The sequence below is a fragment of the Blautia sp. OF09-25XD genome, from assembly GCF_003482095.1.
Lineage (GTDB): Bacteria > Bacillota > Clostridia > Lachnospirales > Lachnospiraceae > Fusicatenibacter > Fusicatenibacter saccharivorans.
The window spans coordinates 1-115,343 of the sequence record NZ_QUMG01000003.1 but is presented as its reverse complement, the minus strand read 5'-3'; the positions used below and the strand labels follow the sequence as shown (position 1 = coordinate 115,343).

Here is a 115,343-nt window from a genome sequence, read left to right as displayed (position 1 = left end):
GCCGACTGCCTGGTTCAGCTTCATGATGCCGGAGTTTACGAATCCGACAACCATAACAGTAGTTGCAGAAGAGGACTGGATAACTGCGGTAACACCGGCACCTAAAAGAACTGCCATAATCCGCTTTGAGGTCAGCTTTTCCAGCAGGTATTCCAGTTTACCGCCGGAAAGTTTGGTCAGGCCATCGCCCATGGCACTCATGCCGTATAAGAACATGGCAAGGCCACCGACAAAGGATAACACTCCAAAAATGTCCATAATTTCTCCCTTTACGTAATTTTCTTTTTCTTTTCGTGGTTTTAACAATAGATACACGTTTTGCAGGTCTTACTCGAGAAAAAACCTACATTTAGAAGATAACACATCTAAAAACAGTTTTGTGTTAAATGTATGTAAAGTTTGTAAAACGGTCAAAACAACTCAAAATCCGGTGCGGCACTGTTTTGTGCCGGTACCGGATCGTTTCTCGATTCCTTTGCATCCGAAAGAAGCTGCCACTCGCAGGATCTGCAGATGCGGGTAGTTTGGCTGAATATGATTTTCATAAGAAATCTTTTAATTTTTCCATGTTGTGTTCTTCAAATTTTCGCAGCTTATCCATCAGATCCCGGATTTTGGGATCCGCGTCCTCATACTGGCGGTACTTCTGGATTGCCTCGACGATGCCCATGCTGCTTCCGGTAATCAGCATGCTGGCAATGTGTGAGGCGGACGGATCCGTCATAGTCTGCAGGTTTATCATAAAATACGTGCGTGCTTTTTCCACTATACCAAGGCCTTTTTCATCGTAGCCGTGCTCATTCAGCAGCTCCTTTGCCGCCTGATGAAATTCTTCATAGCCCTGAAACTGGGTTTTCAGATGTTCTTTTAAGTCTTTGTCCTCAACGACTCCAATGAGCTGCCGGATCGTGTCGACACCCATCTGGGAGTTCTGGTAAATAAAGTTTAAAAGCTCTGCATCTCCACTCATCGTGCATCTTCCTTTCTTACTTTCTTTGGTGGTTTCATGAAAAAGTATTGCCGGAAATCGGGGCAAATATACCTGATTTGAATTGTAATTTTACCTGAAATCCATATTTCGTCAGCGACAGGAAAGGCGGCTGGCATTTGCTGACCACAAAAGATATGGTGCATTACGGGCCGGAGTCGGCGATTGGGATTCTGGGAGAAACGGGATCTGTCATCTGGGCAGATGGTCTCTTTTGAGAGAGTTATTCATTTGTGAACTTTTGCTTGCAGTTTTGCCGGAGTGTGGTAAAGTAGTAGAGGAGTTATATGAATTTCAGCGGGGGACAGAAAATCGGATCTGTCGTTCCGCGTTCAGAAAGAGGATAGAACATTATGCTGAAAAAAATTGGAAGAAATGATCCCTGCTGGTGCGGCAGCGGGAAGAAGTACAAAGACTGCCATCTGGCGCTGGATGAGAAAATCAATTCTTATAAATTAAAGGGATGGAAAATTCCGCCGAAGAAAATTATCAAAAGACCTGATCAGATCGATGGAATTCGTGAAAGCGGTCTTGTCAATATTGCAGTTCTGGATTATGTGGCCGAAAACATTCATGCAGGCATGAGTACGGAAGACATCGACCGTCTGGTCGCAGAAAAGACAAAAGAACTCGGCGGAATTGCAGCACCGCTGAATTATGAAGGATTTCCGAAGAGCGTGTGTACCTCCATCAACGATGCGGTATGCCATGGAATTCCGAATGAGGAGGAAATTCTGCAGGACGGAGACATCATCAACGTCGATGTTTCTACTATTTATAAGGGATATTTTTCCGACTCTTCCCGTATGTTCTGCATCGGTGAGGTAGACGATGTTTCAAAGAAGCTGGTGGAAGATACGTTAAAAGCCGTACAGCTTGGACTCTCAGAAGTACGTCCGTTTAACCGGCTTGGCAATGTCGGCGCGGTGATCAATGAATTTGCCCAGAGCCAGGGCTATAAAGTTGTCCGTGACATCGGCGGTCATGGCGTCGGTCTGGAGTTCCACGAGGATCCGTTCGTCAGCTATGTCACAAGACGAGATACCGGAATGCTGCTCGTACCGGGCATGGTATTCACCATTGAGCCTATGATCAATCTCGGAACCGATGAAATCTTCATCGACTCCGACAACGACTGGACCGTCTACACCGAAGACGGCGCACCGTCAGCCCAGTGGGAGGTTACGGTTGCGGTAACAGAAGATGGATATGAAATTCTGGCATATTAATTGACGCATAGAAAGATGAAAGCTGTGTCTGTGGAAGAACTATTTTCCGGAGACACGGCTTTTTTCTAAAGAGAAAAGGGAGAAATACGATGCAGGATTTGGAACTGGAGATGAGCCGGTGCCGGGTCTGTCCGCGGAAGTGCGGAGCGGACCGGGAGCATGGAAAGACGGGATATTGTAAGGCGCCTCCGGGGTTGCGGCGGCGCGGGCGGCGCTGCATTTCTGGGAGGAGCCTTGTATTTCCGGGACGACGGGGTCAGGGACGGTTTTCTTTTCCGGGTGCAATCTGCGGTGTGTTTACTGTCAGAACCATCATATTGCGGAAATGGAGAGCGGAAAAGTGATTTCGATCGGGCGGCTTTCGGATATTTTTCTGGAGCTGCAGGCGCAGAATGCGAATAACATTAATCTCGTGACGCCGAGCCACTACGTGCTGCAGATCCGGGAAGCACTTCTTCTGGCGAAAGAGAAGGGACTTACCGTACCGGTTGTCTATAACTGCGGTGGGTATGAGAGCGTGGAAGCCCTGCAGGCTTTGGATGGGCTGATCGATATTTACCTGACGGATTTTAAATATATGGTTCCCTCCCTTGCAAAAGCGTACTCGCGGGCAGAAGATTACCCGGAAACAGCAAAACGGGCGCTGGCGGAAATGGTGCGCCAGACGGGCGAGGCTGTATTCGATGAGAATGGTCTGATGAAAAAAGGTGTGATTGTGCGCCATTTATTGCTGCCCGGTGCTGTAAAAAATGCAAAAGCTGTGGTAAAATACGTCTATGAGACGTACGGCGATACCGTCTGGCTGAGCCTCATGAGCCAGTACACGCCGCTTCCGCAGGTGGAAAACATAAGTCCGCTGAACCGGAAAACGACAAAGCGGGAGTATGAGCGACTGCTGGACTATACGTTTTCCCTCGGCGTCACCAACGCCTTTTTACAGGAAGGCCCGGTGGCTGAGGAGAGCTTCATTCCGGAGTTTGATGGAAGAGGAATCTGACGTTATAGTTCACTCGTGCAAAAAGGAGCTTCGCAGCAGCAAAAAGCGCTGGAAGCGCGGTTTTGAGAATGCAAGCGAAACACATTTGTCTATGATTAAATATGACTAACTATATTGTTTTTAAGGAGGAAAAACTTTTGAGCAACGCAGTTGTAACACTGAAAAAAGGAGAGGGCCGCGCCTTAAAGCAGGGCGGAGCCTGGATTTTTGATAATGAGATCGCTTCGATTTTAGGAGCATATGAAAACGGAGATATCGTGCTGGTGCGCGACTTCGACGGATACCCGATGGGACGAGGTTTCATCAACGAGCATTCCAAAATCCGTATCCGTATGATGACAAGAAACATCGACCAGGAAATCGATGAAGCATTCCTGAAAAAAAGAGTGCAGGATGCCTGGGAATACCGCAAAAAAGTGACGGACACATCGAGCTGCCGCCTGATCTTTGGCGAGGCAGACTTCCTGCCGGGACTCGTAGTGGATAAATTCTCCGATGTGCTGGTCGTTCAGTCACTGGCACTTGGTATCGACAAAATGAAAATGACGATTATCCGCCTGTTGGAGGAGGTTCTGGCAGCTGACGGGGTTAAGATCCGCGGCGTGTTTGAGCGAAGTGATGCAAAAGTGCGTGAGCAGGAGGGCATGGAGCGTATGAAAGGCTTTCTCTCCGAGCCGTTTGACACCAGCGTGGAAATAGTCGAGAATGGTGTCCACTATCTCGTCGATGTCAAGGACGGCCAGAAAACTGGTTTCTTCCTGGATCAGAAATACAACCGTCTGGCTGTGCAGAAGCTCTGCAAGGACGCGAGAGTGCTCGACTGCTTTACCCATACCGGATCGTTTGCACTGAATGCGGCATATGCAGGAGCAAAGGAAGTCATCGGCGTTGATGCATCGGAGCTCGGTGTAGAGCAGGCACGGAAAAACGCAGCCTTAAATGGCCTGGAAAACGTAGCATCTTTCGTGTGCGAGGATGTCTTTGAACTGTTGCCGCGTCTTGAAAAAGAAGGTGAAAAATTCGATGTTGTTATCCTTGATCCGCCGGCTTTCACAAAATCAAGAAACTCCATCAAAAACGCAATCAAGGGATATCGTGAAATCAATTTGCGCGGCATGAAACTGGTCAAAGACGGCGGCTATCTGTGCACCTGTTCGTGTTCCCACTTTATGGACTACGAACTCTTCACGAAAACCATCAATCAGGCGGCTCACAACGTCCACAAACGCCTTCGTCAGGTAGAATACCGCACCCAGGCCCCGGATCATCCAATTTTGTGGGCGGCGGATGAGTCCTATTACCTGAAATTTTATAGCTTCCAGGTTGTGGATGAAAAATAGAAATTCTTCCTCTGCCGGAAGCGCCGAAACGGAGAATCGAAGTGTAAGAAATGGGAGGAATTGCCATATGACAGAACCAATACCCCATGCACAAAAGAAAAAGCACTCCCGCCAGATGGCCACAAGCTGTGAGTCGTGCGGCAATTTTGTGTATGATGATGAGTATGAGTGCTACACCTGCGAGGTCGATCTCGATGAGGATGAGATGGCACGTTTTCTGCAGGATAAATTTTACAACTGTCCGTACTACCAGCTCGGCGACGAGTATCGGATTGTGCGGAAACAGATGTAGGCAGGCAATGCGTCCGGTATATAAGGCTGCGGCGTTTGCGATAAAAACAAAAAAAGAACAGGAGGATTTTTACCATGAACAATGAAGTATTAAATGCAATCAAAACAAGAAGAAGCATCCGCAAATACAAAGCGGAGCAGATTACCGATGAGCAGCTCGATGCAATTCTGGAGGCCGGAACGTATGCGGCAACCGGCATGGGAAAACAGTCGCCGGTGATTGTTGTGGTACAGAAACCGGAGCTGATTGCAAAACTTTCGAAAATGAATGCGGCTGTTATGGGTACAACATCCGATCCGTTCTACGGCGCACCGACCGTTCTGATCGTGCTTGCTGACCCGGAGCGCGGAACTTATGTGGAGGACGGCTCTCTTGTCATGGGAAATCTGATGCTGGCAGCACATGCCGTTGGTGTGGATTCCTGCTGGATCCATCGTGCAAAAGAAGAGTTCGCGAGCCCGGAGGGAAAAGCCCTCTTAAAAGAGTGGGGACTTTCCGAAAATTATGTTGGAATCGGCCACTGCATCCTCGGTTATCGCGACTGTGAGTACCCGGAGGCAAAAGAAAGAAAAGCAGATTATATTGTAAGAGTATAATCATCTGCGAAAACGGCTCCGGGAGCGGCTGTGCGTTGAAAACACCCGCCCGGAGTCCATATTTTTAACCGAATCAAGCAAGTAGCGAAGCGGATTGCGAATATCCGCTTTGCTAGAGACAACAGAGGAACAGCCATGTATCGAATTATGATTGTAGAAGATGATGAAGTCATCGCCCGCGCCGTGCAGCAGAGCCTGGTTTCCTGGGGCATGGATGCGTTCTGCGTACAGGATTTTTCCGGCGTTCTCGCCGAATTTGCCGTGAAAAATCCGCAATTAGTGCTGATGGACATTCATCTTCCCTTTTTTAACGGATTTCACTGGTGCCAGGAGATTCGAAAAGTCTCTAAAGTGCCGGTAATTTTTCTTTCTTCTGCATCGGACAACATGAACATCATTATGGCCGTTAATATGGGCGGCGATGACTTTATCGCGAAGCCGTTTGATTTAAGTGTCCTGACCGCCAAAGTCCAGGCGATGCTCCGCCGCACCTACGAATTTGCCGGAGAAACGAATTTCCTCGAGCACCGCGGTGCCATGCTCGATACGGGAAGTGGTGTGCTGAATTACCGGGGAAAGCGGATTGAGCTGACAAAAAATGAGTGGCGCATTCTGCAGTCCCTTCTCGAAAATAAAGGAAAAGCCGTCAGCCGCGATATGCTGATGATGCATCTGTGGGAGTCGGACAGCTTTATAGATGACAACACGCTGACCGTCAACGTCACGCGCCTGCGGAAAAAACTGGAGGAGGCAGGACTTACAGACTTTATCCAGACGAAAAAGGGTGTCGGCTACCTGATCGCATGACGGAAGCAGAACAGGAGAAAAAGGATGGAACAACAGAAAGAGGGAATCCGGCAGGAGTTTATGCTTCTTAACTGGTATTTGAAAGAGCATCTTGCATCGGCCGTGCGGATTGCCGCTTTTATAGGAGTATTTTCACTTCTCTGTTTTCTGCGCAATGTGCCGCAGGATGTCACCGTTTATATGATCGTGCTGATGGCTGCTGTCGGAGCCGCAGGTTTTTGCTTTCATTATGGGAAGTACCGGAAACATCATCTGGTCTTAGCACTCCTTGCCGCCGAACCGCAGGGCAAAACAGAAGCGCTTCCGGAGGCGGACGGGCTTCTGGCGCGGGATTACCAGCAGATCATCGCATCCTACGAGCGGCAGTTTCAGGAAGAACAGATTAAGATGGAGCAGAAATACCGCGATATGATGGAGTATTACACGATGTGGACCCATCAGATCAAAACGCCGATTGCGGCGATGCGGCTGCTTCTGCAGGAGGAGGATACGCCGCTTTCGCGTGAAATGCAGAGCGAACTTTTCCAGACGGAGCAGTATGTGCAGATGGCGCTGCAGTACCTGCGCATGGAAAAAATGACATCGGATCTTGTCTTTGCAAGGTACGATTTGGATGCGCTGATCCGCCAGGCTGTGCGGAAATATGCCCCGCTTTTTATCCGCCGGAAAATTATCCTTTCCTACGAGCCGGTGCACTGCGAGGTGCTGACAGATGAAAAATGGCTCGTCTTTGTGCTGGAGCAGATTCTGTCAAATGCGCTGAAATACACGAAAAGTGGCAGCATTCACATCTATCTGTCACCGGATGCACCAAAAACGCTGGTGATTGAGGACACCGGCATCGGCATTGCGCCGGAGGATCTGCCGCGGATTTTCGAAAAAGGCTACACGGGCTGCAACGGCCGCGCAGACAAGCGGTCAACAGGCATCGGACTGTATCTGTGCCGCCAGATCATGGAGAAACTTTCGCATACCATCCGCATCGAGTCGGAGATGGGAGCGGGAACGAAGGTGTATCTTGGGCTGGATACTGTATCCCTGTAGTACATAGAGAGCTTCGCCGGGAATCTTACAGAAATGTAAGGTTGCCGGTATTTTTGTAAGATGATCCTAAGGCAGAAGAGGGCGCGGACGGGTATAATAAGTCTTGTCAATTAAGAAAACAGTTCAGACAGAAAGGAAAATGTGACATGGCAATTCTGGAAGTAGAACATCTGAAAAAAATATATACCACGCGCCTCGGCAGCAACCGGGTGGAAGCGTTGAAAGACGTTAATTTTACAGTGGAACGGGGCGAATTTGTTGCAATCATGGGCGAATCGGGAAGCGGAAAAACGACGCTTCTGAACCTGCTCGCGGCACTCGACAAGCCAACCGGCGGACAGGTGCGGTTAAATGGAAAAAATCTCGGCGAATTAAAAGAGAAGGAGATTGCCGGATTCCGCCGCGAAAACTTAGGTTTCGTGTTCCAGGACTTCAACCTGCTCGATACCTTTTCCCTGCGTGACAATATTTATCTGCCGCTCGTGCTGGAAGGAAAAAAATACGAGGAGATGAGTCTTCGGGCAGAGCCGATTGCGAAAAAACTCGGCATCACCCAGATCCTCAATAAATACCCATATGAGGTGTCCGGCGGACAGAAGCAGCGTGCAGCCGTTGCGCGTGCGCTGATTACCAATCCAGAGCTGGTTCTTGCGGATGAGCCTTCCGGCGCGCTCGATTCCCATGCAGCGGATGGCCTCATGAAACTGTTCGGGGAGATCAACGAGGAGGGCCAGACGATTGTTATGGTAACGCACAGTGTGAAGGCGGCCTGCTCGGCGAAGCGTGTGCTGTTCATCAAGGACGGCGAGGTCTTCCACCAGCTGTATCGCGGTTCTTTAGGGCGCGATGAGATGTATCAGAAGATCTCCGATACGCTGACAATTCTTGCGACGGGTGGTGAACGGGATGAATAATCTGCTGTATGCCAGACTGGCAAAAACAAATTTGAGCAAAAACCGTCAGAATATTCTTCCGTATCTGCTGTCATGCATCGGCACGGTGGTGATGTTTTTTATCATGGATACACTGGCGCAGGGAAGTGGCTTTGATTCCATGATCGGAAAAGATACGATCCTGACAGTGATGGGGATGGGAACCTATATCATTGGCCTGTTCGCGGTGATTTTTCTGATCTACAGCAACAGTTTTCTGACAAAAAGAAGAAAAAAAGAGTTCGGTCTGTTCCAGATTCTCGGCATGGAGAAAAAGCATCTGGCGAAGATCCTCTTTTTTGAGAGTCTGTATCTGTGGGCGGCATCGCTTGGAATCGGTATTCTGCTCGGTGTGCTGCTGTACCGCCTGCTGTTTCTGGTGCTGATGAAGCTGACCGGACTGAACGGAACAATTGGTTTTGCGTTCAGTGCAAAAGCCGTGGGAAGTACGATGCTGCTGTTCGGCCTGACTTTTGTGATCAATTTTCTCTTAAGCCTTCGCCAGATCCACGTCTCACAGCCGGTCGAACTGCTGCACGGCGGCGCGCAGGGTGAGCGGGAACCGAAAACGAAGCTTTTGACGGCGGTTCTTGGATTCATGCTTCTTGGTGTTGGCTATTATCTGGCTCTGACCAGCCAATCCTCGATGGACGCACTTGATAAGTTTTTTAATGCAATCGCCTTGGTTATGGTGGGAACGTACTGCCTGTTTTCTGCTGGAAGTATTGCATTTTTGAAAATTCTGAAGAAAAACAAGAATTACTATTACCAGACACGCCATTTTACAAGCATTTCGGGCATGCTGTACCGCATGAAGCAAAATGCGGTCGGTCTTGCGAATATCTGTATTCTGTCAACGGGTGTGCTTCTGGTTATCTCCATCAGCACATGTCTGTGGACGGGGATTGAGGAGGTTACCTATACGCGGTTTCCACATCAGATTTCGATCGAAGCAAATACTGGCGTGAGCGGCATTATGAAGACGGTGGAGCCGGTCAGTCAGAAGATGATAGAGGAAGTGAAAACTGGGATTGATCAGCATCTGGAAGAAAAGCAGCTCAGAAAAAAGTATGAAAGTGATCAGAGATACTATGTTATGCTTGCTGATGTAGATAGAAACAAAGTAGAAAAAACACAGTCAGATGATGCTGCGGCGAGTACACTGATAAAGATTATGGAAGAGTCGGAGTACAAACAGGTAACCGGCGAACAGGTAGAGCTGGAACCAGGGCAGGCTCTGGTTTTTCAGGAAAAACAGAAAAATTATGGATATGACACGATTGAACTGGGAAATCAGACGTATGAAGTAAAAAAATGGAATACCGATAAGAAATCGTACGTTCTGGATGAGAAGACGCAAGTGTATGAGACAATGACGGTGGTGACGCGGAACCATGAAGCAAAGGAAGCGTATGCAGCTGTGCAGGGAAAGGAGCCAGAAGGATACAGTTGGGAATATGCTCTGGATCTTATCGGGGATGCCGGCGAACAGATCACTGTTGGAAATGAGATTGAGACGATACTGACGGAGTCATCTTTTAACGGATGGGTGGAAGTGCGCGAAAAAGAGCGCAATACGGTTTACAGTCTGTATGGTTCACTTCTGTTTTTAGGTGTTTTCGTCGGTGCGCTGTTTTTGATGGGTGCCGTTATGATTATCTATTATAAGCAGGTTTCAGAAGGCTTCGATGACCGAAAACGGTTCCAGATTATGCAGAAGGTCGGCATGAGCCGCAAAGAAATCCGTCAGACGATTCAGTCACAGGTGGTAACGGTCTTTTTCCTGCCGCTCGCGGTGGCCGTGGTGCATACAATGGTAGCGTTTCCATTGACCAGGCGTATCATGGCAATGCTGAATTTCCCGGACAGCAATCTGTTCCTGGCTGCAACAGCGATTACGATTGCGGCGTTTGCCGTGGTTTACCTGATCGTCTATGTGCTGACGGCGCGGGCGTATTACAAAATTGTGGAATAAAAAGATGTACTTTTTTCAAAACATCAGCGCGGCTTTGAAAAAAACTTAACAAAAAACGATGAGAAAAAGACATCCGGCGCAGACGGAAAATCTGTGGAGGATGTCTTTTTTGCTGTTCTATTTATAAATGCCGTTGACGGTAACTTTGAAAAGAGCTTCTTTTCCGTTGAGTTCGTCTTTTCCATAGTCTTCCGGGAAAGTGACGGTTACATCTACGCTGTCGCCCGGGTGATGACCGATGAGCTGTTCTTCAAAGTCATCGATGTAAGTATGAGAACCGATCACAAGATCAGCGCCGTTTCCTTTTGTGTTTCCACCTTCAAATTCCACGCCGTCAATGGAGCCGACATAGTCGATATTGACGGTATCACCGTCCTCGATGGTAAGGGAAGTGTCGGTCTGCAAAGAGGCAGAAGCCGAAGTGGAGGCTGATGAGGCGGATGCGGTCGATGAGGCTGTGGAGGTATCCTCCGAGGCACTTTTGGTAGAGAGTCGTTTGGAATCGAGTACGCTGGCAATAATAAGGCCGACGATCACAACGACAATCAGAGCCGGTCCGGCCCAGCTCCAGATCTTTTTGTAATGCGCTACTTTCGCTTCGTGCTCCCGCTCTTTGGCACGCCGTTCCCTGGCAGCTTTTCTGTTTTCTTTGTTCATAAAAAGGATCTCCTTTGCGCTTTTACGACTGCAATCGTATTTTATAATATCAAGTATATCATAAAAATATGGTAAAAGTGTGAAAAAAATAACACGATCCAACATTGTCAATGCTCAAAAATGACGATATAATGAGTGCAAGTGAGTCAAATGAAAATTTATTTTCATTTGACGAACGACGAATGTCGCTTACGCGGCAGCGTAAGATTGAGTGCAAGTGAGCCAAATGAAAATTTATTTTCAGTTGGCGAACGACGAATGTTGCTTACGCGATAGCGTAAGATTGAGTGCAAGTAAGAAAACGCGGCGAGTAAGGGAGTGAATAAAATGGATGACTGGAGTAGTTTCAGAACGACGACATCCGAACAGCAGCGCCTCCGGGCTGCACTTTCCAGCTTTTGTGAATCGCAGGATCTTCCGGAAGAACAGCGAGCCGCATATACTGCATACCTGCGGAAACGCATTCGTCCCGCTGTCGAAATGCTGATTCGTGAGGATGATTTTTCAAAGCTGGAACGTATTCTGCAGACCGGATGGCTGTCCGATGCAGACCGAAAACGTTTTCTCAACCTTGCTGCCGACCAGCAGAAATGGCAGGCTTTCCGTATTCTCCTGAACCGGAGCTCACAGGATCCGATGCAGGAGAATACGGAAAGCAGAAAAACAGAAGCTGCGTTTCAAAAAGAAAAGCCCACAAAAGAAAAAGAAGCGCTGGCGCTCCGGCTTTTCGAAGAAGCCCGCAAAAACCTCTGCTGGTTGTACCCGGAACTTGGTGAAGCGATTCTTTTCTTTCAGCATCAGCCATCCGACAGGACAAAAGCCATCACATCCGACGGTCATACGATATATTTTAACTCCGATTTTGTACTCTGCATGTGTGCCGAAAATTCATCGTTCCTCAAGGAAGGCTATCAGCACCTGCTGCTGGAATGCATCCGCCGGTTTGGGAAAGAAACACCGGAGCCGGAAAAAAAAGAACAGCCCCCGGTTTCATGGCTGATGCCGGAAAAAGAAAAACAGTCTCCGGTTTCATGGCTGGTGCCGGGAAAAGAACCGGAACTTATCGAGTCTTTTCAATCAGTCTGGAAACGTGCTTCCCGCAAGTTGGCGGAAAACTACGGCACCGGCGGCCTGCTGCGAGGCCAGAACCGTGGTGGAAAAAAAGAAACCCTGTCCGGGATCGAAAAAAGAGCGTACGATTACCGCCGCTTCCTGAAACGCTTTACCGTTACCCGCGAGGAAATGGAGCTGGATCTCGACAGCTTCGATCCAGTCGCTTACCATTATGGGCTTATGTATTACGGAAATTTCCCTTTCATCGAGCCGCCGGAGACGCGCGAGGGAAACCGTCTCGAAGAGCTGGTTATCGCGATCGACACATCCGGTTCGTGCAAAAAAGAAATTGTAGCAAAGTTCCTTGGTGAGACGCGCAGCATTCTTGAAGAAAAAGAAAACTTCTTTTCCCGATGGAACGTCTGCCTGATCCAGTGCGACAGCTTCGTGCAGGATGTCACGATGATCCATTCACCGAAAGAATGGGAAGCTTACCGTGAAACAATTATCATCAAGGGCCGAGGCGGAACCGATTTCCGTCCTGTCTTTCAGAAAGTGGAAGAGTTGCGGAAACAGCATGTATTCCGAAACTTAAAAGCGTTGATCTATTTTACCGACGGAGACGGAATTTATCCCGAACAAAAGCCCGATTACGAGACGGCATTCGTCTTTGTCAGACAGACCGAAAAAATGAATCTTGTCCCAAAATGGGCAAAAAAACTGCTGACAGAAGAATGTACTCTTTGAACAAAACTGACAAAAAAGCATCTCGCAAAATCAAACACAGAAAGATTTCGAGAGTACATAAAGAGTGCATAAGATAAGAGAGATCATATGAACATACAAGAAGCAAAAGAGACAATTGAAAAAGCCCTGCGCGCATACTTTGCAAGAGATGAAATTGGTTTTCCGCTGGTTCCGCTCCGGCAGCAGCGTCCCATTCTCCTGATCGGCCCGCCGGGCATCGGAAAAACGGCAATTATGGAGCAGATCGCAGAAGAGTGCGGTGTGGGGCTTGTCGCCTACACGATGACACACCATACGCGTCAGAGTGCCATGGGCCTTCCGGAGATCTGCACACGTGGAATCGAAGGGAAAATGGTACATACAACGGAATACACGATGAGCGAGATCATCGCCTCGATCTATGACTGCATGGAGCAGACCGGAAAGAAGCGGGGTATCCTCTTTCTCGATGAAATTAACTGCGTCTCCGAGACCCTCGCTCCGGTAATGCTGCAGCTTTTGCAGGAGAAAAAATTCGGCAATCAGCACATCCCGGATGACTGGCTGATCGTGGCCGCCGGAAATCCGCCGGAATACAATAAATCTGTGCGGGAATTTGATGTGGCAACGCTTGACCGTGTGCGGAAGATCGAGGTGCTTCCCGAGCTTTCCGTCTGGCTCTCCTACGCAGAGAAAAATCAGATCCACAGCGCCGTGACAACGTACCTTATGGCACACAGTGACCATTTTTATTCTGTTTCGCAGGAAGTGGATGAGAAGCGTTTTGTGACAGCACGCGGCTGGGAGGATTTGTCGGCCGTGCTGAAAAGTTATGAAATCCTGCATTTTCCGGTCGACGAAGCACTGATCGGACAATATTTGCAGGAAGAAAAGACGGCGGAGGAATTCAGCTCGTACTACAGGATTTACGAAAAATATGGACAGGATTACGGTGTGGAGGAGATTCTGACCGGTGCATTTTCCGGAAAATCATGGCACAAAAACAGCAGATGGCGGCAAATGGTTCCGCAGAAGAGCGATCTGTACTGCTGTCTCTGTTTCATGCGGCACTTCGGAAAGAGGCATCCGCCTGCCAGAAGCAGGAGCACACGGCAAAGGAGCTCTCCGAGTGCTTTCGCCAGTTTACCGGGCTTTGCAGGCAGAAAAAAGATGAGACATACGCATCCTGGCTACAACAGAAAGAGCAGGGATTTGCAGTGTGCAAACAGCAGGGACTGCTGAAAAAGGGCGAGAAAGAAACGAATGCGCGGGTCTTGAAAAAGTTAAAAAAACTCGAGGAGACCGCTAAAAAATGTCGCAAAACCGATTCAGATCAGATGAAAGAGCTTTTTGAAACGGTATGTGAACTGGAACAGGAAAAAGTGGAGAAGGAAGTAAAGGATGTGAAACTGCAGATCCGCCGTGCCGCTGAATTTTTACAGAACAGCTTTCCGGGCGGAGCAGAAGTGGTGCTGTTTGAAGCAAATCTGGCGCGAAGTCCAGCGTTACGGAGCTTTTTGATTGAGAAAAGCATGGATGCCGAAGGATAAGCTGCCACTTTGTAAAGAAGAAAATGGTTCTGAAAAGCCCATTTCTGGAGAAAAATGATTTGAAAGGAAGAAAAAGATGAATTATAAAATGATCCTGCAGTACGATGGCACGCGCTATAACGGCTGGCAGAAGCAGGGAAATACGGACAACACGATTCAGGGCAAGCTCGAAACGCTGCTGTCCAGGATCGCAGGAGAGCCGGTGGAGATCCACGGCGCGGGCAGAACCGATGCCGGCGTCCATGCGGCGGGACAGGTCGCAAATGCAAAGTTCCATACGGATCTATCCGATGAAGAACTTCTGCAGACAATCAACCATTATCTGCCGGAAGACATCGAAGTTACCAGCCTCGCGCGGATGCCGGAGCGCTTCCACAGCCGTCTGAATGCGGTGGACAAAACATACGAATACCGTATCGTGATCGATGGCAGAAAGCATGTTTTCGAGCGGAAATACGTGTATTTTCCGGAAGCACCGCTCGATGTGGAAAAAATGAAAGAAGCATCGAAAGCGTTTATCGGAACGTATGATTTCAGGAGCTTCTGTGCCAACAAACGTATGAAAAAATCGACAGTACGGACGATTACCGGAATTGATTTCTGCGAGAAAGACGGGATTCTTATCATTTCCTATACCGGAACCGGTTTTCTGTACCACATGGTGCGGATCCTGACCGGAACACTTGTGGAGGCCGGGATGGGAAAACGGGATATCGCATCAATGATGGAGCTTCTCAAAGCAAAAAACCGCGAAAGTGCGGGTTTTCTTGCACCGGCATGCGGACTCCTGTTAAAAGAAGTCCGATATGAATAACCGAAATAATCAGGGCAATGCACCAGTTTTGTCATAAAAAAACCGAAAAAAGGCTGTGAATTGATAAATGCAGCATAGAAAAGAGAAAGGATGAGGTGAAAAGCATGTTTCAGAAGAAAAGAAATACTTTTCATGGCGGCGTTCACCCGTACGAGGGAAAAGAGCTCTCCAAGGACAAACCGATTGTCAAAGCGCAGCCGGGCAACTTATTGTATTACGCAGTGTCACAGCACATCGGAGCGCCTGCTGTGCCGACCGTACAAAAAGGCGACCATGTAAAAGAGGGACAGAAAATCGCAGAAGCGGGAGGATTTGTTTCGGCTCCTGTTTACGCATCGGTTTCCGGCACGGTAAAAGGAATTGAGAAAAAAGTTTCCGCAGCCGGTTCCCCGGTAGACTGTATCGTTGTGGAGAACGACGGGCTGTATGAAAAAGAAACATTTGAGGAGTGCCCGCACTGGGAAAAACTCGACGCAGATACGATCCGGAACAAGATCAAAGAGGCCGGAATCGTGGGAATGGGAGGTGCAGGCTTTCCGACACACGTCAAGGTATCCCCGAAAGATCCGTCAGCGATTGACCACATTCTCGTCAATGGAGCAGAGTGTGAGCCGTATCTGACGAGCGACTACCGCAGAATGCTCGAGGAGCCGGAAAAGGTGATCGGAGGCTTAAAAATCATGCTGCATATGTTCCCGAAAGCAAAGGGAATCATCTGCATTGAGGACAACAAACCGGACTGTATCGCGAAGTTCCGTGAGCTGGTGCTTCCGGAGGATAACATTGAGGTTCTGGAGCTTAAAACGAAATACCCGCAGGGTGCCGAGCGTATGCTGATCTATGCAGCAACGGGACGAAAGGTAAATTCCTCCATGCTGCCGGCGGACGCGGGCTGTATCGTGGACAACATCGACACCGTAACCGCTATTTACCAGGCAGTCCGCTTCGGCGAACCGCTGATGAGCCGTATCGTTACCGTGACAGGAGATGCCGTACAGAATCCGTGCAACTTTGAAGTGCCGGTCGGCATGCTCTTATCCGAACTTTTAGAGCAGGCAGGTGGTCTGAAAAACGAGGCATCCAAGATCATCTGCGGCGGTCCGATGATGGGAAAAGCCCTGTTTACAATGGAGGTTCCTGTAACCAAGACAACATCTGCACTGACCTGCCTCACCGAGGATGAAGTATCTGCGCTGGCACCATCTGCCTGCATCAACTGCGGACGCTGCGTTTCCGTCTGTCCGGGTCAGATTCTTCCGGCCCGCCTTTCCGTTTTTGCGGAGCACGGAGAGGAAGAGAAGTTCCTGAAATACGGCGGAATGGAGTGCTGTGAATGTGGCTGTTGTTCCTTTATCTGCCCGGCAAGACGTCCGCTGACGCAGGAAATCAGCTCAATGCGTAAAGTGCTTCTGGCAAAGAGAAAGAAGAAATAGGGGGACCTTACATATGAATGGATTATTACACGTATCATCTTCCCCGCACGCACGGTCCAAGGTAACGACGGATAAAATCATGTTTGCCGTCCTGCTTGCCCTTGCCCCGGCAGTCTGCGTGGGAATCTGGAATTTCGGCCTTCGGGCACTGCTTTTGATTGTGATTTCGATGGCAGTCTGTCCCCTGACGGAATATCTGTATGAAAAAGGAATGAAGAAACCGGTGACGATTGCCGACGGCAGTGCACTGGTAACTGGTCTTCTGCTGGCCATGAACATGCCGGTGCAGGCACCTCTTTGGATGCCGGTGATCGGTGGTGTGTTTGCAATTCTCGTTGTAAAACAGCTTTTCGGCGGTCTTGGCCAGAACATCATGAACCCGGCGCTTGCAGGAAGATGTTTCCTTTTGATTTCCTTCCCGGGTCATATGACAAACTTCGCTGCCCCGGCAGCCGCACACCTCGTGGATACTGTATCCGGTGCGACACCGCTCGCCGCAGCAAAAGCAGGAGAGCAGGTGAATCTGCTGTCCATGTTCCTTGGGAATACGGCCGGAACGATCGGTGAGACTTCCGCACTGGCCCTTCTGATTGGCGGCATTTTCCTTGTCTGCATTCATGTGATTGACCTCAATATTCCGCTCATCTACATCGGAACAGAGCTTTTATTTGCCCTGATTTTCGGCGGCCACGGTTTTGATATCAACTTCCTTGGCGCGCATCTTTTTGGCGGTGGTCTGATGCTCGGCGCATGGTTCATGGCAACCGATTACGTTACCCGCCCGATCACAAAGAAGGGACAGTATATCTACGCGGTCATTTTAGGACTTCTGACTGGCGTATTCCGTATCTTTGGAAATTCGGCAGAGGGCGTTTCCTATGCCATCATCTTTACCAACCTTCTGGTTCCGCTCATTGAGCGCGTGACCGTGCCGGTTGGATTCGGAAGAGGAGGCAAGAAAAAAGCATGAACAAAATTATAAAAAACGCACTGATTCTTGCGGCGATTACGCTGATTGCCGGCCTGCTTCTCGGTGCGGCCCACCAGGTAACCTTAGAGCCGATCCAGAAACAGCAGGAAAAAGAAAAACAGGAATCCTGTCAGAACGTATTCCCGGAGGCAGCTTCCTTTGAAGAAGTAACAATGAGCGATGCACAACAGGCAGAGCTTACGGCAGCACTGATCGGCCACGGTTTTGAAGCACAGACGATTGACGAACTGCTGCTTGCAAAAGACGCATCCGGCGCGACGATCGGCCTGGTTGAGATCATCTCCACAACCGAAGGCTATGGCGGCGGCATGCAGTTCTCGATGGGAATTGCATCGGACGGAACGACAAAAGGAATCTCTTTCCTGTCACTTTCCGAGACGGCCGGCCTTGGTATGCGTGCCGACACAGACGATTTCAAGAATCAGTTCAAGGATAAAAACGTAGAAGCATTCTCCTACACAAAATCCGGCGCATCCGCGGATGATGAAATCGATGCGCTGAGCGGAGCAACTCTGACAACGAACGCTGTAACAAACGGTGTCAATGCAGGAATCTGCTGTTTTAACTACTGCAACGAATCCGGTCTGCTTTCCGGAGAGGGAGGGAACTCATGAGAAAAGATACGCCGCTGGAACGGCTTTATAATGGTATCATAAAAGAAAACCCGACCTTCGTCATGATGCTGGGTATGTGTCCGACGCTTGCGGTTACCACTTCTGCAAAGAACGGTATCGGCATGGGCCTTGCGACGATGGTCATCCTGACCGCCTCCAACCTGATGATTTCCCTGCTTCGGAAAATCATCCCGGACGGCGTGCGTATGCCAGCATACATCGTTGTTGTGGCATCGTTTGTAACCATCGTGGAATTTTTGATGGAAGGTTTTATTCCGGCACTCTATTCCGCCCTTGGCATCTACATCCCGCTGATCGTTGTAAACTGTATCATCCTGGGACGCGCCGAGGCATATGCTGGAAAACATGGTCCGATCCCGTCTTTATTTGATGGTATCGGCATGGGCCTTGGATTTACCGTCGGCCTGACCCTGATCGGTATGTTTCGTGAGCTGATCGGAGCCGGAACCCTGTTCGGTATCCAGGTAATGCCGAGTGCTTACGAGCCGGTCAACATCTTCATCATGGCGCCGGGTGCATTCCTTGTGCTGGCAATGCTCGTTGCGGTGCAGAACCGCATCAAACGCCAGAAGTCAGAGAAAACCGGAAAACCGGCAGTCCCGGCAGAAGAGACCGGCTGTATGGCATGCGCCAATAAGGCATACTGCCAGGCTGTGAAAGGAAAGGAGGAAGCGAAATGAAAGAACTGATTTTAATTGCGATCGGTGCGGCGCTGGTCAATAACGTTGTCTTAAGCCAGTTCCTCGGCATCTGTGCTTTCCTCGGTGTTTCCAAAAAGATGGATACGGCGGCCGGCATGGGCGGAGCGGTTATTTTTGTCCTCACGATTTCTTCATTTGTGACAAGTCTGATTTACAAATTTATCCTGGCACCGGCAGAACTTGATTATCTGAAAACGATCGTTTTCATTCTTGTCATCGCGGCGCTGGTACAGCTCGTTGAGATGTTCCTGAAAAAGACGATTCCGTCTCTGTACCGAGCGCTCGGCGTTTACCTTCCGCTGATTACAACAAACTGCGCGGTACTCGGTGTGGCACTCATCAACGTACAGAAGGATTACACGATTCTGCAGGGTACGGTTTACGGTCTGGCAACCGCAATCGGCTTTACAATTGCCATGGTGCTGATGGCCGGCCTGCGGGAAAAGATGGAGTACAACGATATCCCGGAGTCATTCAAAGGAATGCCGATCGTTCTTCTTACGGCTATGCTGATGTCAATGGCATTTATGGGATTTTCCGGAATGATCTAGGAGGGATGAAGAGATGAATGGTATTTTAGCAGCCACCCTGATGGTGGGTGGAACCGGCCTTTTGATTGGTATTCTCCTTGGAATTGCCGGAAAGAAGTTTTATGTGGAAGTGGACGAGCGCGAGACGAAGGTCCGTGAAGCGCTGCCGGGCAACAACTGCGGCGGCTGTGGTTACCCGGGCTGTGACGGAGCGGCGGCTGCAGTGGTAAAGGGTGAAGCCCCGATTTCGGTCTGTCCGGTCGGCGGAGCGCCGGTTGCGGCAGCGATCGGTGCCATTATGGGACAGGAAGCCGGAGCACAGGAGCGCAGAAAAGCAGTGGTACGGTGCGCCGGTACGTGTGACGTGGCAAAGAACAAGTATGAATACACGGGTGCAAGGGACTGCTCCTACGCTGGTTTTGTACCGGGCGGCGGTCCGAAGAGCTGCGGAAACGGATGTCTTGGTTTTGGAAACTGCGTGAAGGCATGTAAGTTTGATGCGATCCATATTGAAAACGGCATTGCCGTTGTGGACGGCGAAGCGTGCAAGGCATGCGGTGCCTGCGTGAAGGCCTGTCCGAGAAATCTGATCGACCTGATTCCGTATGAGCAGAGGATCACGGTGAAATGCCGCTCAACCGAGAAGGGCAAGGCGGTGATGGCAGCGTGTGAGATCGGCTGTATCGGATGTAAGAAGTGCGAGAAGAACTGCCCGTCGGATGCAATTCACGTTGTGGACCAGCGCGCGGAGATCGACCCGGCAAAATGTACAGGCTGCGGCCTCTGCGCGGAGAACTGCCCGCGGAAGTGTATTATGGTAGAAAAATAAAAATGAGAAATTCCATGCTGTGGGAGGGAACTTCTGCGGCGTGGAATTTTTGCTTTTCGGTGATATCGTGTTAGCCAATGCCGGTGGTGGCTGGCTTGACTTGAATTTGGGAAAATGATAAACTGAAAGTCAGAAAACGAGGGGCAAAAAGCTAAAAAAATATAAAATGGCAGAAAGGACGGGGCAAAAGTATGACAATGACAATGGATGAACTGATGAAAGTGCTCGATATGCAGGAGGATATTCTGCAGTTTACGCATTTTACAAATGCAGACGCATGGGAACTGGGAACGATGATCCTGATGGAGGCAAGACGGCGCGGAGCACAGGTTGGCATCATGATCCGCAGAAGCAACGGGGAAGTTGTATTCCAGTATTGTGATAACGGCATTACGCCGCACAATGTGGAGCTGATGAGACGGAAGAGCAATTCGGTGCTTCTGACGGAGCGGAGTTCGCTGCAACTCTACATGGCAGCGACGAATGCGCCGGAGAGCGTAAAACAGATGGTACTGGACCCGAAGGAATACGCAATGCTGGGCGGAGGTTTTCCGATCTGCGTGGAAGAAGTCGGCGTTGTGGCAACCGTAGCAGTGTCCGGCATGGGACAGGTTTCGGATCATGATGTGATTGTGAAATGCATCAGCAAATATTTGCATATCGATGAAGTACCGAGAATCAGAACTGTATGAAAATGATGATTGAAACTAAATTTTGTGTATGATACAATGTCACCGGCAAAAAGACATGACAGTTCCATCAGGGACAACAAAACCCCCGTGAGCGGCAACTCACGGGGGTTGGTTTATGTCAGCAGGTTTTGCATATCTTCCGGCAGTGGTGCGTGGAAGTTTAAGGGTTCTCCGGTGATCGGATGGACGAAGGAGAGCGATGCAGAGTGAAGTGCCTGGCGGGGGAAAGTGCCGGGAGTTTTGTTGTAGAGGGTATCGCCGAGCAGCGGATGGCCGATGTAAGCCATGTGGACGCGGATCTGGTGGGTGCGGCCGGTTTCGAGATTGAGTTCGAGGTGGGAGAAAACGGAGCAGTGCGCGAGGGTGCGGTAATGGGTTACGGAGCGCTCGCCGGAGGCAAAGTCGACGGTGCGCTGGATGAGGGAGCCGTTGAGGCGGGCGATCGGTGCGTCGATGGTGCCGGATGCAGCGGTTTCGCCGAGGGCGAAGGCCTGATACGTGCGGTGGATTTCGCGGGAGCGCATGGCCTGGGAGAGGACGGCGGCGCTTAAGGCGTGCTTGGCGAGCACGATAAGGCCGGTGGTGTCGCGGTCGAGGCGGTTGATGCAGCGGTAGACGAAGGGTTCACCTTTCTGTTCAAAATACCATGCAATGCCGTTTGCCAGCGTATTTTCATAATTTCCAATCGACGGATGAATCGGCGTATCAGCGGGTTTATCCACAACGAGGATGTCGTCATCCTCATACACAACCGAAAACGGAACCGGCCGCGGCAGAATTCCGTCGGAGGGTTCTGTTTCGACAAGGTGCGTTTCGATCACATCCCCGGCGTGCACGGCCTGGCTCGTCCAGGCGCGGACGCCGTTTCGGAAAATGCCGTCCTCTGTGCGTTTTAGCCCGTAATAATATGGCGCGAATATCCATGCCGGCGGAGAAACCATTCCACAGTCAGATTTTCCCGTTCCTCCTCCGGCGAAACCACATATGTAAACCTGTGTCCCATACACAAAACCTCCGTTTCTATAGCTTTTTTATCGAATGAACCCCGTCATTTCGGGCAAAATTTCAAAAAGAGACTTTCCCAGTCTTTCGCAAGTATAGCCGAAAACAGATGGAAAAGCAAGAAACTTACCTTTCTATAGCGAAAATATAAAAAAGTATAAAAGTTTCATGAAATGTCAGAATTTGATTGATTTTAGCGAAAGAAAAGTTTATGCTACTAAAAAAGAAAGAAAATCAAGAAACAGGAGGGGATACAGATGAAACAGGTGCAAAAACCGAAAAAACCCATAATTTTTTATTATGTGATTGCGCTGATCGTCATTCTGCTGTTAAATCTTCTGCTTTTCCCGAGACTTCTCGAGCCAAAAGTAACAGAAGTTGATTACGGAAAATTTTTGCAGATGGTAGATAACAACGAAATCAGCGAAGTCCAGATCCAGTCAAATGAGATTATTTTCAGCGACAAATCAAGCCCGGCGAATTATTATAAGACGGGTGTGATGAATGATTACAAGCTGGTAGATCGTTTATATGAGGCAGGTATTACCGAATTCGGAACGCCGATCATAGAGCAGATGTCGCCACTCATGGAATTTCTTTTAACATGGGTAATACCGATCGTTGTGATGGTTGCGCTCGGACAGTGGCTGATGAAACGCATGACGAGCAAGATGATGGGCGGCATGGGAAATGCGATGAGCTTTGGAAAGAGCAACGCCAAGGTTTATGTACAGTCCGAAACCGGCATTAAATTTGCAGATGTTGCCGGAGAGGATGAGGCAAAAGAAATTTTACAGGAGATTGTTGACTTCCTGCATAATCCCAAAAAATATGAAGAAATTGGTGCAAAAATGCCGAAAGGAGCACTGCTTGTCGGCCCTCCAGGAACCGGTAAAACGCTGCTTGCAAAGGCAGTAGCCGGAGAGGCAAATGTTCCGTTCTTCTCCATTTCCGGTTCTGAGTTTGTCGAGATGTTCGTCGGCATGGGAGCTGCGAAGGTGCGTGACCTGTTCCAGCAGGCAAATGAGAAAGCACCGTGTATCGTCTTTATCGATGAGATCGATACCGTCGGCAAAAAACGTGACGGCGGCGGATTCTCCGGAAACGACGAGCGTGAGCAGACCCTGAACCAGCTGCTTGCCGAGATGGATGGATTCGATGGAAAGAAAGGCGTTGTCATTCTGGCAGCGACGAACCGTCCGGATTCCCTGGACCCGGCACTTCTTCGTCCGGGCCGTTTCGACCGCCGTGTGCCGGTTGAACTGCCTGACTTAAAAGGCCGTGAGGAAATCCTGAAAGTCCATGCGAAAAACATCCGCGTGGGCGACAATGTCGATTACAATGCGATCGCACGTATGGCATCCGGTGCTTCTGGTGCAGAACTTGCCAATATGATCAACGAGGCAGCACTCCGTGCCGTCCGTGATGGAAGAAAATTCGTCACCCAGGCGGATCTGGAGGAGAGCGTTGAGGTTGTCATCGCCGGATACCAGAAGAAGAATAAGATCATGACCGACAAAGAGAAACTGATCGTTTCCTACCACGAGGTCGGCCATGCACTCGTCGCAGCACTGCAGAGCCATTCCGCTCCGGTTACGAAGATCACCATTATCCCGCGTACGTCCGGCGCCCTCGGCTATACGATGCAGGTGGATGAAGATGAGCACAACCTGATGAGCCGCGAAGAGCTGGAAAACAAGATTGCAACCCTGACCGGCGGCCGTGTGGCAGAGGATCTGGTGTTCCATTCCATCACGACAGGTGCTTCGAACGATATCGAGCAGGCAACGAAGGTGGCAAGATCCATGATCACCCGCTTCGGTATGAACGAGGAATTTGGTATGGTTGCATTTGAGACGGTAACGAACCAGTACCTCGGCGGTGACACTTCCCTGGCATGCTCCGAATCGACAGCAGCACAGATTGATGAGAAGGTTGTTGCAGCAGTCAGAAAACAGTACGACAAAGCAGAGCAGCTCTTAAAAGATAACATGCCGAAACTCCACGAGCTGGCAAAATATCTGTATGAGAAAGAGACAATCACAGGTGATGAGTTTATGGAAATCCTGAATTTATCCCCGGATCAGCTCACGACAACGAGAATGGAAACAAACTAAAAAGCGATAAAAGCAGATGAGAATCCCGCGTTACTGTTCACCCAGCAGTGAAACACTTGCTGTTTCACTGCGTAAGAAAGTGATTCACGAATCCCGCGTTTCAAGGCGACTTCAGCCTTGCGCGGGATTCTTTCTTGTGCTATAATGCTGTAATGCGAAATTATGACACAAAAAGACAGATTTTTTTAAGATAGACCAAGAGAACATAAGGAGAAACGCAATGAAGAAAAAACAGGCATGGAAAGTGATGGGTGCTGTCCTTGCGGGCACACTGGTATTTTCCGATGCAGTTCCGCTCCGTGCCAGCGCATCGGCAGGAACGGAAAAAAGCGCAGTACAGAACGAAACTGTCTCCGGAACGGAGAACGGTACAGAGACAAAACGGGCAGCCGTTTATGTGAATCTGAAAACCGGCGATGATACGGCAGACGGTACAACGGCAGAGACAGCAGTAAAAACCGTGGAAAAAGCACAGGAGCTTCTTGCAGTTGCAGCGGCAGAACTGCAGGCGGACGGGAAAACAACCGAAAAAAACACTGCTGCAGATACCAGCAAAACGGCAGCGGAGGAAGCAGCAGAAAAATATCTGGTATTCGTCGGAATGGATGAAAAAGAGCTGGAAACGTATCGAAAGAAACAGCAGAAAACAGACTTCAGGGGAAGAGTAACAGATACCGTTTTTGCGGCAGATGAAATCGTGGTGACAGAAGCCGGATATGAGGCTGTTCTGGCAGCAGAAAAAGCAAAAGAAACGGTTTCGGAAACACCAACGCTTGCGCCAGGCGAGTCTCCGGCACCGGATGCGGCAGAAGATACCGTAACACCAACTCCGGGTCCGACGGAAACGCCGGATGCAGAGCCGACCGCAGAACCAACGGTGACCCCGGACGCAGAACCGACGGAAACGCCGGACGCAGAGCCGACCGTAACGCCGGCGGAGGAACCAACGGCAACTCCGACACCGGATGCGGACAACGGAGAAGATACAGGGGATACACCAACGGCAGCGCCGACACCGGATGCGGAACCGACCGTAACGCCGGAAGTAACTCCGACGACAGCACCGGGCGAGAATACCGATGACAGTGAAAATCCGGAGAATCCGGAAACTCCGGCAGAAGATCCAACCGTGACACCTGCCCCGGATGATACAGCAAAAGACGATCCTGCAGCAGATGATACAAACCAGGACGATACAAACCAGGATAACCAGAACGGAACGGGAAATGATGCATCATCGGACCAGTGGAAACAGGATGAAAATCTGGATGACCTTGTAAAAGATGAAATTCAGAAAGAAAACGAAACCGTAAAAAATTTCGATGAAATTTCCAATCCATCCGGTACGGACAGCACAGAAGACGGCTATCTGATCTCCAATGTCTCTCTTTTGATCCAGCCGGTGGCAGTAAGTCTGTCCAGAAGCCTTGTATCAGAGGAGCAGACGGAAACAGCAGAAGCTGAGACGGCGGACGAAGGCGAGCATGAACTGCTTGCAGCTGCAGAGCAGAAATCCAACCTGAGTGCAGGTGAAATGACAGCAAGTGCAGCCGATGACGTAAGTACGCTGCGTGCCGCAGGAACGATCCTTGTAGGACCGGACAACTACGGAACGAATAAGACATCCACTCCGACTCCGACAGCCACACCGTCGAAGAGCAGCAGTAACAACAGCTCTTCCAATTCCAATACCGGAAGCACAAAGATTCCGCAGAAGAAGACACAGACCACTGTAAGCATCCGCAGCATCCCGGTCAACACCGGCGATGAGACGATGGTGCTTCCGCTGGCGATCAGCTCCGCACTTTCTGCAGCCGTTATGTTCTGCATGGCATTCCTTCAGATGCAGGCGAAACGCGCAAAGAGCATGGCCGCATGGCTGGAATTCAAAAAGAATCATCCGTTTGACGAAAAATAAAGAAACAGGCATATCCGGAAAAGCCATTCCATACATTTACAGTATGGGAGGGCTTTTTCTTATGGAAGAAAAGAAAACATGGGCGGTGGGTGCGGGCAGCGGGATCAGCTGGCTGAAGGCTCTTCTCGTTTCCTATCTGATCTCGGTGCTTCTTCTTTTGCTGCTGTCTTTCCTGCTCTGGAAATTTTCCTGGAAGGAAAGCTGGGTGCAGGCGGGCATTGTGGTGATCTATCTGGCATCAAGCTTTTCCGGCGGAAGAATGGCAGGAAACATGGCGGGAAAACGGCGGTTTCTCTGGGGCATCTGCTTTGGAATCGTGTATTTTGCCATTCTGATCATCGTCTCCGCAGTCTTCCTGCCGGGCGGATTTGCCGGAGCCGGAAGACTTCTGTGGGCGGCAGCAGTCTGTGCCGTCGGCGGAATGGCAGGCGGAATGACGGCACACGGCAGATAAAAGCGGACAAAACAGAACATTTTTTCAAAAAACAGACTTTTAAATTTGAAAAACCTATGCTATAATGGGAAGAGCTAATGGCCGAAGACTATAAAAAAAGTCGCGCGTCAACTACAATGAAGGAGGAATGTGCCATGAAACACATCAAAACTTTAAATACAAAAAGCTTACAGAACACTGTAAAAAAAGGTGGATGCGGTGAGTGCCAGACATCCTGCCAGTCCGCATGTAAGACTTCTTGCACCGTAGGCAACCAGAGCTGCGAGCATAAGTAAAAGTAATCCATAAGGACGAGTAAAAGGTGTTCCCAGAACCGGTTTCGCCGGATTTGGGAACATTCTTTTTGCCAGGCACATCAAAAAAAGAGAGAGTTATAGAAAGGAATACCACAGTGATACATTTATATAAAAGCAATGGCTTCAACATGGTGCTGGACGTCAACAGCGGCTCCGTCCATGTTGTGGATGACTGCGTATACGATGTCCTTTCCTGCATGAACGAAGGAAAAAATGCAGAAGAGGCAGCAGAGGCGCTTAGCAGTAAATATGCCGAGCAGGACATCACCGAAGCCAGAGAAGAAATTCAGGAACTTACAGATAACGGCATGCTCTTTACAAAAGACATTTACGAAAACGCAATTGATCAGTTTCCAACCGTCCGACCGTCGTAAAAGCACTCTGCCTCCACATTGCACACGACTGTAACCTTGCCTGTCGTTACTGCTTCGCAGAAGAGGGCGAGTATCACGGAAGACGTGCACTGATGTCCCTGGAAGTCGGCAAAAAAGCGCTTGATTTCCTGATCGCAAACTCCGGCAGCAGAAGAAACCTCGAGGTAGATTTCTTCGGCGGTGAACCGCTGATGAACTGGGATGTTGTAAAACAGCTCGTAGCCTACGGAAGAGAACAGGAGAAGTTACATAACAAGAACTTCCGTTTCACCCTGACCACCAACGGTGTTCTCTTAAACGACGAGGTCATGGAGTTCTGCAATAAAGAGATGGGCAACGTCGTATTAAGTATCGACGGAAGAAAAGAAGTTCACGATCACATGCGTCCGTTCCGCAAAGGTGCCGGAAGCTACGATCTGATCGTGCCGAAATTCCAGAAATTCGCTGAGCTTCGTCATCAGGATAAATACTATGTGCGCGGAACCTTCACGCATTACAACACAGACTTTGCAGCTGATGTTCTCCATCTGGCAGACCTCGGCTTCAAGCAGATCTCGGTTGAGCCTGTTGTAGCGCCTCCGACCGAGGACTATGCGATCCGTGAGGAAGACCTTCCGGTGATCTTCGAACAGTACGACATTCTGGCAAGAGAGATGATCAAGAGAGAAAAAGAGGGAAGAGGCTTCAATTTCTTCCACTTTATGATCGATCTGACCGGCGGACCATGTGTTTATAAACGTCTTTCCGGCTGCGGTTCCGGAACCGAGTACCTTGCGGTAACACCGTGGGGCGATTTCTATCCGTGCCACCAGTTCGTAGGACAGGAAGATTTCTGCCTCGGAAATGTTTACGAAGGCGTGAAAAAGACAGAAACTGTCAACGAATTCAAAAAATGCAACGTTTATTCCAAGAAGGAGTGCAGCCAGTGCTTTGCACGGTTCTACTGCAGCGGCGGATGCGCGGCAAACTCCTACAATTTCACAGGTAAGATCAACGATGTTTACGAGATCGGATGCAAGATGCAGCAGAAACGGATCGAGTGTGCATTGATGATAAAGGCAGCTCTGGCCGAAGATTAAAGAAAAGAGGAAAATCGCGACATGATGAAGAAGAAACAGAGTATCATCGCACTCGTCCTGGCAGCCATTGTAACAGTGCTTCTTGGATGGACGATGATCAAAGGATGGGGTCCTACCGGAACCGGTCGATGAAGAACATCAACCTGGGTCTGGATCTGTCCGGCGGTGTCAGCATTACCTATCAGGCCGTAAAGGACAACCCGACAGACGAAGAAATGTCAGATACCCGCTACAAGCTGGAACAGCGTGCGCAGCAGTACAGCGAAGAGGCACAGGTATATCTGCAGGGCGACAACCGTATCACCATTGAAATCCCGGGTGCAACCGATGCAACCACCATTCTGGAAGAGATGGGTAAACCGGGAAGCCTGTATTTCATCAAACAGACCAACGATGACGGAACAGAAAACTACACCTACGACAGCTCGACCGGCGAGTACGTTCTGAACGGAAAAACTATCGAAGAGCTCGAGGAGGACGGCTCCGTCGTTCTGACCGGTAAAGATGTGGAGAGCGCAGAAGCCATGCATCAGCAGAACTCCACCACAAAAGCAACCGAGAGCGTCGTTCAGCTGAAAATGACCGACGAAGGAAAACAGAAATTTGCAGACGCAACCCAGGAAGCCTACAGCGCAGGAAAGAGCATCGGTATCTACTATGATGAAAAATTCGTCAGTGTACCGAGTGTAAACGCTGTGATTTCCGATGGTACTGCAGTCATCTCCGGCGGAAACATGGACTGGGATGAAGCAACCAGCCTGGCATCCACCCTCCGTATCGGTTCCCTTTCCCTGAAACTTGAGGAGATCAACTCCAGCGTCGTTGGAGCACAGCTTGGATCTGCAGCTGTTTCCACCAGCGTAAAAGCGGGAGCGATCGGCATTGTACTGATTATCCTTTTCCTTGCAATCGTATATCGCCTGCCTGGTATTGCTGCCGGATGGGCACTGCTCATCTATGTTGAGCTGAATCTGATTGCTTTAAATGCATTTGACCTGACATTGACCCTGCCTGGTATCGCAGGTGTTATCCTGTCGATCGGTATGGCGGTCGATGCGAACGTTATCATTTATGCCCGTATCGAGGAGGAGATCGGTGCCGGAAAGACGGTTCATGCGGCAATCCGCGACGGATTCAAGAAGGCAGCTTCTGCCATCCTGGACGGAAACGTGACGACCCTGATTGCAGCAGCTGTTCTGTATGCGCTTGCGAGCGGAAGTGTCCGCGGATTCGCCATGACACTTGCTCTTGGTATTGTTCTTTCCATGTTCAGCGCCATGGTTGTTTCCAGACTGCTGGTCAACAGCCTGTACGGTATGGGACTGAAGGATGCGAAATACTACGGAACCAAGAAAGAGCGCAAGGGATTTCCATTTGTGGAAAAGAGAAAGATCTTCTTCACGATCTCCTGCATTCTGCTGCTTGCCGTTCCGGCCAGCATGATTTTCATGCATCAGACAAAGGGAAGCGCACTGAACTTCGGCCTTGACTTCAAGGGCGGTACTTCCATCAACGTTCCGTTCAACGAGGATTACTCCATCGAAGAGCTGGACAAAGAGGTAGAGCCGGTTGTGGAAGGCGTGACAAAAGATTCCAATATTCAGATGACAAAGGTTGTCGGAGGCAACAATGTCATCATCAAAACACGTTCTCTGACTCTGGAAGAGCGTGAGCAGGTTTACCAGGCAATGGCAGACAATTTCGGTGTCGATACTTCTGAAATCACTTTCGACAACATTTCTTCTACTGTAAGTAAAGAAATGAGCCAGAATGCGATGAAAGCAGTTATCATCGCTGTAGTCTGCATGCTGCTGTACATCTGGATCCGTTTCCGCGACATCCGTTTCGCATCGAGTGCCATCCTTGCACTGATGCACGATATCGCCATTGTATTCGGATTCTATGTGGTATCCCGTATTTCGGTCGGCAGCACCTTTATCGCGTGTATGCTGACGATCCTCGGCTATTCCATCAACAGTACGATCGTCATCTTCGACCGTATCCGTGAGAATCTGCCGGAGTTAAAGAGAGAGCCGATCGAGTCCCTGGTTGACCGCTGCATCACGGACACCCTGACCCGAAGCATTTACAGTTCCCTCACCACCTTTATCACCATCTTTGTTCTGTTCGTGATGGGAGTTTCTTCCATCCGCGACTTTGCAGCACCTCTGATGGTTGGTATCGTATGCGGAGCTACACTTCTGTCTGCATCACAGGTGCCCTGTGGTATGTGATGAAGCACGTTGGAAAAAACAAATATGTGCCGTCCAAAGCAGTACAGAATAAGACAAAAAATAAATAAAAGCAGCAAAAACCATAAAAAGAGAAACGCCGGACCGGAAAAGTCCGGCGTTTCCTGCTAACAGGAAAGAGGAGAACATATGAAGAAAGAACGCTGGGTAGTTTCGGCAAAACGCGCCGATTTCCAGGCAATTGCGGATCGGTTCGGCATCGATCCCGTCATCGCCCGCCTGATCCGGAACCGGGATGTGACCGGGGAGAAAGAGATCGAAGAGTATCTCTTCGGTGATCTGGAGCAGCTCCACGATCCGCTGCTGATGAAGGATATGGAGCGCGCGGCAGATCTGATCGCAGAAAAAATCCGGGAGAAAAAGCCGATCCGCATCATCGGGGACTACGACATCGACGGTGTTACGGCAACGTATATTCTGCTGACCGGATTAAAAGATCTCGGTGCCGATGCGGATGTGCGTATCCCGGACCGGATTGCAGACGGATACGGCTTAAATGAGCATCTTGTGCAGTTTGCCGCGGATGAGGGGCGGGACACGATCGTCACCTGTGACAACGGCATCGCGGCGGGCAGTCAGATCCGTCTGGCAAAAGAGCTTGGCATGACGGTTGTTGTGACGGACCACCACGAGGTTCCGTTTGAGGAGGATGAAAACGGAGAACGCCGCTACATCCTGCCGCCGGCGGACGCGGTTGTCAATCCGAAACAGAAAGACTGTTCCTATCCGTTTCCGGGCCTCTGCGGTGCGGCCGTCGCATGGAAACTGATCCAGACGATGGAGGCAAAAGCAGGTATTCCAAAGGAGCACAGCTTCCGCTTTCTGGAATTTGTCGCCATTGCGACGATCGGTGATGTGATGGATCTGCAGGGAGAAAACCGGATTTTTGTAAAAGCCGGCCTTCGGGCGCTCCATAAAACGCAGAACCTCGGCCTGCAGGAGCTGATCCGTGTGCAGGGCATCGAGGCGGAAAACGTGACACCGTATCACATCGGCTTCGTTCTCGGCCCGTGCATCAACGCATCGGGACGGCTTGACACGGCGGAGCATTCGTTAAAACTGCTCTGCGCAAAGACACGTGAGGAGGCCGCAAAGCTTGCCGGGGACTTGAAAGACCTGAATGAAAGCCGCAAAGAGCTGACGCGCCAGGGTGAGGCGAAAGCAATCGAGCTCGTGGAAACCTCCCCGCTGCAGAACGACAAAGTCCTCGTCGTCTATCTGCCGGACTGCCACGAGAGCCTTGCCGGAATCATCGCAGGTCGCCTGCGGGAGCACTTCCACAAACCATCCTTCGTACTCACCAGAAGTGAGGAGGGCGTCAAGGGCTCCGGCCGCTCGATCGAAGCGTATTCGATGTATGAGGAGCTCTGCAAATGCAAAGAACTGATGACGAAATTCGGCGGCCACCCGATGGCTGCGGGCCTTTCCCTCGCAGGAGAGGAGATGATCGAACCGTTCCGCCGGGCACTGAACGATAATTCCACGCTGACGGAAGAGGATTTCGTCGAAAAAGTTGTGATCGATGTGCCGATGCCGATCACCTACATCACCAAAAATCTGATCCGCCAGTTAAGTCTCTTGGAGCCGTTCGGAAAAGGCAACACGAAACCGCTGTTCGCACAGAAAGGACTGACTGTATTAAATTACCGCATTTTTGGAAAGAATAGAAACGTGGTGAAAGTACAGCTTGCCGATGCGGGCGGATACCAGATGGATGGTGTCTATTTCGGCGAGGGAGAAGCGTTCGCCGCATACGTGGATGCACATCCGACCCTCTCGGTAGCGTACTATCCGTCGATCGATACGTGGAACGGACGCGACAAATTACAGATCAATATCCAGAGTTATTTTTAAAGATGCAGAAAAGCCGCAAATACCTGATTTTTCTGCCCTGTTTTCTATCGGAAACAAAATTGACGCAGAAGAATATTGATGCTATACTGTAAGGTGAATTGTCAAACCTTGACGAAACGGAGGAATATTTTATGAAAAAAGTAGAGGATTACGTAAGAAGTATTCCGGATTTCCCGGAACCGGGTATTATTTTCAGAGATGTAACGAGTATCCTGCAGGACGCAGACGGACTGCAGCTTGCCATAGATGAGATGCAGCATTTTGTAGAAGAAGTAGACTGTGACGTAATCTGCGGAACCGAGTCCCGCGGCTTCATTTTCGGTATGCCGATTGCTTACAATCTGCACAAACCGTTCGTGCCGATCCGTAAAAAAGGAAAACTTCCTCTGGAGACCATCGAGGAGAGCTATGACCTGGAGTACGGCAGCGCAACGATCGAGATGCACAAAGACTCCATCAAACCGGGCCAGAAGGTAGTCATCATCGACGACCTGATTGCAACCGGCGGTACCGTGGAGGCTTGTGCAAAAATGATCGAGCGCCTCGGCGGCGAAGTAACCAGAATCGTGTTCCTGATGGAGCTTGCCGGCTTAAAAGGACGCGAAAAACTGGCAAAATATGATGTAAAATCTGTCATCCGTTACGATGGCAAATAACGTATCCAACGAAACGCAGGGGTTAATCATGAGAGCGGAGGATACATATGGAAGAAGAGAAAAGAATCAGTGAAGAAGAATTAAAGAAGGATGTGGCGGCGGCAGAAGCCAGAATCCGCAAGACGGACGATTTTACAAGTCCGGAGGAATTATACGGGGAATTGATCGCTTCTGTGAAAAAATATCATCCATCGGACGATATTTCCCTGATCGAAAAAGCATACCGCGTGGCAGCGGATGCACATAAGGACCAGAAAAGAAAGAGCGGGGAACCGTACATCATCCATCCGCTCTGTGTGGCAATTATCCTGGCAGATCTGGAGCTCGACAAGGAGTCGATCGCGGCAGGCCTTCTGCACGACGTTGTCGAAGATACCGTCATGACCGAAGAAGAGCTGACCGAGGAGTTCGGCCCGGAGGTGTCCCTGATTGTAAGCGGTGTCACGAAGCTGGCACAGCTGAAATATTCTGCGGATAAGGTCGAGGAGCAGGCAGAAAACCTGAGAAAGATGTTCCTTGCGATGGCAAAGGATATCCGTGTTATTCTGGTAAAACTGGCGGACCGTCTGCACAACATGCGGACCGCACAGTACTGGTCGCCGGAGACGCAGAAGAAAAAAGCGCGTGAGACGATGGATATTTATGCCCCGATCGCACAGCGCCTCGGTATTTCCAAGATCAAGGTCGAACTCGATGACCTTTCTCTGAAATATCTGGAGCCGGATGCGTACTATGAACTGGTGCAGAAGGTCAGCATGAAGCGGGAGCAGCGGCAGGAGTTTGTCGATGCGATCGTAAAAGAGGTGACCCGTCATATCCACCAGGCCGGCATTGAGGCAGATGTCAACGGACGAATCAAGCACTTTTTCAGCATCTACAAAAAGATGGTCAACCAGCATAAGACGCTGGATCAGATCTATGACCTCTTTGCGGTCCGCATCATCGTGGAATCCGTCAAAGACTGCTATGCAGCGCTCGGTGTCATCCATGAAATGTACACGCCGATCCCGGGCCGTTTCAAAGATTACATTGCGATGCCGAAGCCAAACCGTTACCAGTCCCTGCATACAACCCTGATCGGACCGAACGGACAGCCGTTTGAGATTCAGATCCGTACTTATGAGATGCACCGGATTGCAGAATACGGTATCGCTGCACACTGGAAATACAAAGAGGCCTCCGACGGCAAGAAACCGGGACCGGAGCAGGAAGAGGAAAAACTGACCTGGCTGCGCCAGATTCTGGAGTGGCAGCAGGACATGGCGGACAACCATGAGTTCATGAACCTCTTAAAGAGCGATCTCGACCTGTTTGCCGACAATGTTTACTGTTTCAGCCCGGCGGGCGATGTCAAAACGCTTCCGGTCGGCTCCTGTGCCATCGACTTTGCTTATTCCGTCCACAGTGCGGTCGGCAACAAGATGGTCGGAGCGAGGGTCAACGGAAAACTCGTGCCGATCGAGACGGAACTTCACAACGGAGACCGCGTCGAGATCATCACCTCGCAGAACTCCAAGGGACCGAGCCGCGACTGGCTGAAAATTGCGAAGAGTTCCCAGGCAAAGAGCCGCATCAACCAGTGGTTCCGCCAGCAGAACAAGACGGACAACATCGTCAAAGGCAAGGAAATGCTCACCAGCTATGCAAAGCTGAAGGGCAAAAACCTTGGAATCTATACGAAACCGATGTACGAAGAGGCTGTCATGAGAAAGTACGGCTTCCGCGACTGGGATTCCGTTCTTGCGGCCATCGGCCACGGCGGCTTAAAAGAGGGCCAGGTCCTCAACAAGCTGATTGAGACGTACGAAAAGCAACATAAAAAAGAGATCACCGACGAGCAGGTGCTCGAGGCGGCATCTGGAGAGAAAGTTCTGCCGGTTGGAAAGAGCAAGGGCGGCATCGTCGTGCGCGGTATCCACGATGTGGCAGTTCGCTTCTCAAAATGCTGCAATCCGATCCCGGGCGATGAGATCGTGGGCTTTGTCACAAGAGGACGCGGCGTGACCATTCACCGCACCGACTGTGTCAATGTCCTGAATCTGCCGGAATCTGAGCGGGCGCGCCTCATTGATGCTGAATGGCAGGCAGAGGACAACGGCGGCTCTCTCTATACCGTGGAGATCAGCGTTTACGCAAACAACCGTACCGGTCTTCTGGTGGATATCTCCAAGATCTTTACCGAGCGGAAGATCGACCTTGCGGCGATGAACGTGAGAACGAGCAAGCAGGGAACGGCTTCCATCGATGTGACGTTCGACGTGCACAACAACGAAGAGCTGAACAGCATCATCGAGAAGGTACGCCAGGTGGAGAGCGTGATCAATATTCAGAGATCGAGAGGATAAAAAGGAGAAAAGCGTATGATAAAGGTAAATTACCGGGCACTTGGAATGCTCTCGACAAACTGCTACGTTGTGGAAAATCCGGACAGCCAGAAGGTGCTGATCGTGGACCCGGGCGATTCGCCGCTGGAGATTGAACGCCAGATCGACGAGATCGACGGCGACCCGGAGGCCATTCTGCTGACCCATGGCCATTTCGACCATATGCTGGCAGCGGATGCACTGCGGAAAAAGTACCATATCCCGGTCTATGTCCATGAAAAAGAGCAGCACCTGCTGGGGGATCCAAAGAAAAATCTTTCCGGGCTCTGGAGCAAACCGTACACGATGCAGGCGGACAAAACCGTAAAAGAGGGCGATGTGCTGCATCTCGCAGACTTTGAAATCCACGTTCTTGCGACACCGGGGCACACGGCAGGCGGTGTCTGCTACTATATTCCGGCAGAGAAAGCACTTTTTTCCGGTGATACGCTGTTCTGCGAGTCCTACGGAAGATACGACTTCCCGACATCCTCCGGCAGAGAGCTGATCGCGTCGGCCAAGCGCCTGTTAAAAGAGCTTCCCGGGGATGTGACCGTGTATCCGGGCCACAACGATGAAACTACGATTGAACATGAAAAGAGGTACAATCCCCTTGCTTAATATCAGCCTTTGTTTTAACAGAAAAGATTTTGAATACGATGTGTATTCCCTGATCAAGGCATTCTATCCGGGCTGTGAGATTACCTCATGGTACGAAGAGGATGGGGCGCCGGACGGGGAATTTGCATATTATGATAAGATCCTGTACGCGGCAGACCAGATCTGCTTTTCCATAGAAAATGAGAAGCACGAAGAGCTTTCTGCCGCGTGTGAGGCGGTGGAATATGAAAAAGACCGCCACGAAACGAAAAATGTCCTGAAACGGATGGTCTATCGCACGCTCTCGAAAGTGAGCGGAAAAGAACTTCCGTGGGGCGACCTTACCGGCATCCGTCCGACGAAAATTCCGATGAAGATGCTGGAAGAGGGCAAAACAAATGTAGAGATTGCGAAATACATGCGCGAGACCTACTACACCAGCCCGGAAAAGACGGCACTTGCAATCACGATTGCCAACCGGGAAAAGGACATTTTAAAGACGATCGACTACGAACACGGTTACAGCCTGTACATCGGCATCCCGTTCTGTCCGAGCATCTGCCTGTACTGTTCCTTCGGCTCCCATGTGTTAAGCCGCTGGGAGCATATGGTAGATCCGTATCTCGATGCACTGATCAAAGAACTGATCTTTATCAGTGAGAACATGAAGGATTACACCCTTGATACGATCTACATCGGAGGCGGTACGCCGACCACGCTGAATGCGGCACAGATGGAGCGCCTGCTCACGAAAGTGACAGAGCTCTTCCCGATGGAGCAGGTGCAGGAGTTCACCGTGGAGGCAGGACGGCCGGATACGATCAATGAGGAGGTCTTAAAAGCCATCCGCAAATTCCCGGTCACCCGTATTTCGATCAATCCACAGACCATGAACCAGGAAACGCTGGATCTGATCGGACGCCACCATACCGTGGAGGAGATCGAGGAGAAGTTCCGTATGGCGCGTTCCCTTGGATTTGACAACATCAACATGGATCTGATCGTCGGTCTGCCGGGCGAGGACAAGGAAAAAGTGGCGCATACGTTGGAAAAAGTGGAAGCGCTGAATCCGGATTCCCTGACCGTCCATTCCCTTGCGTTAAAGCGTGCAACGAGACTCAACCTGTTCAAAGACAAATATCAGGAAATCTCGTTTGAAAACTCTGCCGAGATCATGAAAATGACGATGGACAGCGCACACCGCATGGAGATGGGACCGTATTACATGTACCGCCAGAAAAATATGGCGGGTAACTTTGAGAATGTCGGCTACTCCCGCGAAGGAAAAGCAGGTATCTACAACATCCTCATTATGGAGGAAAAACAGTCCATTCTGGCCGCGGGAGCCGGAGCGTCCACGAAATTCGTGTTTGAACACGGAGAGCGCATTGAGCGGGTGGAGAACGTGAAGGATCTGAAAAACTACGTGGAGCGTATCGATGAAATGATCGAGAGAAAACGTATCGGAATGGAGAAGTATCTGCCAAAATGAAAGAAAATTCCAGTCAGCAGCTTCACATGCTGCGCTATACCCTGACCGAGCAGCTCATCCATGGCATGGAAGTGAGCAATTTAGCTTACGATCTTGCGCGGGAACTTGGGTATGAGAAAGAAATCTGCTATGAGCTTGCAAAAGCGGGCGTTCTCCACGATATCGGAAAGATTGTACTGGAGAATTACGTAGAAGAACAGGATACACTCGTCGTCGAGGAGATGCGCTTTGTGCGGACCCATTCCACACTGGGCTATGAACTCCTGCAGGGACGCGGCTACTCCGATTTTGTGCTGGAGAGTATTCTGTATCACCATGAAAATTATGACGGAACCGGGTATCCGGCCAATCTGGCGGGAGAAAAGATTCCGTTTGGGGCGCGTATCTTACGCATCTGTGATGTGTACTGCGCGCTGACCTCCGACCGCCCGTACCGGAGTGCGTTTACGCGGAAACAGGCGATGGAGCTTATGACAGAAGAAGTCAAAAATTTCGATCTGAAAATGTTCCTGGCATTTCAGAGAGTGATCCACAGCGGCAGCCGGAAAGCGATCGAGCTTTCTGATGTCGATGAATTGATCCGGGAAATCATAAAGGAGAAAACAGAAAATGGCATTAAAAAAGAAACCGGTTACCGGAATGAAAGATATTTTACCGAAAGAAATGGCAATCCGTGACTATGTGATCCGTCTGATCAAGGAAACTTACGGAACCTTCGGCTTTACCTCCATGGAGACCCCATGCGTGGAGCACATCGAAAACCTGAACAGCAAACAGGGCGGCGAGAATGAGAAACTGATTTTCAAGATCTTAAAAAGAGGAGAGAAGCTGAAACTCGAGACCGCTGAGAAAGAAAACGATCTCGTAGACAGCGGCCTGCGTTATGACCTGACCGTTCCGCTCTGCCGTTACTATTCCAACAACGCAAACGAGCTTCCGTCCCCGTTCAAAGCACTTCAGATGGGAAATGTATGGCGTGCAGACCGTCCGCAGAGAGGAAGATACCGCCAGTTCATGCAGTGCGATATCGATATCCTCGGCGAGCCGACCAACCTCGCAGAGATTGAGCTGATCCTTGCTACCACCACACTGCTTGGAAAACTGGACTTCAAGAACTTTACGATCCGTATCAATGACCGCCGCATCTTAAAAGCAATGGCAGCCTACAGCGGATTCCCGGAGGAGTCCTATGACACCGTATTTATTATCCTCGATAAGATGGATAAAATCGGTTTTGAGGGCGTTGCCAAAGAGCTCGAGGAAGCCGGCTTTGCAAAAGAGTCCGTAGAGAAATACCTGAAAATGTTCGAGGAGATCACCCCGGATACCGCAGGCGTAGAGTACTGCCGTGAGAAACTCGAGGGATTCCTTGACAAAGAGTACGCAGACGGCCTGAAGACCATCATCGACAGTGTTAATGCCGTGAAGACCGCAGAATTCAAGATCGCTTTCGATCCGACTCTGGTGCGCGGAATGTCCTACTATACCGGACCGATCTTCGAGATCGCTATGGATGAGTACGGCGGATCTGTCGGAGGCGGCGGACGCTACGATGAAATGATCGGAAAATTCACCGGAAACCAGACCTGCGCATGCGGATTCTCCATCGGATTTGAGCGTATCGTTATGCTTCTGCTTGAGAGAGATTACCAGATCCCGGGCGCGCAGAAGAAAAAAGCGTACCTGATCGAGAAAAACATGCCGGCAGAGGGAATGCAGAAGATCATTCAGCAGGCGACAAAAGAGAGAAGTGAAGGCACGGCCATCAACATCGCCGTGATGAAAAAGAACAAGAAATTCCAGAAAGAGCAGCTTGCCAGCGAGGGCTACACTGAGATCGAAGAATTTTTTGTTGACAAAATGTAAGGAATATCCAATAATAGTAATCGCATGAAAAAACGATGTGCTGCGGATGCAGATTCTTTGTGTCCGCAGTTCCAAATAGGAGGAACAAGAAAATGGCTGAATCCATGAAAGGCCTGAAGAGAACCTGCCGCTGTGCGGAAGTCACAAAAGCAGATATCGGAAAAAAAGTAACCCTGATGGGCTGGGTACAGAAGAGCCGTAATAAAGGCGGAATTATTTTCGTCGATCTGCGTGACAGAAGCGGTATTATGCAGATTATCTTTGAGAACGGCCCGATCAGTGAGGAAGGTTTTGAGAAAGCAGCAAAACTGCGCAGCGAGTTCGTCATTGCCGTAGAAGGTGAAGTTATGGCCCGCTCCGGTGCTATCAATGAAAATCTGGCAACAGGAGAGCTCGAAGTAAAGGCTGAGTCCTTACGCATTCTTTCCGAGGCAGAAACCCCGCCGTTCCCGATCGAGGAGGATTCCAAGACGAGAGAAGAGCTCCGTCTGAAATACCGTTACCTGGATCTGCGCCGACCGGATATCCAGAGAAACCTGATTATGAGAAGCAAGGTGGCAATGCTCACCCGTGAGTTCATGTCAAAAGAAGGTTTTCTTGAGATCGAAACCCCGATGCTGACCAAATCCACACCGGAAGGCGCCAGAGACTATCTGGTACCGAGCCGTGTTCATCCGGGCAGCTTCTATGCACTGCCGCAGTCTCCGCAGCTGTTCAAACAGCTTCTGATGTGCTCCGGCTATGACCGCTATATCCAGATTGTAAAATGTTTCCGTGACGAGGACCTGCGTGCTGACCGTCAGCCGGAGTTCACCCAGATCGATATGGAGCTTGCTTTCGTTGATGTAGATGATGTTATCGATGTCAATGAGAGACTGCTGGCACACCTGTTCAAAGAGGTGCTCGGCGTTGAGGTACAGCTCCCGATCCAGAGAATGACCTGGAAAGAGGCTATGAACCGTTTCGGTTCCGACAAACCGGACCTGCGTTTCGGTATGGAGCTGGTTGATGTTTCCGAGACCGTAAAAGATACCGAGTTCGTTGTATTTAAGGGCGCACTTGAAAACGGCGGTTCTGTCCGCGGTATTAACGCAAAGGGACAGGGCGCAATGCCGAGAAAGAAAATCGACAAGCTCGTTGAGTTTGCGAAAGGTTACGGTGCAAAAGGTCTTGCATACATTGCAATCCATGAGGATGGAAGCTGGAAATCTTCCTTCTCCAAATTTATGACAGAGGAGCAGATGGAAGCCCTCATCAAAGCCATGGACGGACAGGCTGGAGACCTTCTTCTCTTCGCAGCAGACCGCAACAAGATTGTTTGGAACGTTCTTGGCGCACTTCGTCTGGAACTGGCAGAGCAGATGGGACTTCTCGACAAGAACGAATACCGTTTCGTATGGATTACCGAGTTCCCGCTTCTGGAGTGGTCCGATGAGGAGAACCGTTTCACCGCAATGCATCACCCGTTCACCATGCCGATGGACGAGGATCTGCCGCTTCTGGATACCGATCCGGGCGCAGTTCGTGCAAAAGCTTACGATATCGTCCTGAACGGCACTGAGATCGGAGGAGGAAGCGTTCGTATTCACCAGAACGATGTGCAGGAGAAGATGTTTGAGATGCTTGGTTTCACAAAGGAACAGGCACATGAGCGATTTGGTTTCCTTCTGGATGCTTTCAAATACGGAGTTCCGCCTCACGCCGGACTGGCTTACGGACTGGACCGTCTCGTTATGCTGATGGCAAAAGAGGACAGCATCCGCGACGTCATCGCATTCCCGAAGGTAAAAGATGCTTCCTGTCTGATGACCGAGGCTCCGTCACCGGTTGACGCAGCACAGCTGGAAGAGCTTGGTCTTGAGGTTGAGCCGCAGGCTGAGGAAGAGACAACAGAAGAGTAAAGAAAATTTTGTAATTTACAGGACAGACAATTTTGCAGAAGTGCAGCGTTGTCTGTCCTTTTTTAGGTTTCACTCGATCGGTGTAAAGAAAAACTTAAGAAATTCTTCCACGTCTTCCCCGTTGTTTTGCTGGAAAAAAGTGCTACAATATGGTTTGTAAGAAAGATACGGAAACATCCACAGCAAGTGGAACACATAGAGAAAAAGACAAGGAGGGATCACGATGTTAGTTACATTAGTCATGCTGGCAACCTGTTTTGGTCTGCTCTGCGGAATTGGAATTTTATTTGGGATCGTCGGACTGCTGCTGAAATTTGGAGGAAAAGTCCTCGGCGCATGCGCCACTATTCTTCTCCCGATCGGCGTGATCTGGCTTGGATTTAAAATCGTGTTCGCCGTCGTTCCGCTTCTGTTCAAACTGGTCTGTGCAGCGCTGATCTGTTATCTCGTATACCGCATTCTGCGGGAGATGAAACTTGTAGCATAAAAAATAAAATCTAACAGATTCGAAAGAAAACCTGCTTTCCGTCATAAACACGGAGGCAGGTTTTTAATGACAAAAACAAAAATCTATTTTCAGAAAAAGCCAGTATTTGCTAAAAAAAGAGTAAGGAAAAAGTAAGAAAACAAAAAACAAAATGTGATACGATAGAACTAACTTGGGAAAGCAGAAAATTAATTTGTAAAATAGAAAAGTGGGAGGAAGCGTATGAAGAAAAAAGTAATCGCGATTGTGTGTGCAGTCGCAGTGCTGGCGGCAGCCGGAGGGGGAGTGACATGGCATTTCCTTGGAAACAGTACAAAAGAGGACGATAACGTCGTCTATGTCAATACTGTAAAAGCCCTGACCAATCTGGGAACCGGAAATGGAATGGAAAACCGCTATGCCGGTGTTGTGGAGTCGGAAAATACCTGGAAGGTAGAGAAAAACAGCGAGAAAAAGGTAAAGGAAGTTTATGTGGAAGTCGGTCAGGAGGTTCAGGTCGGAACACCGCTGTTCTCCTACGATACCGAGAAATTCCAGAGTGACCTCGAGCAGGCGCAGCTGGATCTGGAACGTATAAACAATGAACTTTCAAGTATGAATACCAATATCGACCAGCTTTACAAAGACAAAAAGCAGGCATCAAAAGACCAGCAGGCAAGCATCACACTGGAAATTCAGGAAGCGGAGCTGGATTTAAAGAAAAAAGAATATGAAGGAAAATCAAAACAGGCGGAGATTGATAAATTAAACGATAACATCACCAATGCGACCGTGATCAGCGAAATCGCCGGTGTTGTAAAATCAATCAACAACGATGACAGCAGCGCCGGCGCTTACTCCGGTGACAACTCCGACAATTCCTTCCTGACCGTTCTTGCAACGGGAGATTTCCGTGTAAAAGGCCAGATCAATGAACAGAATATGAGCGACGGTTCGATTACCGAAGGAAGCCAGGTGATCGTGCATTCTCGTGTAGATGAGAATCAGACCTGGACCGGAACCGTGACAAAGATTGATCGGGAAAATGCACGGACAGGAAGCAATAACGTTTACAGCAGTTCGGGAGACGGTATGACGCAGTCAAGCAACTATCCGTTTTATGTACAGCTCGATGGAACAAATGGCCTGATGCTCGGTCAGCACGTTTACGTAGAGCCGGATGTCGGCCAGCAGGAAGTCAAAACAGGAATCTGGCTGTCTGACTCCTTTATCAACGATGTCGACAGCAATCCTTACGTCTGGGCCGATAATGGAAAAGGCAAACTGGAAAAACGAAGCGTAACCCTTGGAACACACGATGAAAATATGATGGAATATCAGATCACCGACGGCCTTGCAGAAGATGATGCAATCACCTTCCCGGAGGACGGTCTGGAAGAAGGGATGAAGACCGTAGTCAGCACCGACGGATCACTGGGACAGAGCAATCCGGCCGGCGGCGAGGATGACGGAATGGTGGATGACGGTATGCTTGACAACGACGATGGAATGGTCGACGACGGTATGACGCAGGATGAAAACGGCATGGTTGACAATACCATGGACGGCGCAGAGTACAGCGGTGAGGAAGATACAACGAACGTGATCGGCGGCGCCGACAATGGTAAGGCAGAACCGGCAGACACACAGGAAGCCGGATCAGCAGATGACGGGGAGGTGCAGCCGTGATTCTGGAATTAGAGAATATCTGTAAAGAATATATGCAGGGCAAAATCCCGGTTCCGGTTCTGAAAAACATCAACTTCTCCATGGAAGAAGGCGAGTACGTTGCGATCATGGGTCCTTCCGGTTCCGGAAAAACAACACTGATGAATATTGTCGGCTGCCTCGACCAGGCGACGAGCGGACGGCTGATCCTCGACGGACAGGACATCAGCAAATGCAGTGACAATCAGATGTCGGACATCCGCCTGCAGAAAATCGGCTTTGTCTTCCAGAACTTCCAACTCCTTGCAAGACAGAGCGCAATGGAAAATGTATGCCTGCCGTTGACGTACGCGGGCGTGCCGAAAAAAGAGAGAAGAGAGCGGGCAGCGATTGCCCTCGAGCGGGTGGGGCTCGGCGACCGTATGAGTTTCAAACCGACCCAGCTCTCCGGCGGACAGAAACAGCGTGTGGCGATTGCAAGAGCGATCGTCAACCATCCGAAAATTCTGCTGGCTGATGAGCCGACCGGAGCGCTCGACTCCCATTCCGGCGAGCAGGTCATGGAGCTGTTCCAGAGCCTGAACGATGAGGGCGTCAGCATCTTGATGATTACGCATGACGCGGAGATCGCATCGATGGCACAGCGCACCGTGGAGATCCGCGACGGAATGATGAAATCGAAGGAGGTGGCCGAAGCATGAAAAAAGGAAAAGCCGCAAAGAAAGCAGCGATTGCAGTCGTGACAGCGGTTGCCGTGGGTGGCGTAAGTGTCGGCGGCTATTATGGGATTCGCCAGGCGCAGAAGACAACCGTAAAAGTGTATCCGGTCAGTGACTTTACGAGTGGATACTGGGGAGACAGCATGAACATGGAAGGCCAGATCACCTCGACGGCTTCCCAGAACATCTATCTTTCCGACAGCCAGACCATTTCCCAGGTTCTCGTCAAAGAGGGCGATGTGGTAAATGCCGGAGACACGCTGATGACATACGATACCAGCATGATCGAGCTGGATCTGGAAACGCAGCAGTTACAGCTTGCACAGACAAAGCTGAAAATCCAGCAGAGTGAAAAAGAACTGGAAAAGCTGAAAAAGACAAAACCGGTATCGGATACGCCGCTGAATCCGGTGGAGCCGGATTTCCCGGATTTCCCGGATTTTCCAGATGAACCCATCGATCCGGATTTCCCGGACGAACCGATTCCGACCCCAGAACCGGAGCCGACGTACGAGGATGCTGTTCTGTACAGCAGTACGAATAAGCTTGTATTTGGTTCCAAACCATACAAAGGAGAAGGAACGCAGGAAGACCCATACACCTATCTCTGCGCACCGGGAACAGTCCTAACAGGCGGATTCCTGAATCAGATGGCAGGATACGCGGATGAAAAGGGAACGAAAAAAGAAGAGGACAGCGAAGGATACTGGTTTCGCCTGGAGATTCATGAGGAAAACAAAGCCGCAGAGGCGCTGGAAACCGTGTGGGAGCAGGATGGAACGAAGATTGCGAAAGTATACGAGACTTCGTATGAAGCAGTCCTGAGTCTGAAAGAATCCGAATCGGCGGATGCACCGGAAATAAAAATCACCACGCCGCTTGCCAACACAGAGGTGGCAGAGGGCGGCGAGCTGAAGCTGAAAATCGGAATCAATGAGAAGAAAGATACCGAAGAGAAGCCGGATGAGAAAGCAGACGATAAAACGGATGATAGAACCGAGAGTCCGTCCGAGGACGATGTGACACAGCCGGGTGAAGCCGGAAATGGAAGCGGTGAGGCAGACGATTCCACAGAAAACACCGAAACGGATGGCACTTACACATACGTCTGGAAACACAACGGAAAGACAATCGACGGAGATTTTAAGGATACTTACACAAAAGAAAACATCACAAAAGAGGATGCCGGAATCTATACAGTAGAAGTGACAGCGAAAAATGACAAGGGTACTTCCATGGCAGTCAGCACTGCAAATGTGGCGGTAAAAGAAGGAACGATTACCCCGACACCAAGTGTAACTCCGACCCCGAGCGTTACGCCGGGACCGAGTGTAACTCCAGAGCCGACCGTCAGCCCGGAACCAAGTACAACACCGATTCCGACCACAGAGCCGGTTCCAACAGAAACTCCGGTGCCGAGCGAGACCCCAGTTCCGACGGAAACGCCGACGCCGACTGAAGCCCCGGCAGAACCGGAAGCGGAACCGCAGAGCGAAGATGCGCCGGAAGCAGTGCAGACGACAGCAAAAACCGTATTCTACGGTGAAAAAGCATCGGTACAGTCCCTCTTTACATCATCCACAGGAAGCAGCGCAAATAACAATACTTCTTCCGGTGATGATACCCAGATGACCTACACAAAAGATGAGTTGAAAAAAGCCATCAGCGAAAAAGAAAGCCAGATCCGTAATCTGAAGCTTGATCAGAAGGAAGAGGAACTCAAAGTCAAAAATACGCAGAAATCCCTGGATTCCCAGACCGTAAAAGCGACGATCAGCGGTGTGGTAAAGAAGGTTGGAAATGCAGAAAACCCGTCCAACGACGGAAGCGCCTTTATCCAGGTCAGTGGAAACGAAGGTCTGTACGTGCGCGGCTACTTAAGCGAGACGTATCTCGATCAGGTAAAAGTCGGCGATGAACTTAACGTGACTTCCTGGTCTTCGGGTGCTTTTGCAGCGGCAACCGTAACCGAGATTTCTCCGTACCCGACAACAAGCTACATGTCGTACAGCGAGACACCAGCCTCCTTCTATCCGTTCACAGCCGTTATCCCGGAAGGCGGAGAAGGTTTTGAAAACGGTGACTGGATCGAGATTGCAATCACTGTCGGAAACGATGTAGAAAACGGCAACGGCCTGTACGTCAGCAAAGAATTCATCCGCGAGGAAAACGGACAGAAATTCGTTTATATCCGGGATGAAAATGATAAATTAAAGAAACAGAATGTGGTAACCGGAAAACTTCTGTGGGGCAGTTATTACGAAGTGAAGAGCGGTCTTTCCGAAGAGGATTACATTGCATTTCCGTACGGCAAAACCGTGGTGGAAGGCGCAGACACGAAGGAATCCAGTTCATCGGATTATTACAACAGTTAAGGAGGCGCATTATGTTAGAAAATGTAAGACTTTCCTTTCAGGGAATCTGGTCACACAAAATGCGTTCCTTCCTGACGATGCTGGGTATTATCATCGGAATTGCGTCGATCATCTCAATTGTCTCCACGATCAAGGGAACGAATGAGCAGATCAAACAGAACCTGATCGGAGCTGGAAACAACAACGTGACCGTCAGCTTAAAGCAGGGCGACGGCGATTACTGGATGGACAACGGACTGCCAAGCGGCGTGTCGAAACTGTCCGATGATCAGAAAAAGCGGATCCGCGAGCAGGATCAGGTGGAAAATGCATCGTTTTACACCGAAAGAACGTATGTGAGCGGCATCGCAAAAGGAAACACAACACTGGACAGTGCGAAGGCGCTTGGCGTGGATGAAAATTATCTGTCGACGTGCGGATATCAGATTTATCAGGGACGCGGCTTTGTGGAGAGCGATTTCTCGAAGACCCACAAAGTTGTCCTCCTCGACGATACCGCAGTGCTGACACTCTTCCCGGATGAGTCGCCGGTCGGCAAAACGATCGAGATCATGGGAGAGCCGTTCACGGTGATCGGCGTGATCAAAAAAGCCGATTCGTTCCAGCCGGTCATCAATTCCAGAGATGACTACTATACGTACAATCAGGAATCTTATCCGCTGGTGCTGATGCCGGATGTCTGCTGGCCGATCGTATTCCAGTATGATGAACCGGAAAATGCCGTTGTGATGGCAAAAACGACCGAGGATATGAGCACGGTGGGAAAGACAACAGCGGATATCATGAACGAATCCGTGACCAATACAACTGATTCTCTTTCCTATCAGGCAGAGGATCTGCTGGAGAAAGCAAAGAGTCTGCAGGAGTTAGGCCAGAGCACGAACCAGCAGCTGATCTGGATCGCGAGCATTTCGCTTCTGGTCGGCGGTATCGGTGTTATGAATATTATGCTGGTATCTGTAACGGAACGTACAAGCGAGATCGGCCTGAAAAAGGCGATCGGAGCAAGAAAACGCAGAATTCTGTTCCAGTTCCTGACCGAGGCGGCGGTGCTCACCAGCATCGGCGGACTGCTCGGCGTGCTGGGCGGCATTATCATGGCACAGGTGATTTCGAGGGTATCGCAGACGCCTGTGGCGATCAGTATTCCGGCAATCATTTTCTCCGTGGTCTTCTCCATGGTGATCGGTATCGTATTCGGACTGCTGCCGTCGGTAAAAGCAGCGAACCTGAATCCGATCGATGCGCTGCGAAGAGAATAGAACAAAAAAGAGTTGAAAAATCCGTGCGGGTACAGCGTAGGTGCTGGATCCGTGCGGATTTTTTGTGCGGCGTGTGCGGATGAAACTTAAGATCTTTACTTTTTGCGGAAAGTCGGTTATACTGGAAAATAAGCGCAATTTGCGGCGCAGCAAAGAGGCATTCGAGTTTCGGATTCGGTATGTTTATGAAAATATAAGAAAGATTCAAAGACATTTCACATTCGTTTATGGTATAATCAAACAAGAGTATGACCAACGAAAAGGAGTATACGCGAATGAATATTTTGTTTTTTATCACACCGAAAAGTGAAACGGCTTATCTGTATGACGACTGCTCACTTCGGCAGGCCATCGAGAAGATCGAATATCATAAATACACGGCGGTTCCGGTACTGAACAAAAAGGGCTGCTATGTGGGAACACTGACGGAAGGAGATCTGCTCCGCATCATAAAAGAACGGTATCTGCTGAATTACCATGAAGCAGAGGATATCCCGCTCTGGCAGGTTCCGAAACGGTGGAATTATGAGTCCGTCAACATCAACAGCAACATCGAGGACCTGATCGAGATGTCCATGCGGCAGAATTTCGTTCCAGTTGTGGATGACGAGGGAATCTTCATCGGCATCATCCGAAGAAGAGATATCATCCAGTACTGTTATCAGAAAAGCGGCATCAAAGAAGAGGAAGAAGCCCGGCGCAGCGCGCGGAAACAAAACGCAGAACAGATGATTCTGCAGTAAAGAAGAAAATGAGGGAAACATTATGAAAAAACTGATCGATCTTATCCAGGAAGAGCTGGTAAAAGCCTTTACCGCTGCGGAGATGGACCCGTCCTATGCAAGGGTTTCCGTTTCCAACCGCCCGGATCTGTGCGAATACCAGTGCAACGGCGCAATGGCAGCTGCAAAAGCATACCACAAAGCACCGATCCAGCTGGCTGAAGCAGTTGTAGAAAAAGTGACCGATCACAGCGTGATCGGTGAAATTGAAGCCGTAAAACCGGGATTCATCAACCTGAAAATCAACCCGGAATTTCTGGCAGATTATCTTTCCAAAATGCAGAACGATGAAGAGCTTTCTGTAGAGAAAGCAAAAAATCCGAAAACCATCATCGTAGATTACGGCGGAGCAAACGTGGCAAAACCGCTTCACGTCGGCCATCTCCGTTCCGCGATCATCGGCGAGAGCATCAAGCGTATGGGACGCTTCATGGGCCACAACATGATCGGTGACGTTCATCTTGGAGACTGGGGTCTGCAGATGGGACTGATCATCACCGAGCTGCAGGAGCGCCATCCGGAGCTTGTTTATTTTGATGAGTCTTTTACGGGAGAGTACCCGGAGGAAGCACCGTTTACGATCAGCGAGCTCGAGGAGATTTATCCTTGCGCAAGCGGCAAATCGAAAGAGGACGAGGACTATAAGAAACGTGCACTCGAGGCAACGAGAGAGCTGCAGCAGGGCAGAAGAGGATATCGTGCGATCTGGAAACACATTATGAACGTTTCTGTTGCCGATCTGAAAAAGAACTATGGAAACCTCGACGTTCATTTCGATCTGTGGATGGGTGAGTCCGATGCACAGGAGTACATTCCGGACATGGTAGATTACCTGAAAGACAATGGTTATGCACATTATGACCAGGGCGCACTCGTTGTTGATGTCAAAGAAGAGACAGACACAAAAGAGATCCCGCCGTGCATGATCTTAAAATCCGATGGAGCAGCTCTGTATGATACGACAGACCTGGCAACCATCATCCAGCGTATGAAACTGTACAAGCCGGACGAGATCTGCTATCTGGCAGACAAACGTCAGGAGCTTCACTTCGTACAGTGTTTCCGCTGTGCAAGAAAAGCAAAACTGGTGAATGATGATACCGTTCTTTCCTTTATCGGCTTTGGTACCATGAACGGAAAAGACGGAAAACCGTTCAAGACCCGTGAGGGCGGCGTTATGCGTCTGGAGCGTCTGATCGGCGAGATCAACGATGAGATGTATCAGAAGATCGTGGAGAACCGCAGCGTAAAAGATACGGATGCAAGAGGAACGGCACAGATTGTCGGACTGTCTGCTATTAAATACGGTGACCTGTCCAACCAGGCATCGAAAGATTATGTATTCGATGTTGAGAGATTTACTTCCTTCGAGGGAAACACCGGTCCGTACATCCTGTACACGATCGTTCGTACAAAATCCATCCTCGGAAAATATAAAGAAGAGGGAAATGAACTGAAGAAAGGCGCACTTCTGGCACCGAAGAGCGACAGCGAGAAAGCTCTGATGCTTTCCGTATCCCGTTTCAACGGCGTTGTGGAGAACGCATTCGAGGAGAAAGCACCGCATAAGATCTGTGCTTATATCTACGAGCTTGCAAACGAGTTCAACCATTTCTACCACGAGACCAAGATCTTAAGTGAGCAGGATGAGGCAAGAAAAGCATCTTACCTGGCACTGCTGGATCTTGTCCGCGAGGTACTTGAGACCTGCATCGACCTGCTGGGATTCTCGGCACCGGAACGGATGTAAGATTCGTCAAGAGGGAAAAAATAGATAAAAAACAGGCGATTTTTTTGGCAGCCGTCGGCTTCTGTAGTTCTTGCGGAAACGGCGGCTGTTGTGTTATACTTACATCACGATTTTTCATCCGCTTGGACATTCGTCCTGAAAAATCGATTCTATATTACTCTATCGAAGAGCCATTCGGCTCAATTTATATCCATGTACAAAAACAGAATATCGGACTGACAAACACTTTGACGTAAAAAGAGGAGGCGGGATCATTGGAAAAGTAGAACTTCCGGGAGGGAAGTATCGCCTGCTGTCAGTGCTCGGAAGAGGGGCAACGTCTGTCGTTTATCTTGCAGAGAAAACTGGATCCGGAAAGCGGTATGCAGTCAAGGTAAGTATATGTGACAGGGAAAAACTGCGCCGGGAAGCGTTTCTTTTACAGAAGTTTTCATATCCCGGGATTCCCTGTGCGGTGGAACTTCTGGAAAGTGGGACAAAAAGCTTTCTGGTGATGGAAGCTGTAAACGGAAAATCTATCGGACAGCGTATGCGTAAGGGAGAACGGTTTTCCAGCCGGGAAATTCTGAAAACGGGAATTGCCCTGAGCGGGATTCTCTGTTATCTCCATGCACAGAACCCGCCGGTTTTCTACCGGGATCTGAAGCCGGACAACGTGATGATAACAGAGCGTGGTGAAATATACCTTGTGGATTTCGGTGCAGCCGGAACAGAAGAAACGGGTGTGGAAGTCCGTTATGGAACCCGCGGTTATGCAGCGCCGGAGCAGTATGACGGGAAGTGTGACGCCCGTTCCGATCTTTATGCACTCGGCGCACTGCTTGCGGCAATGGCGAAGCATGCGAAAAAGCGGCAGAAAAGAGGACTCTGGCGGGTGATGGAAAAGTGTATGCAGAAAAAGCCGGAGGAGCGGTATGCGTCTGCCGGAGAAGTCAAAAAGGCACTGCGGCGGCTGGAAAGAAAGCAAAAAGGCAGGAAGACTCTGCGGATCTTTGCAGTTTTTGCTTTTCTGACAGGAGGAGCGGCTGCGGTTGCCAGCAGGATGCCATGGGGGCAGTTTCCGGCGGCAGACGAATGGGAGGAGCAGGGAGATCTCTGGTTCTGCGGAAATCCGGTGGAAGAAGGCAGTCTGCCGAACTACCAGAAAGCGCGGGAAGCGTTCTTAAAGGCAGACCATCTCAGTCAGGCGGGGCGTGTGGAGCAGGAACTTGTGGAATACTGTCTGGCGGATGATGCGGCAAGGGAAAAAATGCAGATGGAGCCATTGCTGGCTGAATTTTATGATGACACGCAGCAGGAGCCGGAAAAGGAAAAACGCTGCCGCAGATATCTTGCTGTTGCAGGAATGTATTTCAGTTTTTCCGAAGAACTGGCGCGTGAAAATGACACAGACGCCATGCGGAAAGGAATCGAAGTGCTGGAAAAGGCCGCAGGCGAGAATATGGAGGGGCAGTGGGAGGCGGTTATCTGGCAGAGACTGGCGGATGCGTGCTATCTTGGCGGAAAATCCGGGGATGGGGAAAGAGAACAGGACTGGTGCCAGGAGAGTTTTCTCTATTACGAACGGCTTCTGTGCAGCAGACAGGATGGAAACCGGCGGAAAAATCTGCTCAGGGCCGCAGAGCTGGCACTTCAGTTCGACATGCAGGAAAAAGCAGAACAGTACCTCAACGAGGCCGCAGAAATTCCGGGAATGGAGGAGGATATTTTTTATCAGCAGATCAGAAAAAGATGGGAGGAAGCAGGATGAGAAAAAAGACCATATGCGCAATGATGACAGGATTCCTGGCAGTCCAGGGAATCGAAGTCCACGCGGAGACACAGCAGACGACAGGCGAGGCCGCAAGTGCGGTGGAAAGCGTGGAATTAGAAGCTGAAATCATCGAGAACAGTGATGTGACAGATGCAGACGGGAAAGCCGGACCGGAGGAACTGCTGCCGGACGAAAAGTCAGAAGAAGAACCGCCTATAGAAGAGAAACCAGAGCAGGAACCAGAGCCGCCGGAAGAGAAAACAGATCCGGCAGAGACCGGAAAGAAAGAGAAAGAAGGAGAAGAAAAAATGCTTCCCCCGACGGTAATTCCGGATCCGGAGAAAGAACCAGCGGAAAGGTGGGAAGAAGAGGAGAAAGAAATTTCGGAAGATTCAGAATCGGGGAAGCCAGGAGAATTGCCGGAGGCAGGAGATATGGGTTCCGGGGAATCGGAATCAGAGGAAGGATGTGAAGAAACAGATACAAAAGAATCAGAGACAGAAGAGTCAGATTCGGAGAGAACGGATTTTGGAGAAATGGACACAGAAAAACCAGATTATGAAGATACAGGTTCAGAAAAATCCGGAACGGAAAATTTGATGCCAGAAGATCCGGAACCGGAAAAGCCTGATATGGAAGAAACGAAGCAGGAATCTCCGTCAACCGAAAAAGAGTCAGAAAATCAAACCTCGGAAACAAAAGCACCAGAAAAAGAGGAGCCTACCGTAATGCCAGATGCCGGAAAGTCAAACACAGAAAAGCAGGAACAAACGGGGCCCGGGCAATCGTCTCCGGAGAAAGAAGAACTCAAAACAGACGAACAGCTGCCCGTTGCTGCAGCCACGCCCGAGGAGGTGACCCAAGATCCAGATGATATTCCGCTACAAACAGAAGAAAGCAGTCCTCCGCCTGCCGAAACTCCATCTAAGAGTGCCGGGGAGGAGCCATCTCAAATACGGCCGCAGATCATCGCCGATTTCGTATTATCACAGATAGCAGACGAAGATTTCGAAGCGCCGAACCCCCTGATTATCCGCCCGGCCGACACCAGCGTCGAAATAGATCCCGGTTATACCCCGGAAATTCTGCTCGAGGGAGCCGCCGACACGGCTGAAATTCTTTCCTGCATGGTAAATGGCTCCGAAGCCGAATACGAATGGAAAGAAAACAAAATCTGTCTGAAAGCCGAGAGCCTTTCCGAAGGCTACAACCGCATCACTGTAAAAGTGCGTGGCGCAGACGGCATTGTACGAACCATGAAACCGTGGGAAGTCAACGTGAAACCAAAAACTTCCACACTTGTCAGCCAAAGAACCAGCCAGAAACCAAAAGGAACCCGCCTCTTGCAGTCCTTAAGGCGCCTCTGGAACCTGATTCGTGCCATTGCCGAAATTCAGAATCAGACCACCCGCTATCTGCGTGCACTCTGCAGAAAATAGCCTGATCCGGTTTTGTTTGTATTTCTAATTTCGATATGCTAGAATAAAAGACATGTCATACGATAAAAAAGTAAAAGAGGAAATAAGAGTATGTCAGATATGATATTATTTGATCTGGACGGAACCCTGACCGATTCCGGTCCTGGAATTACAAGATGCGTACAGTATGCGCTGGCATCCTTTGGCATCGAAGAGCCGGATCTGGAAAAACTGAACTGTTACGTGGGACCGCCGCTTCTGGAATCTTTCATGAATTTTGCAGGCCTTGGCTGCGAAGAAGCACAGCAGGCCATCACAAAATACCGGGAGCGGTACGAGGCAGAGGGCATTTTTGAAAATGAAGTATACGAGGGAATCCCGGAGGTTCTGGCGTATCTGAAAGAGAAGGGAAAAATTCTGGCGGTAGCATCGTCCAAACCGGAAAAATACGTGGAGCAGATCCTGGAGCATTTCGAAATCAGAAAGTATTTTACCGTAGTAACCGGTTCAGAAATGAACGAAACCAGAACCGACAAAGGAGAAGTCATCGCAGAGACGCTGCGCCGACTCGGAGCAGAAGACAGCCGTTCCGACGTGGTGATGGTTGGTGACAGAAGCTATGACGTAATCGGGGCAAGAGAAAACGGACTGCTCTGTGTCGGCGTATCGTATGGGTACGGCGGAAGAGAAGAACTCGAGGCAGCAGGTGCCGCAAAGGTATGTGATACACCGGAAGAACTGAAACTGCTGGCGGAGGATCCGAAAGAAGAGAAGAAAAGACGCGACCGCATCAAAAAAATGAAGCCGGAGCGTATCCCGTGGCTGACAAGAGGAGAAAGTGGAACAGGAATCTTTGCGCAGAAAGAGAAAAAAGCAGAGAATATAAAAGAAAAAAGGACAGCGAAAACAGAGCCAAAAACGGAGGAAATCGTAATTCCTATCCAGCGGAAGCTATGGCGTCTTTTAAAACCGCTTCTGACGTACGAACTGTTTCTGATCGGAGCAACCGTACTTCTGGCGCTGATCCTGATGACGTTTACGACCGGCGGTTATCTGGAAGAGCGTATGCACGCGACATCCGTTCTTGCATCAGCAATCGGCAGTCTGGCGGCGATCCCGGTTCTCTGGAAACAGTACAAAAAAGATGAAGGCATGTTCCCGAAACCGGAAAAACGGTGGAGTGCGGCAGAGGCAGCCGCCTGTATTCTGCTGGTTATGACCTTCGGCCATCTCCTGAATACTGTAATGAACGTGACCGGCTTTACCAGAATCTTTTCCGGCTATCAGGACATGGCATCAAAGATTTATGAAGGACAGAACCCGCTGCTTCTGATCCTGTCCGTCGGTGTGCTGAGCGCGGCCGCAGAGGAAATTGTTTTCCGCGGCATGATTTACCGCAGGGCAAAAGATTTCTGGGGAACCGGCTGGGGCATCGCAGCATCATGTCTGCTGTTCGGTGCATATCACGGCAATGTGACGCAGTTTGTCTATGCAGCCGTGGTAAGTGTGCTTCTGATCCTTATTTATGAGCGGTGCGGAACACTCCTTGCCCCGGTTCTTGCGCACATGGCAGAAAATATCTGGGGACTTTACCGGAGCCAGTTCGTATCCTGGATGACCCAAAAAGCACCGGCAGGTGCATGGATGTTCATCTTTTTGGAAGCGGTAATCTGCGCCGGAACATTCTGGTATCTGTTTTTAAAGGATAAACAGGGAAAAACACAAAAATAACAGAAAAAAACCGCAGAATCCGCGAAAAAAATGCTTGTCATGAAAAAAACTCTGTGATACAATCTTACTGTTGCACAATAAGCACCCATGCGGTACCAAGGATGGTGCCTGTTTTTTGAAAAACAGGTTCCAAGGTGAAAAAACATGGGGAAGAATAAAACCATAAGGAGATAAAACAATGAGCGTAATTTCAATGAAACAGTTACTGGAAGCCGGTGTTCATTTCGGACATCAGACAAGAAGATGGAATCCTAAAATGGCTCCGTACATCTACACAGAGCGTAATGGTATCTACATCATCGACCTGCAGAAATCTGTAGGAATGGTAGATGACGCATACAAAGCTGTTGCAGACATCGCAGCAGACGGCGGCACAATCCTTTTCGTAGGAACCAAAAAACAGGCTCAGGACGCTATCGCTGTTGAGGCAGAGCGCTGCGGAATGTACTATGTAAACGAGAGATGGCTCGGCGGTATGCTGACCAACTTCAAAACCATCCAGAGCCGTATTGCAAGACTGAAAGCAATCGAGACCATGGAGCAGGATGGCACCTTCGAAGTTCTTCCGAAAAAAGAAGTCATTGAGTTAAAGAAAGAGCTTGCAAAACTGCAGAAAAACCTTGGCGGTATCAAAGAAATGAAGAGACTGCCGGACGCTATCTTCGTAGTAGATCCGAAAAAAGAGAGAATCTGCGTACAGGAAGCTCATACACTGGGAATTCCGCTGATCGGTATCTGCGATACCAACTGCGATCCGGAAGAGCTTGACTATGTAATTCCGGGTAATGACGACGCTATCCGTGCCGTAAAACTGATCGTTTCCAAAATGGCAGACGCAGTTATCGAGGCAAAACAGGGCGAGGCTGAGGAAGCTGCATACGAAGAAGCAGCAGAGACAGACGCTGAATAATTTACGCGAAGTAATGAACTGGGGGGAACTTGAAATTCAGGTTCCCTTCGGCGAATCTCACAATAGCAGACCGGCATGAAGATGCAGTCTGCTGAATCACGTATACGGAGGAATAAAACAATGGCTATTACAGCAGCAATGGTAAAAGAGTTAAGAGAAGTAGCGGTGCTGGTATGATGGACTGCAAGAAAGCTCTTACAGCTACCGAAGGTGATATGGACAAAGCAATGGAGTTCCTGAGAGAAAAAGGACTTGCTACTGCTCAGAAAAAAGCTGGCAGAATCGCAGCTGAGGGTATCGTTATGCTGAACGTATCCGAGGATGGAAAGAAAGCTGTCGCTGTAGAAGTAAACGCTGAGACAGACTTCGTTGCAAAGAACGAGAAATTCCGTGGCTATGTAGCACAGGTTGCAGAGCAGGCTATGGATACAACTGCAGCAGACGTAGAAGGATTCCTGGCAGAGCCTTGGAAATTCGATACCAACGAGACCGTTGGCGAAGAGCTGGCTCATCAGATCGCTACCATCGGCGAGAACATGAACATCCGTCGTTTCCAGCAGGTAAAAGAGGAGAACGGTTTCGTTGCTTCTTATACTCATATGGGCGGTAAAATCGGTGTTCTGGTTGACGTTGAGACAGATGTTGTAAACGATGACCTCAAAGAGATGGCTAAAAACGTTGCAATGCAGATTGCAGCTCTTCGTCCGCAGTACACAAACCGCGACGAAGTAAGCGCTGATTACATCGCACATGAGAAAGAAATCCTCATGGCTCAGATTCAGAACGACCCGAAAGAGTCTCAGAAACCGGAAAAAGTTATCCAGGGAATGATCCAGGGCCGTATCAACAAAGAGCTCAAAGAGATCTGCCTGCTTGACCAGGTATACGTAAAAGCAGAAGACGGAAAACAGTCCGTAGCTCAGTACGTAGCACAGGTTGCTAAAGCAAACAACGCAACCGTAGCAGTAAAAGGTTTCGTTCGTTTCGAGACCGGTGAAGGAATCGAGAAGAAAGAAGAGAACTTTGCTGAGGAAGTTGCTAAACAGATGAACGCATAATTCAACTGTGAATTTGTAAAAATAACGCAAAAATATAAAACCCTCATAAATGTGCAGAAAATACACGATTTATGAGGGTTTTTTACTGTCACAGGCAGTATCCATCGGAAATGCAGTAAGTGCCCTGAAGGATACCGTCCCCGGAGATTTCCCGGCAATGAATCTTTCGGAGATTTGTGAATTAATCCAGGAACATAAATCGAATGGTCCGGTAATGGAGATGAAACGTTAAACATAAGAAAAGAGGAACAAATTTGAAAAAACAAGACAAAAGAAACTGGCCGAAAGCAGTGATTCAGATCCTTTCTTTCCTGCTGATCCCGGGCTTGTTTGAGGCGCAGTTTTCTGCGGTTGGGACGATTATTTCCGCAGTTTATCAGGGGACGGTTTCGTGGGAACGGATCAGGTATTCGGTATGGATGGTGCTGGCGACGGTTCCGGCGGTGATTATTGTGGGACGGTTTTTCTGCGGATATTTCTGCAGCTTCGGGGCTGTGCAGGATTTTCTGTGGTTTGCAGGAAATAAGCTGAAAAAGCGGTTTCGAAAAGCAGGTGCGAAAAACCTGCATTCAAATTCAAAGAAGAGTGGAAGAAATGTTCCAACAGGCTGGATCAAATATGGTGTGCTCCTGTTCTGGGCAGTCTTCGTATGGAGCGGTATGATAAAATGGAACATCGCAGGGCCGTGGCAGGTATTTGGACAGTACAGTTCCATCGGACACTGGCCGGGTGTGAAGCCGATGTTTTCGATTGGCGGTGCGCTGATTCTGGTGATTTTCGTCGGATCCGTCTTAATCCAGCGCTTTTTCTGCCGGTATCTCTGTCCCATGGGAGCCATCTACAGCCTGATTTCCAGATGTACTCTGTTAAAAATTGTAAAACCGCGGAGCAAATGCGGAAACTGCCGTCTCTGTACTGCAAAATGTACCATGGGAATTGATCTGACAGAAAAAGAGCAGACGGCAGGCGGCGAGTGTATTGGATGCGGGGGATGTATAAACGGATGTCTGAAGAACAATGCACACTGGAAGTACCGATACAGCGTGTGGATCGGTGTCGGGGTGACCTGCCTTACGATTGCAGCGTCACAGTTCCTGATCCGGAGCGAGAGCGGTTCCGTTGGTAAGACAGCAGGTGATGCGGCCATTGATACGGCAGAACAAAATCTGGACAGCAGATTCCAGGACGGCACTTATTCCGGAAGTGGAGAAGGCTACCGCGGAACCGTGACCGTTTCCGTAAAAGTGGAACAGGGAACGATAACCGGACTGACGATAGAGAACGCCGAGGATGATCAGACATATCTGGACAGAGCAAAGTCAGGAATCTTTTCGGAAATCATGAAAAAACAGAGTGCCGAGGAGATAGATACCGTTTCCGGCGCCACCTACAGCAGTAAAGGGTTGATTGAGGCCACTCAAAATGCGTTAAAAGAAGCCGCCGGAGATGAGAATACTGTACAGGAAAATACAGCATCTGAATCGACGGATACAACGGAAGAAAAACAGGCATTCCTGGACGCCGGCCGTTTCCACGACCTGAAAGACGGCATCTGCACGGGTACCGCCGATGCCTTCCGCGGGGATGTCGAAGTGCAGGTAACGGTAGAAAACCAGAAAGTGACCGACATCTCCATCCTTTCCTACTGCGACACCGAGGAATACTTTTTCCGTGCAGCGCCTTACGTGATAGGGCAGATGAAAGAAGAACAGAGCCTTAACATCGACGCCTTGAGCGGTGCCACCTACAGCAGCAACGGTATCATTCACGCCACCGCCAATGCACTCGAAATCCCGGAAGACGAATATGCACCGCGTCCTGGCCGGGATCTGGCACATAAGCAGAAAGAGCACGGTCATATTGTAAAACATACGATCGAGAGCCAGGAGCAGTATGAAGAAAAAGTAAAAGAATACGAAGACGCACAGAATTAAAAAACAAAAATAATCTCAAAATAAGCACTGTAAATACATCCATCTGTATTTGCAGTGCTTTTCTGCTGTAACAGAACCCCGCCTGACTGCATCAAAAATATAAAAAATTTAACAATCATTTGATATAGACCTTATAGGAACAGGATAGCAGTTAAAATACAAATGTGCTACGATCGTGATTGTAGTAAAAAATATTCTGAAAGAAATGGCAGGAACAGCAAAAATACAGCGGTTAGGCTGGAGTCTGGAATGGATGCAGCGCATATCTGAAAAAGGAAACGAAAACCTGGGACAGCTGGGATATACGGATCATTCGCAGAAACACTGTATGCAGGTTGCCCATCAGGCAGAGTACGGTGCACTTCTTGCAAATGAACTTTTAAAAGAAACGGATATGACGTTGGAAGACAGAGTAACCATCGTTCCTCGGTTCTGCAGTTATTGCAGCTGTAAAACTGGCAGGCGGAACGATCAACGTGGCGGTTGCATGCCTGGCGATTTTATTTGCACTGGGATTTGTTTTCCTGAAAATTGCAGATCGGCAGCCGATGGCGGGGGAGAGATAAAACAGAACATAGCATAAAAAATCTCAAAGCAGGAGAGAAATCCGCTTTGAGATTTTTTGCGTTTCACTCCGGGGTTCCGCAATGAGAGGTTTTGTGGTACAATAAGCAGTGAGTCGGGCCGCAGGGGATGAGGGGGCCTGAAAAATATGAATCATACAGACAGGATGAAACAAAAATGGAAAAAACCAAAAAACTGGCGGTAGGCATTTTAGCGCATGTCGATGCGGGAAAGACGACGCTGGCAGAGGGAATTTTATATAAAACAGGCCAGATCCGGAAAGCCGGAAGAGTGGATCACAAGGACGCCTTTCTGGACACGGAGGAACTGGAAAAAGCAAGGGGCATCACGATCTTTTCCAAACAGGCCGTGCTGAAGCTGAACGAGACGGAGGTCACACTCCTTGACACGCCGGGCCATGTGGATTTCTCGGCGGAGATGGAGCGCACTTTACAGGTCATGGACTATGCGGTTCTTCTGATCAGCGGTGCGGACGGCGTGCAGGGGCATGTGGAAACCCTGTGGCGGCTGCTCGCGCGGTATGAGATCCCGGTCTTTCTCTTTATCAACAAGATGGATCAGCCGGGCACGGATGCGGAAAAACTGCTGGAAGAACTGCAGAGCCGTCTCTCAGAGCACTGCCTGAATTTCTCGCAGGATCTCCAGAACTCAGAATTGCTGGAAGAACTCGCCATGTGTGATGAGGACGTGCTGGAGCAGTATCTGGAAACGGGAAGCGTGGAAGAAAACCAGATCCGCACGATGATCGCAGAGCGGAAGGTTTTTCCGTGCTGCTTTGGCTCTGCACTCAAGATGGAGGGCGTGACGGAATTTCTGAAAATTCTGGACCGGTTTACAAAAACGCCGGAGTACGGCGGGGATTTTGGCGCGCGCGTTTTTAAGATTTCAAGGGACACGGCAGGAAACCGTCTGACGCATCTGAAAATCACGGGCGGCGTGCTGAAGGTGAAGCAGATGCTCGGCGAAGAAAAGGCAGACCAGATCCGTATTTATTCCGGTGCGGGCTATACGATGGTACAGGAAGCACCGGCGGGGACGATCTGTGCCGTAACGGGACTGAACAGCACTTTCTCCGGTCAGGGCATCGGCAACGAAACCGAGGCGGAAAAACCGGTGCTGGAGCCGGTGCTGACGTACCGCATCGAGCTTCCGCCGGACTGCGATGTCCATCAGATGCTTGGAAAACTGCGCCAGTTAGAAGAAGAAATCCCGGAGCTCCACATTGTCTGGAATGAGCGCCTCGCGGAAATCCATGCGCAGGTCATGGGTGAGGTGCAGATCGAGATCTTAAAGAGTCTGATCCACGAGCGTTTCGGCGAATGGGTGGAATTCGGAGCCGGAAATATTGTATACAAAGAGACGATCCGCAGTACCGTGGAGGGTGTCGGCCATTTCGAGCCGCTGCGCCATTATGCGGAAGTTCATTTGCTGCTGGAGCCGGCAGAACCGGGCAGCGGACTGCAGATTGGAACCGTCTGCGGCGAGGACACCCTGGACCGCAACTGGCAGCGTCTGATCCTCACACATCTGCTGGAGCGGAAGCATCCCGGCGTGCTGACCGGGTCGGAGATTACCGATATGAAAATCACGCTGGTCAAGGGCCGTGCGCACATTAAGCACACCGAGGGCGGCGACTTCCGCCAGGCGACGTACCGTGCGGTGCGGCAGGGGCTGAAAAAAGCAGAATCCGTTCTGCTGGAGCCGGTCTATGCGTTCCGTCTGGAAATTCCGTCGGAATCGACGGGACGGGCGCTGAACGATATCCAGCGGATGTACGGCAGTTTTGAACCGCCGGAAATGGAAGGCGATATGACAGTGATCACCGGAACCGCACCGGTTGTGACGATGCGGGATTATCAGAAAGAAGTGACTGCTTACAGCCGGGGACGCGGAAGAGTGTTCTGTACCTTAAAAGGATATGAGCCGTGTCACAACGCGGAGGAAGTGATTGCCTCCATCGGCTACGATTCCGAGGCGGATGTGGAAAATCCGACGGGTTCTGTGTTCTGTGCCCACGGGGCAGGCTTTGTCGTTCCATGGAATGAAGTGGAAGACCATATGCATCTGGAATACACGCTGGAAAATCCGGAAGAAGAAAGCGATTCAGCCGAATCTGCGGCAGACCGGAGCGGCGGAGCATCCTCTGCGCAGAAAGCAAAAAAAGCATCCGACCGCGTGCCGATGGCAGCTTCCCTGCAGGAGGCAAAGGAGCTGGAAGAAATCTTTACGAGGACATACGGCAAAGTGGAGCGGAAGCGCGCCGGTTTCGAGCGGCGGACACGTCCGGTCACCTCGTCATCCGGCATCGGGGATCCCAAATATGCAAAATCAAACCGCCCGAAGGAGCCGCAGGAGGAATATCTGCTGGTGGACGGCTATAACATTATTTTTGCATGGGATGATTTAAATGAGCTGGCGAGGTATAATATTGAGAGCGCCAGAGGAAAGCTGATGGACATCCTGTCAAATTATCAGGGATATAAAAAAATGACGCTGATTCTTGTCTTTGATGCCTACAAAGTAAAAGGCAACCAGGGTGAGGTCGGCATGTACCATAATATTCATGTCGTTTATACGAAAGAGGCGGAGACGGCTGACCAGTACATCGAGAAAACGGTTCACAGGATCGGCCACAACGGCAACGTAACGGTGGCTTCCTCGGACGGTCTCGAGCAGATCATCATTATGGGAGCGGGCGCGCATCGTCTCTCCGCACGGGATCTGCGCACCGAGATTGAACATACAAACGGCCAGATCCGGGAAAACTATCTGGAGAAAGAACAGAAAACGAAGTCGTATCTGCTGGAGAACGCCTCTGGAGAACTGGGAGACTTTTTAAAAGAGCTGGAAGAAGAGCGAAAAAAAGAGAGTAAAAAGAGCAAAGGAAAGGCTTAAGATGAATTACGCAATCATATTATCGGGGGGAATCGGAACGAGAATGCAGATGGGGGATTTTCCGAAGCAGTATTTGGAAGTGGAAAAGAAACCGATTCTGCTGTATACGCTGGAGCAGTTTCAGAAAAGCAGTGCCGTTGAGAAAATCGTCATCGTGGCGGCAGATGCCTGGAGAGAGAAGATCCGCGGATGGATGGAAGAAGACGGGATTACGAAATTTCTCGCCTTTGCGGATGCCGGGGATACGCGGCAGGAATCCATTCATAATGGCCTTACCGTCTGCATGGAGGATTCCGTATTGGAGAACGACGGTGTGATCATCCACGACGGCGTGCGGCCTCTGGTGAGCGAACAGCTGATTGGCGACTGCCTTGCGGCGCTTGCCGATCATGAGGCTGTATGCCGGTGCTGCCGATGAAGGACACGATCTATCAGAGCAGCGATGGAACGAAAATTGACCATCTGCTGGAGCGCAGCACGCTGTTTGCCGGTCAGGCGCCGGAAGCCTTCCGGCTGCATCCGTACGCGAAGATCAACAGGGAAGCATCGAAAGAGGAGCTGTCCCTCACAAGGGGAACGAGTGAAATTGCCTACCGCCATGGAATGGATGTGGCGATGATCCCAGGGGATGAGCGGAACTTTAAGATTACAACAAGGAGCGACCTGGAGCGTTTCTGTACGATTGTGGAAGGAGAAACGAAATGAGAGCATACGAGCTGCATGGAGTCAATGATTTAAGAAGGGAAGACATCGAAAAACCGGAAATCCCATCCGGCTGGGTTCTGGTGCAGGTAAAGGCATCAGGAATCTGCAGCTCCGATATTCCGCGGATTTTCACAAACGGAACATACCATTTTCCAACGATTCCGGGTCACGAGTTTTCAGGCGTGGTTGCCGCATACGGCGAGGGTGTGCCGGAAGAGCGAGTTGGAAAACGGGTCGGCATTTTCCCGCTGATCCCATGCCGCACCTGCCGCAGTGCCGGCAGAAAAAATATGAGATGTGCGAACACTACGATTACCTCGGCTCGCGCCGGGACGGCGGCTTTGCGGAATACGTGGCCGTGCCGGACTGGAACCTGATGGAGCTGCCGGAAAACGTCAGCTTCCGCGAGGCAGCAATGCTGGAGCCGCTCTCTGTGGCGCTTCATGCGGTGAAACGAAGCGGTGTGAAGCCGGGCGATACCGCAGCAGTGATCGGAACGGGCATGATCGGTTTTGCAGCGGCAGCGTGGGCGAAAGCGCTCGGCGCCGAAACCGTTTTTGTGATTGGACGGGGCGAAGCAAAACGTGCGATCGCAGAACAGATCCCGGGCATCTCATATGTGACGGAAGAGGAGAGTAAAGCGATTCAGGCGGATGTTGTAGTAGAAGCGGTCGGAACGCCGCAGGCCGTTTCCAGTGCAGTTCTTCTTGCAAGACCGGGCGGAAGCATCGTGCTGATGGGAAATCCATCGGGCGATCTTGCGATGGAAAAGAACGTGTACTGGCGCATCCTGCGCAAACAGCTGAACCTGATGGGAACGTGGAATTCTTCTTATGAAAAAGATGAAGCCTGCGACTGGACGGAGGCACTCGATGCGCTTTCGAAGAAGAAAATCCCGGCACAGGCGCTGATCACGCACTGTTTCCCGTCCGAAAAGCTGATGGACGGACTGGAACTGATGAAAAATCATAAAGAGCCATACTGTAAAGTAATGGTTTCATGGGAGTAGAAATATGAGAAAAAGTCAGATATCGGCATCCATGATGTGCTCAAACCTTGTGGATCTGCAGGTGACGATCGATGTATTTGAAAAAGAAAAAGTCGAATATCTCCATATCGATGTGATGGACGGCGAGTTCGTTCCGAACTTCGGCCTTGGCGTCGACTACATCCGCGGACTGCGGGAACTGACGAGTATTCCGCTCGATCTTCATCTGATGATTAAAGACCCGGAGTACAAGCTGCCGTGGATCGGCATTCACAAAGAGGACATCGTGACGATTCATTATGAGAGCACTTTCCAGGTGCAGCGCGCGCTCGATTACCTCGTGCCGTACGGCTGCAAGCGGTTCCTCGCGATCAACCCGGCGACACCGATCGGGCAGATCGAGGAAGTGCTTGATTATATCGACGGCGTCAATCTTCTGATGGTGAATCCGGGCTTTGCCGGACAGAAAATTGTGCCGAGTACGCTGCGCAAGGCGGAAAAGCTGCAGAAATTTCTGCAGGAGATGCACCGGGAGGACATCATTTTAGAAGTGGACGGAAACATTACGAAGGAGCACGGCGCGACGCTGCGTTCCTGTGGAGCCAGCATTTTTGTGGCGGGAACTTCGAGCATTTTCTGCACCGATGTATCGCACTTCGGAGAAAAAATCCGGGAATTCCGGAAAGCAGTGGAATAAGAAAAAGAACTGCCTTCCCGGGATGCACGGTTTGAAAAACAGACGAATACTGTAAAGTGAGAAATGACGGAGTGTGTCATATGGTAGAATTGCTTCTGCTTGCTGCGGCGCTCTCAGCCGATAACTTTGCAGTAAGCATCGGATATGGAAGCAGCAATACGAGAATTTCACCCGGCATGACGGCGCTGCTGAATCTGTTTTGCAGTGCTGCCCTGGTTGCTTCCGCGCAGTTTGGAAAAAGATTTCTGCAGTCCGCAGGACCGGAATGGGGAACCAGAGTGGGTGCGGGCTGCTTTTTTCTTATGGGAACGCTGAAAATTTTTGAAGAACTGAGAAAACGCAGAAGAAAAAAGCAGGGAAAACCAGAAACAAGACTGGAACATCTGGAAAAACAGCTCCACCCACTGGAATTTGGCCTGCTGGCGGTTTCGATGTCGGTGGATGGAATTGTCTCCGGCGTCTTTGCCGCGGATCTTCCGGTGACAGGAGGACAGATCTTTTTTGCCTCCTTCGCGGTCGGAATGGCGGCGATGTATGCCGGAACTGCCATCGGAAAAAAGACGGGGCAGAAAAACGGCGGAAACGGAGCACTGTTCGGAGGAATTCTGTTCTATTTACTGGCGTTTTTAAAGCTCACATAGAATTACATGTAAGAAAGAAAAACCAGCAGATCCCGGCGTAAAATTGACAAGCCCGTGCAGATATGCTATAAAAGTAGGAGGTTTGCTGCTGGAAAATTTAAAAAACAGATGCAGCAGACAAAGTAAGAGAGGAAAATACATGATTTCAGTAGTAATCCCTTCGTACAACGGTGCAGAAACACTGTTTCAGGCAATCGACTCAGTCCTTTGCCAGACAACAAAAACCCCGCTGGAAATCCTGGTGATCGACGACCATTCCACGGACGATACGCTGGAAAAGATGGGGCGTTACGGAGAAAATGACCGGGTACGGTATATCCGGAATGAGACAAACAAAGGAGCATCCGCATCCAGAAACCACGGTGTACAGCTCGCAAAGGGCGATTACATTGCCTTTCTGGACGCGGATGATTACTGGGATCCCGAAAAACTGGAAAAGCAGGAAAAAGCCCTTGCAAAGACCGGTGATGTGCTCTGCTGTACGGGTCGGGAGCTGATTTACGATCAGGAACCGGAAAAGCAGAAGATTTTTTCTGTCCCGGAGCGGATCACCTACAAAATGCTGCTGCGCGGCAACGTGATCGGCTGCTCGTCGGTACTGGCCAAAAGAAGCGTTCTGCTGGAATTCCCGATGGAAAAGGACGAGTGCCACGAGGATTATCTGGACTGGCTGCGGATCCTGAAAAAATACGGGACAGCCTGCGGTGTGGATGAGCCTTTGCTGAAATACCGGCTGTCCAGCACGGGAAAATCGGGGAATAAACTGCATTCTGCAGGAATGACGTACCGTGTTTACCGCGAGCTGGGAATGGGAACGTTCCGCTCCCTGTACTGTTTTGCGTGCTATGCCGTAAACGGTGTGCGGAAGTATTACGGTAAGGGCAAAAAGAGAGGAAGAGATTGATGAACTATAAAAACAGGGAACAGTACAAACATCTGATGCGTGTCCTGGCGGTCGCGGCGATTGTGCTTCTGGAATGCGCTGTTTTTTCTGTGTTCTGGGACAGATACTATGCGAGCCACCTGTGGCTGGAGCCGTTCTGGGATAAGGGAAATCAGATTATCGTCGTGATCTACGGCATTTTTCTTCTGGTTTTCATGTACATTTACGGCGGCATGAAGATCGGCTACATGAAGGGAAGCAGCATCATCTATTCCCAGATGATGACGGCATTCTGTGCCAATGCGCTGATGTATCTGCAGATTATCCTGCTGTGGCGCCACCTGCCGTACATTCTGCCGATGGTCGGCATGACACTCGTGGACTTTGCGCTGGCAGGCATTGTATCCTGGCTTTTTGAGAAGACGTTTGCGCGTCTCTTTCCGCCAAGAGAGGTGCTTCTGATTTACGGTGAATACCCGATGGAAAGCCTGGAGCTGAAGATGAACCAGCGGCCGGACAAGTATATTGTAGCACATAAGGTGAGCACGGAAGTGGGAGAGAAAGAGCTCTGCCGCCAGATTGACACATACGGTCAGGAGGGTGTGATCCTGGGCGATCTTCATTCGGAGCTGCGCAACCGTCTGCTGAAATATTGCTATGCGAAAGAAATCCGTGTCTATCTGACGCCGAAGCTGTCGGATATTATGGTACGGAAAGCGGAAGCGCTCCATATTTTCGATACACCGCTTCTGCTCGCGCGAAACAGTGGTCTTTCGTTTGATCAGAGATTCTGCAAGCGCCTGCTGGATCTGCTCGTATCGACGATTCTTCTTGTGATCACGTCGCCGATTATGCTGATCGCAGCGCTCTGCATCAAGCTGTATGACCATGGCCCGGTGTTCTTTAAACAGAAACGTCTCACGATCGGCGGAAAAGAATTCTATGTCTACAAATTCCGAAGCATGATCGTGGATGCCGAAAAAGACGGCGTAGCCCGCCTGGCAACGAAGAACGACAGCCGCATTACGCCGGTCGGAAAGGTGATCCGCGCGACGAGAATTGATGAGCTGCCGCAGCTTCTGAACATTTTCAAGGGCGATATGAGCGTCGTCGGACCGCGCCCGGAGCGGCCGGAGATTGCAAAGGAATATGAGGAATCGATTCCGGAGTTTGCTTACCGTCTGAAAGTAAAGGCAGGCCTTACCGGCTACGCCAGATTTACGGAAAGTACAACACGACCGCATACGACAAGTTGAAGCTGGATCTGATGTACATAGAGAGCTATTCGATTTTAGAGGATCTGAAGCTGATTCTTGCAACCTTTAAGATTGTCTTCACAAAGGAGAGCACAGAAGGGCTCGAGGAAGGACAGACGATCAGCCTGAACGCGAAGGAAGAGGAGAAAAAAGATGTTTAATACCGAGGACGAAATTCTGCGCCGGCTGCAGGAAAAAAATCTGGAAATGGCCGTTATGTTTTACCACTGGTGCCAGAGAAATCATCTGACCTGTTATCTCTGCGGCGGCGGCTGTATCGGTGCAATCCGCCACGGCGGCTTTATTCCGTGGGACGATGATCTCGACTTTTTCATGCCGCGGAAAGATTACGAGAAGTTCCTGAAAATCTGGGATACGCAGGAGGAGAGTAAAATCTACAAGCTCGAGTACCCGAAAGAGGGCTTCTGCAATGCTCACACGTTTGCGAACATCCGCGACAGCCGCACCACGCAGGTGAAAAAGGAGCAGGTCGATATGGATCTCTGCCACGGCGTTGCACTTGATATTCTCCCGATCGAGGGCTATGCACCGGGAAACCTTGCGCGGAAATGGCAGGTGATCGAGGGAAAGATTTTCCAGCTCTTCTGCACGCAGGTTATTCCGACCAAAGAACGCCACGGCGCGTTTATGCATTACCTGGGAACGATTCTGCTGGCGCTGGCTCCGACGCAGAAGATGCGGTACCGGATCTGGAAGCAGGCAGAGAACTATATTACAAAATTTGATATCGACAGCCCGCGGGTGGACGGCATCACCGAGATGTGCGCACCGCAGGCGATTCTCCGGAAATATCCGAAAAAGATTTTTGCATCGGCGATTGAGGTTCCGTTCGAGAACGAGCGCCTGCCGATTCCGGTCGGATATGACACATATCTGCGCATGGCGTTCGGCGATTATATGAAACTGCCGCCGAAAGAACAGCAGAAAGGCCACCACGATGCGGCGTTTCTGGATCTCGATCATCCGTATGAGCAGTATAAGGGGATACACTACTGCTGTAAGAAATAAAGAAAGAGGATAAAACAATGCCGGAAATTTCAATCATTACCCCGGTGTATCAGGCAGAAAAATTTTTAAAAAAATGTGTGGATTCCATTCTCTCCCAGTCTTTTACGGACTGGGAGCTGCTTCTTGTAGATGATGGAAGCACCGACAAGAGCAGTGAAATCTGCCGGACATACGCAGAACAGGATGCGCGGATCCGTTATCACCAAAAAGAGAACGGCGGTGTCAGTTCGGCGCGGAATGCGGGCGTTGCGCTTGCAGAGGGGCGTTATATCACGTTTGTGGACAGCGACGATTTCGCAGCGGAGGATCTTCTGGAAACACTGTATCGTCTGGCGGAAAAATATGATGCCGAAATGAGTATCTGCCGCGGATACGATCTCTATGAAGGAAGGCCGGTGCCGGATCTGAAACAGGAGGGAATCGAATCTGTGACCGACAGCGAGGAGGGACTGCGCCAGGTGATGAAGGCGCGCGTGTTCGGCGTGATGCCGTGGGGCAAGCTGTATCGGAGAGAGATTTTCGAGGGCGTTGTCTATCCGGAGAAAACAATCGCCGAGGATGCATACGTCATCGTTCCGTTAATGGAGCACTGCCGGAAGGTGGCCTTTTCCACAGCACAGAAATACTATTATGTGCACCGGCGCGAAAGCCTCACGACAAGCGGTTTTCGCTGGTCAGATCTGGGTTCGGTGGAAGTATGGGATCATAATCAGAATGTCGTGGAAGAACGCCACCCGGCGCTGAAAAAAGAAGCAGGTGTGCGCTGCTGCTGGGCGCGGTTTTTCGTGCTGGACAAGCTGATGCTGTTGGAAACCATGGACGCGGAGAAAAAGGCGCTTGCGAAGAGGCTGGCAAAAGAGCTTAAAAAGCATCCGCTTCTGGTACTGGAAGGCGATCACTTCACGAATGGGCGGAAAATCGCCTATCTGACCCTGTTTCTGGGAACCGGAATTTACCGGCAGTGCGTTCGTGCACTGTTCCGGAAAAGAAATTTATAAAAAATGCGGCAGAAACGAATGAGATTTCCGTTTCTGCCGCATTTTTATATGGATTTTTCTAGCTTTCTTTTTCGGAAAGCAGAACACCGTTTTTATCAAACACATACGTTGTTCCGTCAATTTTTTTCGTCCCGGTGACGCATCCGCCCCAGCTCTGGAAATAATATGTTTTTCCGTCAATTTCTGCCCAGCCGGTCTGCATGGAAGCATCATCGTTGAAGTAATACCAGTTGTTTTTATAATAGAACCACTGCGATTTTCTCGCACCGCCCCAGCTGTAGGTAAAGTACCAGACACCTTCCCGGATCACCCATTGGTTTGCCGGCATGACGCCGTTTTCATCAACAAAATAAAGATTGTTGTCGTACGTAAAGGCTTCATCCGTTTTCCGTGTACAGTCCTCATTAATATAATAGTATTTATTCTGAAGCAGCAGCCAGCCTTCGTGTGCGGCACCGCCCCAGCTTCTGAGATAATAATAGTTTCCATCCCATTTCAGCCACTGGTTCTGATACATTTTTCCGCTCTTATTTACAAAGTAGAGATTGTTGTCATACAGGAACTTTCGTTCTGCTTCAGGGAACCGTCCGCATTCATAAAATACCAGGCGCCATTGATCTGATACCAGCCATTGGTTACGCAGGAATATTTCTGTACATAATACCAGGCACCGTCATGGTACAGCCAGGTGCTGCCGGAAATACCGCCCCAGGAAAGAAATTTGACGCGGTAACCGTTTAAGGTAAGTGTCGTATTGCGTGCGGCACCTCCCCATGTGTAAAAATAGTACATCGTTTTGGTCTCCGGATCAGCGTGCCATCCGGACGAATACATAATACCGGTATCCTTGGCGAGATAGTACCAGTTGTTGCTGATAAACTGCCATCCGGTCTGCATCTCACCGCTGCCGGAAAAATAATAGTAATCTCCATCAAGCAGAAGCCAGCCTGTTGCCATAACGCCGTCCGCGCCGAGGTAATACGTTTTGTGGTCGAGGGTGAGCCAGCCGGTATACGGTGTTTCATCATCGTTGTAGTAATACCATTTTCCATCCCGTTTTACCCAGCCGATGACGTGGCGTTCGTTTGTGATCACGCCGTTTTCATCGGAGGTATATTCGATGCCCGTTTCTGTGTCGCGCCAGGAAGTGGAGCATACGAGAAGATGGCTGCTGTCTGCATAATATTTCTGTCCGCCGCGGGTGAAAAATCCGCTGTACGGGATGCCGTCATGATAAGCAACGAGCTTGGAAGAACGGCCGCGGTAAATTTCATAGGTATCATCCACGTTGGAAGTGACCGCGGAACCGGAAAAGTCAGCAATGACTGCCGGAAGATCGCCGGAATATTCTGTCGTGGAAAATACGCGCAGCCCCAGCGAGGTCAGGGTCTCGACGGTATCGTTATCCATAATACGGAAGTCACCGGTCTGGATAAAATATTCCGGGTTGACGGCAGCAAGATAGTCTGCATCGACAGCATTCGGATATCCGTGATGATTGGAAGTCATCAGATCAATGCTGTACAGCCCGTAGTTCGAAACAATCCGGCTGGCATCGCCCTCGACGTCGTCGATATCGCTCGTCAGAAAAGCGCGGTGGTCGTTTGCGGAGGCAATTACACCAAGACAGAACTGGTTGGCGTCCTCTTTTGGACTTGTGAGATAATCTTCCTCGTAGTTGACAATCTGGATCTGGAAATTTCCAAAAGCAAAATCAGGAGATCCTTCTTCTGCGGAGGCGGCACCGGGATTCAGATGCTGGATCAGGGTCACACCTTCAGTCTCTTCTACAGCAGTAAGAAGCTGGTCGTAGACATAAAGATTGTCCCAGAGACGCGCAGTATTATAGATATAACTGTCATCATACGGGAGCAGATAAACCCGGTCGGGGGAATACAGCCGCACGATGGTATCGCCGGTTCCAATATGGTCGCTGTGCGGATGTGTTGCAACATAAAACTGCAGATTATCGGAGGTGACACCGAGGGAGTCCAGGTAGGAGAGTACCTCATCGTCGTAGCCGGTCGACGTTGTGATGCCGCTGCGCAGCGGATAACGCGGATCAGATCCGTCAGGGTAATCCCAGTCCTCGCCGGAGTCTACCATGCCGAAAATTTTCTGGCCATTATCGTCTACACTTTCCAGAACGATGGCATTGGAGCCGCTGTCGAGTGTCAGAATGTGAATTTTTGCTGTAGTATCAGCCGCATGTGTGTTTTCCGGGGTGAGAAAAAGAAAAGCAGCGGCAAGGGATGCCGCGCCAATGGAAAACATGGATCTGCGGGTATGCCGGGAAAAAGGCATATCAATGGCTCCTTTCGTAACATATATCATTAAAACAAAAAGTAAAACAGCCGGGTGGAAAATAAGCGCTCAACATCACAATTATACAAAATTTCAGGGAAAAGTCAATGTTTATTAGAATTTCGATTACTTGACGCAGACAGGGCATCATGTTAGAATGAGTGGGATTGGGAATGTAAGGAAAAGAAAGGAACCAAACATGATTACCTTATTAAAAATGCCGGCACTGTTTCTGGGAATGCTCGCAGTGTTCTGCTGCCTGGGTTCTTTTTTTTATCAGAGAAAACAGGTATGAGAGCGGACATCTGGGTGAAACTGTGCTGTTTGGCTTTATTGCATATTACTTCTTATTTGAACTGATTTCTGTGCCGATGATGGTGCTCGGTGCAAAGCTGCATCTGCTCGCATGGGTATGGGCTGCTGTTGTGGCTGTCCTTGTAATTGCTTCCATCTGTCTTCATCTGGGAATGTGGAGAGAGTGGGGAAAAAGAAGCGGCGGTTTCTGGAGAGGAAAGACGGCGGCTTTTTATGTGATGCTGGTGCTGATTGGAATCCAGCTGTATTTTGTTGCTGCACTGCAGGAAAACGGCAGTGCGGATGCAGCGTATTATGTGGGAAGTGTGACAACGAACCTTGCGACAGATTCCATCAGTAGCTTTGACCCATATACAGGAAAAGCACTGGATTTTTTTAACATCCGTTATGTGTTCAGCATGTATCCGGCAGCAAATGCAGTACTGTGCCGTTTAACGGGCCTTCATCCGCTCGTAGTGACGAAGGTGATTCTCTGTATGATGACGGTAGTTTTAAGTTATCTCGTCTATGCACAGATCGGAAAGGCGCTGTTAAAAGAAAAACAGATGGTATGGGTGCTCCTGTGCTTTATTAGTGTTGTGAATCTGAATTTTCATACGATCTTTTCAAATGCGTCGTTCCTGCTGACGAGGGGATACGAGGGAAAGGCCGTATTGTGCAATATCATCCTCCCGTTTCTGTTTTATCTTGGTCTGCGCATGTATCAGGAGAAAAACGGAAAGAGAGTCTGGCTGCTGTTTTTCATGACAGGCGTCGCTGCGATTGACCTTACGATGTCATCCATGATGACTGTACCGGTGGCCATGAGTGCTGTGATTCTGCCGAATCTTGTGCGGAAAAAACGCTGGGGACAGAGCAGGCTCTATCTGCTTGCTGTGCTACCGTGTGTGCTGGTGCTTGGGGTCTATCTCCTTGGTGTGCGCGGTATCCTGCAGATTCCGGTTGTGCGGTAGAAAGGAGAAAATGTGGGCGGAATAAATCTGAATGAGAGCGGCCTCGATTTTGTGAGACAGGTCTTTGTGACGTTTGGAGGAAACACAACCGTACTGACGCTGTTTCTGCTGTCGGTGCTGTATCTCGCTTTAAAAGGAAAAAAGGAAGAGCGGTATGTGTTCGTAACAACCGCTGTTTTTCTGGCCTTTACGGTATACAATCCATTTGCGGTGAAATATATCCTGGGAAAACTTGGAATGGTCAATGTCTATTACCGGTTTTTCTGGATTCTGCCGATGGTACTGACCATCGGATATGCCTGCACGAAAGTTGTGGGCGGGCAGAAAAAAGGCTGGAGACGGTATCTGACCGCGGCTGCGCTGGCAGCGGTCATCTGTTTTGGCGGAAATTCCGTACTGGCTGGCGGACTGCCGAAGCTGCCGGATAACCAGTACAAGATGCCAGATGATCTTCTGGCCGTCTGTACGGTGCTGCACGAAGAAGCGGGAGAGGGAACCGTAAGAGTTGTCTTTGAACCGGATTTCAACCTGATCGTGCGGCAGTATGATGCTTCGTTTGAACTGGTTCTGGACCGCGATATGGTTCTGACCTATCAGGGCTCCAATACGGTATCAACCGATGCACTGACCGAGCAGGAAATTGAAGACGAAACAAAGATCCTTCAGATTATCACACAGATGGATCTGTCGCTGGATCAGAAAGAATTTTACAGAAGTCTTAGGGAAATGAATGCAGAGTATATTGTACTTTCGAGCAGTTCAGCGGCAGTATCCTATGTGGAAACAGCGGGGTGCATCCCGGTAAGAGAAGTAGAAGGGCATATCATTTTCCGCGTGGAAGAAAAGTAAGAAGGAGGACTTGTTTTTGAATAAGGCAAAAGATTATATTCAGCTGCACCTGAATATCCTGCTGTTTTCTCTGACGAGTGTGTTCTCAAAAGCAGCATCGGTTCAGCTGAACCGGGGAGGAATCAAAAATCCTCTATTATATGTATTTTTATTTCTGATGGTTGCAAACTGTGGCATTTACGCTATTGCATGGCAGAAGGTAATCAAAAAATTCTCTTTGTCAACCGCATATGCAAACCGCAGCGTCTATCTGATCTGGTCCCAGATCTGGGCCGTGCTCATTTTTCATGAAAATCTGACGGTAAAAAATATCATCGGCCTTCTGATTGTGCTGGTGGGAGTTATGGTGGTGCAGCGATATGAATAAATATATGATTTTAATGCTGATCTGTACAATGTTTTCAGCAGTATCACAGATTCTGCTGAAACAAAGCGCCAACGAGGAGCATGCATCTGCACTTCGCGAGTATCTGAACTGGCGCGTGATTGTGGCGTATCTGATTTTTGGCAGTGTACTTCTTTTAAATACGTATGCCTACACACAGGTAGATTTGAAATACGGTCCGGTGTTGGATACCTTTACGTACGTCTTTGTCCTGCTGCTTTCCTTTGGCGTTTTGAAAGAAAAGGTATCAAAAGGAAAGCTGATTGGGAATCTGATTATTATCCTGGGAGTACTGGTGTATACATTGCCGTAAAACGTTCCGATGATGGAAAGAAAGCGATATCAGCTAAGCAGTCCTTGTCCTTTGAAATAGGGGGTCTGCGTACAACAAACGAACGGCTTTTGATTATGAATAAGAAAAAATAGATTATCGTTTTAAGATATTATATGCTGTGGCGATTCTGATGGTTGTTGCGGGACATTGTGATGGTGGTGGAATTTCTTTGGACTTTGCGCAATGGTTTCCGTATGAGGGAATCCATCTGGCGCTGTTTACTTTTTGTTCAGGATATTTTTTTAAAGATGCAGCACTGAAACGACCGGGGAGATATGTCTGTAAAAAGCTTCGTACCCTGATACTTCCAATGTATGGGTATACGATTGCGTATGGGCTGCTTGTCAGGTTATTACATCGGTGGGGCTTTCAAATCGGTGGAAAATTTAATTTGCACAATATTCTGATTTCACCTTTAAACGATGGGCATCAGTTTGTCCTTAATATGGCCGGCTGGTATATTGTGCCCTTGTTTATGGTAGAAATATTAAATTGTATGATTCGGGCATTTTTTAAGCGAAAAGGATGGCAGATACCGGAATGGATATTTTTTATAAAAAGATACTGGAGAAATATGTGGACAGGATTCCATCTGTAGTGTATTTTGCGATTGTGTTTGCTGCAAAACTTATGATTTTTCTTCATTATAAAACTAGGTTGGCTTATACGCCAGCGTGGTGCAATGACTTTAATCAAGGACCGGTCATGCCAATTATTATTGGTTTTTTGGGAATTGCACTTTGGATGCGGATTGCAACGATAATGGAACCAGTATTTGGAAGAAAAAAGTGGATTAATCTTCTTGCAGACAACACATTTTCGATTATGGAAAATCAGTTTTTGGGTTTTTTACTTGTAAAAGTTGCTTTCGGAACAATTGCGAATGGCACAAAGCTGTTTTTGAAGTTTGACTGGTCAAGATGTAAAAGTGATATTTGGTGGTATTATATGCCGAAGGACGTAGAACAGACAAAAATTCTGTATTTATTAGCAGCGATTTTTGTTGCCTTACTGATCCAGTGGATCCTTACACAGGTGAAAAAAATGGGAAAAAACATATTTTTGTACGTAAGACAATAGTTAAGCGTATACTGCTTTAAATATTTTGCAAAATAAAAATCCCGCAGAAAAAGAAATGAAAACTTTTTCTGCGGGATTTTATTTTATATTGCATAGATCTGAATCGTTATCAAATTTTTATTGATAATCGATAGGAGACAGGTCGTGAGGATCATCTTCCGCAGAAGAGCCTAGATGTCTGATGGTTTTGGAATTATCCTCATTTTCAGAGAAATCGTCCTCATCTATTCCAGAAGAAGAACTTTCGACTGTGGAATCCAAATCGTTTTCTGTAAAAGAAGAAGCGGAGGAAATGTCACTTACCGAAGTGGAGTCGGGTGTTTCCTCTTCCAATTCAGGATTTGTATCGCAAGGACCCTCGATGAGATGGTAATCCGACTCGGAAAAATGATACCATTTCCCATCCTCAAGCTTTTGCCAGCCGGAAACCGCGTGGCCGTCCTTATCAATAAAATAAGACTGCTTACCGTCAGCCCAGAGCTGATGTGGATTGTAAGTTACCCATTCGTTATTGGCAAATCGATCTTCTTCCTTAATATAAAATTTCTGATATTCGCCATCGCCGACCCAGACGGGGGTAAGATCAGCATCAAGTTCATCGAAGAATCGGGAGCCCATAGAGAGCTGGCGATTCAGTTCATCGAAGCCAAGTTCTTCGGCAAGTGTAGGCTTGTCTGAAAAAAGATTCGTACCAAGTCCAAGACGGTCACCGTCAATGACAGCTCCAAGGCTTGCGAGAGTAGTTGGGAACATATCCATCGTGGTGAAAATCCGATTTTTTTCATGAACCGGAAGAATGGGTGAATTTAAAATAGCGTTATAAGTAGAACGTTGATAATCTTCATCGATGTTTTCACAAAAATCAGAGTCCATGGTCAGATGATCACCGGAAAGAATTATAGTCGTGTTTTCATAAAAAGGCTGTTCCTTGATCCAGTCTATAAACTCACTGACACGGGAACTGGAGCAGTCAATCACCATACCGTAGTGGTCATCTCCGTACTGCTTTTCATCACACTCGTCACATTTGTAGCCGTCCTCGAAGTGGGTGGCAACAGTCAGCATACTGAAGTTGAACGGTTCGTCATTCTTGGAAATCTCCGTCAGTTTATCTTTTGCATACTCAAACAGTTTGGCATCTTCATAGCCCCACCACTGGTAGTAGCCTTCCGGGATCAGTCCCTCGCTGATCGCCCAGTAGTAATCGTCAATTTCATAATCACCGTGCGAAGTGAAGTAATTCTTCCGTCCGCCGAATGCGGCATCGGAACCCATCATAAAGTACTGTTTGTAGCCGGCTTCATTGAGAACGTCGCCAAGTGTTGAAAGCTGCGGAAAAAAGCTGTCCTGATAAGCCATCTCATTGCCTTGAATCGAAAGCTTCAGCGGAAGACCGGAAGTCTGTGCAAAGAGACCGCCCATGGTCCAGGTGGTTCCGGTTGTCGGATAAGCGCCGCCCAGCTTGTCGGAGTTGGAAAAATTGATATTGTCCAGGGCAAGATTAGTCAGGGCGGGAATAAAATTGTGGTCGTAAGCACCGCCGTCTTTTTTATCAGAATAGGTGCTTTCCATTGATTCCAGATAAATATAGATCAGATTCCGTTTCTTTTCCGGGAATGTAATCGTTGTCTGGGACGGATTGACGTAATTATCTTCGATCAAAGTGCTGTAGCTGTTCTGAATGTGCAGGTAAGTATCGATATCCAGCGTCGTCCAGACATTATAAAGAGAATAGGAAGAAAGAGCGATTCCCAGGGCAATGCAGATGCAACCGAGAATGATTTCCACTTTCTTCCGATGGCGCAGGATAATAAAAAGCGCGATCAGAATAGCAAGAACGGCAAAAGAGATCATGCCGCAGGACCAGACGTAACTCCAGAGCACATCCTTGCTGGTACCCTCAAGGGGTGCCTTTAAGTGATAAACAAGTTCTTCCATATCAAGATGCGCCCAGGTCGCGAGCATCCAGCGGGAAGACGTAAAAAGAAGGATCCCAAGGAATCCTAACAGAACGGAAAGAATGGAAAAAAGTATCTTTCCAACATGCTGTACTTTTTTGCGAGACACAGTAAATAACCTCCAGTTTTCTTTAGTGTTTTATAATAGGTAACAAACAGGTAGCGTTAGGTATAAAATATAACTGGGAACTTACGATATTATAACAGAAACTTTACGAAAAAAATAGTATTTTCTTAAAAAAATACGAGTGGAAAATGAAAATCCGGGAATTTACATAAAAAAGCGGCGGGGCGGGCGTGAAAATGGGTTCTTGAGTTTCTCAGAAAAGAATGGTATAATAGCAAAGATTGTAGACACAAAAGAGGTCAAAAAAAGATCTGTTCACATTTTTGTGGAGAAGAGAAAGGAAAGAAAAATGGGAAAAATTAAAGTAGAATCTTGTGAAATTGAAGGATTAAAAGTAATTACCCCGACCGTATTCGGCGATGAGCGCGGATATTTTATGGAGACATACAATTACAATGATTTTAAAGAAGCCGGCATTGATGTCCAGTTCGTACAGGACAACCAGTCTGCATCCAAAAAAGGTGTCCTGCGTGGACTTCACTTCCAGATCAATTACCCGCAGGACAAACTGGTACGCGTGGTAAACGGAGAAGTATTCGATGTTGCGGTTGACCTTCGCGAGGGATCCAAAACCTACGGAAAATGGTTCGGCGTCCTGCTTTCGGCAGAAAATAAGAAACAGTTCTTTATTCCGAAGAACTTTGCACATGGATTTATCGTACTCTCTGATTATGCAGAGTTTGCTTATAAATGTACCGATTTCTATCATCCAAACGATGAGGGCGGTCTGTACTTTGACGATCCGGAGATCGGCGTGGAGTGGCCGATGCCGGAAGGAATGACAAAAGAAGATCTGATTATTTCGGAAAAAGATCATAAATGGGGCGGAATTAAGGATTTAAAGAAATAAGGAGTAAAAAACATTTATGAACGTATTCAAAGAACTTTATCAGAACCGGAAACTGATCTGGAAACTGTCGAAAAATGATTTCCGCAACAAATTTGCCGGAGCGTATTTTGGCATCGTATGGGCATTCATTCAGCCGATGGTGACGGTTGCTGTTTATTTTGTCGTGTTTCAGCTCGGACTGCGTGTACAGCCAGCTGCCACTGGATATCCGTATATCTGCTGGCTGGTTTCCGGTATTATTCCGTGGTTCTTCTTTTCTGATGCACTGCCAAGTGCGTCAAATTGTCTGCTGGAATACAGTTACCTGGTAAAGAAGGTTGTATTTAAGATCAGTGTGCTTCCAATTGTGAAGGTGATTTCTTCCCTGTTTGTACATCTGTTCTTTATTGTGTTTGCTATTTTGATTTTTGCACTGATGGGAAAACTTCCGCCGGTTCAGATTATCCAGATCGGGTACTATACCTTTGCGGTGATCTGTCTCGTCGTTGTACTTTCCTATCTGACCTGTTCCATCACACCGTTTTTCCGCGATTTCGGCCAGATTATCAATGTAATTCTGAATGTCGGCATGTGGGCAACCCCGATTCTGTGGGATACCACAACAATTCCGAATATTCCGAACTGGCTGAACAGCCTTCTGAAGCTGAATCCTCTGTACTATATTGTCCAGGGATATCGTGACAGCTTTATGAATGGACTCTGGTTCTTCGAGCATCCATGGCACACCCTTTACTTCTGGGCTTTTGTGCTTATGGCAGGACTAATCAGTTCCAAAGTGTTCAAGCGCCTCCGGGTTCATTTCTCAGATGTATTATAGGAGGATGGAATGAGCACAGAAAATACAGAAACAGTAATTTCAATTAACCATGTCAGCAAGGTCTACAAGCTGTTTGAAAAGCCGATGGACCGTCTGAAAGAATCGCTTTCACTGACACATAAAAACTATCACACCGATCATTTTGCGCTGGAGGATATCTCACTTGAGGTGCATAAGGGCGAGTGTGTCGGTATCATTGGAACGAACGGTTCCGGAAAATCCACACTGCTGAAAATCGTCACAGGTGTCTTAAACCCGACGAGCGGAAACGTGGAGTTAAAGGGAAGAGTCAGTGCCATTCTGGAACTGGGTGCAGGCTTTAACATGGAGTATACCGGTATTGAGAACATTTTCCTGAACGGAACGATGCTTGGCTATACCGAGGAGGAGATGAAGGCAAAGCTCGACGATATCATTGCGTTTGCAGAGATCGGTGACTTTATCAATCAGCCGGTTAAGACGTATTCCAGCGGTATGTTTGCCCGCCTTGCCTTCGCGGTTGCGATCAATGTGGATCCGGATATTCTGATTGTCGATGAGGCCTTAAGCGTCGGAGACATTTTCTTCCAGTCCAAGTGTTACCGGAAATTTAACGATCTGAAAGAAGCAGGAAAAACGATCCTTTTCGTTTCCCACGATATGGGCAGCGTCATCAAGTACTGTGAGAGATGTCTTCTGATTAACAAAGGAAAACAGGTGATGGTTGGAAAATCGTCGGAGGCAGTCGATGTCTACAAGAAGATTCTTGCCAACCAGTACGATGACGAGACAAAAGAAGAGGAAGAGACCGAAGAGAGTGCAGAACAGACCGAAGAGAGAACCGAAGCAGATGCATCCGGTGCCGTATCGGCAGAAAAGCCGAAAAAAGGCCTCTGGAGAGAACGCCTGATTGCGAATGCGCAGCTGGTAGAGTATGGAGACAAGGCTGCGGAGATCGTGGACTTTGCGATTATCGACCACAAAGGTATGATTACATCTTCTGTGGATAAAAACCAGAGATTCCGCATCAAGATGAAAATCAAGTTCCATGAAACGATGGAGCATCCGATTTTTGCCTTTTCGATCAAAGACCGGAAGGGAACGGAGATTACCGGAACGAATACGGCGCTGGAGGATTACACAAAAGACGTGGTGGAAGCAGGAAAGACCGTCACGGTATGCTTTGACCAGATCATGCCGCTGCAGAGCGGACAGTATCTGATGTCGTTTGGATGTACCAGCTACCATCTGGAAGAGCTGGTGATCCACCACAGACTGTACGATGCTTGCTTCCTGGAAGTCTTCTCCATGAAAGACACCGTAGGATTTTTTGATATGAACTCTACCGTGACCTACGAGTAGGATGCGGAGGATAAACGACGGGGGTTATATGAAAGAAACAATAGGAAATGTTCTTTTGAACCTGGATTATTATGACGGCGAAGATGCTTACAGCGACGGCAGCATTGAGGACCGGCTGCTGGAGATCGTCAAGACGACGCCGAAAGAGGATTACCAGAAGGTAATCCTCACAGAAAAAAGCTGGCCGATTTTTTATCACCTTTCTCCAGAACGGGAAAATATTCTGGACTGGTATGAGTGGAAAGACGATGCTTCCGTATTTGAAGTCGGAGCCGGCTGCGGAGCCATTTCCGGCGTGCTCTGCAGAAATGCAAAGCGGGTAGTGGCAAACGATCTGTCGAAGCGGCGCAGTACGATCAATGCCTACAAAAATCAGGATGCGTCCAACCTGGAGATTATGGTTGGAAACTTTAATGTTGTTGCAGAAAAAATGGAAGAACGCTTCGATTACGTGACACTGATCGGTGTTCTGGAGTATGCAAAAAGCTATATTGGAAAGGATAATCCGTATCCGGAATATCTGGAAAAGATCAATCGTCTCTTAAAACCGGGCGGAAAAATCCTGATTGCGATTGAGAACCGTCTGGGACTGAAGTATTTTGCCGGCTGCAGGGAAGACCATGTGGGCCGGGAATTTGTCGGAATTGAAGGATATCCGGGGATCGATTTTGTCGAGACATTCAGCAAACCGGAGCTGGAGCAGATGCTGCAGGAAAACGGTTTTTCGAAGTTTAAGTTTTATTATCCCTATCCGGATTACAAATTTCCGGCGGTCATTTATTCGGATGAATATCTGCCGAAGCCGGGTGAATTGAGAAAAAATCAGCGGAATTTTGATGCTGACAGGATCACACTTTTTGACGAAGGCAAAGCATTTGACGGAATCCTGAAGTCCGGTCTGTTTCCGGTTTTTTCCAATTCCTTTCTGATTGAAGTGGAGAAAAAGGAGTAAACGTATGAGGAAAGTTCTGTATACGAAATTTTCGAGAGAACGTCGGAACGAATTTCAGATTATGACCCGGATTACAGAAGAGGATGGGATCCGGCGTGTGTGGAGCTTCCGCTGCAGAAAGAGGGAGAACTCCACATCCGGCATATGTATGAAAACTATAGAAAGCTGGAGCATCTGTACACCTATGCGGGCGTACAGATCTGCCCATGCGAACTGGATGAAGAAAAATGCGCGCTTGCATTTCCTTTTGTAGAAGGGGAAAGTTTGGAAACGCGCATTTCCCGTCATGGAAAAGAAAAAGATTTTGCATCGCTGAAAAAGGATTATGAACTGCTGTATCAGATCATTGCATCGGCAAAAGGGCAGAAATCCTTTGTGGAAACCGATGCGTTCTGTGAGGTGTTCGGCCATCCGGCATTGAAAGAAGGACTTGCCGCAGCGGAGATTTCCAATATTGACATGATTCCGGGCAACCTTCTTCTGGATGGAGAAAAGGTCTGGGTGGCAGACTACGAGTGGGTATTCCCGTTTGCCGTACCGATTGCATTTATCTATGCGCGGAGCGTCTTTTTACAGGAGGCGGCGAGTGCACTGACGAAGGAAGAGCAGGAAGAACTGTACGCCATTGGCGGTATTTCCATGGAAGAGATTCCGGTATACTACCATATGGAAGAGTGCTTCCAGGAATTCGCGGCCGGAAAGGGTGAGCCAAATGCGCTCGCCACGTTCTATGGAAAACTGCACCGGCACAATTATCCGCTTTCTATCTGGGAAAAAGAAAAAATGATGTACCCGGTTGTGCTTACCGAAACAGCACCGGAGGAGAGAGAACTCTATTATGAGGACTGCTTCGGCTTGGATGAGCAGAAGGTGATGATGCTTGAAAAGGCAGACGCGGACGGAGAGCTTTCCCTTCAGCTGATGCAGGAGGGGGCTGTCATTAAAATCCGTTCTCTCGCGGGCGTATGCAGCGATGGAAAGACGGAACGTATCGCTTTTTCGCACAACGCCGAGCTTGAGATTATCGACGACTATTATTTCCTTGGAACGCCGGTTCTGAAATTCCGGAATGCCGGTTATGAACAGATCCGGATTGATTACCGGATTTACTACAAAGGCGATGGCGTTACGTCCCAGTTTATTCAATATATCCGTCAGAATAAAGATCTGAGGGATGAACTGAATGGGGAGATTTATCGGAAAGGCCAGCTGCAGGCAGAAATCGAAGCAGAAAAAGCGGCACTTGCACACAGGGAAGAAGAACTCCAGGAAACGAGAAAACAGAAGCAGTTTCTGGAGGAAGAGCTGGAGCGGATGCGCCAGCGTAAGGTTGTGCGTATGGCAGATAAAGTGCAGCATGTGATAAAAAGGAGTAAATAACTATGGATGTATCCATTGTCATTCCTACCAAAAATGGTGGGCATCTGTTTGAAAAAGTGCTGGATGCCGTTTTCAAACAGAAGACAGAGTATGAATATGAAGTAATTTGCGTGGATTCCGGGTCAAAGGACGGAACTCTCGATGTGATCCGCAAATATCCATGCCGTTTGTTTCAGATTGAGCCGTCCGAATTTGGACATGGAAAAACGAGAAACTATGGTGCTTCCAAAGGAAACGGAACGTATATCATCTTTATTACGCAGGATGCGCTTCCAGCGACCGATACCTGGCTGCAGAATTTCATTGATGCCATGAAGATGGACCCGGAAATCGTGGGAGGATTCGGGATTCATTATCCGTATCCGGACTGCAATCTGCTTGACAAGCGTGATCTGGACGGCCATTTTAAAGGATTTGGAGAAACTAATACGATTTTCCACCTTGATGATCCGGAACGCTACGAAAGAGAAGAAGGATATCGTCATTATCTGGCGTTTTTCTCCGACAATAACTCCTGTATCCGAAGAGATATTTTTGAAAAATATCCGTATGAGGATGTCAACTTTGCCGAGGATCAGATCTGGGCGAGAAAGATGATTGAACTCGGATTCAAAAAAGTATACTGCCCGTATGCACCGGTATATCATTCCCACAATTTCAAACTCAGAACGTATTTCAAACGGTATTATGATGAGCAGAAGGGATTATATGAAGTTCATCAGTATATGATTGCACAGAAATGGACGCAGCTTCCGGGCATGCTGTACCGTCAGGTGAGAGGGGACTGCGTGTATATCCGTCAGCAGCCGCTCAGTAAAAAAGAGAAAATCCACTGGGCATTTTATTCCCTGTTTCGCAATTTTGACCGCTTTGTGGGCGGCTATCTCGGCGGAAAATACCATCTGTATTCCAAACGGAAACAACAGTTCCTGGATCGTCACATTTCGCAGCAGTACGATCAGAGACATGCATAGAAGAAAGGAAAAAGAAACGTGAAAAAACCAAATGTAGCATACCGTGCGTTACGGTATCTGAAGAATCATGGATTAAAAGAAACGATTGAGCGCGCAAAACAGGGCAATGAGCCGGCTGTACCGCCGAAGAACAACGTCATCGGATTTTACAGATTTGTCGTAGACAACGATCCGATCCCGTTCAATCAAAAAGAGTATGAGAAACATAAAAACGACAAGAAAAAGATCCTGAATTGGGTTGTACCGGAAATGGGACCTGGTTCCGGCGGTCATACCACCATTTTCCGTTTTATTTCCAACCTGGAGCGCCTCGGTTTCCACAGTAGAGTTTATCTCTACATGTCCCCGAATTTTCAGGATAATGCGTCCATCCGCAAATTCCTAAAAGAGTACTTCCCGCTTCTTGTGCCGGAAGTAGAAGTTTACTGCGATGTATCCCAGATGAAATTTGCACATGCAACCGTAGCAACCTCCTGGACCACCGCTTACTACGTAAGAAAATTCCAGAATACGATTTCGAAGTTTTACTTCGTACAGGATTTCGAGCCGCATTTCTATGCACACGGTTCGGAGTATGAGTTTGCAGAGAACACGTACAAGATGGGATTCCGAGGAATCACAGCAGGAGACTGGCTGCGGGATATCATGAGAAATGAATACGGCATGCAGGCAGACAGCTTCCATTTCTCCTACGATGACAAGGTATATCAGCCGAAGGAAAAGCAGGACAACGAGAAGAGAGTTTTCTTCTATGCCCGCCCGGTTACCCCGAGACGTGATTTTGAGCTCGGTATGCTGGCACTCAATGAGCTGTGCCGCAGAATGCCGGAGATCGAGGTTGTTTTCGCGGGATGGGATGTCAGCGGCTATGAGATTCCGTTCAAACACAGAAATTTAGGTATCGTAACACCGCAGGTGCTGGCAGATTCCTATGCGATCTGTGATATGTGCCTTGTTATTTCGAATACCAACCTTTCCCTCGTACCGTTCGAGGTTATGGCCTGCAACTCGGTCGCTGTCTGCTCCAAGGGTGCAAACAGCAGTTGGATGGTAAATGAGGAAAACTCCATTCTGGTTGACTATGATCCGATCCAGATCGCAGATAGAATGGAATATTACTTCAACCACCCGGATGAGCTGGCTACAATCCGCAAAAAGGGAATGGATTTCGTAAAGGGAACCTCCTGGTACAAAGAAGCCGAAAAAGTTTACGCAAGTATGCTAAAAGGAATTGAGGAAGATGAGAAAAAACTGCAGTAAGGATGTGAGCAGAGAACGCAGAATCGAGATTCTGTTTGTATTCGGCGTATTCCTGTTTTACTTTTTGTGGTCCTGTACGCAGCGATACAATTTCTCGTCGGATGAATCAATGCGGTATCAGATTCCACAGTTCATTTATGAATATGGGAAGCTTCCGCGGGGTGACGAACCGCTGATTCGGAATGAGGATTGGGGGATTTCCTATGCATTCAATCCGATTCTCTCCTATATGGCATCTGCAGTTTTGATGAAGGGGATGAGCCTGTTTTCCACGGATGAGTGGATGCTGCTCATTTCCGCCCGTTTTGTAAATGTTCTGCTGGGAGCGCTTACTGCCTGGGTGGTCTTAAAGACGGCAAAGCTGTTGTTTCCAAGACGCTACGCATGGATGTTTACGACTCTGGTGGTTTTCCTGCCGGGCAATGTGATTTTATATTCCTATGTCAACTGCGACGCGCTTGCAATGTGTTCGACGGCCATTATCTTTTATTCCTGGGTAAAGGCGTACAAAGAGGGATGGAGCTGGACACGTGTGCGGTATCGGCCGTTGGAATGGGAATCTGTTTCTTGTCGTATTACAATGCGTATGGATTTATTCTGATGACGTTTTTCTACTTTGTGGGAACGATGCTGACGGACCAGTCGAAACCGGTCAAAGAACGATGGAAAGAAATGATCCAAAAAGGTCTTTTTATTTTGGTGATCGTCTGTGTCATTGCTCTGTGGTGGTTTATTCGAAATGCTATTCTCTATGGAGGAGATTTTCTGGGACGCCAGGCATCGAGCGCAAGCGCGGAACTGTATGCAAGATACCAGTACAAGCCGTCGCACAGCAAGACCTTCCAGAAAAAAGGAGGCTCCATGTTGCATATGATCTTCTATAAGCCGAGTTTTCTGGAACATGACTGGCTGGTAACAGTGCTGTACAGCTTTGTCGGCGCGTTTGGCTACAATAAGATTTATCTTTCCACGATGATTATTGTTCCGTACCTCTGCTGTCTTCTTGTCGGTCTCATTCTGATGCGGAACTGTTGCCAGAGAGACTTTTTCTTCTGGAATGCAGACGGCACGCAGACGGCTCTTACCGGAAAAACGAAGAGAAAATGGAGTAAACTGGGATGGTTTACCTGGGCTAATGTGTTTGCCCTGCTGATCCCGAATTATCTGAATGCGTATTACTCCTACAGTTCTGATTTTCAGCCGCAGGGACGATACAGCATGCCGATGCTGATTCCGCTGATGTATTTCGTGACGAAGGGTGTGCAGGCGTTCCTGAAACGGGAGAAAAAACTACAGAAGTATGAAAAATTGTTCTGTATTCTGGTCTGTGTGGCGGCAGCGGCATTAGCGGCATTTACTTGGGCGAGAATCATCTATCCGATGTACTTGCAGAACTACTACGGATTGCGGTAAGCGGAACAGAGAAAGAAAGCGGTGAAACGTTTGGAAAAAATTTCAGTGCTGACAGCAAAATTAAAAAAAGCTGTTGCAGAAGAAGGAATCGGCGGTCTGGCTGGGCGTACGAAAGGGTACCTTGCGCGGGCAAAAAAAGAAAAAGAGTTTCAGAGAGAAAAATCCCGGGTCTACCGGGATATTCTCTTTATCAGTGGCTGCAATGAACAGCTGCCGCATCCACACCGGTACCGCGTGGTGCATCAGATGGAGCAGCTGGAGGCAGGCGGATATACGTGTGATACGGTTTATTTTCAGGAGCTGAAGCCTGGATGGTACGTTGCTACGGCGCGTTCGTGATTTTCCGCTGCCCGATGACGGACACCCTGCGGGAATTTGCCACAATGGCAAAGCAGATGAACAAGCCTCTGTGGTACGATGTGGATGATCTTGTGATCGATACGAAATACACCGATCAGATTCCGTTTCTCGACCGGATGCAGCCGGAAGAACGGCAGGCATACGATCAGAATGTCCGAAACATGGGCGAGCTGCTTTCCCTCTGCGATGCGGCGGTTACGACGACAGCGGCGCTGGCAGAAGAACTGAAGCAGTACGTACCGGAGGTGCTGATCAACCGCAACTGTGCGTCAGATGAGATGCTGCTACTGTCCGAGGCGGTGTTAAAAGAAAAACAGAAAAAGAACGAAGCAGATGGAACGGCGAAAAAAGTACGCCTTGGCTATTTCAGCGGCAGTGCGACGCATCTGGACGACATCGAGATGATCGTTCCGGTGCTGAAACAGTTGCTTGGCAAAAATCCGAACCTGGAACTCCTCATCGTGGGAATTCTGGAACTCCCGGTGGAGCTGAAACTGTTTGCTTCCCAGATCCAGATGGAGGGCTTTGTCGATTACCAAAAACTGCCGGAGCGGATTGCGTCGGTGGATATCAACTTGGCTCCGCTTACCGATACGATTTTTAACCGTGCGAAATCGGAAAATAAATGGGTGGAAGCGGCTCTGGTGCAGACTGTGACAGCAGCCAGCAATCTCGGCGCTTTTGCTGAGATGGTACAGGATGGAGAAGACGGCGTACTCTGCCGAGACGAAGCGGAGTGGTTGGAAAAACTGCAGTGGCTGATCGACGACGAACCGGCACGAAAAGCCATTGCCGGACGGGCATATGGCCGGTGCAGCCGCGAGTGTGTCACAATCTTTCATGCCACCGGGATTTGCGAGTGGGTGGAGCGCCACTGGAATCTACGCTGTGCCTTTGTGCTTCCAGCGATGGAGATCAGCGGAGGCATCCGCGTTGCACTTCTTCATGCGGAAATGCTGGTAAAAGCAGGAGCGCAGGTCAGCCTCTTTACTCTGGAAGGGGAGGCGGAGTGGTATCATGAGGGTGATTTCCATTTTCCGGTGCTGTCGGCCGAGCGAGAGAAACTGCAGGGAACGCTGGATCTTGCGGTAGCGACGATGTGGAATACCGCAGAGTTCGTCGAACAGTCCAGCAAGATCCGAAAGAAAAAATATCTGGTGCAGAATTTTGAAGTTGGATTTTATCCGCCGGGAAGCCCGTACCGGATCGCAACTTCGGCGACTTACCGGATGAGGAGCCCGATGGAGTACGTAACCATTTCCAAATGGTGTCAGAACTGGCTGCGGGAGGAATACCATACCGAAGCAGCCTATCTTCCGAACGGCATCGATCCGTCCTTCTATCCGAAACGGGGGCGGGATCTGCAGGGAAAAATTCGGATTCTGATCGAGGGAGACTGCAGCGCGGAGCATAAAAACGTGGACGAGAGCTTCCGTATCGTGGAACAGCTGGATCTGGAAAAATTCGAGATCTGGTACATGTCCTACAATGGAAATCCGAAATCCTGGTACCGCGTGGACCGCTTTTTACACCGGGTTCCATATGAAAAAACACCGGAAGTCTATGCGGCGTGTGATATCCTGCTGAAAACAAGCCTGCTGGAAAGCTTTTCCTATCCGCCGCTTGAGATGATGGCGTCCGGCGGCTACGTCGTTGCTGTGCCGAACGGTGGCAATCTGGAATACCTGAAAGATGGGGAAAACTGTATTCTCTATCCGCAGGGAAATCTCGCGGAGGCAAAAGCGGCGATTGAGCGTATTCTGACAGATGCGGAACTGAGGAAAAAACTGGATACGGGAGCAGAAGAGACGGTAAAGGAAAGAAACTGGAAAAGAATCGAACCACAGATTTTAGAACAGTATCTTGGAAAATAAATAAACAACAAAAAGGGCTGTCGCACTAGCAAATATTTCTGGCGGTAGCTCTGCGTTATACCCAAATGGCATCGAAATCGGTTGCGTTTTCGATGCCATTCTTTACTTCTTATAGGAAAGTTCGACTTCCGTCGAACTCTTGAATCAGGATCACCCGTTGGACGGGAGGTCCTGATTGCTTATAAATTAGAAGATCAGTGCCGTTTGTTTCGGTTATTGCGGCGTCTGTTTCTGCGTTTCCGTCTCTTTCTCGCGTTGTTGATCACGACAATGATCAGAATTAGAAAAGCGACACCGTTCAGGCCAAGCAGAATATAGAGCAGTGTGGAGAGAAAAGAAATTTTCTTGTTTTCTTCCGGTGTTGGAATATCTGTGCTGTCGGTTTCTTCTGATGAATTGGAGGAAACCGAAGAACTGTCGGAAACAGTACCTGGAGCGGAAACCTCGGCTGTTCCGATGAAGTGATCATCGAAAAAATACTGGCGGGTGTACGGTTCCTCAACGGAAGCGCCGTCCGGATCGGTGTAGGTTGCAGTTTCAATTTTCGCATTCTTTGGAAGCGTTACCACACCGGAAAGACTTTCCTTTTTTGCGTTCTTCAGGGTATAATGTGTAAAATTATCATAACCGAAATCAAGTACGGTACGGGTATCGTTGATATAATCGAGGTTATCACAGGTTAAAACAACGCAGACCAGCGTCATATTGCCTCGCTTGGCAGCGGTAACGAGTGTGTTGTGTGCCTCATCGGTATAACCGGTCTTTCCGGCGAAAGCACCCTTGTATCCCCACTGACCGTCCTGGAACAGCAATGCGTGGTGGTTCTGAAGATCACGCGGTGTCGAGGTCATATTGGTCGGCTGAATTGTGTAGGTCAGATCGGACTCGATGCGGCAGAAGGTCTCGTTTTTGATGCACTCCTGCATAATGAGTGCCATATCGTGTGCACTGGTGTAGTGGTTCGGATCTGGCAGACCGTTTGCATTGACAAAATGGGTATTCGTGCAACCAAGTGCAGCGGCGCGTTCGTTCATCATGGCGGCGAAACCTTCCTCGCTTCCGGCAATGTCGATGGCAAGCTGTGTGCAGACCTCATTTGCCGAGGCAAGAAGAATCGCGTGAAGAGCATCCTCCACTGTGATCGTTTCGCCAAGCTGAACGTTGATGCGGGCATTTCCCGGAATGGATTCGCTGACAGCATGTTCGCCGAAGGTAACGGTGTCGGTCATCTGCTTGTTTTCAATGATCAGCAGAGCCGTCAGAATCTTGGTGATGCTGGCAGGATAGCGCTGCTCGTCCATGTTTTTATCGTATAAAACAGCACCAGTATCGGCATCGAGTAAACAGACAGCGCCGGAATTGTTTTCCGGTCCTTCGGGCCAGGTGGTGACTGTTTTTTTATCGGTTGTGGCAAAAATCGTCTGCGGGAGGCAGGACGCGGCAAAAACAAAAGCAAGCAACAGGCATAAAAATGTGCGGGCTGCAGAATTCTTTCTAATCATAACTCACTCCTTCTGATCCAGCGGGTACAGCTGCATAAGACTGTCCGGGCAGCGGATCTCTCTAAAATGTATTAGACACACTTTTATTATTATAACATAAAGCGAGCAGGGAAGAAACACATAATTTCTTAATATTTTCAGTCGGGATTTGCAAAATGCAGTAAAATAGAGTATAATGCGAACGAGTTCATACGGAAAAAACAAAAAACCTGAAAAACAAAAACCCCAAGGAGTTAAAAAAAGTGTCAGATATGAAATGGCTCCGTTTTATACGGAAATTGAAACCTTACAACATACAGAAGGGACTGCGTTACCTGAAACATTATGGCCCAAAGGAATTCCTGATCCGTCTTTCGGAGAGGATGGAGCCGGAGGAGGTTCCGTACGGACCGTGGCGGGAGCAGTACTGCGCAAAAGAGGAGGACCTGGCGCGTCAGAAAAATCATAAATTTTCTTATTGTCCGAAGATCAGCGTTGTTGTTCCGGCTTACCGTACGCCGGAAATTTTTCTGCGTCAGATGATCGAATCCCTGGAAAAACAGAGTTATGAAAACTGGGAACTGGTGATCGGAAATGCCAGCCCGGAGGATGAGACGATGGCGCGCATCCTGAAAGAGTATACCGGAAAAGATCCGCGCGTAAAGAACGTTCCGATTCCGGAAAATATCGGCATTGCAGAGAATACAAATGCAGCGCTTGCCGCAGCAGCGGGAAATTTCGTCGGTTTTATGGATCACGACGATCTGCTTGCGCCGGATGCACTCTTTGAAATTGCCATCCGTCTGGAAAAAGATCCGTCCATCGATGCTTTTTATACCGATGAGGACAAGGTACGGACCGATCTGTCCGAGTATTTCCAGCCGCATTTCAAACCGGATTTCAATCTGGATCTGCTGCGGTCAAACAATTATATCTGCCATTTCTTCGTTGTACGGCGGGAGATTGCGGAGAAAACCGGCGGCCTCGTCCGGAATACAATGGGGCGCAGGATTATGATTATATCTTCCGCTGCACGGAAATGGCGGGAAAAATTGTACACATTCCGAGAGTTTTATATCACTGGAGGGTCCACAGCGCTTCCACCGCAGACAATCCGGCAAGCAAGCTGTACGCGTATGAGGCCGGAAAAAAGGCAATTGAGGGAAACCTTGCGCGCTGTGGCGAAGAGGGAACCGTCACACTGCGTTCGGATTATGGCTTCTACGATGTAGATTATAAACTGCGGGGAACGCCTCTGGTTTCGATTCTGATCCCGAACAAGGATCAGGCCGATACGTTACGCACCTGTCTGGAATCCATTAAGAAGAAGTGCATGTATCCATCCTATGAGATTCTGATTATTGAGAACAACAGCACTGAGGAAGCAACGTTTTCCTATTACAAAGAACTCGAAGCACAGGGCATCCGTGTCCTGAAGTATCCAAAACAGGGCTTTAACTATTCTGCGATCAATAATTTCGGCGTCAAAGAGGCAAAGGGAGAGTATCTCCTGTTTCTCAATAACGATATGGAAATTATCACACCCGATTTTATGGAAAAGATGGTGTCCAATCTGCAAAGACCGCAGATCGGGGCGGTCGGCGCGAAGCTGTATTACCCGGACAACACGGTGCAGCATGCGGGTATCATCATCGGTATCGGCGGCATTGCGGGCCACGCCTTTTTAGGGCTGGCGCGCGGAAGAAGCGGCTACCTGCATAAGGCATCGCTCCAGATGAATGTGAGTGCGGTGACAGCAGCGTGCATGATGATGAAAAAAGAGGTCTTTGAGGAGGTCGGCGGCTTTGAAGAAGAACTGTCCGTCGCTTTCAATGATGTTGATCTGTGCCTGCGCATTGGAAAAGCAGGTTATAAAATCGTATACAATCCGCACGTGGAGCTGTACCATTATGAATCGAAATCTAGGGGAGCAGAGGATGACGAGAAGAAGGTGCGCCGCTTCCAGTCGGAAATCGAATTTATGCGCAGCCGCTGGATTGGGCTGTTAAAGGCAGGAGATCCCTGCTACAATCCAAATTTAACGCTGGCATCGTGGAACTATGGACTGCGTGCCGACGGCAGGGGAGTAAAACCATGGACAAAGTAGCAGTTGTAATACCAAATTATAATGGATACCGGTATCTGGAGACGTGCTTTGCAGCGCTTGCAAAGCAGACCTTTACGGAATTTACCACATATTTCGTGGACAATGGTTCACAGGATGAGAGCTGTGCGTTTCTGCGGGAACACTACCCGGAGACGAAAATCATCCAGCTCGATGATAACTATGGCTTCAGCCGTGCGGTCAACGAAGGCATCCGCCAGTCGAAGGAGCCGTATGTGATCCTTTTAAACAACGACACCGAAGTGTCCAGGACTTTGTCGAGCGCCTTTATGAGGGAATCTGTAAAAGAAAGAATGCGTTTGCATGCAGCGCAAAGCTGATTTCCTATCAGGAGCGTGATAAAATCGACGATGCGGGAAATTACTATAATATGCTGGGATGGGCATTCGCAAGAGGAAAAGGAAAACCGGTCAGTGAATTTGAAACGTCCGACCGGATTTTTGCGGCCTGCGCCGGAGCAGCGATCTACCGCCGGGAATTTCTGGAAAAGACCGGACTTTTTGACGAAGAACATTTCGCTTATCTGGAAGATACCGACATCGGCTATCGTGCGCGGCTTTTGGGCTACGAGAACTGGTATGAGCCGTCCGCGAAGGTTTACCACGTCGGAAGCGGAACGAGCGGCTCCCGGTATAACCTCTTTAAAATCCGTTATTCTTCCAGGAATAATATTTATCTGATCTATAAAAATATGCCGGTTTTACAGATTTTGCTTAACCTGCCGGCCTTTATCCTCGGTTTTTCGGCAAAACTGGTCTTTTTTGCATCGAAGGGATATGGAAAAGAATATCTGGCAGGAATCAAGAATGGTTTTTTCATCTGCCGGAAGCCGGAAAACAGAGCAAAAAAGATCCGTTTTGAGTGGAAGCGCCTCGGCACGTATTTTGTCATCGAATGGGAGCTTTTTATCAATGTGTTCCGGAGATTTCTGGAGAGGGCATAAGGATTCTTTCAAAAGATTACGAAAAAGTTAAAAAGTTTACGGAAATAAGAAGAATGTTAGAAAAATATGATTGCTCTTTTTTGAAACTTATTGTATAGTTAGGGGTAGGGAATTTTTAAATCCCGAAAAAAACAGATAAGGTGAACGAATTTGATCAACGATAATCAGAAATATTTTGACCGGATGCACGTTCTGATCGATGCCCTGGTGCTCGCACTTTCCTACGTACTGTCCTGGTACTGCTATGTGCGGCTGGGCGTTATGAATAATCATCCGGAGAGGGGAATTCTACCGCCGGCGACGTATATGATGGCACTGCTCTATATCGTGCCCGGCTATCTGCTGCTTTACTATGCATTCAATCTCTATGCATCCAAGCGTTTTCAGGGAAGACGTCTGGAATTTGCCAATATCTTAAAAGCGAATACGGTTGGATTTCTGGTCTGGCTGGCCAGCCTTTACATGGTGCGCCAGGTTCACTTTTCCCGTGGTATGCTCTGCATCTTCTTTGTGCTGAATGTGACACTGGAACGATCGTAAGAAATCTGATCCACTATATCTTAAGCAATATGTGGAAACACGGCCGCAACCAGAAGCAGATTCTGATGGTCGGCTACAGCCGTGCGACCGAGGAATACATTGACCGGATCATTGCAAACCCAGAGTGGGGCTATCTCGTCCGCGGAATCCTCGATGACCATGTCAAAGCGGGAACGATGTACCGCGGTGTCAAGGTTCTTGGAAGAATCAACAATCTTTCAGTCATTCTGCCGGAAAACAAACTGGATGAAATTGCCATTACCCTTGGCCTGAACGAATACTTCCGCCTGGAGGAGATCGTTGCCATGTGTGAAAAATCCGGCGTACATACCCAGTTTGTGCCGGATTACCACAACATCATTCCGACAAAGCCGTACACAGAAGACCTGCAGGGACTTCCTGTCATCAATATCCGCTATGTGCCGCTTTCCAACACGTTCAACGCGATGCTGAAACGGATTGTGGATATTTTCGGCGCGTTCGTGGCGATCATTCTGTTCTCACCGGTGATGCTGTTTTCCTGCATCATGATCAAGCTGACCTCACCGGGTCCGCTGATCTACCGTCAGACACGCGTCGGACTGCACAACAAACCGTTTGAAATGTACAAGTTCCGTTCGATGGAAGTTCAGACGGAGGAGAAAGAAAAGAAGGCATGGACCGTGAAGAATGACCCGCGTGTGACGGGATTTGGAAAATTCATGCGCCATACCAGCATTGATGAGCTTCCACAGCTCTTTAACATCTTAAAAGGAGATATGAGCCTGGTCGGACCGCGGCCGGAGCGACCTTTCTTTGTGGAAAAATTCCGGGAGGAAATCCCGCGTTATATGGTAAAACATCAGGTGCGTCCCGGTCTTACGGGGTGGGCACAGGTGAATGGATACCGGGGAGACACTTCCATCCGAAAGCGTATTGACTGTGATCTGTATTATATTGAAAACTGGACGCTGGGACTTGATTTTAAAATTCTGTTCCTGACCTTTTTCAAAGGATTTGTGAATAAAAACGCTTACTAAAAGATAAGGGGAAAAGAGATGTCGAAGAAGAATTACAAAAAGAGCAGAAAATACAAAAAAATGCGCCGCAGAAAAATAATTTTCGGAATTGAAATCACCGTTCTGCTGATTCTTTCCGGAATTCTGTTCGTCTACGCATGGATCAACCGTTCGATGGATAAGATGAATCAGGATACGCTGGACAGCTCCCAGATTCAGATCAACAGTGAAGTAAAGGCAAATACCGATCTCTCACAGATGTCCGGTACACAGGTCATCGCGCTGGTCGGCGTGGATGCCAGAGGTGTGAAAGGCTCCGAGCTGGCAGAAAGCATGAACAGTGACACTATTATTCTCTGTTGTATTGATCACGACAAGCAGGAAATCCGTATGGTGTCGATTATGCGTGACACCTGGATGAATATGGCGAAATATACCGATGAATATTATGAGTTTGACAAAGCCAATTCCGCCTATAACCGCGGCGGTCCGGAGAGTATGCTCTCCATGCTGAATACAAACCTTGACCTTGCACTGACCGATTACGTTACCGTAAACTTCAAGGCACTCGCCGATGCGATTGATGTCTTGGGCGGTCTCGACATCGAGATGACAAATGCAGAGTGTGTTCATGCAAACAACTACAACAGAGAGGTATCGGAAGCACAGGGCGTAGAGTATGAAGCTATTCCGTATGATGAGGACCTTGGGGATGATTACAGCGAAGTACGTCATGTCAGCGGTGCACTTGCAACCTCCTATGCGCGGATCCGTTACGGCGGCGGCGACGATGCGAAACGTACGAGCCGTCAGCGAATCGTCATCAATCTCATGGTACAGAAGATTAAACAGAATCCGACCAAGATTCCGGAGATTCTGGATAAAGTGATGGGAAATGTCAGCACCAGTCTTACCAAAAACGAAATTCTGGAACTTGGCATGCATGCGGTAACGTACAAAATGGGAACATCTTATGCATATCCGTTCCAGCTGTGTTATGGAGAAAATGTAGAAAGCGCACTTGGTGTTGATGTCGTAATTCCGGTTACACTGGAACACAATGTAAAGGAACTGCACGCTTATCTGTATCCGACGATGAGCTATGATCCATCTGCAGCCGTGATAGAGTACAGTGACTATATTGCAAGAGAGAGCGGCTACGATGATGATATGATTGAGTATGTACTGAATCAGGGACCGGGCGCTGCAACAGATTCTGTGGTAGCAGGAGATTAAAATACAGGGAGAATACGACAAGATGAGTCAATATACCGTTGATGTCATGATACCAACGTATAAACCAGGGCAGGAGTTCGCAGACTTCTGCCCCGCCTTTTAAAACAGACTTACCCGATCCGTTCGATCCGGGTCGTGAATACGGGGAAAAAGTTCTGGAATCCGGCGTGGGAGCAGCTTTCAGACAAGATTATGGTGGAGCATATTCAGCCGAGCGAGTTCGACCACGGCGGAACGAGAAGGGCGATGGCAGAAAGTTCAGATGCGGATCTTCTGCTTTTTATGACCCAGGATGCCATGCCGTACGATAATGCGTGCGTGGAACATCTGGTGGAAAAATTTTCACTGCCGCATGTGAAGGCGGCCTATGCGCGGCAGCTTCCGCGGGATGACTGCCGTACACTGGAACGGTTTACGAGAGGCTTTAACTATCCGGACGAGAGTGATATCAAGGATGCCGGTGATCTGCCAAAACTTGGTGTTAAGACTTTTTTCTGTTCCAATGTCTGTGCAATGTATGACCGCAGGACATATGAAGAGCTGGGTGGATTTGTAGAAAGCACCTTGTTTAACGAAGATATGATCTATGCCGGGCATCTTGTGCAGGCGGGCTATGCGATTGCCTATGCGGCAGATGCGAAGGTGGTACATTCCCACAATTACGGTTGTCTGGCACAGCTTCACCGCAATTTCGACCTCGGTGTATCCCAGGCACAGCATCCGGAGATCTTTGATGCGTATCCGTCTGAGAGTGAGGGAATCCGTATGGTGAAAAAATCGGCATCTTACGTCTGCGAAATTCATAAGCCGTGGCTGCTCGTCACTTTATTCTTTCAAAGCGGATTCAAATATGTGGGCTACTTCCTCGGAAAACGATACAAAAGCCTTCCGGACAGTGTAATCCGCTGGTGTACCTCAAACAAAACATGGTGGGAATATCACGGAAAGATACGAAAAAAACGAAATAGAAGATAAGTGAAAGTAAAAAACAAAAATAAAAAGATCTTGTAAGTAAATACGAAATGCTCCATAAGGTTGACAGAGAACGGAGCAGAGTGGTAAAAAAGTAAAGAACAAGAAACTAGAAGGCGGCATAACCTGAAAACAGAACAAGGGTGCCGCCTTTTACTGTTAGGAGGAAAAAATCTATGTGTGGAATTGTTGGATATATTGGAACCTGCCAGGCTGCCCCGGTGCTGCTGGACGGATTGTCAAAGCTGGAGTACCGCGGATACGATTCGGCCGGAATTGCTGTATACGATGGAAACAAAATTCAGATGCAGAAAGCAATGGGCCGTCTGAAGGTGCTTGAGGAAATGACACAAAATGGAGCGACACTTCCGGGTACCGTAGGAATCGGACATACGAGATGGGCAACGCATGGGGCACCTTCCGATCTGAATGCACATCCGCATTTCAATAAAGACCACTCGATTGTCGTTGTACACAATGGAATTATTGAGAATTATCTGAAATTAAAGAAAAAACTGATGTCCAAAGGATATGAGTTCCTTTCGGAGACAGATACCGAGGTAATTGCCCATATGCTGGATTACTATTATAACGGCGATCCGCTTGCAACGATCACAAAGGTTATGCACCGTATGGAGGGATCGTATGCACTGGGTATCCTGTTCCGCGACCATCCGGATGAGGTGTATGCGGTCCGTAAAGACAGCCCGCTGATCGTTGGTACAAGTAAGAGCGGAAACCTGATTGCATCCGACGTTCCGGCTGTACTGAAATATACAAGAGATGTCTATTTTCTGGAAAATGAGGAGATTGTCAAGCTGACCCGAGACGGCCTTCATTTTTACAATATCGATGAGGAGGAGCTGCAAAAGGAGCCTACGCACATCGAATGGGATATGAATGCCGCAGAGAAAGGCGGCTATGAGCATTTTATGCTGAAAGAGATGCATGAGCAGCCAAAAGCCGTAAAAGATACGCTGACCCCACGCATCAAGAATGGTGACGTAGTGATCGAGGAGCTTGGCATGACGGACGAAGAGATCCGTGCAATCAGCAAGATCTTTATCGTTGCCTGTGGTTCTGCATATCACACCGGTGTAACCGCAAAATACATCTTCGAAAAGCTGGCAAGAATTCCGGTTGAGGTAGATCTGGCAAGCGAATTCCGCTACCGTGATCCGATTCTGCCAGAAAATACGCTCGTGGTCATCGTCAGCCAGTCGGGTGAGACGGCCGATACTCTCGCGGCTCTCCGCCTTGCAAAAGAAAAGGGCGTGCGTACCCTTGGCATCGTAAACGTAGTTGGAAGTTCGATTGCAAGAGAGGCAGACAATGTCATGTACACCTGGGCCGGTCCGGAGATCGCTGTTGCGACAACGAAAGCGTACAGCACACAGCTTATCGCGCAGTACCTTCTGGCGATGAAGTTTGCCAAAGTACGCGGAACCGTTTCACAGAATGACTTCGATGCGATGATCCAGAGCCTTGAGCGCCTGCCGGAGCAGATTTCCCTGCTGCTGTCCCACAAGGAGAACGTACAGCGTTTTGCCAACCGTTATCTTGCGGCAGAACACGTCTTTTTCATCGGACGCGGCATCGACTATGCAATCTCGATGGAGGGCTCCCTGAAGCTGAAAGAGATTTCCTACATCCACTCCGAGGCGTATGCAGCCGGTGAGCTGAAACACGGAACCATTTCCCTGATTGAGGACGGACGCCTTGTCGTAGCCGTGCTGACCCAGCCGGAGCTCTACAAGAAAACGATCAGCAATATTCAGGAAGTGAAGACACGAGGCGCGTTTGTCATGGCGGTAACGACCGTTGGCAATACAGAAGTGGAAAAAGTAGCCGACTACGTAGTTTACCTGCCGGAGACAAATCCGGTTTTTGCAAATTCCCTGGCAATCATTCCACTGCAGCTCTTTGGCTACTACGTATCGATCGGCAGAGGCCTCGATGTGGATAAACCGAGAAACTTGGCGAAATCTGTTACGGTAGAATAAAAACCGCAGCATAAAATTCCTCTTTTTTCAAAATTATCACAGTTTCAACACAATTCTAACGTACAATAGGCAGTAGAAAATGAAGAAAGAAATAAGAGCACTGTGTATTGGTGCCTGAGATAGAAAAGAGAAAGAGGGATCAGCCATGAGTGAAGAATTTAAAAAAGAAGAAATAAATGGTGAGGCAGCAGAGGAAACCAAAGCTGCAGAGCATACAGAAGAAGTAAAAGCAGAAACGACAGCAGAGCAGAGTGCAGCAGAGACGGAAAAACCGCAGGAAACCGCAGAAGCGCCGAAGGCGGAAGAAAAGAAAACGACAACCTACAGCTGGGTGAATCCGAAAATCAGCGGAAAGACCGGCGAGGAGAATAACAGCGCTTCCTACACCGGAAAACCGGACCCGTCGGAGGCAAAGGCAGAGCAGACATCTTCTGCAAAGACAGAACATTATCAGTACCAGTCACAGACACAGAGTGCTCCGAAGCAGGAAAAACCACAGTTTTCTGCCGTTCCGCAGCCGCAGGATCACAAAAAGAAAGCGAAAAAACCAATGTCAGCCGCAAAAAAATTGGGCATGACACTTGCCATGGCAGCGTGCTTCGGACTCGTGGCAGGCGGTGTTTTCATTGGGACTGCAGCAGTCGGTACGAAAGTGATCGGTACAGCAACAGAGCAGAAGCAGGAAGTTACAATTCCGACGACCACCACAACAACGGCAGCAGACAGCAGTGATACCTCCGATACCGTAAAAGCAACCGGCGAGATGTCCGTGAAAGATGTTGCATCGAGTGCGATGCCGTCTCTGGTAGCAATTTCTACGACAACGGTGGAAGAAGTTGAGACATTCTTCGGAACCACAAGCCAGGAAGTTCCTGCAAGCGGAACCGGAGTTATTGTCGGACAGAACGACGATGAGCTCCTGATTGCGACAAACAACCACGTTGTCAGCGGTGCAACGTCTCTTTCCGTCAGCTTTATCGACGATGAGACGGTAGAAGGCCAGATCAAAGGTACCGATGCGGACAATGACCTTGCTGTTGTTGCAGTAAAACTTTCCGACATCAAGGACGAGACAAAGAGCCAGATCAAAATTGCCGTGATGGGAAATTCCGATGACCTTGAGGTCGGTGATCAGGTTGTGGCAATCGGAAATGCACTGGGAACCGGCCAGTCCCTGACGAGCGGATATATCAGTGCAAAAGACCGTACGATCTCCAGTCAGGATGAGAGTACCGGCGAGACGATTACTTCTGAGGGACTGATCCAGACCGATGCAGCCATCAACCCTGGAAACAGCGGCGGCGCCCTTCTGAACATGAACGGTGAGCTGATCGGCATTAACGAAGCAAAATACAGCTCCACACAGGTCGAGGGCATGGGCTTTGCGATCCCGATTTCGAAAGCGGAGCCGATTCTGCAGAACCTGATGAACCTGACAACAAGATACAAAGTCAGCGATGATGAGGCTGCTTATATCGGAATCAACATGGCAGATGTCAGCGCAGATGTTTCCCAGAACTACGGTATTCCGACCGGTGTCTGCATCATGAGCGTTGTGGACGGCAGCCCGGCAGCCGATGCGGGCTTCAAGAAAGGCGATGTTATCACCACGTTTGATGGAAGAAGCATCTCGAACGCCAAAGGCTTAAAAGAGACACTGACCTATTATGCGGCAGGCGAGACCGTAGATGTCACCGTACAGCGCGCGGATAACGGTGAGTACAAAGAAGTAACACTGACGCTGACCCTTGGCTCTGCAGCAGATATGCCGCAGACGAGCGGAAGCAGCAACGGAACCACAAACGATGGAACCGGAAGCTCCGATCAGAATGACCAGGGTATTCAGAATCCGTTTGGCAACAGATAAAAACTCGAAATAACTATTTCCTAAGAGAAAAAAGACGGACAGCACAGGAATATGAACGCCTGGCTGTCCGCCTTTTTCTGCATTTTTTGATATAATTTTTTGAATTCGTAAAATTCTTAAAAAAGTTGGTAATTTTTAAGAAAGTTTTTACTTGTGACCCTATGGCTTTTGGGCTATAATCAAGCTAGACCAAGCGATCTATTACAGAAAGGAATTTGAAAAATCATGTCAGAAGAGAAAGACAGAGTGGACGGTACCGCGGACGAAACGAAGGCGGAAACAAAAAGCTCTGACCATCATACAGAAGATACTTATGAAAAAGTCTGCTTCATGTGCCGCAGACCGGAGAGCAAAGCCGGAAAGATGATTACCCTTCCGGGAAACATCAATATCTGCCCGGACTGCATGCAGAAGAGCTTTGATACCATGAACCAGAACCCGGGCCAGATCAATGAGATGATGAATAATATGAACAACATGCCGAATATCGGCATGTTCGATCTCTCCGGGCTTTCCAACCAGATCCCGAACCGGCAGCGGGTAAAGAAAAAAGAAGAAAAGAAGAAAACAAAAGAATTTTCCATCAAGGACATTCCGCCGCCGCACCGGATCAAGGCGATGCTTGACGAATACGTCATCGGCCAGGAACGTGCAAAGAAAGTCATGTCGGTTGCCGTTTACAACCATTACAAACGTGTCTTTGCACCGCAGGACGGAAATATCGAGATCGAAAAATCCAACATGCTGATGATCGGACCGACCGGTTCCGGAAAAACGTATCTGGTGCAGACACTGGCACGCCTCTTAGATGTGCCGCTTGCCATCACGGACGCCACATCCCTTACCGAAGCGGGTTATATCGGCGATGATATTGAAAGCGTGGTATCTAAGCTTTTAGCGGCCGCAGACAACGATGTGGAGCGCGCGGAGCACGGTATTATCTTCGTCGACGAGATCGACAAGATTGCGAAAAAGAAAAATACAAACCAGAGAGACGTCAGCGGAGAAGCCGTACAGCAGGGAATGCTGAAGCTCCTCGAGGGCAGCGACATCGAAGTTCCGGTGGGAGCCAACAGCAAAAATGCGATGGTTCCGCTCGAGACCGTCAATACCAGAAACATTCTCTTTATCTGCGGCGGTGCCTTCCCGGATCTGACGGACATCATCAAGGAGCGTCTGAACAAGACAGCTTCCATTGGCTTCCAGGCGGATCTGAAGGACAAGTATGATGGGGATAAGAACCTGCTGTCACAGGTGACCTTAGAAGACCTTCGGACTTTCGGTATGGTGCCGGAGTTCCTTGGCCGTCTGCCGATCGTATTTACGCTGGAGAGTCTCAATGAGGATATGCTGGTCGAGATCTTAAAAGAACCGAAAAATGCGATCCTGAAGCAGTATAAGAGACTGCTCGAACTCGACGAGGTGAAACTGGAATTTGATGATGATGCACTTCGCTCTATTGCAAGAAAAGCGCTGGAAAAAGATACCGGTGCGAGAGCACTCCGTTCGATCATCGAGGATTTCATGCTGGATATCATGTATGAGATTCCAAAGGACAGCAGCATCGGAGAGGTTATCATCACAAAAGACTATATTGAAAAGACCGGCGGGCCGACGATTCTCCTGCGCGGCCAGGAAGTTCCAAAGTTAGAGCAGAAATAAGGTAACTGGAAAACACAGCGGAGCAGATGTGAAACTGGCGTTTTCTTGAAATAAGAGATAAGAAAGAGAGGGTTTTAACTATGGCAGAGGATTTTTTTGGAAATTTAAGTAAAACACTGAAAAAAACAGTGGATACTGTGGGAAAGAAAACAGATGAATTCGTAGAAATTCAGAAGATCCGCACCCGTCAGCATGCGCTCGAGGATCAGATTGAGAAGAATTACCAGGATATCGGACAGATCATCTACAACCGCTATCTGAACGGCGAAGCATTCGACGAAAATCTTGCCGGCATCTGCAAAGATATCACCGATCTGGAAAAAGAGATTGCAGACTGCAAGGAAGATGTGGCAAACAAGAGAGGCCGCATCGTATGCCCGGCCTGCGGCGCAAGTGTTCCGAAAGATGCAGCTTTCTGCATGCGCTGCGGTGCTGCTATGCCGGAGAAGGAAGATGAGCCGGAGGATGCCGAGTTTGTACACGTAGAACCGGAAGAAAAAGCAGAAGAAACCGAAGCAGCAGCGCCGGAAGAAGAGCCTGAAAAAGAAGCAGAGGTACCGGAAGAGGAATGATCTGGACCCTGCTGCCGGGAGCGGTTTTCCTTGCAGACGGATGCCTGAAAAAGAAGGCAGAAGAGGAGTTAAAGGAAAATGAGCAGATCCCGGTCTGCAAAGGACATATTGTCCTGCGGAAATGTCATAACCGCGGCGTAGCGGGCGGCGGCTTCGCGGACAGCACGAAGAAGGTGGAAATTCTCACCTTCTTTTTGCTGTCCGGACTGTGGGCACGTCTCGGAGCGCTGGCGGGCAGACGTAAGTGTAAGGCGAAGAAGCTTGGGCTTGCGCTTACGATTGGCGGCGGCATGTCGAACTGGTATGACCGGCATAAGAGAGGTTACGTGACCGACTATGTCAGCTTCCGGTTTGGACCGGAGAAGTTCCGCAGACTTGTGTTCAATGTTTCTGATTTCTGTATTTTCTTCGGACTTGCGCTGCTGACGGCAATTTCCTGCCGGGAGTCCAGGTGATGCAGGATCTCCCGAAAAGCCCTGCGGATGGCGGGCTTTTCGGGGCAAAAAAGAAAATTTGAAATTTTTTGAAAAAATTTGAAAAAAGCTGTTGACAGATTCGGAATCATCTGGTAATATATGTTTTGTTGAGCGGCACATGAGAGCTGCAAGACAAGAAATGCAGGAGTGGCGGAATTGGCAGACGCGCAGGCTTCAGGTGCCTGTGGTCGCAAGATCGTGTGGGTTCAAGTCCCATCTCCTGCATTATTTTTTCGCTTTGCGTATCAAGAATTGGTCCGGTGGACCAATTCGGATTGCCCTGATGGGAAGTGTGAAAACTTTTCGTCAGGGTATTTTTATTTTTCCAGAAAAGAAATTTCCGTAATTCGACAAAAATAGTTGAAATGTTTCCCTGGTTGTGATAGAATCTGAAAGATTAAAGTATGAGATGCATATTTCATACAAACTCAAAACCGAACGAAAAAGAAAGGAAAACGGTGGAATGATGAAAGCTTTTCTAATCTTAGAAGACGGGCATGTCTTTACCGGAACCAGCATTGGTTCACAAAAAGAAGTGATCAGTGAAATCGTATTTAATACATCCATGACTGGATATCTCGAAGTGCTGACCGACCCATCCTATGCGGGACAGGCAGTATGTATGACGTATCCTCTTATTGGAAACTATGGAATTTGTTATGATGATCAGGAGTCCTTAAGACCCTGGCCGGATGGCTATATTGTAAGAGAATTATCCCGTCTCCCCAGCAACTTCCGTTGCCAGGACACCATTCAGAATTTCCTGAAAAAGTTCGATATTCCCGGAATCGCCGGAATCGATACTCGTGCTCTCACCAAAATTCTTCGTGAAAAAGGTACCATGAACGGTATGATCACGACCAACGAAAACTATCATCTCGATGAAATTATTCCAAAATTAAAAGCGTATAATACCGGAAAAGTTGTAGAAAAGGTAACCTGCTCTGAAAAATCAGTTTTAAAAGGAGAAGGCTTTAAAGTTGCACTTCTGGATCTTGGCGCAAAGAACAACATCGCACGTTCCTTAAATGAGCGCGGATGCGAAGTGACCATTTATCCGGCGCTTACTACAGCAGAAGAGATCCTCGCCGCAAATCCGGACGGAATCATGCTGTCCAACGGCCCTGGAGATCCGAAAGAGTGCGTATCCATTATCAAAGAGATTAAAAAACTGTACGATTCCAATGTACCGATCTTTGCAATCTGTCTTGGACATCAGCTGATGGCACTGGCTACCGGCGCAGATACCCACAAGATGAAATACGGCCACCGCGGCGGAAACCACCCGGTCAAGGACCTTGCAACCGGAAGAGTTACATTTCTTCCCAGAACCACGGCTATGTCGTAGATACCGATACCCTGGATCCGAATATGGCAGTTCCGGCCTTTGTGAACGTCAACGACGGCACCAACGAGGGACTCAAATACGTCGGCAAAAACATCTTTACCGTACAGTTCCATCCGGAGGCATGCCCTGGCCCGCAGGATTCCGGATACCTGTTTGATCGATTCCTTGAGATGATGGGAGGTAACAAATAATGCCAAAGAATCCGAATATTAAAAAAGTTCTGGTTATCGGTTCCGGTCCGATCGTCATCGGACAGGCAGCAGAGTTCGACTACGCAGGAACACAGGCGTGCCGTTCCCTGAAAGAAGAGGGAATGGAAGTTGTTCTTCTGAACTCCAACCCGGCAACCATCATGACCGATAAAGACATCGCAGACCGCGTTTACATCGAGCCGCTGACCGTAGAAGTGGTAGAGCAGCTCATCCAGAAGGAAAAACCGGACAGCGTTCTTCCGACTCTGGGAGGCCAGGCAGGACTGAACCTTGCGATGGAACTCGAAGAAAAAGGCTTCTTAAAAGAAAACAACGTACGCCTGATCGGTACCACAGCACAGACCATCAAAAAAGCAGAGGACCGTCAGGAATTCAAAGATACCATGGAAAAAATCGGCGAGCCGGTAGCGGCATCCCTGGTTGTCCATGATGTACAGGCTGGTATCGATTTCACCAACAAGATCGGTTATCCGGTTGTACTGCGTCCGGCTTACACCCTCGGCGGAAGCGGCGGCGGTATCGCTTACAACGAAGAAGAGCTGATCGAGATCCTCTCGAACGGACTCCGTCTTTCCCGTGTCGGCGAAGTACTCGTTGAAAGATGTATCGCCGGATGGAAAGAGATCGAGTACGAGGTAATGCGGGACAGCGTAGGAAACTGCATCACCGTCTGCAACATGGAGAACATCGACCCGGTCGGCGTTCACACCGGAGACAGTATTGTCGTAGCACCGTCCCAGACCCTGGGAGATAAAGAGTATCAGATGCTGCGTACTTCCGCACTCAACATCATCACCGAGCTCGGCATCACCGGCGGATGCAACGTACAGTATGCGTTGAATCCGGACAGCTTCGAGTACTGTGTTATCGAGGTAAATCCGCGTGTCAGCCGTTCTTCCGCACTGGCTTCCAAAGCGACCGGTTATCCGATTGCAAAGGTTGCTGCAAAGATCGCACTTGGCTACACTCTGGATGAGATCCCGAACGCCATTACCGGAAAAACCTACGCAAGCTTCGAGCCGATGCTGGATTACTGTGTTGTAAAAATCCCGCGTCTGCCGTTCGATAAGTTTATCAGTGCAAAACGTACCCTGACCACACAGATGAAGGCGACCGGTGAGGTTATGAGTATCTGCAACAACTTCGAGGGCGCGCTGATGAAAGCCATCCGTTCCCTGGAACAGCACGTAGATTCCCTGATGTCCTATGACTTCAGCCACTTGTCCAAAGACGAGCTGATCGAAGAGCTTCACATCGTAGACGATATGAGAATCTGGAGAATCGCAGAGGCGATCCGTCAGGGCATCTCCTACGACGAGATCCACGAGATCACCAAAATCGATGTATGGTTCATCGATAAGCTGGCTATCCTCGTTGAGATGGAGCAGGCATTACAGGCCAAAGAGCTGGATGAGGATCTTCTGCGCGAAGCAAAACGCCTTGAGTTCCCGGATTACCTGGTGGCAAAACTGGCAGGAAAGACCGAAGAAGAAGTAAAAGCGTTAAGAAAACAGTATGATATCACCGCAGCTTACAAGATGGTAGATACCTGTGCCGCTGAGTTCGCAGCAACCACACCGTATTACTATTCCGTATACGGCGGCGAAAACGAAGCTGTCGAGACAAACGACAGAAAGAAAGTCCTCGTCCTTGGTTCCGGCCCGATCCGTATCGGACAGGGTATCGAGTTTGACTTCTGCTCCGTACATTGTACCTGGGCATTCAAGAAAGAGGGCTATGAGACCATCATCATCAACAACAACCCGGAGACCGTCAGCACCGACTTCGATATCGCAGATAAACTGTATTTCGAGCCGCTGACACCGGAAGATGTAGAAAATATCGTCAACATCGAGCATCCGGACGGAGCCGTTGTACAGTTCGGCGGCCAGACCGCGATCAAGCTGACCGAAGCACTCCTGAAAATGGGTGTGCCGATCCTTGGAACATCTGCAGAGAACGTAGATGCCGCAGAGGACCGTGAGCTGTTCGATGAGATCCTGGAGCAGTGTGAAATCCCGCGTCCGAAGGGACACACCGTATTCACCGCAGAAGAGGCGAAAAAAGCAGCCAACGAGCTCGGCTATCCGGTACTCGTCCGCCCGTCCTACGTCCTTGGAGGACAGGGTATGCAGATCGCCATCAGCGATGAGGACGTCGATGAATTTATCGGCATCATCAACCGGATCGCACAGGAGCATCCGATCCTGGTTGATAAATATCTGCAGGGCAAGGAGATCGAGGTTGATGCAGTCTGCGACGGCACCGATATTCTGATTCCTGGTATCATGGAGCACATCGAGCGCGCCGGCGTTCACTCCGGAGACAGTATCTCCGTTTATCCGGCACAGAGCATCAGCCAGCATGCAAAAGACACTATCGTAGAGTATACGAAACGTCTGGCAAGATCCCTGCATGTCATCGGTATGATCAACATCCAGTTCATCGTATGCGGTGAGGATGTTTACGTCATCGAGGTCAACCCGCGTTCTTCTCGTACCGTGCCATACATCAGCAAGGTAACCGGAATCCCGATCGTGCCGCTGGCAACGAAAGTCATCCTCGGCCACACGATCCGCGAGCTTGGCTACGAGCCGGGACTGCAGAGAGAGGCAGATTACATTGCCATCAAGATGCCGGTATTCTCCTTCGAGAAGATCCGCGGCGCAGATATCGCCCTTGGACCGGAGATGAAATCCACCGGTGAGTGCCTTGGTATTGCAAAGACCTTCAACGAGGCTCTTTACAAAGCATTCCTCGGCGCCGGAATCAATCTGCCGAAATACAAAAACATGATCATCACCGTAAAGGATGAGGATAAAGAGGATATCGTTCCGATCGCACAGAGATTCCAGGCTCTCGGCTACAAGATCTATGCGACGAGAAATACCGCGAAAGCCCTGAACGAGAACGGCGTCAATGCGATCCGCACCAACAAGATCGAGCAGCCGTCCCCGAACCTGATGGACCTGATCCTCGGCCACAAGATCGACCTCGTCATCGATACTCCGTCCCAGGGCGTTGAGCACTCCAAAGACGGATTCGTCATCCGCCGGAACGCGATCGAGACAGGTGTCAACGTACTGACCTCTCTGGATACCGCAACCGCACTCGTAACCAGTCTGGAAAATACAGATGTGAAGAAGCTGACCCTGATCGATATCGCAACGATCGACAAGAGATAAGCATGATAGAAGCATAAAGCAAAGAAAAGCTCTCTGCTGCAGAAACAAAGCGGCAGAGAGCTTTTTTGGCCGAATGTGGGTTTGAATGGATTTTACAAAAAAGAAAACGTGACGCGCTTGTGTTTTTAGCATAAGTATGATAGATTTTTAATAGAATGCCAGAAAAGGGCATCCAATTCAAAAAGAGAAAGGTACATATCGTATGAACATCATTGAGTGGTTAAAGGTTATCCTGCTGGGTATCGTAGAGGGCATTACCGAGTGGCTTCCGATCAGCAGCACCGGCCACATGATTCTGGTAGATGAGTTTATTAAGCTGAATGTGACAGCTGATTTCAAAAATGTTTTTGAAGTTGTCATCCAGCTCGGTGCAATCCTTGCGGTTGTCGTCATCTATTTCTGGGATCTCTGGCCGTTTCATGGCAAAAGCAAAGCGAAAAGCAAGAGCTATTTTGCCAATCCAAGCGACAACAAGGTCTTTGCAGGTATTCAGAACTTTGTAGACAATTACTGTTATCTGGACAAAATTATCATGTGGTTCAAGATCGTCGTATCGTGTCTGCCGGCAGCCGTGATCGGACTGGCATTCAACGACTGGATCGAGGCCCATCTGATGAATTACGTGATCGTAGCACTGATGCTGATCATCTATGGTGTCCTCTTCATCATCATTGAGAATTACAACAAGACGAGAACACTGTCTGCAACAAAAATCAAAGAGATTACCTGGAAAAATGCGCTGTATATCGGTGTTTTCCAGCTCCTTTCCATCGTACCGGGAACTTCCCGTTCGGGAGCAACCATCATCGGCGGTATCCTGCTGGGATGCTCGAGAGAGCTGGCATCGGAGTACACGTTTTTCCTTGCCGTTCCGGTTATGTTCGGCGCGAGCCTTTTAAAACTGGTAAAACACGGCTTTGCCTTTACCGGTGTTGAGGTGGCGATCATGATCGTCGGCATGCTGGTGGCATTTGCGGTATCGATTTTTGCCATCAAATTCCTGATGCAGTACATCAAGAAGCACGATTTCAAAGCCTTCGGCTGGTACCGTATCGTACTCGGTGTGATTGTGCTGCTGTATTTCGTAATCAAAACCGTAATTTTGAAAGCATAAAATTGAACAATTCCGAAAATTTACCGGGAAAAATAGAAGAAGTATCGTAAAATGAAAAAAATTGTGCGATACTTCTTTTTTTACGCGAAAATTACAAAAAACCCTGTAAAAAGTAACCAAAAGCTGATATAATAAAACATAACAGGGGCACAGACGATACAGTTCACCCGCGCCATTCGCAAAACTGCGCTTTCAGCGCTTTCCGCTGCTGCGCAGCTCCTTTTGCTCATTTCTCGGCGCTCCCTTCGTGTGTTCTTGCAAACAAATTTTCATGCAAGCATGAAATTTGCCCGCCAGAACACACGAGTGAACTGTAAATTAAAAAAAATACCGAAAATTTGCCATATTTTTATTGACTAAAGATATTCTTATGGTAAAATAAATGTGTGCGCCCGAGAATATCTTTCTTTTCGGTGCAATCAGTATAGGGTGAACGTATCATCCAGGGCAATCTGGAAATACTTTACTATAACCTATCAAAATTACAAGTAGGAGGAAAAGTAACAATGGCAAAATGGGTTTACATGTTCACTGAAGGTAATGCAGACATGCGTAACCTTCTCGGTGGAAAAGGCGCAAACCTGGCTGAGATGACAAACCTGGGACTTCCTGTACCACAGGGATTCACGGTAACAACCGAGGCTTGTACACAGTACTATGAGGATGGCAGACAGATCAACGACGAGATCATGGGTCAGATCATGGAAGCAATCGATAAAATGGAAGGAATCACAGGAAAGAAATTCGGAGACGCTAAGAATCCGCTGCTCGTTTCTGTACGTTCCGGAGCAAGAGCTTCCATGCCAGGTATGATGGATACCATCCTGAACCTTGGTCTGAACGAAGAGGTTGTTGAAACTCTGTCACAGGCTTCCGGCAACCCACGTTGGGCTTGGGACTGCTACAGAAGATTCATTCAGATGTTCTCTGACGTAGTTATGGAAGTTGGTAAAAAATACTTCGAAGAGCTGATCGACAAGATGAAAGAGGAGAAAGGCGTAAAACAGGACGTAGATCTTGACGCAGATGACCTCAAAAAACTGGCTGAGCAGTTCAAAGCTGAGTACAAAGCTAAAATCGGTGAGGATTTCCCGACCGATCCTAAGGTACAGCTGATGGAGCTGTAAAAGCCGTATTCCGTTCCTGGGACAACCCGAGAGCAAACGTTTATCGTCGTGACAACGACATCCCGTATTCCTGGGGTACCGCTGTTAACGTACAGATGATGGCATTCGGAAACATGGGAGATGACTGTGGTACAGGTGTTGCCTTCACCCGTGACCCTGCTACAGGAGAGAACGGACTGTTCGGTGAGTTCCTTACCAACGCACAGGGCGAGGACGTAGTTGCCGGTGTTCGTACACCTATGCACATTTCCGAGATGGAAGAGAAATTCCCGGAAGCTTTCAAACAGTTCAAAGAAGTTTGCAAAACTCTGGAAACACACTACAGAGATATGCAGGACATGGAGTTCACTGTAGAGCACGGTAAACTGTACATGCTGCAGACACGTAACGGTAAGAGAACAGCAAAAGCTGCTCTGAAAATCGCCTGCGACCTTGTAGATGAGGGAATGAGAACAGAGGAAGAGGCAGTTGCAATGATCGATCCTCGTAACCTTGACTCTCTGCTTCATCCGCAGTTCGATGCAAAAGCACTGAAAGAGGCTACTCCAATGGCAAAAGCACTGGGAGCATCTCCGGGAGCTGCTTGCGGTAAAATCGTCTTCACAGCTGATGACGCTGTTGCATGGGCTGAAAGAGGAGAAAAAGTTGTTCTGGTTCGTCTTGAGACATCCCCAGAAGATATCACAGGTATGAAATCTGCACAGGGTATCCTGACTGTTCGTGGTGGTATGACTTCCCACGCAGCCGTAGTTGCCCGTGGTATGGGAACCTGCTGTGTATCCGGTTGCGGTGATATCGTAATGGACGAGGCAAACAAGAAATTCACACTGGCTGGCAAAGAGTTCCACGAGGGAGACTGCATCTCTCTGGATGGTTCTACAGGATGCATCTATGACGGACTGATCCCGACCGTAGACGCTACCATCGCTGGCGAGTTCGGAAGAATCATGGGCTGGGCAGATAAATACAGAACCATGAAAGTTCGTACAAACGCTGATACTCCGGCAGACGCTAAAAAAGCTCGTGAGCTTGGCGCAGAAGGTATTGGTCTTTGCCGTACAGAGCATATGTCTTCGAAGGCAACAGAATCGATGCATTCCGTGAGATGATCTGCGCTGAAACCGTAGAAGAGAGAGAAGCAGCACTTGCTAAGATCCTTCCGGAGCAGCAGGGAGACTTCGAGAAGCTGTATGAAGCTCTGGAAGGCAACCCGGTTACCATCCGTTTCCTGGATCCGCCGCTTCATGAGTTCGTTCCGACTGAGGAAGAGGACATCAAGAAACTGGCTGACGCACAGGGCAAATCTGTTGAGCAGATCAAAGCAATCATCGCTGGTCTGCATGAGTTCAACCCGATGATGGGTCATCGTGGATGCCGTCTTGCTGTAACTTATCCGGAAATCGCTAAGATGCAGACAAGCGCAGTAATCCGCGCAGCCATCAACGTGAAGAAAGCTCATCCGGATTGGAATGTAAAACCGGAAATCATGATCCCACTTGTTGGCGATATCAAAGAGCTGAAATACGTTAAGAAATTCGTAGTAGAGACCGCTGACGCTGAAATCGCAGCTGCAGGCAGCGACCTTGAATACGAAGTTGGTACCATGATCGAGATCCCGAGAGCAGCTCTGACTGCAGATGAGATCGCAAAAGAGGCAGACTTCTTCTGCTTCGGAACCAACGACCTTACTCAGATGACTTACGGATTCTCCCGTGACGATGCTGGTAAATTCCTGAACGCTTACTATGACGCTAAGATCTTCGAGAACGATCCATTCGCAAAACTCGATCAGGACGGCGTTGGCAAGCTGATGAAGATGGCTATCGATCTTGGAAGACCGGTTAACTCTTCTCTGCACGTAGGTATCTGCGGTGAGCACGGTGGAGATCCGAGCTCCGTAGAGTTCTGCAACAAACTGGGTCTGGACTATGTTTCCTGCTCACCGTTCCGTGTACCGATCGCTCGTCTGGCAGCAGCTCAGGCAGCTATCGCTCAGAAGAACGCTTAATTTAAGCAGAATTTGTCCGAATCAGGATATTCATGCAGTAGCATGATTTGTGTTCAAACGTAAGGAGACCCCGGCGGTCTGTAGAAATACAGGCGCCGGGGTCTTTTTTATCAATCGTTTAAAATCAAAGTGGGAGGGAAAACGGATGCAGAATGAAACAGCCAAAGAAAACCTGCTGCGGCAGATCCGGGAATACCGTCCGTACAATGAGCAGGAAGAGCGGGATCGGGCGATTCTGCTGAAATGGATGGAGAGCGGATGCGATATTTTGACGCGGGAAAATGAGACCGCACATCTGACTGCCTCCGCCTGGGTCGTAAGCCCGGATCGGAAGCAGGTGCTGATGGCGTATCACAATATTTACCATTCCTGGGCATGGCTCGGCGGCCACGCGGACGGAGATGCGGATCTTTGCAGCGTGGCGGTAAGAGAAGTGAAGGAGGAATCCGGGATTGAAGAGGTGAAGCTCTTATCGGATCAGCCATTCTCGCTCGAAATCCTGTCGGTGGACGGCCATGTGAAGCGCGGAAAGTACGTGACGGCACATCTCCATCTGAATGTGACATATCTCATGGAAGCAGACCCGGTACAGGAAATCCGCTGCAAGCCGGATGAAAACAGCGCAGTCGGCTGGATTCCGGTGGAGCAGATCGCAGAAAAATCGACAGAGCCATGGTTTGTGGAGCGTGTGTATGGCAAGCTGTGTGAGAAAGTGAAAAGAGATTTCTGTGAAGTGTAATATGCAATCCGCGTATGAACTGCCATTTAGAATAAGCATTAGACAAATGAGCTGTTAGATGTCTAAAATAGAGACAGAAAGAAAAATGGCAGGAGGGGTTTTATGTTTACAAATCAGGATTTGAAAAAGCTGATTATTCCGCTTTTCCTAGAGCAGCTTCTGGTGGCTCTGGTCGGAATTGCGGACGTGTTTGTTATCGGATTTGTCGGAGAGGCGGCGTTTTCCGGTGTGTCACTGGTCAATGCGTTTAATATGATCTTTATCAACCTGTTCACAGCGCTGGCATCCGGCGGTGCGGTGGTCATCAGCCAGTATATCGGAAAGAAGGACAAGGAGCAGGCGGGAGCGGCAGCTTCCCAGCTTCTGACGGCATCGGTATTGCTGTCGGTTGTTATTTCTGTAGTGGTACTGGTTGCCAACGAACAGCTGATGCGTTTGATGTTCGGCAAGGTTGAGGATGATGTCATGGCGGCATGCGTGACGTATCTGCGTATCTCGGCATATTCCTATCCGGCAATGGCGATTTACAATGCGGGAGCGGCTTTGTACCGCAGTTTTGGAAAAACCAGCACGACGATGTACCTTTCGATTGCATCGAATGTGATCAACGTAGTCGGAAACTGTATCGGCGTCTTTGCTTTGCATGCAGGTGTGCCTGGCGTTGCGGTTCCGTCGCTGATTGCGCGTATCTTTTCCGCAGCTGTTATCACGGTTCTCTGCTTCTCAAAGCGAAATCCGGTGCAGTATCTGAAAGAGTGGATTTTTAAAGTAGACTTGAGCTTCCAGAAAACGATCCTCAGTATCGCAGTTCCGAACGGTATCGAGAGCGGTATTTTCCAGCTCGTCAAAGTAGCACTTTCCAGTGTGGTAGCACTGTTTGGTACCTACCAGATTGCCGCAAACGGCATTGCCCAGAGTATATGGTCCATGGCGGCACTCACAAGCAGTGCACTTTCCCCAGTATTCATCACCGTCATCGGACAGTGCATGGGCGCGGGAGATACTGATCAGGCGGAGTATTATTTCCGCAAGCTGATAAAAATCACACTGATCATTGGAGTGGCATGGAATGCGCTTGTCTTTGCAGTCACACCGTTTGTCCTTTCCTTCTATGCGGTGTCCGAGGAGACGAAGCGGCTGACACTCTGGCTGGTACTGCTGCATAATATTTTCAACGGTATTGCACTCTGCTACGCCGGACCGCTTGGAAGCGGCCTTCGTGCGACAGGAGATGTAAAATTCACAATGGGAATTTCCCTCTTCACGACCATCGGCGTCCGCCTGATTTTCTCTGTGATTTTTGCAATCTGGATGAACATGGGCGTTATGGGAATCACTCTTGCGATGTGCCTCGACTGGTCCGTGCGCGGCATCATCTTCTGGTGGAGATTCAAACAGGGTAAGTGGAAAACGTTTCAGGTTATCCGTGAGTGAAAAAACGATCCTCTTTTTCTGACGACAGAAAAGTTGTTGGGAAAAGGGGATTTTTGGGGTAAAAGGGATTATTTCGGCGCGTTGAAAATCATGCCGGGGTATGGTAAAATGGACTCCGAAAAACAGCAAAAGGAGGAAAATATAAGTAACTAAATATATTGTCAAATGTGATATAACGTGTTTAAATATGTAAAAGGAGAATCATATTATGAACACATCAAATATCACAAACTACAA

The 115,343-nt window shown here is 49.0% G+C and carries 93 protein-coding genes, 1 tRNA gene and 7 pseudogenes (1 of these 101 running past the window's edge); 93 read left to right on the top strand and 8 right to left on the bottom strand.

The window, feature by feature from the left end:
• Together DXA93_RS03770 and DXA93_RS03765 are read right to left on the bottom strand one after the other, a co-directional pair.
• A protein-coding gene (locus DXA93_RS03770) for a Na/Pi cotransporter family protein (protein WP_119207750.1) crosses the window boundary here: on the bottom strand, positions 1–258 show its 5' portion. 1,506 nt of this gene lie to the left of the window's left edge; 258 of the gene's 1,764 nt are visible here — the first part of the coding sequence; the start codon lies at positions 256–258; the stop codon falls past the left edge of the window.
• A 283-nt stretch (positions 259–541) separates the two neighbouring features.
• Positions 542–970 (bottom strand): hypothetical protein, encoded by a 429-nt coding sequence (locus DXA93_RS03765; RefSeq protein WP_055265297.1) that lies wholly within the window; start codon positions 968–970, stop codon positions 542–544.
• 371 nt (positions 971–1,341) lie between these two features.
• Between DXA93_RS03765 and DXA93_RS03760 the strand changes: the two genes are divergently transcribed.
• The 9 genes from DXA93_RS03760 to DXA93_RS03720 all read left to right on the top strand — a co-directional run bounded on the left by DXA93_RS03760 (position 1,342) and on the right by DXA93_RS03720 (position 10,200).
• Entirely contained in the window at positions 1,342–2,217 is an 876-nt protein-coding gene (locus DXA93_RS03760; RefSeq protein WP_022461385.1) for a methionyl aminopeptidase, read from the top strand.
• Between the two features lie 214 nt (positions 2,218–2,431).
• Entirely contained in the window at positions 2,432–3,214 is a 783-nt protein-coding gene (locus DXA93_RS03755) for a radical SAM protein (protein WP_330427255.1), read from the top strand.
• A gap of 137 nt (positions 3,215–3,351) precedes the next feature.
• Positions 3,352–4,554 (top strand): class I SAM-dependent rRNA methyltransferase, encoded by a 1,203-nt coding sequence (locus DXA93_RS03750; protein ID WP_119207749.1) that lies wholly within the window; start codon positions 3,352–3,354, stop codon positions 4,552–4,554.
• Positions 4,555–4,669: 115 nt separating this feature from the next.
• Positions 4,670–4,846 carry a DUF6472 family protein gene (locus DXA93_RS03745; RefSeq protein WP_334295361.1) on the top strand — a complete coding sequence of 59 codons (177 nt, stop codon included), beginning with the start codon at positions 4,670–4,672 and terminating at the stop codon, positions 4,844–4,846.
• Between the two features lie 74 nt (positions 4,847–4,920).
• Positions 4,921–5,442 (top strand): nitroreductase family protein, encoded by a 522-nt coding sequence (locus tag DXA93_RS03740; protein WP_022461381.1) that lies wholly within the window; start codon positions 4,921–4,923, stop codon positions 5,440–5,442.
• A gap of 135 nt (positions 5,443–5,577) precedes the next feature.
• Positions 5,578–6,249 (top strand): response regulator transcription factor, encoded by a 672-nt coding sequence (locus DXA93_RS03735; protein ID WP_022461380.1) that lies wholly within the window; start codon positions 5,578–5,580, stop codon positions 6,247–6,249.
• A 24-nt stretch (positions 6,250–6,273) separates the two neighbouring features.
• Positions 6,274–7,293, top strand: coding sequence for a sensor histidine kinase (locus tag DXA93_RS03730; RefSeq protein ID WP_226906369.1), 1,020 nt, complete (start codon positions 6,274–6,276; stop codon positions 7,291–7,293).
• 146 nt (positions 7,294–7,439) lie between these two features.
• The gene (locus DXA93_RS03725; protein ID WP_022461378.1) at positions 7,440–8,207 is read left to right on the top strand and encodes an ABC transporter ATP-binding protein; all 768 of its coding nucleotides are present in this window, start codon (positions 7,440–7,442) and stop codon (positions 8,205–8,207) included.
• Entirely contained in the window at positions 8,200–10,200 is a 2,001-nt protein-coding gene (locus tag DXA93_RS03720; RefSeq protein ID WP_119207747.1) for an ABC transporter permease, read from the top strand. Before DXA93_RS03725 ends, DXA93_RS03720 begins: the two co-directional genes overlap by 8 nt.
• A gap of 117 nt (positions 10,201–10,317) precedes the next feature.
• Here the strand turns inward: DXA93_RS03720 and DXA93_RS19410 are convergent, their stop codons facing one another.
• The gene (locus tag DXA93_RS19410) at positions 10,318–10,857 is read right to left on the bottom strand and encodes an FKBP-type peptidyl-prolyl cis-trans isomerase (RefSeq protein ID WP_330427240.1); all 540 of its coding nucleotides are present in this window, start codon (positions 10,855–10,857) and stop codon (positions 10,318–10,320) included.
• Positions 10,858–11,184: 327 nt separating this feature from the next.
• Between DXA93_RS19410 and DXA93_RS03710 the strand changes: the two genes are divergently transcribed.
• The 11 genes from DXA93_RS03710 (at position 11,185) to DXA93_RS03660 (ending at position 20,811) form a co-directional block, all read left to right on the top strand.
• On the top strand, positions 11,185–12,657 hold the full coding sequence (locus tag DXA93_RS03710; RefSeq protein WP_117760790.1) for a vWA domain-containing protein: 1,473 nt from the start codon (positions 11,185–11,187) through the stop codon (positions 12,655–12,657).
• Between the two features lie 87 nt (positions 12,658–12,744).
• Positions 12,745–13,878, top strand: coding sequence for an ATP-binding protein (locus tag DXA93_RS03705; protein WP_119207745.1), 1,134 nt, complete (start codon positions 12,745–12,747; stop codon positions 13,876–13,878).
• Positions 13,854–14,186 (top strand): hypothetical protein, encoded by a 333-nt coding sequence (locus tag DXA93_RS03700; RefSeq protein WP_119207744.1) that lies wholly within the window; start codon positions 13,854–13,856, stop codon positions 14,184–14,186. The genes DXA93_RS03705 and DXA93_RS03700 overlap by 25 nt, the downstream gene beginning before the upstream one ends.
• 76 nt (positions 14,187–14,262) lie before the next feature.
• Positions 14,263–15,000 (top strand): tRNA pseudouridine(38-40) synthase TruA, encoded by a 738-nt coding sequence (gene truA, locus DXA93_RS03695; RefSeq protein WP_117509425.1) that lies wholly within the window; start codon positions 14,263–14,265, stop codon positions 14,998–15,000.
• Positions 15,001–15,104: 104 nt separating this feature from the next.
• Positions 15,105–16,433 carry an electron transport complex subunit RsxC gene (gene rsxC / locus DXA93_RS03690; protein ID WP_119207743.1) on the top strand — a complete coding sequence of 443 codons (1,329 nt, stop codon included), beginning with the start codon at positions 15,105–15,107 and terminating at the stop codon, positions 16,431–16,433.
• Positions 16,434–16,446: 13 nt separating this feature from the next.
• On the top strand, positions 16,447–17,403 hold the full coding sequence (locus DXA93_RS03685; RefSeq protein ID WP_118659610.1) for an RnfABCDGE type electron transport complex subunit D: 957 nt from the start codon (positions 16,447–16,449) through the stop codon (positions 17,401–17,403).
• Positions 17,400–18,038: an FMN-binding protein gene (locus tag DXA93_RS03680; RefSeq protein WP_118640217.1), complete on the top strand. Its 639-nt coding sequence runs from the start codon at positions 17,400–17,402 to the stop codon at positions 18,036–18,038. Before DXA93_RS03685 ends, DXA93_RS03680 begins: the two co-directional genes overlap by 4 nt.
• A complete protein-coding gene (gene rsxE, locus DXA93_RS03675) occupies positions 18,035–18,739 on the top strand; it encodes an electron transport complex subunit RsxE (protein WP_022461369.1) in 705 nt (234 codons plus the stop codon). Before DXA93_RS03680 ends, rsxE begins: the two co-directional genes overlap by 4 nt.
• On the top strand, positions 18,736–19,311 hold the full coding sequence (gene rsxA, locus DXA93_RS03670; protein ID WP_022461368.1) for an electron transport complex subunit RsxA: 576 nt from the start codon (positions 18,736–18,738) through the stop codon (positions 19,309–19,311). Before rsxE ends, rsxA begins: the two co-directional genes overlap by 4 nt.
• Positions 19,312–19,324: 13 nt before the next feature.
• Entirely contained in the window at positions 19,325–20,119 is a 795-nt protein-coding gene (locus tag DXA93_RS03665) for an RnfABCDGE type electron transport complex subunit B (protein ID WP_117509259.1), read from the top strand.
• 191 nt (positions 20,120–20,310) lie between these two features.
• On the top strand, positions 20,311–20,811 hold the full coding sequence (locus DXA93_RS03660; RefSeq protein WP_022461366.1) for a heme-degrading domain-containing protein: 501 nt from the start codon (positions 20,311–20,313) through the stop codon (positions 20,809–20,811).
• Between the two features lie 113 nt (positions 20,812–20,924).
• On the opposite strand, the gene DXA93_RS03655 is transcribed toward DXA93_RS03660, so the two are convergent.
• Positions 20,925–21,818, bottom strand: coding sequence for an RluA family pseudouridine synthase (locus DXA93_RS03655; protein WP_330427239.1), 894 nt, complete (start codon positions 21,816–21,818; stop codon positions 20,925–20,927).
• Positions 21,819–22,070: 252 nt separating this feature from the next.
• Between DXA93_RS03655 and ftsH the strand changes: the two genes are divergently transcribed.
• The 37 genes and pseudogenes from ftsH (at position 22,071) to DXA93_RS03455 (ending at position 69,538) form a co-directional block, all read left to right on the top strand.
• Positions 22,071–23,930 carry an ATP-dependent zinc metalloprotease FtsH gene (ftsH, locus tag DXA93_RS03650; protein WP_055219468.1) on the top strand — a complete coding sequence of 620 codons (1,860 nt, stop codon included), beginning with the start codon at positions 22,071–22,073 and terminating at the stop codon, positions 23,928–23,930.
• A gap of 220 nt (positions 23,931–24,150) precedes the next feature.
• Positions 24,151–25,848: a hypothetical protein gene (locus DXA93_RS17725; protein WP_158565830.1), complete on the top strand. Its 1,698-nt coding sequence runs from the start codon at positions 24,151–24,153 to the stop codon at positions 25,846–25,848.
• Positions 25,849–25,909: 61 nt separating this feature from the next.
• Complete coding sequence (locus tag DXA93_RS17720) at positions 25,910–26,302, top strand: TIGR04086 family membrane protein (protein ID WP_158554962.1); 393 nt, start codon at positions 25,910–25,912, stop codon at positions 26,300–26,302.
• A gap of 134 nt (positions 26,303–26,436) precedes the next feature.
• On the top strand, positions 26,437–26,577 hold the full coding sequence (scfA, locus tag DXA93_RS03640; RefSeq protein ID WP_022461131.1) for a six-cysteine ranthipeptide SCIFF: 141 nt from the start codon (positions 26,437–26,439) through the stop codon (positions 26,575–26,577).
• Between the two features lie 116 nt (positions 26,578–26,693).
• Positions 26,694–28,051 (top strand): annotated as a pseudogene (gene scfB, locus DXA93_RS03635) (thioether cross-link-forming SCIFF peptide maturase).
• A gap of 128 nt (positions 28,052–28,179) precedes the next feature.
• Positions 28,180–30,285, top strand: coding sequence for a protein translocase subunit SecD (gene secD, locus DXA93_RS03630; RefSeq protein WP_330425770.1), 2,106 nt, complete (start codon positions 28,180–28,182; stop codon positions 30,283–30,285).
• A gap of 147 nt (positions 30,286–30,432) precedes the next feature.
• Positions 30,433–32,157: a single-stranded-DNA-specific exonuclease RecJ gene (recJ, locus tag DXA93_RS03625; RefSeq protein ID WP_117509254.1), complete on the top strand. Its 1,725-nt coding sequence runs from the start codon at positions 30,433–30,435 to the stop codon at positions 32,155–32,157.
• A gap of 131 nt (positions 32,158–32,288) precedes the next feature.
• Positions 32,289–32,813: an adenine phosphoribosyltransferase gene (locus tag DXA93_RS03620; protein WP_117509253.1), complete on the top strand. Its 525-nt coding sequence runs from the start codon at positions 32,289–32,291 to the stop codon at positions 32,811–32,813.
• Between the two features lie 47 nt (positions 32,814–32,860).
• On the top strand, positions 32,861–35,158 hold the full coding sequence (locus tag DXA93_RS03615; RefSeq protein ID WP_118640220.1) for a RelA/SpoT family protein: 2,298 nt from the start codon (positions 32,861–32,863) through the stop codon (positions 35,156–35,158).
• A gap of 15 nt (positions 35,159–35,173) precedes the next feature.
• The gene (locus DXA93_RS03610) at positions 35,174–35,797 is read left to right on the top strand and encodes an MBL fold metallo-hydrolase (protein WP_055227612.1); all 624 of its coding nucleotides are present in this window, start codon (positions 35,174–35,176) and stop codon (positions 35,795–35,797) included.
• The gene (hemZ, locus tag DXA93_RS03605; protein ID WP_055227610.1) at positions 35,769–37,268 is read left to right on the top strand and encodes a coproporphyrinogen dehydrogenase HemZ; all 1,500 of its coding nucleotides are present in this window, start codon (positions 35,769–35,771) and stop codon (positions 37,266–37,268) included. The genes DXA93_RS03610 and hemZ overlap by 29 nt, the downstream gene beginning before the upstream one ends.
• Positions 37,265–37,945, top strand: coding sequence for an HD-GYP domain-containing protein (locus DXA93_RS03600; protein ID WP_070103204.1), 681 nt, complete (start codon positions 37,265–37,267; stop codon positions 37,943–37,945). Before hemZ ends, DXA93_RS03600 begins: the two co-directional genes overlap by 4 nt.
• The gene (gene hisS / locus DXA93_RS03595; protein WP_055227609.1) at positions 37,878–39,134 is read left to right on the top strand and encodes a histidine--tRNA ligase; all 1,257 of its coding nucleotides are present in this window, start codon (positions 37,878–37,880) and stop codon (positions 39,132–39,134) included. The genes DXA93_RS03600 and hisS overlap by 68 nt, the downstream gene beginning before the upstream one ends.
• Before the next feature lie 92 nt (positions 39,135–39,226).
• The gene (aspS, locus tag DXA93_RS03590) at positions 39,227–41,035 is read left to right on the top strand and encodes an aspartate--tRNA ligase (protein WP_118640221.1); all 1,809 of its coding nucleotides are present in this window, start codon (positions 39,227–39,229) and stop codon (positions 41,033–41,035) included.
• A gap of 223 nt (positions 41,036–41,258) precedes the next feature.
• On the top strand, positions 41,259–41,522 hold the full coding sequence (locus DXA93_RS03585) for a hypothetical protein (protein WP_022461142.1): 264 nt from the start codon (positions 41,259–41,261) through the stop codon (positions 41,520–41,522).
• Positions 41,523–41,744: 222 nt separating this feature from the next.
• Positions 41,745–43,190: an efflux RND transporter periplasmic adaptor subunit gene (locus tag DXA93_RS03580; protein ID WP_118640222.1), complete on the top strand. Its 1,446-nt coding sequence runs from the start codon at positions 41,745–41,747 to the stop codon at positions 43,188–43,190.
• The gene (locus DXA93_RS03575; RefSeq protein WP_117801729.1) at positions 43,187–43,870 is read left to right on the top strand and encodes an ABC transporter ATP-binding protein; all 684 of its coding nucleotides are present in this window, start codon (positions 43,187–43,189) and stop codon (positions 43,868–43,870) included. The genes DXA93_RS03580 and DXA93_RS03575 overlap by 4 nt, the downstream gene beginning before the upstream one ends.
• Positions 43,867–46,263, top strand: coding sequence for an efflux RND transporter periplasmic adaptor subunit (locus DXA93_RS03570; RefSeq protein ID WP_118640223.1), 2,397 nt, complete (start codon positions 43,867–43,869; stop codon positions 46,261–46,263). Before DXA93_RS03575 ends, DXA93_RS03570 begins: the two co-directional genes overlap by 4 nt.
• A gap of 11 nt (positions 46,264–46,274) precedes the next feature.
• Positions 46,275–47,525, top strand: coding sequence for an ABC transporter permease (locus tag DXA93_RS03565; RefSeq protein ID WP_055219448.1), 1,251 nt, complete (start codon positions 46,275–46,277; stop codon positions 47,523–47,525).
• Between the two features lie 275 nt (positions 47,526–47,800).
• Positions 47,801–48,268: a CBS domain-containing protein gene (locus DXA93_RS03560; RefSeq protein WP_022461147.1), complete on the top strand. Its 468-nt coding sequence runs from the start codon at positions 47,801–47,803 to the stop codon at positions 48,266–48,268.
• A 22-nt stretch (positions 48,269–48,290) separates the two neighbouring features.
• Positions 48,291–50,057, top strand: a complete 1,767-nt coding sequence (argS, locus tag DXA93_RS03555; protein WP_117509243.1) for an arginine--tRNA ligase — start codon at positions 48,291–48,293, stop codon at positions 50,055–50,057.
• 142 nt (positions 50,058–50,199) lie between these two features.
• Positions 50,200–51,807 (top strand): serine/threonine protein kinase, encoded by a 1,608-nt coding sequence (locus tag DXA93_RS03550; RefSeq protein ID WP_117509242.1) that lies wholly within the window; start codon positions 50,200–50,202, stop codon positions 51,805–51,807.
• Positions 51,804–53,249 carry a hypothetical protein gene (locus DXA93_RS03545; protein ID WP_022461150.1) on the top strand — a complete coding sequence of 482 codons (1,446 nt, stop codon included), beginning with the start codon at positions 51,804–51,806 and terminating at the stop codon, positions 53,247–53,249. The genes DXA93_RS03550 and DXA93_RS03545 overlap by 4 nt, the downstream gene beginning before the upstream one ends.
• A gap of 90 nt (positions 53,250–53,339) precedes the next feature.
• Entirely contained in the window at positions 53,340–54,959 is a 1,620-nt protein-coding gene (locus DXA93_RS19400) for an HAD hydrolase-like protein (protein WP_022461151.1), read from the top strand.
• Positions 54,960–55,137: 178 nt separating this feature from the next.
• Entirely contained in the window at positions 55,138–55,869 is a 732-nt protein-coding gene (rpsB, locus tag DXA93_RS03535; RefSeq protein ID WP_022461152.1) for a 30S ribosomal protein S2, read from the top strand.
• 120 nt (positions 55,870–55,989) lie between these two features.
• Positions 55,990–56,927 (top strand): annotated as a pseudogene (gene tsf, locus DXA93_RS03530) (translation elongation factor Ts).
• Positions 56,928–57,181: 254 nt separating this feature from the next.
• Positions 57,182–58,861 (top strand): FMN-binding protein, encoded by a 1,680-nt coding sequence (locus DXA93_RS03520; protein ID WP_118595168.1) that lies wholly within the window; start codon positions 57,182–57,184, stop codon positions 58,859–58,861.
• A 741-nt stretch (positions 58,862–59,602) separates the two neighbouring features.
• Positions 59,603–62,341, top strand: coding sequence for a translation factor GTPase family protein (locus tag DXA93_RS03505; protein ID WP_119207742.1), 2,739 nt, complete (start codon positions 59,603–59,605; stop codon positions 62,339–62,341).
• 1 nt (position 62,342) lies between these two features.
• Positions 62,343–63,046: pseudogene (locus DXA93_RS19020) on the top strand (IspD/TarI family cytidylyltransferase).
• A complete protein-coding gene (locus DXA93_RS03490; protein WP_119207740.1) occupies positions 63,043–63,423 on the top strand; it encodes an alcohol dehydrogenase catalytic domain-containing protein in 381 nt (126 codons plus the stop codon). Before DXA93_RS19020 ends, DXA93_RS03490 begins: the two are co-directional and overlap by 4 nt.
• Positions 63,342–64,055: a zinc-binding dehydrogenase gene (locus DXA93_RS03485; RefSeq protein ID WP_119221471.1), complete on the top strand. Its 714-nt coding sequence runs from the start codon at positions 63,342–63,344 to the stop codon at positions 64,053–64,055. The genes DXA93_RS03490 and DXA93_RS03485 overlap by 82 nt, the downstream gene beginning before the upstream one ends.
• Before the next feature lie 4 nt (positions 64,056–64,059).
• Positions 64,060–64,731 (top strand): ribulose-phosphate 3-epimerase, encoded by a 672-nt coding sequence (locus tag DXA93_RS03480; protein WP_117509238.1) that lies wholly within the window; start codon positions 64,060–64,062, stop codon positions 64,729–64,731.
• 80 nt (positions 64,732–64,811) lie between these two features.
• Positions 64,812–65,372 carry a manganese efflux pump gene (locus DXA93_RS03475; RefSeq protein WP_022462992.1) on the top strand — a complete coding sequence of 187 codons (561 nt, stop codon included), beginning with the start codon at positions 64,812–64,814 and terminating at the stop codon, positions 65,370–65,372.
• Between the two features lie 139 nt (positions 65,373–65,511).
• The gene (locus DXA93_RS03470) at positions 65,512–66,276 is read left to right on the top strand and encodes a glycosyltransferase family 2 protein (protein ID WP_117760928.1); all 765 of its coding nucleotides are present in this window, start codon (positions 65,512–65,514) and stop codon (positions 66,274–66,276) included.
• Positions 66,276–67,672, top strand: a pseudogene (locus DXA93_RS03465) (sugar transferase). The gene DXA93_RS03470 and the pseudogene DXA93_RS03465 overlap by 1 nt, the downstream one beginning before the upstream one ends.
• Positions 67,665–68,540, top strand: coding sequence for a LicD family protein (locus DXA93_RS03460; protein ID WP_055219421.1), 876 nt, complete (start codon positions 67,665–67,667; stop codon positions 68,538–68,540). Before DXA93_RS03465 ends, DXA93_RS03460 begins: the two are co-directional and overlap by 8 nt.
• A 17-nt stretch (positions 68,541–68,557) precedes the next feature.
• A complete protein-coding gene (locus DXA93_RS03455) occupies positions 68,558–69,538 on the top strand; it encodes a glycosyltransferase family 2 protein (RefSeq protein WP_055219419.1) in 981 nt (326 codons plus the stop codon).
• A 58-nt stretch (positions 69,539–69,596) separates the two neighbouring features.
• Here DXA93_RS03455 and DXA93_RS03450 read toward each other — a convergent pair whose 3' ends face one another.
• Entirely contained in the window at positions 69,597–70,055 is a 459-nt protein-coding gene (locus DXA93_RS03450) for a hypothetical protein (protein ID WP_119198064.1), read from the bottom strand.
• Between the two features lie 14 nt (positions 70,056–70,069).
• The gene (locus tag DXA93_RS03445; RefSeq protein WP_158583259.1) at positions 70,070–71,842 is read right to left on the bottom strand and encodes a hypothetical protein; all 1,773 of its coding nucleotides are present in this window, start codon (positions 71,840–71,842) and stop codon (positions 70,070–70,072) included.
• A 275-nt stretch (positions 71,843–72,117) separates the two neighbouring features.
• On the opposite strand from DXA93_RS03445, the gene DXA93_RS03440 reads away from it, so the two are divergent.
• The 6 genes from DXA93_RS03440 (at position 72,118) to DXA93_RS03415 (ending at position 75,758) form a co-directional block, all read left to right on the top strand.
• Entirely contained in the window at positions 72,118–73,110 is a 993-nt protein-coding gene (locus DXA93_RS03440; protein WP_256372635.1) for a DUF6077 domain-containing protein, read from the top strand.
• Positions 73,111–73,122: 12 nt separating this feature from the next.
• The gene (locus DXA93_RS03435; RefSeq protein WP_055227571.1) at positions 73,123–73,959 is read left to right on the top strand and encodes a hypothetical protein; all 837 of its coding nucleotides are present in this window, start codon (positions 73,123–73,125) and stop codon (positions 73,957–73,959) included.
• 16 nt (positions 73,960–73,975) lie between these two features.
• Positions 73,976–74,326 (top strand): EamA family transporter, encoded by a 351-nt coding sequence (locus tag DXA93_RS03430; protein WP_055265337.1) that lies wholly within the window; start codon positions 73,976–73,978, stop codon positions 74,324–74,326.
• On the top strand, positions 74,319–74,657 hold the full coding sequence (locus DXA93_RS03425; RefSeq protein ID WP_022462983.1) for an EamA family transporter: 339 nt from the start codon (positions 74,319–74,321) through the stop codon (positions 74,655–74,657). Before DXA93_RS03430 ends, DXA93_RS03425 begins: the two co-directional genes overlap by 8 nt.
• Before the next feature lie 139 nt (positions 74,658–74,796).
• Positions 74,797–75,276, top strand: a complete 480-nt coding sequence (locus DXA93_RS03420) for a hypothetical protein (protein WP_147399506.1) — start codon at positions 74,797–74,799, stop codon at positions 75,274–75,276.
• Positions 75,204–75,758 (top strand): hypothetical protein, encoded by a 555-nt coding sequence (locus DXA93_RS03415; protein ID WP_158583258.1) that lies wholly within the window; start codon positions 75,204–75,206, stop codon positions 75,756–75,758. Before DXA93_RS03420 ends, DXA93_RS03415 begins: the two co-directional genes overlap by 73 nt.
• Before the next feature lie 117 nt (positions 75,759–75,875).
• On the opposite strand, the gene DXA93_RS03410 is transcribed toward DXA93_RS03415, so the two are convergent.
• On the bottom strand, positions 75,876–77,825 hold the full coding sequence (locus tag DXA93_RS03410; RefSeq protein ID WP_070103202.1) for a sulfatase-like hydrolase/transferase: 1,950 nt from the start codon (positions 77,823–77,825) through the stop codon (positions 75,876–75,878).
• Between the two features lie 307 nt (positions 77,826–78,132).
• Between DXA93_RS03410 and rfbC the strand changes: the two genes are divergently transcribed.
• The 11 genes from rfbC to DXA93_RS03360 all read left to right on the top strand — a co-directional run bounded on the left by rfbC (position 78,133) and on the right by DXA93_RS03360 (position 89,064).
• Entirely contained in the window at positions 78,133–78,693 is a 561-nt protein-coding gene (rfbC, locus tag DXA93_RS03405) for a dTDP-4-dehydrorhamnose 3,5-epimerase (protein ID WP_022462980.1), read from the top strand.
• A 16-nt stretch (positions 78,694–78,709) separates the two neighbouring features.
• Positions 78,710–79,510: an ABC transporter permease gene (locus tag DXA93_RS03400; protein WP_055227566.1), complete on the top strand. Its 801-nt coding sequence runs from the start codon at positions 78,710–78,712 to the stop codon at positions 79,508–79,510.
• Positions 79,511–79,519: 9 nt separating this feature from the next.
• A complete protein-coding gene (locus DXA93_RS03395) occupies positions 79,520–80,851 on the top strand; it encodes an ABC transporter ATP-binding protein (protein ID WP_117801715.1) in 1,332 nt (443 codons plus the stop codon).
• 28 nt (positions 80,852–80,879) lie between these two features.
• Positions 80,880–81,803 (top strand): class I SAM-dependent methyltransferase, encoded by a 924-nt coding sequence (locus DXA93_RS03390; protein ID WP_055227563.1) that lies wholly within the window; start codon positions 80,880–80,882, stop codon positions 81,801–81,803.
• 99 nt (positions 81,804–81,902) lie between these two features.
• A complete protein-coding gene (locus tag DXA93_RS03385) occupies positions 81,903–83,183 on the top strand; it encodes a hypothetical protein (RefSeq protein ID WP_119199143.1) in 1,281 nt (426 codons plus the stop codon).
• Positions 83,184–83,185: 2 nt separating this feature from the next.
• Positions 83,186–84,157 carry a glycosyltransferase family 2 protein gene (locus tag DXA93_RS03380; RefSeq protein ID WP_022462975.1) on the top strand — a complete coding sequence of 324 codons (972 nt, stop codon included), beginning with the start codon at positions 83,186–83,188 and terminating at the stop codon, positions 84,155–84,157.
• A gap of 18 nt (positions 84,158–84,175) precedes the next feature.
• A complete protein-coding gene (locus DXA93_RS03375) occupies positions 84,176–85,417 on the top strand; it encodes a rhamnosyltransferase WsaF family glycosyltransferase (RefSeq protein WP_227093573.1) in 1,242 nt (413 codons plus the stop codon).
• Positions 85,398–86,018 carry an ArnT family glycosyltransferase gene (locus DXA93_RS03370; RefSeq protein ID WP_119206781.1) on the top strand — a complete coding sequence of 207 codons (621 nt, stop codon included), beginning with the start codon at positions 85,398–85,400 and terminating at the stop codon, positions 86,016–86,018. The genes DXA93_RS03375 and DXA93_RS03370 overlap by 20 nt, the downstream gene beginning before the upstream one ends.
• Positions 85,934–86,830, top strand: a complete 897-nt coding sequence (locus DXA93_RS03365) for a hypothetical protein (protein ID WP_158581211.1) — start codon at positions 85,934–85,936, stop codon at positions 86,828–86,830. The genes DXA93_RS03370 and DXA93_RS03365 overlap by 85 nt, the downstream gene beginning before the upstream one ends.
• A 30-nt stretch (positions 86,831–86,860) precedes the next feature.
• Positions 86,861–87,169 (top strand): hypothetical protein, encoded by a 309-nt coding sequence (locus DXA93_RS18245; RefSeq protein ID WP_243038297.1) that lies wholly within the window; start codon positions 86,861–86,863, stop codon positions 87,167–87,169.
• Positions 87,142–89,064, top strand: coding sequence for a glycosyltransferase (locus DXA93_RS03360; RefSeq protein ID WP_243038298.1), 1,923 nt, complete (start codon positions 87,142–87,144; stop codon positions 89,062–89,064). Before DXA93_RS18245 ends, DXA93_RS03360 begins: the two co-directional genes overlap by 28 nt.
• 194 nt (positions 89,065–89,258) lie before the next feature.
• Here the strand turns inward: DXA93_RS03360 and DXA93_RS03355 are convergent, their stop codons facing one another.
• Complete coding sequence (locus DXA93_RS03355; protein WP_119207734.1) at positions 89,259–90,566, bottom strand: D-alanyl-D-alanine carboxypeptidase family protein; 1,308 nt, start codon at positions 90,564–90,566, stop codon at positions 89,259–89,261.
• Positions 90,567–90,817: 251 nt separating this feature from the next.
• On the opposite strand from DXA93_RS03355, the gene DXA93_RS19390 reads away from it, so the two are divergent.
• The 19 genes and pseudogenes from DXA93_RS19390 (at position 90,818) to DXA93_RS03270 (ending at position 115,106) form a co-directional block, all read left to right on the top strand.
• The gene (locus DXA93_RS19390; protein ID WP_330427254.1) at positions 90,818–91,777 is read left to right on the top strand and encodes a glycosyltransferase; all 960 of its coding nucleotides are present in this window, start codon (positions 90,818–90,820) and stop codon (positions 91,775–91,777) included.
• Positions 91,672–92,652, top strand: a complete 981-nt coding sequence (locus DXA93_RS19385; protein WP_330427253.1) for a glycosyltransferase family 2 protein — start codon at positions 91,672–91,674, stop codon at positions 92,650–92,652. Before DXA93_RS19390 ends, DXA93_RS19385 begins: the two co-directional genes overlap by 106 nt.
• Positions 92,640–92,990, top strand: coding sequence for a glycosyltransferase (locus tag DXA93_RS19380; protein WP_330427128.1), 351 nt, complete (start codon positions 92,640–92,642; stop codon positions 92,988–92,990). The genes DXA93_RS19385 and DXA93_RS19380 overlap by 13 nt, the downstream gene beginning before the upstream one ends.
• 50 nt (positions 92,991–93,040) lie before the next feature.
• Positions 93,041–93,613 carry a glycosyltransferase family 2 protein gene (locus DXA93_RS19375; protein WP_330427129.1) on the top strand — a complete coding sequence of 191 codons (573 nt, stop codon included), beginning with the start codon at positions 93,041–93,043 and terminating at the stop codon, positions 93,611–93,613.
• Positions 93,614–93,763: 150 nt separating this feature from the next.
• Positions 93,764–95,172, top strand: a pseudogene (locus DXA93_RS03340) (undecaprenyl-phosphate glucose phosphotransferase).
• 18 nt (positions 95,173–95,190) lie between these two features.
• Positions 95,191–96,387, top strand: a complete 1,197-nt coding sequence (locus DXA93_RS03335; RefSeq protein ID WP_118595183.1) for an LCP family protein — start codon at positions 95,191–95,193, stop codon at positions 96,385–96,387.
• Between the two features lie 135 nt (positions 96,388–96,522).
• Positions 96,523–97,362: a glycosyltransferase family 2 protein gene (locus DXA93_RS03330; RefSeq protein ID WP_334295245.1), complete on the top strand. Its 840-nt coding sequence runs from the start codon at positions 96,523–96,525 to the stop codon at positions 97,360–97,362.
• 173 nt (positions 97,363–97,535) lie between these two features.
• The gene (gene glmS, locus DXA93_RS03325) at positions 97,536–99,362 is read left to right on the top strand and encodes a glutamine--fructose-6-phosphate transaminase (isomerizing) (protein ID WP_119207733.1); all 1,827 of its coding nucleotides are present in this window, start codon (positions 97,536–97,538) and stop codon (positions 99,360–99,362) included.
• Positions 99,363–99,507: 145 nt separating this feature from the next.
• Positions 99,508–101,229, top strand: coding sequence for a trypsin-like peptidase domain-containing protein (locus tag DXA93_RS03320; RefSeq protein WP_118749961.1), 1,722 nt, complete (start codon positions 99,508–99,510; stop codon positions 101,227–101,229).
• 225 nt (positions 101,230–101,454) lie between these two features.
• A complete protein-coding gene (clpX, locus tag DXA93_RS03315) occupies positions 101,455–102,891 on the top strand; it encodes an ATP-dependent Clp protease ATP-binding subunit ClpX (protein ID WP_119207732.1) in 1,437 nt (478 codons plus the stop codon).
• 80 nt (positions 102,892–102,971) lie between these two features.
• Entirely contained in the window at positions 102,972–103,463 is a 492-nt protein-coding gene (locus DXA93_RS03310; protein ID WP_055219392.1) for a zinc-ribbon domain-containing protein, read from the top strand.
• Complete coding sequence (locus DXA93_RS03305) at positions 103,460–103,918, top strand: signal peptidase II (protein ID WP_022462960.1); 459 nt, start codon at positions 103,460–103,462, stop codon at positions 103,916–103,918. The genes DXA93_RS03310 and DXA93_RS03305 overlap by 4 nt, the downstream gene beginning before the upstream one ends.
• A 162-nt stretch (positions 103,919–104,080) precedes the next feature.
• Positions 104,081–104,164: transfer RNA gene (locus DXA93_RS03300), tRNA-Leu, on the top strand.
• 241 nt (positions 104,165–104,405) lie between these two features.
• Positions 104,406–105,478 (top strand): annotated as a pseudogene (locus tag DXA93_RS03295) (carbamoyl phosphate synthase small subunit).
• Positions 105,478–108,684, top strand: a complete 3,207-nt coding sequence (gene carB / locus DXA93_RS03290) for a carbamoyl-phosphate synthase large subunit (protein ID WP_022462958.1) — start codon at positions 105,478–105,480, stop codon at positions 108,682–108,684. Before DXA93_RS03295 ends, carB begins: the two are co-directional and overlap by 1 nt.
• A gap of 202 nt (positions 108,685–108,886) precedes the next feature.
• Positions 108,887–109,798: an undecaprenyl-diphosphate phosphatase gene (locus tag DXA93_RS03285; RefSeq protein WP_117760874.1), complete on the top strand. Its 912-nt coding sequence runs from the start codon at positions 108,887–108,889 to the stop codon at positions 109,796–109,798.
• A gap of 506 nt (positions 109,799–110,304) precedes the next feature.
• Positions 110,305–112,933: pseudogene (gene ppdK, locus DXA93_RS20460) on the top strand (pyruvate, phosphate dikinase).
• A 145-nt stretch (positions 112,934–113,078) separates the two neighbouring features.
• Positions 113,079–113,672, top strand: coding sequence for an NUDIX hydrolase (locus DXA93_RS03275; protein WP_055219386.1), 594 nt, complete (start codon positions 113,079–113,081; stop codon positions 113,670–113,672).
• 102 nt (positions 113,673–113,774) lie between these two features.
• Positions 113,775–115,106 (top strand): MATE family efflux transporter, encoded by a 1,332-nt coding sequence (locus DXA93_RS03270; RefSeq protein ID WP_119207731.1) that lies wholly within the window; start codon positions 113,775–113,777, stop codon positions 115,104–115,106.
• Positions 115,107–115,343: the final 237 nt, after the last annotated feature.

Excerpts from the sequence above, each read along its gene's own strand:
- DXA93_RS03765 (WP_055265297.1), bottom strand. The coding sequence starts at position 970 with ATGAGTGGAGATGCAGAGCTTTTAAACTTTATTTACCAGAACTCCCAG.
- DXA93_RS03760 (WP_022461385.1), top strand. The coding sequence starts at position 1,342 with ATGCTGAAAAAAATTGGAAGAAATGATCCCTGCTGGTGCGGCAGCGGG.
- DXA93_RS03745 (WP_334295361.1), top strand. The coding sequence starts at position 4,670 with ATGGCCACAAGCTGTGAGTCGTGCGGCAATTTTGTGTATGATGATGAG.
- DXA93_RS03740 (WP_022461381.1), top strand. The coding sequence starts at position 4,921 with ATGAACAATGAAGTATTAAATGCAATCAAAACAAGAAGAAGCATCCGC.
- DXA93_RS03735 (WP_022461380.1), top strand. The coding sequence starts at position 5,578 with ATGTATCGAATTATGATTGTAGAAGATGATGAAGTCATCGCCCGCGCC.
- DXA93_RS03730 (WP_226906369.1), top strand. The coding sequence starts at position 6,274 with ATGGAACAACAGAAAGAGGGAATCCGGCAGGAGTTTATGCTTCTTAAC.
- DXA93_RS03725 (WP_022461378.1), top strand. The coding sequence starts at position 7,440 with ATGGCAATTCTGGAAGTAGAACATCTGAAAAAAATATATACCACGCGC.
- DXA93_RS03720 (WP_119207747.1), top strand. The coding sequence starts at position 8,200 with ATGAATAATCTGCTGTATGCCAGACTGGCAAAAACAAATTTGAGCAAA.
- DXA93_RS19410 (WP_330427240.1), bottom strand. The coding sequence starts at position 10,857 with ATGAACAAAGAAAACAGAAAAGCTGCCAGGGAACGGCGTGCCAAAGAG.
- DXA93_RS03710 (WP_117760790.1), top strand. The coding sequence starts at position 11,185 with ATGGATGACTGGAGTAGTTTCAGAACGACGACATCCGAACAGCAGCGC.
- DXA93_RS03705 (WP_119207745.1), top strand. The coding sequence starts at position 12,745 with ATGAACATACAAGAAGCAAAAGAGACAATTGAAAAAGCCCTGCGCGCA.
- truA (WP_117509425.1), top strand. The coding sequence starts at position 14,263 with ATGAATTATAAAATGATCCTGCAGTACGATGGCACGCGCTATAACGGC.
- rsxC (WP_119207743.1), top strand. The coding sequence starts at position 15,105 with ATGTTTCAGAAGAAAAGAAATACTTTTCATGGCGGCGTTCACCCGTAC.
- DXA93_RS03685 (WP_118659610.1), top strand. The coding sequence starts at position 16,447 with ATGAATGGATTATTACACGTATCATCTTCCCCGCACGCACGGTCCAAG.
- DXA93_RS03680 (WP_118640217.1), top strand. The coding sequence starts at position 17,400 with ATGAACAAAATTATAAAAAACGCACTGATTCTTGCGGCGATTACGCTG.
- rsxE (WP_022461369.1), top strand. The coding sequence starts at position 18,035 with ATGAGAAAAGATACGCCGCTGGAACGGCTTTATAATGGTATCATAAAA.
- rsxA (WP_022461368.1), top strand. The coding sequence starts at position 18,736 with ATGAAAGAACTGATTTTAATTGCGATCGGTGCGGCGCTGGTCAATAAC.
- DXA93_RS03665 (WP_117509259.1), top strand. The coding sequence starts at position 19,325 with ATGAATGGTATTTTAGCAGCCACCCTGATGGTGGGTGGAACCGGCCTT.
- DXA93_RS03660 (WP_022461366.1), top strand. The coding sequence starts at position 20,311 with ATGACAATGACAATGGATGAACTGATGAAAGTGCTCGATATGCAGGAG.
- ftsH (WP_055219468.1), top strand. The coding sequence starts at position 22,071 with ATGAAACAGGTGCAAAAACCGAAAAAACCCATAATTTTTTATTATGTG.
- DXA93_RS17725 (WP_158565830.1), top strand. The coding sequence starts at position 24,151 with ATGAAGAAAAAACAGGCATGGAAAGTGATGGGTGCTGTCCTTGCGGGC.
- DXA93_RS17720 (WP_158554962.1), top strand. The coding sequence starts at position 25,910 with ATGGAAGAAAAGAAAACATGGGCGGTGGGTGCGGGCAGCGGGATCAGC.
- scfA (WP_022461131.1), top strand. The coding sequence starts at position 26,437 with ATGAAACACATCAAAACTTTAAATACAAAAAGCTTACAGAACACTGTA.
- secD (WP_330425770.1), top strand. The coding sequence starts at position 28,180 with ATGAAGAACATCAACCTGGGTCTGGATCTGTCCGGCGGTGTCAGCATT.
- recJ (WP_117509254.1), top strand. The coding sequence starts at position 30,433 with ATGAAGAAAGAACGCTGGGTAGTTTCGGCAAAACGCGCCGATTTCCAG.
- DXA93_RS03620 (WP_117509253.1), top strand. The coding sequence starts at position 32,289 with ATGAAAAAAGTAGAGGATTACGTAAGAAGTATTCCGGATTTCCCGGAA.
- DXA93_RS03615 (WP_118640220.1), top strand. The coding sequence starts at position 32,861 with ATGGAAGAAGAGAAAAGAATCAGTGAAGAAGAATTAAAGAAGGATGTG.
- DXA93_RS03610 (WP_055227612.1), top strand. The coding sequence starts at position 35,174 with ATGATAAAGGTAAATTACCGGGCACTTGGAATGCTCTCGACAAACTGC.
- hemZ (WP_055227610.1), top strand. The coding sequence starts at position 35,769 with ATGAAAAGAGGTACAATCCCCTTGCTTAATATCAGCCTTTGTTTTAAC.
- DXA93_RS03600 (WP_070103204.1), top strand. The coding sequence starts at position 37,265 with ATGAAAGAAAATTCCAGTCAGCAGCTTCACATGCTGCGCTATACCCTG.
- hisS (WP_055227609.1), top strand. The coding sequence starts at position 37,878 with ATGGCATTAAAAAAGAAACCGGTTACCGGAATGAAAGATATTTTACCG.
- aspS (WP_118640221.1), top strand. The coding sequence starts at position 39,227 with ATGGCTGAATCCATGAAAGGCCTGAAGAGAACCTGCCGCTGTGCGGAA.
- DXA93_RS03585 (WP_022461142.1), top strand. The coding sequence starts at position 41,259 with ATGTTAGTTACATTAGTCATGCTGGCAACCTGTTTTGGTCTGCTCTGC.
- DXA93_RS03580 (WP_118640222.1), top strand. The coding sequence starts at position 41,745 with ATGAAGAAAAAAGTAATCGCGATTGTGTGTGCAGTCGCAGTGCTGGCG.
- DXA93_RS03570 (WP_118640223.1), top strand. The coding sequence starts at position 43,867 with ATGAAAAAAGGAAAAGCCGCAAAGAAAGCAGCGATTGCAGTCGTGACA.
- DXA93_RS03565 (WP_055219448.1), top strand. The coding sequence starts at position 46,275 with ATGTTAGAAAATGTAAGACTTTCCTTTCAGGGAATCTGGTCACACAAA.
- DXA93_RS03560 (WP_022461147.1), top strand. The coding sequence starts at position 47,801 with ATGAATATTTTGTTTTTTATCACACCGAAAAGTGAAACGGCTTATCTG.
- argS (WP_117509243.1), top strand. The coding sequence starts at position 48,291 with ATGAAAAAACTGATCGATCTTATCCAGGAAGAGCTGGTAAAAGCCTTT.
- DXA93_RS03545 (WP_022461150.1), top strand. The coding sequence starts at position 51,804 with ATGAGAAAAAAGACCATATGCGCAATGATGACAGGATTCCTGGCAGTC.
- DXA93_RS19400 (WP_022461151.1), top strand. The coding sequence starts at position 53,340 with ATGTCAGATATGATATTATTTGATCTGGACGGAACCCTGACCGATTCC.
- rpsB (WP_022461152.1), top strand. The coding sequence starts at position 55,138 with ATGAGCGTAATTTCAATGAAACAGTTACTGGAAGCCGGTGTTCATTTC.
- DXA93_RS03505 (WP_119207742.1), top strand. The coding sequence starts at position 59,603 with ATGGAAAAAACCAAAAAACTGGCGGTAGGCATTTTAGCGCATGTCGAT.
- DXA93_RS03490 (WP_119207740.1), top strand. The coding sequence starts at position 63,043 with ATGAGAGCATACGAGCTGCATGGAGTCAATGATTTAAGAAGGGAAGAC.
- DXA93_RS03485 (WP_119221471.1), top strand. The coding sequence starts at position 63,342 with ATGTGCGAACACTACGATTACCTCGGCTCGCGCCGGGACGGCGGCTTT.
- DXA93_RS03480 (WP_117509238.1), top strand. The coding sequence starts at position 64,060 with ATGAGAAAAAGTCAGATATCGGCATCCATGATGTGCTCAAACCTTGTG.
- DXA93_RS03475 (WP_022462992.1), top strand. The coding sequence starts at position 64,812 with ATGGTAGAATTGCTTCTGCTTGCTGCGGCGCTCTCAGCCGATAACTTT.
- DXA93_RS03470 (WP_117760928.1), top strand. The coding sequence starts at position 65,512 with ATGATTTCAGTAGTAATCCCTTCGTACAACGGTGCAGAAACACTGTTT.
- DXA93_RS03460 (WP_055219421.1), top strand. The coding sequence starts at position 67,665 with ATGTTTAATACCGAGGACGAAATTCTGCGCCGGCTGCAGGAAAAAAAT.
- DXA93_RS03455 (WP_055219419.1), top strand. The coding sequence starts at position 68,558 with ATGCCGGAAATTTCAATCATTACCCCGGTGTATCAGGCAGAAAAATTT.
- DXA93_RS03450 (WP_119198064.1), bottom strand. The coding sequence starts at position 70,055 with ATGTATCAGAACCAGTGGCTGAAATGGGATGGAAACTATTATTATCTC.
- DXA93_RS03445 (WP_158583259.1), bottom strand. The coding sequence starts at position 71,842 with ATGCCTTTTTCCCGGCATACCCGCAGATCCATGTTTTCCATTGGCGCG.
- DXA93_RS03425 (WP_022462983.1), top strand. The coding sequence starts at position 74,319 with ATGAATAAATATATGATTTTAATGCTGATCTGTACAATGTTTTCAGCA.
- DXA93_RS03415 (WP_158583258.1), top strand. The coding sequence starts at position 75,204 with ATGGCAGATACCGGAATGGATATTTTTTATAAAAAGATACTGGAGAAA.
- rfbC (WP_022462980.1), top strand. The coding sequence starts at position 78,133 with ATGGGAAAAATTAAAGTAGAATCTTGTGAAATTGAAGGATTAAAAGTA.
- DXA93_RS03400 (WP_055227566.1), top strand. The coding sequence starts at position 78,710 with ATGAACGTATTCAAAGAACTTTATCAGAACCGGAAACTGATCTGGAAA.
- DXA93_RS03395 (WP_117801715.1), top strand. The coding sequence starts at position 79,520 with ATGAGCACAGAAAATACAGAAACAGTAATTTCAATTAACCATGTCAGC.
- DXA93_RS03390 (WP_055227563.1), top strand. The coding sequence starts at position 80,880 with ATGAAAGAAACAATAGGAAATGTTCTTTTGAACCTGGATTATTATGAC.
- DXA93_RS03380 (WP_022462975.1), top strand. The coding sequence starts at position 83,186 with ATGGATGTATCCATTGTCATTCCTACCAAAAATGGTGGGCATCTGTTT.
- DXA93_RS03370 (WP_119206781.1), top strand. The coding sequence starts at position 85,398 with ATGAGAAAAAACTGCAGTAAGGATGTGAGCAGAGAACGCAGAATCGAG.
- DXA93_RS03365 (WP_158581211.1), top strand. The coding sequence starts at position 85,934 with ATGGAGCTGGACACGTGTGCGGTATCGGCCGTTGGAATGGGAATCTGT.
- DXA93_RS03360 (WP_243038298.1), top strand. The coding sequence starts at position 87,142 with ATGGTACGTTGCTACGGCGCGTTCGTGATTTTCCGCTGCCCGATGACG.
- DXA93_RS03355 (WP_119207734.1), bottom strand. The coding sequence starts at position 90,566 with ATGATTAGAAAGAATTCTGCAGCCCGCACATTTTTATGCCTGTTGCTT.
- DXA93_RS19390 (WP_330427254.1), top strand. The coding sequence starts at position 90,818 with ATGAAATGGCTCCGTTTTATACGGAAATTGAAACCTTACAACATACAG.
- DXA93_RS19380 (WP_330427128.1), top strand. The coding sequence starts at position 92,640 with ATGGACAAAGTAGCAGTTGTAATACCAAATTATAATGGATACCGGTAT.
- DXA93_RS19375 (WP_330427129.1), top strand. The coding sequence starts at position 93,041 with ATGCTGGGATGGGCATTCGCAAGAGGAAAAGGAAAACCGGTCAGTGAA.
- DXA93_RS03335 (WP_118595183.1), top strand. The coding sequence starts at position 95,191 with ATGTCGAAGAAGAATTACAAAAAGAGCAGAAAATACAAAAAAATGCGC.
- glmS (WP_119207733.1), top strand. The coding sequence starts at position 97,536 with ATGTGTGGAATTGTTGGATATATTGGAACCTGCCAGGCTGCCCCGGTG.
- DXA93_RS03320 (WP_118749961.1), top strand. The coding sequence starts at position 99,508 with ATGAGTGAAGAATTTAAAAAAGAAGAAATAAATGGTGAGGCAGCAGAG.
- clpX (WP_119207732.1), top strand. The coding sequence starts at position 101,455 with ATGTCAGAAGAGAAAGACAGAGTGGACGGTACCGCGGACGAAACGAAG.
- DXA93_RS03310 (WP_055219392.1), top strand. The coding sequence starts at position 102,972 with ATGGCAGAGGATTTTTTTGGAAATTTAAGTAAAACACTGAAAAAAACA.
- DXA93_RS03305 (WP_022462960.1), top strand. The coding sequence starts at position 103,460 with ATGATCTGGACCCTGCTGCCGGGAGCGGTTTTCCTTGCAGACGGATGC.
- carB (WP_022462958.1), top strand. The coding sequence starts at position 105,478 with ATGCCAAAGAATCCGAATATTAAAAAAGTTCTGGTTATCGGTTCCGGT.
- DXA93_RS03285 (WP_117760874.1), top strand. The coding sequence starts at position 108,887 with ATGAACATCATTGAGTGGTTAAAGGTTATCCTGCTGGGTATCGTAGAG.
- DXA93_RS03275 (WP_055219386.1), top strand. The coding sequence starts at position 113,079 with ATGCAGAATGAAACAGCCAAAGAAAACCTGCTGCGGCAGATCCGGGAA.
- DXA93_RS03270 (WP_119207731.1), top strand. The coding sequence starts at position 113,775 with ATGTTTACAAATCAGGATTTGAAAAAGCTGATTATTCCGCTTTTCCTA.